This is a genomic window from Enterobacter sp. RIT418, from assembly GCF_003057745.1.
Lineage (GTDB): Bacteria > Pseudomonadota > Gammaproteobacteria > Enterobacterales > Enterobacteriaceae > Enterobacter.
Map to the genome: position 1 here is coordinate 1 of NZ_QBJD02000008.1, position 113,377 is coordinate 113,377.

The 113,377-nt window shown below is 56.6% G+C and carries 108 protein-coding genes and 2 tRNA genes (1 of these 110 cut by a window edge); 72 read left to right on the plus strand and 38 right to left on the minus strand.

All coding sequences use genetic code 11. The features are described 5' to 3' along the window. Positions 1-214: 214 nt before the first annotated feature. A complete protein-coding gene (dkgB, locus tag DBY73_RS10865) occupies positions 215-1,018 on the plus strand; it encodes a 2,5-didehydrogluconate reductase DkgB (RefSeq protein ID WP_112011159.1) in 804 nt (267 codons plus the stop codon). Positions 1,019-1,038: 20 nt separating this feature from the next. Here the strand turns inward: dkgB and yafC are convergent, their stop codons facing one another. Next, on the minus strand, positions 1,039-1,953 hold the full coding sequence (gene yafC / locus DBY73_RS10870; RefSeq protein WP_112011160.1) for a DNA-binding transcriptional regulator YafC: 915 nt from the start codon (positions 1,951-1,953) through the stop codon (positions 1,039-1,041). 102 nt (positions 1,954-2,055) lie between these two features. Here yafC and DBY73_RS10875 point away from each other — a divergent pair, with 102 nt between their 5' ends. The 3 genes from DBY73_RS10875 to DBY73_RS10885 all read left to right on the plus strand — a co-directional run bounded on the left by DBY73_RS10875 (position 2,056) and on the right by DBY73_RS10885 (position 5,025). Continuing rightward, positions 2,056-3,231: an MFS transporter gene (locus tag DBY73_RS10875; RefSeq protein WP_112011161.1), complete on the plus strand. Its 1,176-nt coding sequence runs from the start codon at positions 2,056-2,058 to the stop codon at positions 3,229-3,231. Between the two features lie 138 nt (positions 3,232-3,369). Next, positions 3,370-4,170 (plus strand): endonuclease/exonuclease/phosphatase family protein, encoded by an 801-nt coding sequence (locus tag DBY73_RS10880; protein WP_112011162.1) that lies wholly within the window; start codon positions 3,370-3,372, stop codon positions 4,168-4,170. A 78-nt stretch (positions 4,171-4,248) separates the two neighbouring features. Continuing rightward, the gene (locus DBY73_RS10885) at positions 4,249-5,025 is read left to right on the plus strand and encodes a class I SAM-dependent methyltransferase (RefSeq protein WP_112011163.1); all 777 of its coding nucleotides are present in this window, start codon (positions 4,249-4,251) and stop codon (positions 5,023-5,025) included. A 51-nt stretch (positions 5,026-5,076) separates the two neighbouring features. Here the strand turns inward: DBY73_RS10885 and mltD are convergent, their stop codons facing one another. Together mltD and gloB are read right to left on the minus strand one after the other, a co-directional pair. Continuing rightward, on the minus strand, positions 5,077-6,441 hold the full coding sequence (gene mltD / locus DBY73_RS10890) for a murein transglycosylase D (RefSeq protein ID WP_112011164.1): 1,365 nt from the start codon (positions 6,439-6,441) through the stop codon (positions 5,077-5,079). Between the two features lie 68 nt (positions 6,442-6,509). After that, on the minus strand, positions 6,510-7,268 hold the full coding sequence (gloB, locus tag DBY73_RS10895; protein ID WP_112011165.1) for a hydroxyacylglutathione hydrolase: 759 nt from the start codon (positions 7,266-7,268) through the stop codon (positions 6,510-6,512). Positions 7,269-7,300: 32 nt separating this feature from the next. On the opposite strand from gloB, the gene DBY73_RS10900 reads away from it, so the two are divergent. Continuing rightward, the gene (locus DBY73_RS10900) at positions 7,301-8,035 is read left to right on the plus strand and encodes a class I SAM-dependent methyltransferase (protein ID WP_112011166.1); all 735 of its coding nucleotides are present in this window, start codon (positions 7,301-7,303) and stop codon (positions 8,033-8,035) included. On the opposite strand, the gene rnhA is transcribed toward DBY73_RS10900, so the two are convergent. Continuing rightward, a complete protein-coding gene (gene rnhA / locus DBY73_RS10905) occupies positions 8,017-8,484 on the minus strand; it encodes a ribonuclease HI (RefSeq protein WP_112011167.1) in 468 nt (155 codons plus the stop codon). The two genes, DBY73_RS10900 and rnhA, sit on opposite strands and share 19 nt — an antisense overlap. A 64-nt stretch (positions 8,485-8,548) precedes the next feature. Between rnhA and dnaQ the strand changes: the two genes are divergently transcribed. Next, on the plus strand, positions 8,549-9,280 hold the full coding sequence (dnaQ, locus tag DBY73_RS10910) for a DNA polymerase III subunit epsilon (RefSeq protein WP_220092926.1): 732 nt from the start codon (positions 8,549-8,551) through the stop codon (positions 9,278-9,280). Positions 9,281-9,411: 131 nt separating this feature from the next. Continuing rightward, a tRNA-Asp gene (locus DBY73_RS10915) sits at positions 9,412-9,488 on the plus strand. A 111-nt stretch (positions 9,489-9,599) separates the two neighbouring features. Here the strand turns inward: DBY73_RS10915 and DBY73_RS10920 are convergent. Then, complete coding sequence (locus DBY73_RS10920; RefSeq protein ID WP_112011169.1) at positions 9,600-10,370, minus strand: amidohydrolase; 771 nt, start codon at positions 10,368-10,370, stop codon at positions 9,600-9,602. A gap of 108 nt (positions 10,371-10,478) precedes the next feature. After that, entirely contained in the window at positions 10,479-12,923 is a 2,445-nt protein-coding gene (fadE, locus tag DBY73_RS10925; protein WP_112011170.1) for an acyl-CoA dehydrogenase FadE, read from the minus strand. A gap of 239 nt (positions 12,924-13,162) precedes the next feature. On the opposite strand from fadE, the gene lpcA reads away from it, so the two are divergent. Together lpcA and DBY73_RS10935 are read left to right on the plus strand one after the other, a co-directional pair. Further along, entirely contained in the window at positions 13,163-13,741 is a 579-nt protein-coding gene (gene lpcA / locus DBY73_RS10930; protein WP_112011171.1) for a D-sedoheptulose 7-phosphate isomerase, read from the plus strand. Positions 13,742-13,787: 46 nt separating this feature from the next. Beyond that, positions 13,788-14,555 (plus strand): class II glutamine amidotransferase, encoded by a 768-nt coding sequence (locus DBY73_RS10935; RefSeq protein ID WP_112011172.1) that lies wholly within the window; start codon positions 13,788-13,790, stop codon positions 14,553-14,555. Here DBY73_RS10935 and dpaA read toward each other — a convergent pair. Then, positions 14,526-15,266: a peptidoglycan meso-diaminopimelic acid protein amidase gene (gene dpaA, locus DBY73_RS10940; RefSeq protein ID WP_112011173.1), complete on the minus strand. Its 741-nt coding sequence runs from the start codon at positions 15,264-15,266 to the stop codon at positions 14,526-14,528. The two genes, DBY73_RS10935 and dpaA, sit on opposite strands and share 30 nt — an antisense overlap. Positions 15,267-15,565: 299 nt before the next feature. Here dpaA and DBY73_RS10945 point away from each other — a divergent pair, with 299 nt between their 5' ends. The 8 genes from DBY73_RS10945 to dinB all read left to right on the plus strand — a co-directional run bounded on the left by DBY73_RS10945 (position 15,566) and on the right by dinB (position 22,769). Then, a complete protein-coding gene (locus DBY73_RS10945) occupies positions 15,566-16,909 on the plus strand; it encodes a Na(+)-translocating NADH-quinone reductase subunit A (RefSeq protein ID WP_112011174.1) in 1,344 nt (447 codons plus the stop codon). Between the two features lie 3 nt (positions 16,910-16,912). Then, positions 16,913-18,148: an NADH:ubiquinone reductase (Na(+)-transporting) subunit B gene (locus tag DBY73_RS10950; protein WP_112011175.1), complete on the plus strand. Its 1,236-nt coding sequence runs from the start codon at positions 16,913-16,915 to the stop codon at positions 18,146-18,148. Beyond that, complete coding sequence (locus DBY73_RS10955; RefSeq protein ID WP_112011176.1) at positions 18,141-18,935, plus strand: Na(+)-translocating NADH-quinone reductase subunit C; 795 nt, start codon at positions 18,141-18,143, stop codon at positions 18,933-18,935. Before DBY73_RS10950 ends, DBY73_RS10955 begins: the two co-directional genes overlap by 8 nt. After that, positions 18,928-19,566, plus strand: coding sequence for an NADH:ubiquinone reductase (Na(+)-transporting) subunit D (locus DBY73_RS10960; RefSeq protein WP_112011177.1), 639 nt, complete (start codon positions 18,928-18,930; stop codon positions 19,564-19,566). The genes DBY73_RS10955 and DBY73_RS10960 overlap by 8 nt, the downstream gene beginning before the upstream one ends. 6 nt (positions 19,567-19,572) lie before the next feature. Continuing rightward, a complete protein-coding gene (nqrE, locus tag DBY73_RS10965) occupies positions 19,573-20,169 on the plus strand; it encodes an NADH:ubiquinone reductase (Na(+)-transporting) subunit E (protein WP_112011178.1) in 597 nt (198 codons plus the stop codon). A gap of 10 nt (positions 20,170-20,179) precedes the next feature. Further along, positions 20,180-21,403 carry an NADH:ubiquinone reductase (Na(+)-transporting) subunit F gene (gene nqrF, locus DBY73_RS10970; RefSeq protein WP_112011179.1) on the plus strand — a complete coding sequence of 408 codons (1,224 nt, stop codon included), beginning with the start codon at positions 20,180-20,182 and terminating at the stop codon, positions 21,401-21,403. Further along, positions 21,403-21,606, plus strand: coding sequence for a (Na+)-NQR maturation NqrM (nqrM, locus tag DBY73_RS10975; RefSeq protein WP_112011180.1), 204 nt, complete (start codon positions 21,403-21,405; stop codon positions 21,604-21,606). The genes nqrF and nqrM overlap by 1 nt, the downstream gene beginning before the upstream one ends. A 104-nt stretch (positions 21,607-21,710) precedes the next feature. After that, positions 21,711-22,769, plus strand: coding sequence for a DNA polymerase IV (gene dinB / locus DBY73_RS10980; protein ID WP_112011181.1), 1,059 nt, complete (start codon positions 21,711-21,713; stop codon positions 22,767-22,769). Between the two features lie 62 nt (positions 22,770-22,831). Here dinB and pepD read toward each other — a convergent pair whose 3' ends face one another. Next, the gene (gene pepD, locus DBY73_RS10985) at positions 22,832-24,289 is read right to left on the minus strand and encodes a cytosol nonspecific dipeptidase (protein ID WP_112011182.1); all 1,458 of its coding nucleotides are present in this window, start codon (positions 24,287-24,289) and stop codon (positions 22,832-22,834) included. A gap of 260 nt (positions 24,290-24,549) precedes the next feature. On the opposite strand from pepD, the gene gpt reads away from it, so the two are divergent. From gpt to crl, 3 genes are all read left to right on the plus strand, one after another. After that, complete coding sequence (gene gpt, locus DBY73_RS10990) at positions 24,550-25,008, plus strand: xanthine phosphoribosyltransferase (RefSeq protein WP_003863205.1); 459 nt, start codon at positions 24,550-24,552, stop codon at positions 25,006-25,008. A gap of 103 nt (positions 25,009-25,111) precedes the next feature. Continuing rightward, the gene (gene frsA / locus DBY73_RS10995) at positions 25,112-26,356 is read left to right on the plus strand and encodes an esterase FrsA (protein WP_112011183.1); all 1,245 of its coding nucleotides are present in this window, start codon (positions 25,112-25,114) and stop codon (positions 26,354-26,356) included. A gap of 57 nt (positions 26,357-26,413) precedes the next feature. Further along, the gene (gene crl, locus DBY73_RS11000) at positions 26,414-26,815 is read left to right on the plus strand and encodes a sigma factor-binding protein Crl (RefSeq protein ID WP_112011184.1); all 402 of its coding nucleotides are present in this window, start codon (positions 26,414-26,416) and stop codon (positions 26,813-26,815) included. A 104-nt stretch (positions 26,816-26,919) separates the two neighbouring features. Here the strand turns inward: crl and phoE are convergent, their stop codons facing one another. Then, entirely contained in the window at positions 26,920-27,972 is a 1,053-nt protein-coding gene (phoE, locus tag DBY73_RS11005; RefSeq protein ID WP_112011185.1) for a phosphoporin PhoE, read from the minus strand. 304 nt (positions 27,973-28,276) lie between these two features. Here phoE and proB point away from each other — a divergent pair, with 304 nt between their 5' ends. The 5 genes from proB to DBY73_RS11030 all read left to right on the plus strand — a co-directional run bounded on the left by proB (position 28,277) and on the right by DBY73_RS11030 (position 32,304). Beyond that, positions 28,277-29,380 carry a glutamate 5-kinase gene (gene proB, locus DBY73_RS11010; protein WP_112011186.1) on the plus strand — a complete coding sequence of 368 codons (1,104 nt, stop codon included), beginning with the start codon at positions 28,277-28,279 and terminating at the stop codon, positions 29,378-29,380. A gap of 11 nt (positions 29,381-29,391) precedes the next feature. Next, positions 29,392-30,645, plus strand: coding sequence for a glutamate-5-semialdehyde dehydrogenase (gene proA, locus DBY73_RS11015; protein WP_112011187.1), 1,254 nt, complete (start codon positions 29,392-29,394; stop codon positions 30,643-30,645). A 111-nt stretch (positions 30,646-30,756) separates the two neighbouring features. Next, a tRNA-Thr gene (locus DBY73_RS11020) sits at positions 30,757-30,832 on the plus strand. 171 nt (positions 30,833-31,003) lie between these two features. Further along, on the plus strand, positions 31,004-31,783 hold the full coding sequence (locus DBY73_RS11025) for a YceK/YidQ family lipoprotein (protein ID WP_112011188.1): 780 nt from the start codon (positions 31,004-31,006) through the stop codon (positions 31,781-31,783). A gap of 200 nt (positions 31,784-31,983) precedes the next feature. After that, positions 31,984-32,304, plus strand: a complete 321-nt coding sequence (locus tag DBY73_RS11030; protein ID WP_112011189.1) for a putative quinol monooxygenase — start codon at positions 31,984-31,986, stop codon at positions 32,302-32,304. A gap of 123 nt (positions 32,305-32,427) precedes the next feature. On the opposite strand, the gene DBY73_RS11035 is transcribed toward DBY73_RS11030, so the two are convergent. The 3 genes from DBY73_RS11035 to DBY73_RS11045 form a co-directional block, all read right to left on the minus strand. Beyond that, complete coding sequence (locus tag DBY73_RS11035) at positions 32,428-33,387, minus strand: glycosyltransferase (RefSeq protein ID WP_112011190.1); 960 nt, start codon at positions 33,385-33,387, stop codon at positions 32,428-32,430. A gap of 477 nt (positions 33,388-33,864) precedes the next feature. Continuing rightward, positions 33,865-35,649, minus strand: coding sequence for a diguanylate cyclase (locus tag DBY73_RS11040; RefSeq protein WP_112011191.1), 1,785 nt, complete (start codon positions 35,647-35,649; stop codon positions 33,865-33,867). A 119-nt stretch (positions 35,650-35,768) separates the two neighbouring features. Beyond that, positions 35,769-36,878, minus strand: a complete 1,110-nt coding sequence (locus DBY73_RS11045; RefSeq protein ID WP_112011192.1) for an AI-2E family transporter — start codon at positions 36,876-36,878, stop codon at positions 35,769-35,771. 159 nt (positions 36,879-37,037) lie between these two features. On the opposite strand from DBY73_RS11045, the gene mmuP reads away from it, so the two are divergent. The 6 genes from mmuP to tauD all read left to right on the plus strand — a co-directional run bounded on the left by mmuP (position 37,038) and on the right by tauD (position 42,948). Beyond that, positions 37,038-38,438, plus strand: a complete 1,401-nt coding sequence (gene mmuP / locus DBY73_RS11050; protein WP_181573230.1) for an S-methylmethionine permease — start codon at positions 37,038-37,040, stop codon at positions 38,436-38,438. Next, positions 38,425-39,357, plus strand: coding sequence for a homocysteine S-methyltransferase (mmuM, locus tag DBY73_RS11055; RefSeq protein ID WP_112011194.1), 933 nt, complete (start codon positions 38,425-38,427; stop codon positions 39,355-39,357). Before mmuP ends, mmuM begins: the two co-directional genes overlap by 14 nt. Positions 39,358-39,535: 178 nt before the next feature. Next, positions 39,536-40,498, plus strand: coding sequence for a taurine ABC transporter substrate-binding protein (tauA, locus tag DBY73_RS11060; RefSeq protein ID WP_112011195.1), 963 nt, complete (start codon positions 39,536-39,538; stop codon positions 40,496-40,498). 10 nt (positions 40,499-40,508) lie between these two features. Next, positions 40,509-41,276 carry a taurine ABC transporter ATP-binding subunit gene (gene tauB / locus DBY73_RS11065; protein ID WP_112011196.1) on the plus strand — a complete coding sequence of 256 codons (768 nt, stop codon included), beginning with the start codon at positions 40,509-40,511 and terminating at the stop codon, positions 41,274-41,276. Then, positions 41,273-42,100, plus strand: coding sequence for a taurine ABC transporter permease TauC (tauC, locus tag DBY73_RS11070; RefSeq protein ID WP_112011197.1), 828 nt, complete (start codon positions 41,273-41,275; stop codon positions 42,098-42,100). The genes tauB and tauC overlap by 4 nt, the downstream gene beginning before the upstream one ends. Then, positions 42,097-42,948: a taurine dioxygenase gene (gene tauD, locus DBY73_RS11075; RefSeq protein ID WP_112011198.1), complete on the plus strand. Its 852-nt coding sequence runs from the start codon at positions 42,097-42,099 to the stop codon at positions 42,946-42,948. The genes tauC and tauD overlap by 4 nt, the downstream gene beginning before the upstream one ends. A 198-nt stretch (positions 42,949-43,146) precedes the next feature. Here the strand turns inward: tauD and hemB are convergent, their stop codons facing one another. After that, entirely contained in the window at positions 43,147-44,121 is a 975-nt protein-coding gene (gene hemB, locus DBY73_RS11080) for a porphobilinogen synthase (RefSeq protein ID WP_112011199.1), read from the minus strand. 450 nt (positions 44,122-44,571) lie between these two features. Between hemB and DBY73_RS11085 the strand changes: the two genes are divergently transcribed. Further along, on the plus strand, positions 44,572-47,349 hold the full coding sequence (locus DBY73_RS11085) for an autotransporter outer membrane beta-barrel domain-containing protein (RefSeq protein WP_112011200.1): 2,778 nt from the start codon (positions 44,572-44,574) through the stop codon (positions 47,347-47,349). Positions 47,350-47,441: 92 nt separating this feature from the next. Then, complete coding sequence (locus DBY73_RS11090) at positions 47,442-48,068, plus strand: helix-turn-helix domain-containing protein (protein ID WP_112011201.1); 627 nt, start codon at positions 47,442-47,444, stop codon at positions 48,066-48,068. Here DBY73_RS11090 and ampH read toward each other — a convergent pair. Next, on the minus strand, positions 48,065-49,231 hold the full coding sequence (gene ampH / locus DBY73_RS11095; protein ID WP_112011202.1) for a D-alanyl-D-alanine-carboxypeptidase/endopeptidase AmpH: 1,167 nt from the start codon (positions 49,229-49,231) through the stop codon (positions 48,065-48,067). The genes DBY73_RS11090 and ampH overlap by 4 nt on opposite strands. A 357-nt stretch (positions 49,232-49,588) precedes the next feature. Here ampH and sbmA point away from each other — a divergent pair, with 357 nt between their 5' ends. Both sbmA and DBY73_RS11105 read left to right on the plus strand, forming a co-directional pair. Beyond that, positions 49,589-50,809: a peptide antibiotic transporter SbmA gene (gene sbmA / locus DBY73_RS11100; protein ID WP_112011203.1), complete on the plus strand. Its 1,221-nt coding sequence runs from the start codon at positions 49,589-49,591 to the stop codon at positions 50,807-50,809. Between the two features lie 14 nt (positions 50,810-50,823). Then, the gene (locus DBY73_RS11105; RefSeq protein ID WP_112011204.1) at positions 50,824-51,921 is read left to right on the plus strand and encodes a DUF1615 domain-containing protein; all 1,098 of its coding nucleotides are present in this window, start codon (positions 50,824-50,826) and stop codon (positions 51,919-51,921) included. A gap of 1 nt (position 51,922) precedes the next feature. Here the strand turns inward: DBY73_RS11105 and DBY73_RS11110 are convergent, their stop codons facing one another. Then, positions 51,923-52,225 carry a DUF2755 family protein gene (locus DBY73_RS11110; RefSeq protein WP_112011205.1) on the minus strand — a complete coding sequence of 101 codons (303 nt, stop codon included), beginning with the start codon at positions 52,223-52,225 and terminating at the stop codon, positions 51,923-51,925. 249 nt (positions 52,226-52,474) lie between these two features. Here DBY73_RS11110 and DBY73_RS11115 point away from each other — a divergent pair, with 249 nt between their 5' ends. After that, the gene (locus DBY73_RS11115) at positions 52,475-52,711 is read left to right on the plus strand and encodes a DUF2754 domain-containing protein (protein WP_112011206.1); all 237 of its coding nucleotides are present in this window, start codon (positions 52,475-52,477) and stop codon (positions 52,709-52,711) included. On the opposite strand, the gene ddlA is transcribed toward DBY73_RS11115, so the two are convergent. Continuing rightward, positions 52,708-53,808: a D-alanine--D-alanine ligase gene (ddlA, locus tag DBY73_RS11120; RefSeq protein WP_112011207.1), complete on the minus strand. Its 1,101-nt coding sequence runs from the start codon at positions 53,806-53,808 to the stop codon at positions 52,708-52,710. The two genes, DBY73_RS11115 and ddlA, sit on opposite strands and share 4 nt — an antisense overlap. Positions 53,809-53,911: 103 nt before the next feature. On the opposite strand from ddlA, the gene DBY73_RS11125 reads away from it, so the two are divergent. The 6 genes from DBY73_RS11125 to adrA all read left to right on the plus strand — a co-directional run bounded on the left by DBY73_RS11125 (position 53,912) and on the right by adrA (position 59,602). Next, on the plus strand, positions 53,912-54,595 hold the full coding sequence (locus DBY73_RS11125) for an extensin family protein (RefSeq protein WP_112011208.1): 684 nt from the start codon (positions 53,912-53,914) through the stop codon (positions 54,593-54,595). A 167-nt stretch (positions 54,596-54,762) separates the two neighbouring features. Further along, positions 54,763-55,977, plus strand: a complete 1,215-nt coding sequence (locus tag DBY73_RS11130; RefSeq protein WP_112011209.1) for a multidrug efflux MFS transporter — start codon at positions 54,763-54,765, stop codon at positions 55,975-55,977. 231 nt (positions 55,978-56,208) lie between these two features. Next, entirely contained in the window at positions 56,209-56,469 is a 261-nt protein-coding gene (gene iraP / locus DBY73_RS11135; protein WP_112011210.1) for an anti-adapter protein IraP, read from the plus strand. A 99-nt stretch (positions 56,470-56,568) separates the two neighbouring features. Beyond that, positions 56,569-57,984 carry an alkaline phosphatase gene (gene phoA, locus DBY73_RS11140; protein ID WP_112011211.1) on the plus strand — a complete coding sequence of 472 codons (1,416 nt, stop codon included), beginning with the start codon at positions 56,569-56,571 and terminating at the stop codon, positions 57,982-57,984. A 91-nt stretch (positions 57,985-58,075) separates the two neighbouring features. Further along, positions 58,076-58,396 carry a phosphate starvation-inducible protein PsiF gene (psiF, locus tag DBY73_RS11145; protein WP_112011212.1) on the plus strand — a complete coding sequence of 107 codons (321 nt, stop codon included), beginning with the start codon at positions 58,076-58,078 and terminating at the stop codon, positions 58,394-58,396. 102 nt (positions 58,397-58,498) lie between these two features. Beyond that, positions 58,499-59,602 (plus strand): diguanylate cyclase AdrA, encoded by a 1,104-nt coding sequence (gene adrA / locus DBY73_RS11150; protein WP_112011213.1) that lies wholly within the window; start codon positions 58,499-58,501, stop codon positions 59,600-59,602. A gap of 16 nt (positions 59,603-59,618) precedes the next feature. On the opposite strand, the gene proC is transcribed toward adrA, so the two are convergent. Then, entirely contained in the window at positions 59,619-60,428 is an 810-nt protein-coding gene (gene proC / locus DBY73_RS11155; protein WP_112011214.1) for a pyrroline-5-carboxylate reductase, read from the minus strand. A 96-nt stretch (positions 60,429-60,524) separates the two neighbouring features. Between proC and DBY73_RS11160 the strand changes: the two genes are divergently transcribed. The 5 genes from DBY73_RS11160 to ppnP all read left to right on the plus strand — a co-directional run bounded on the left by DBY73_RS11160 (position 60,525) and on the right by ppnP (position 63,160). Next, a complete protein-coding gene (locus DBY73_RS11160; RefSeq protein WP_112011215.1) occupies positions 60,525-60,983 on the plus strand; it encodes a YaiI/YqxD family protein in 459 nt (152 codons plus the stop codon). Positions 60,984-61,125: 142 nt separating this feature from the next. After that, positions 61,126-61,650 (plus strand): shikimate kinase AroL, encoded by a 525-nt coding sequence (gene aroL / locus DBY73_RS11165; protein ID WP_112011216.1) that lies wholly within the window; start codon positions 61,126-61,128, stop codon positions 61,648-61,650. 44 nt (positions 61,651-61,694) lie between these two features. Continuing rightward, positions 61,695-61,886, plus strand: coding sequence for a protein YaiA (yaiA, locus tag DBY73_RS11170; protein WP_112011217.1), 192 nt, complete (start codon positions 61,695-61,697; stop codon positions 61,884-61,886). A gap of 237 nt (positions 61,887-62,123) precedes the next feature. Continuing rightward, the gene (locus DBY73_RS11175; RefSeq protein WP_112011218.1) at positions 62,124-62,801 is read left to right on the plus strand and encodes an AroM family protein; all 678 of its coding nucleotides are present in this window, start codon (positions 62,124-62,126) and stop codon (positions 62,799-62,801) included. A gap of 71 nt (positions 62,802-62,872) precedes the next feature. Next, entirely contained in the window at positions 62,873-63,160 is a 288-nt protein-coding gene (gene ppnP / locus DBY73_RS11180; RefSeq protein WP_003859131.1) for a pyrimidine/purine nucleoside phosphorylase, read from the plus strand. A 45-nt stretch (positions 63,161-63,205) separates the two neighbouring features. On the opposite strand, the gene rdgC is transcribed toward ppnP, so the two are convergent. Continuing rightward, positions 63,206-64,120, minus strand: a complete 915-nt coding sequence (gene rdgC, locus DBY73_RS11185; protein ID WP_112011219.1) for a recombination-associated protein RdgC — start codon at positions 64,118-64,120, stop codon at positions 63,206-63,208. A gap of 123 nt (positions 64,121-64,243) precedes the next feature. Between rdgC and mak the strand changes: the two genes are divergently transcribed. Further along, positions 64,244-65,149: a fructokinase gene (mak, locus tag DBY73_RS11190; protein ID WP_112011220.1), complete on the plus strand. Its 906-nt coding sequence runs from the start codon at positions 64,244-64,246 to the stop codon at positions 65,147-65,149. A gap of 177 nt (positions 65,150-65,326) precedes the next feature. Here the strand turns inward: mak and sbcC are convergent, their stop codons facing one another. Together sbcC and sbcD are read right to left on the minus strand one after the other, a co-directional pair. Further along, a complete protein-coding gene (gene sbcC / locus DBY73_RS11195) occupies positions 65,327-68,458 on the minus strand; it encodes an exonuclease subunit SbcC (RefSeq protein ID WP_112011221.1) in 3,132 nt (1,043 codons plus the stop codon). Then, positions 68,455-69,660, minus strand: a complete 1,206-nt coding sequence (gene sbcD / locus DBY73_RS11200; RefSeq protein ID WP_112011222.1) for an exonuclease subunit SbcD — start codon at positions 69,658-69,660, stop codon at positions 68,455-68,457. The genes sbcC and sbcD overlap by 4 nt, the downstream gene beginning before the upstream one ends. Positions 69,661-69,847: 187 nt before the next feature. On the opposite strand from sbcD, the gene phoB reads away from it, so the two are divergent. The 8 genes from phoB to DBY73_RS11240 all read left to right on the plus strand — a co-directional run bounded on the left by phoB (position 69,848) and on the right by DBY73_RS11240 (position 80,344). Next, positions 69,848-70,537 carry a phosphate response regulator transcription factor PhoB gene (phoB, locus tag DBY73_RS11205; protein ID WP_112011223.1) on the plus strand — a complete coding sequence of 230 codons (690 nt, stop codon included), beginning with the start codon at positions 69,848-69,850 and terminating at the stop codon, positions 70,535-70,537. Between the two features lie 21 nt (positions 70,538-70,558). Further along, on the plus strand, positions 70,559-71,854 hold the full coding sequence (phoR, locus tag DBY73_RS11210) for a phosphate regulon sensor histidine kinase PhoR (protein WP_112011224.1): 1,296 nt from the start codon (positions 70,559-70,561) through the stop codon (positions 71,852-71,854). Between the two features lie 409 nt (positions 71,855-72,263). Next, the gene (gene brnQ, locus DBY73_RS11215) at positions 72,264-73,583 is read left to right on the plus strand and encodes a branched-chain amino acid transporter carrier protein BrnQ (RefSeq protein WP_112011225.1); all 1,320 of its coding nucleotides are present in this window, start codon (positions 72,264-72,266) and stop codon (positions 73,581-73,583) included. An 81-nt stretch (positions 73,584-73,664) separates the two neighbouring features. Further along, a complete protein-coding gene (gene proY / locus DBY73_RS11220; protein WP_112011226.1) occupies positions 73,665-75,038 on the plus strand; it encodes a proline-specific permease ProY in 1,374 nt (457 codons plus the stop codon). Between the two features lie 160 nt (positions 75,039-75,198). Next, positions 75,199-77,016 carry a maltodextrin glucosidase gene (malZ, locus tag DBY73_RS11225; protein WP_112011227.1) on the plus strand — a complete coding sequence of 606 codons (1,818 nt, stop codon included), beginning with the start codon at positions 75,199-75,201 and terminating at the stop codon, positions 77,014-77,016. Positions 77,017-77,218: 202 nt separating this feature from the next. Then, a complete protein-coding gene (locus DBY73_RS11230; protein WP_112011228.1) occupies positions 77,219-77,860 on the plus strand; it encodes a hydrolase in 642 nt (213 codons plus the stop codon). A gap of 48 nt (positions 77,861-77,908) precedes the next feature. Beyond that, positions 77,909-78,454, plus strand: a complete 546-nt coding sequence (locus DBY73_RS11235; RefSeq protein WP_112011229.1) for an antibiotic biosynthesis monooxygenase — start codon at positions 77,909-77,911, stop codon at positions 78,452-78,454. Positions 78,455-78,475: 21 nt separating this feature from the next. Beyond that, positions 78,476-80,344, plus strand: a complete 1,869-nt coding sequence (locus DBY73_RS11240) for an amidohydrolase (RefSeq protein ID WP_112011230.1) — start codon at positions 78,476-78,478, stop codon at positions 80,342-80,344. Between the two features lie 45 nt (positions 80,345-80,389). Here the strand turns inward: DBY73_RS11240 and DBY73_RS11245 are convergent, their stop codons facing one another. After that, on the minus strand, positions 80,390-80,992 hold the full coding sequence (locus DBY73_RS11245; protein WP_010428037.1) for a peroxiredoxin C: 603 nt from the start codon (positions 80,990-80,992) through the stop codon (positions 80,390-80,392). A 127-nt stretch (positions 80,993-81,119) separates the two neighbouring features. Then, entirely contained in the window at positions 81,120-81,701 is a 582-nt protein-coding gene (gene acpH / locus DBY73_RS11250; protein WP_112011231.1) for an ACP phosphodiesterase, read from the minus strand. Between the two features lie 92 nt (positions 81,702-81,793). Between acpH and queA the strand changes: the two genes are divergently transcribed. The 7 genes from queA to DBY73_RS11285 all read left to right on the plus strand — a co-directional run bounded on the left by queA (position 81,794) and on the right by DBY73_RS11285 (position 88,459). Further along, positions 81,794-82,864: a tRNA preQ1(34) S-adenosylmethionine ribosyltransferase-isomerase QueA gene (gene queA / locus DBY73_RS11255; protein ID WP_112011232.1), complete on the plus strand. Its 1,071-nt coding sequence runs from the start codon at positions 81,794-81,796 to the stop codon at positions 82,862-82,864. Positions 82,865-82,919: 55 nt separating this feature from the next. Next, complete coding sequence (gene tgt / locus DBY73_RS11260) at positions 82,920-84,047, plus strand: tRNA guanosine(34) transglycosylase Tgt (RefSeq protein ID WP_112011233.1); 1,128 nt, start codon at positions 82,920-82,922, stop codon at positions 84,045-84,047. Positions 84,048-84,069: 22 nt separating this feature from the next. Next, positions 84,070-84,402, plus strand: coding sequence for a preprotein translocase subunit YajC (gene yajC / locus DBY73_RS11265; protein WP_003021544.1), 333 nt, complete (start codon positions 84,070-84,072; stop codon positions 84,400-84,402). A gap of 27 nt (positions 84,403-84,429) precedes the next feature. Next, positions 84,430-86,277, plus strand: coding sequence for a protein translocase subunit SecD (secD, locus tag DBY73_RS11270; protein ID WP_112011234.1), 1,848 nt, complete (start codon positions 84,430-84,432; stop codon positions 86,275-86,277). Between the two features lie 10 nt (positions 86,278-86,287). Continuing rightward, entirely contained in the window at positions 86,288-87,259 is a 972-nt protein-coding gene (gene secF, locus DBY73_RS11275; RefSeq protein ID WP_112011235.1) for a protein translocase subunit SecF, read from the plus strand. 142 nt (positions 87,260-87,401) lie between these two features. Then, positions 87,402-87,767 (plus strand): VOC family protein, encoded by a 366-nt coding sequence (locus tag DBY73_RS11280; RefSeq protein WP_112011236.1) that lies wholly within the window; start codon positions 87,402-87,404, stop codon positions 87,765-87,767. An 11-nt stretch (positions 87,768-87,778) separates the two neighbouring features. Next, on the plus strand, positions 87,779-88,459 hold the full coding sequence (locus DBY73_RS11285) for a YafY family protein (protein WP_112011237.1): 681 nt from the start codon (positions 87,779-87,781) through the stop codon (positions 88,457-88,459). Positions 88,460-88,580: 121 nt separating this feature from the next. Here DBY73_RS11285 and DBY73_RS11290 read toward each other — a convergent pair whose 3' ends face one another. Beyond that, positions 88,581-89,465, minus strand: a complete 885-nt coding sequence (locus DBY73_RS11290; protein ID WP_112011375.1) for a nucleoside-specific channel-forming protein Tsx — start codon at positions 89,463-89,465, stop codon at positions 88,581-88,583. 268 nt (positions 89,466-89,733) lie between these two features. Beyond that, positions 89,734-90,273, minus strand: coding sequence for a DUF3251 domain-containing protein (locus DBY73_RS11295; protein WP_112011238.1), 540 nt, complete (start codon positions 90,271-90,273; stop codon positions 89,734-89,736). A 152-nt stretch (positions 90,274-90,425) separates the two neighbouring features. Here DBY73_RS11295 and nrdR point away from each other — a divergent pair, with 152 nt between their 5' ends. The 5 genes from nrdR to thiL all read left to right on the plus strand — a co-directional run bounded on the left by nrdR (position 90,426) and on the right by thiL (position 94,033). Next, positions 90,426-90,875 (plus strand): transcriptional regulator NrdR, encoded by a 450-nt coding sequence (gene nrdR / locus DBY73_RS11300; RefSeq protein ID WP_112011239.1) that lies wholly within the window; start codon positions 90,426-90,428, stop codon positions 90,873-90,875. Positions 90,876-90,879: 4 nt separating this feature from the next. Next, positions 90,880-91,983, plus strand: coding sequence for a bifunctional diaminohydroxyphosphoribosylaminopyrimidine deaminase/5-amino-6-(5-phosphoribosylamino)uracil reductase RibD (ribD, locus tag DBY73_RS11305; RefSeq protein ID WP_112011240.1), 1,104 nt, complete (start codon positions 90,880-90,882; stop codon positions 91,981-91,983). 87 nt (positions 91,984-92,070) lie between these two features. Next, a complete protein-coding gene (ribE, locus tag DBY73_RS11310) occupies positions 92,071-92,541 on the plus strand; it encodes a 6,7-dimethyl-8-ribityllumazine synthase (protein WP_006176874.1) in 471 nt (156 codons plus the stop codon). Between the two features lie 21 nt (positions 92,542-92,562). After that, the gene (gene nusB, locus DBY73_RS11315; protein ID WP_112011241.1) at positions 92,563-92,982 is read left to right on the plus strand and encodes a transcription antitermination factor NusB; all 420 of its coding nucleotides are present in this window, start codon (positions 92,563-92,565) and stop codon (positions 92,980-92,982) included. Between the two features lie 79 nt (positions 92,983-93,061). Then, entirely contained in the window at positions 93,062-94,033 is a 972-nt protein-coding gene (gene thiL / locus DBY73_RS11320; RefSeq protein WP_112011242.1) for a thiamine-phosphate kinase, read from the plus strand. 590 nt (positions 94,034-94,623) lie between these two features. Here the strand turns inward: thiL and DBY73_RS11325 are convergent. The 4 genes from DBY73_RS11325 to xseB form a co-directional block, all read right to left on the minus strand. Next, on the minus strand, positions 94,624-95,598 hold the full coding sequence (locus DBY73_RS11325; protein ID WP_112011243.1) for an aldo/keto reductase: 975 nt from the start codon (positions 95,596-95,598) through the stop codon (positions 94,624-94,626). A gap of 62 nt (positions 95,599-95,660) precedes the next feature. Next, positions 95,661-97,523, minus strand: a complete 1,863-nt coding sequence (gene dxs / locus DBY73_RS11330) for a 1-deoxy-D-xylulose-5-phosphate synthase (RefSeq protein ID WP_112011244.1) — start codon at positions 97,521-97,523, stop codon at positions 95,661-95,663. A gap of 24 nt (positions 97,524-97,547) precedes the next feature. After that, the gene (gene ispA, locus DBY73_RS11335) at positions 97,548-98,447 is read right to left on the minus strand and encodes a (2E,6E)-farnesyl diphosphate synthase (protein ID WP_112011245.1); all 900 of its coding nucleotides are present in this window, start codon (positions 98,445-98,447) and stop codon (positions 97,548-97,550) included. Position 98,448: 1 nt separating this feature from the next. Continuing rightward, positions 98,449-98,691, minus strand: a complete 243-nt coding sequence (gene xseB / locus DBY73_RS11340; protein WP_045328337.1) for an exodeoxyribonuclease VII small subunit — start codon at positions 98,689-98,691, stop codon at positions 98,449-98,451. Between the two features lie 172 nt (positions 98,692-98,863). Here xseB and thiI point away from each other — a divergent pair, with 172 nt between their 5' ends. After that, complete coding sequence (gene thiI / locus DBY73_RS11345) at positions 98,864-100,312, plus strand: tRNA uracil 4-sulfurtransferase ThiI (RefSeq protein ID WP_112011246.1); 1,449 nt, start codon at positions 98,864-98,866, stop codon at positions 100,310-100,312. Between the two features lie 114 nt (positions 100,313-100,426). Here the strand turns inward: thiI and yajL are convergent, their stop codons facing one another. Together yajL and panE are read right to left on the minus strand one after the other, a co-directional pair. After that, positions 100,427-101,017, minus strand: a complete 591-nt coding sequence (gene yajL / locus DBY73_RS11350) for a protein deglycase YajL (RefSeq protein ID WP_112011247.1) — start codon at positions 101,015-101,017, stop codon at positions 100,427-100,429. After that, positions 100,977-101,891 (minus strand): 2-dehydropantoate 2-reductase, encoded by a 915-nt coding sequence (gene panE, locus DBY73_RS11355; protein ID WP_112011248.1) that lies wholly within the window; start codon positions 101,889-101,891, stop codon positions 100,977-100,979. The genes yajL and panE overlap by 41 nt, the downstream gene beginning before the upstream one ends. A 124-nt stretch (positions 101,892-102,015) precedes the next feature. On the opposite strand from panE, the gene DBY73_RS11360 reads away from it, so the two are divergent. Further along, on the plus strand, positions 102,016-102,507 hold the full coding sequence (locus DBY73_RS11360) for a YajQ family cyclic di-GMP-binding protein (protein ID WP_040076922.1): 492 nt from the start codon (positions 102,016-102,018) through the stop codon (positions 102,505-102,507). 31 nt (positions 102,508-102,538) lie between these two features. Here the strand turns inward: DBY73_RS11360 and DBY73_RS11365 are convergent, their stop codons facing one another. The 8 genes from DBY73_RS11365 to DBY73_RS11400 all read right to left on the minus strand — a co-directional run bounded on the left by DBY73_RS11365 (position 102,539) and on the right by DBY73_RS11400 (position 111,411). After that, complete coding sequence (locus DBY73_RS11365; protein WP_112011249.1) at positions 102,539-103,900, minus strand: MFS transporter; 1,362 nt, start codon at positions 103,898-103,900, stop codon at positions 102,539-102,541. 149 nt (positions 103,901-104,049) lie between these two features. After that, the gene (gene cyoE / locus DBY73_RS11370; protein WP_112011250.1) at positions 104,050-104,937 is read right to left on the minus strand and encodes a heme o synthase; all 888 of its coding nucleotides are present in this window, start codon (positions 104,935-104,937) and stop codon (positions 104,050-104,052) included. An 11-nt stretch (positions 104,938-104,948) separates the two neighbouring features. After that, positions 104,949-105,275 carry a cytochrome o ubiquinol oxidase subunit IV gene (locus DBY73_RS11375; protein ID WP_006176899.1) on the minus strand — a complete coding sequence of 109 codons (327 nt, stop codon included), beginning with the start codon at positions 105,273-105,275 and terminating at the stop codon, positions 104,949-104,951. Continuing rightward, positions 105,275-105,889, minus strand: a complete 615-nt coding sequence (locus DBY73_RS11380; protein ID WP_112011251.1) for a cytochrome o ubiquinol oxidase subunit III — start codon at positions 105,887-105,889, stop codon at positions 105,275-105,277. Before DBY73_RS11380 ends, DBY73_RS11375 begins: the two co-directional genes overlap by 1 nt. Continuing rightward, complete coding sequence (gene cyoB / locus DBY73_RS11385; protein WP_112011252.1) at positions 105,879-107,870, minus strand: cytochrome o ubiquinol oxidase subunit I; 1,992 nt, start codon at positions 107,868-107,870, stop codon at positions 105,879-105,881. Before cyoB ends, DBY73_RS11380 begins: the two co-directional genes overlap by 11 nt. Positions 107,871-107,886: 16 nt before the next feature. Continuing rightward, positions 107,887-108,834 carry a cytochrome o ubiquinol oxidase subunit II gene (cyoA, locus tag DBY73_RS11390; RefSeq protein ID WP_112011253.1) on the minus strand — a complete coding sequence of 316 codons (948 nt, stop codon included), beginning with the start codon at positions 108,832-108,834 and terminating at the stop codon, positions 107,887-107,889. A 476-nt stretch (positions 108,835-109,310) separates the two neighbouring features. Then, a complete protein-coding gene (gene ampG, locus DBY73_RS11395; RefSeq protein ID WP_112011254.1) occupies positions 109,311-110,786 on the minus strand; it encodes a muropeptide MFS transporter AmpG in 1,476 nt (491 codons plus the stop codon). A 46-nt stretch (positions 110,787-110,832) separates the two neighbouring features. Then, on the minus strand, positions 110,833-111,411 hold the full coding sequence (locus DBY73_RS11400; protein ID WP_112011376.1) for a lipoprotein: 579 nt from the start codon (positions 111,409-111,411) through the stop codon (positions 110,833-110,835). Between the two features lie 305 nt (positions 111,412-111,716). Here DBY73_RS11400 and bolA point away from each other — a divergent pair, with 305 nt between their 5' ends. Then, complete coding sequence (gene bolA, locus DBY73_RS11410; protein WP_112011256.1) at positions 111,717-112,034, plus strand: transcriptional regulator BolA; 318 nt, start codon at positions 111,717-111,719, stop codon at positions 112,032-112,034. A gap of 330 nt (positions 112,035-112,364) precedes the next feature. Next, a protein-coding gene (gene tig / locus DBY73_RS11415) for a trigger factor (protein ID WP_112011257.1) crosses the window boundary here: on the plus strand, positions 112,365-113,377 show its 5' portion. 286 nt of this gene lie beyond the right edge of the window; only the first 1,013 of its 1,299 coding nucleotides appear in the window; it begins with the start codon at positions 112,365-112,367; the stop codon falls past the right edge of the window.

Genomic DNA, 113,377 nt, shown 5'->3' on the forward strand with positions numbered 1-113,377 from the left:
TACCTGCCTGTCACGCAGGGGGTCGCGGGTTCGAGTCCCGTCCGTTCCGCCACTTATTAAAAGCCCTGAGTTAACGCTCAGGGCTTTTTCTTATCCGCTTTATAATTTTTGCTAAATTAGCAAATATCCTCTGCATTTTATGCCCTTTTTCGGCATAACCGTACCAGCGATAATCTTCCTCATAACGCAAATACTATGATTAACGAGGAATAATATGGCTATCCCTGCATTTGGTCTCGGTACCTTCCGCCTGAAAGATGATGTTGTTATCACATCAGTAAAAACTGCACTTGACCTAGGCTACCGCGCCATTGATACAGCGCAAATCTATGAGAACGAAGCGGCCGTTGGTCAGGCAATTGAAGAAAGTGGTGTACCGCGTAACGAGCTTTTTATCACCACAAAGATCTGGATTGAGAACCTCAGTAAGGACAAGCTGATCCCAAGTTTGAAAGAGAGCCTGAAAAAACTGCGTACCGACTACGTGGATCTTACCCTTATCCACTGGCCATCACCTAACGATGCGGTTTCGGTTGAAGAGTTTATGCAGGCACTGCTGGAAGCGAAAAAGCAGGGGCTAACGCGTAAAATCGGGATCTCCAACTTCACTATTCCGCTGATGGAAAAAGCAGTTGCGGCAGTTGGCGTAGAGAATATTGCCACTAACCAGATCGAACTGTCACCATATCTGCAAAATCGTAAAGTGGTCGAGTGGGCAAATCAGCATGGTATACATATCACTTCTTATATGACGCTGGCCTATGGTAAAGCGCTGAAGGACGAGGTAATTGCACGTATCGCAGATAAGCACAGCGCGACGGCTGCTCAGGTCATTCTGGCATGGGCAATGGGGGAAGGTTATGCAGTTATCCCATCCTCAACCAAACGCGAAAACATGGCCAGTAACCTGTTAGCGCTTGAGCTTAAGCTGGATGACGACGATAAAAAAGCGATCGCTGAACTGGATCGCAACGATCGCCTGGTGAGCCCGGAAGGACTGGCGCCAAACTGGGATTAACATGTAATCCCCTCTGTATGCTAAAACCCTCTCACAGCTCCTTCAGGAGCTGTTTTTATATGCTCGCTCAGGAAGTCGATAAATGCGCGAATGCGCGTGCTTACGGCCCTGTCGCTGTAATATACCGCGCTAAAAGGCATTTCTACCGGCAAACGTTGCTCAGCCATCAACTCCACTAGTTCACCGCGGGCTATTTCCTTATCAATCATATAATCAGATAAACAGGCAATCCCATTCCCTTCCAGGCACAGCTGCTTGAGCGTTTCACCGCTATTGGAAGACAGCCCGCACTGAATCTCATGCAGCTGTCCGTCGTGACACGCAACAGGCCAGGTATTGAGCGATGAAGGCTCGGTAAAGCCAAGGCAAAGATGCTGCTTGAGCTCTTCAACCGTCACTGGTTTTCCAAACTGGGCGATATACTCCGGAGATGCGATGATTTTCCGATAGCTGGTAAACAGCGGGCGCGCGCGTAAGCTTGAATCAGTTAATGTTCCCGCCCTAATCGCCACGTCGACTTTTCTTTCAATCAAATTAATAAATGTCTCAGAAGAAACCAATGAGAGCGTCATCTCCGGATACCGTTCACGGAAGGGTTTAATCAGCGGCATCAGAAAATGCAAAACGACAGGCGTTGCCGCATCGATTCGCAGGAGACCGCGCGGCGTGTTACGCGACTCAATAATTTCGGTTTCGGCGGCAGCCATCTCCTGCAGGACCGATTGTACGCGCCGAAAATAGCGCTCACCTTCTTCCGTCAGGCTCAGCTGGCGCGTTGTCCTATTGAGTAAACTCACACCCAGCTTGGATTCCAGCTTTTTCACCGAGCGGCTAACGGCCGAATTAGCCTGTCCCAGCTGTTCCGCTGCGCGGCTAAAACTACCGCTTTCGACAACGGCAACAAAGATCGTTAACTCTTCAGAGGTCGCCTTCATTATTGCACCACCCGCAAAATTAAATTGATATTTTGACCATTTTTGTTATTTAAGCACCGGCGCATACTGCCTGTCATCTTAATTCTGAATACGGAGTATGTTATGCCACTGGCGCTACTGGCCCTGACAATCAGTGCTTTTGCTATCGGTACAACTGAATTTGTGATCGTGGGCCTTATTCCTACGATTGCCGATCGGCTCGCCATCTCTTTGCCCTCTGCCGGGCTATTGGTCTCTATCTACGCACTTGGCGTTGCAGCTGGTGCCCCCGTGCTGACGGCGCTGACCGGGCGCTTTCCACGCAAACAGCTGCTGGTTGCTCTGATGGTGTTGTTTACTGTGGGGAATGTCATTGCATGGCAGGCACCCGACTACACCACGCTGGTCATTGCGCGGTTGTTAACCGGCCTTGCACACGGCGTCTTTTTCTCAATTGGCTCTACCATTGCAACGAGTCTGGTCCCGAAAGAGAAAGCCGCATCGGCCATTGCCATTATGTTTGGCGGTCTTACCGTTGCGCTGGTGACCGGCGTACCGCTCGGCACCTTTATTGGCCAGCATTTTGGCTGGCGCGAGACGTTCCTCGCAGTGTCATTGCTGGGCGTTATTGCGCTCGTTGCAAGCCTGCTGCTGGTGCCTTCCAGTATACCGAGCCGTGCGAGTGCCAGCCTTAAAGAACAGCTCCACGTTTTGACTCATCCACGCCTGCTGCTCATCTACGCGGTAACCGCGCTAGGATACGGCGGCGTGTTCACGGCTTTCACCTTCCTGGCCCCGATGATGCAGGATCTCGCTGGGTTCTCTTCCAACGCGGTGAGCTGGATCCTGCTGGGATACGGCATCTCAGTGGCGATTGGCAATATCTGGGGCGGCAGGCTGGCTGATAAACATGGAGCGGTCCCTGCGCTGAAATTTATCTTTGCAGCTCTGGTTGTGCTGCTGACGATCTTCCAGTTCACCGCATCCATGCAATATGCTGCTCTGGCTACGGTACTGGTAATGGGAATATTTGCCTTTGGTAACGTGCCAGGCCTGCAGGTTTACGTCGTGCAGAAAGCCGAGCTTTACGCGCCAAATGCGGTAGACGTGGCTTCAGGGCTTAACATTGCAGCGTTTAATATTGGTATTGCTCTGGGCTCCATCGTCGGTGGACAAACGGTAGAGCATTTCGGCCTTGCACAAACGCCGTGGATTGGCGCAGTCATCGTGCTTGTGGCATTACTGCTGATTGGCCTGAGTGGCCGCCTTGATAAACCCGCGCGTATTGCCCTCAATTAAAACGCAGCAAGTGCTTGCTTACAAAACTGGAAAGCGGTTTCTTAGAAATTGCGTTGAAAGTGAAGCATAAAGCCCCTATAACAGTAGAACCAGTCCGTTTTCCGGGCTGGTTCATTGCTATAGAGGTTGTTTCCAAAAGTGCGAAAAAATACCTATGCCATGCGCTATGTTGCCGGATTACCCGCGGAGAGGATTTTACCTCCGGGGTCGTTTGCAAGCCTTAGCCAGGCATTACCCGCCGGCGCCCCGTTAAGCAGCGATGAAAAAATTCGCGTGCTGGTGTGGAACATTTTTAAGCAGCAGCGCGCCGACTGGTTGTCCGTGCTGAAAAACTTTGGCAAAGATGCGCATCTTGTACTGTTACAGGAGGCGCAAACAACCCCTGAACTGGTACGGTTTGCGACAACGAATTATCTCGCTGCCGATCAGGTGCCCGCATTCGTCTTACCGCAACATCCTTCTGGGGTGATGACACTTTCTTCTGCACATCCCGTCTATTGCTGCCCATTGCGCGAACGCGAGCCGCTGCTGCGCCTCGCAAAATCCGCGCTGGTAACCGTTTATCCTCTGCCAGACAGCCGCCTGCTGATGGTGGTAAATATCCATGCGGTAAACTTCAGCCTGGGCGTTGATGTGTATAGTAAGCAGTTACTTCCTATTGGCGACCAGATTGCGCATCACAGCGGTCCCATAATTATGGCCGGAGATTTTAACGCCTGGAGCCGCCCACGCATGAACGCGCTGTATCGCTTTGCGCGCGAAATGTCCCTGCGTGAAGTTCGCTTTACCGACGACCATCGCAAAAAAGCCTTTGGTCGTCCTCTTGATTTTGTCTTTTATCGTGGCTTGAGCGTGCATGACGCCTCCGTACTGGTAACGCGCGCCTCCGATCACAATCCGCTACTCGTCGAATTTAGTCCCGGCAAACCTGATAAATAATGGTGTGTCAGGTCTGCCGTGGGGCAGACCGGCTCGCGGTGCTGCCCTTAATTTTTTAACCAACAAAAGGACAGCACAATGACGACAACGACACATTCCCATCATGACAACGTAGAAAAACAGTTTGGCTCTCAGGCAAGCGCTTATCTGAGCAGCGCAGTTCATGCCTCCGGGCGTGACCTGGCGCGTCTTGGTGAACGCCTGTCTGTATTCCCGCAGGCTCATCTGCTGGATTTAGGCTGCGGGGCAGGGCACGCCAGCTTTACGGCTGCGCAGCATGTAGAGCAGGTAACGGCGTACGACTTGTCGAGCCAAATGCTGGACGTTGTCAGAGAGGCGGCTAAAGACAAAGGGCTGAGTAACGTAGCGACGTGTCAGGGCTACGCCGAGTCGTTACCTTTTGCCGATGCATCTTTTGACATTGTCATCAGCCGCTACTCCGCGCACCACTGGCACGATGTTGGACAGGCGCTGCGTGAGGTAAAACGCGTTCTCAAGCCCGGCGGGCTCTTCATCATTATGGATGTAATGTCTCCGGGCCATCCGGTTCGAAACATCTGGCTGCAGACGGTTGAGGCGCTGCGCGACACGTCGCACGTACAAAACTACTCAAGCGGGGAGTGGTTAACGTTTATCACCGAAGCAGGATTGATATCGCATTCATTCATCACGGACCGTCTGCCGCTTGAGTTCAGCTCATGGATCGCCCGCATGCGGACGCCGGAAGCGTTAAGCAAGGCTATTCGGCTGTATCAGGAAAGTGCATCTGCGGAGGTGAAGAAATACTTTGAGCTGCAGGATGATGGCTCCTTTACCAGTGATACCCTCATGGCAGAAGCGTACAAAGCGGGATAAAGCAAAAAGGCACCGAGGGGAATCGGTGCCTTTTAACATTAGGTCTAACGATCAGGAATCCGGCGTAGCGTTGTTTTTCACAAACAGCGTTAGCTGGTCGCCCGGCTGTAGGTTGTCAGTATCATGATTCCAGCGCATCACATCCTTGATGTTCACGCCGTGTCGTTTAGCGATACTGGACAGCGAATCACCCTTGCGTACGCGATAGGTAATGCTATCGCTGTTTCGGGCGAGACGCTGCGCACTGCTACCTGCGCCAACCGTTAGCGTTTGACCGACTTTCAGGCTAGAACCGCGCAGATTGTTCCACTGCTGCAGATCTTTACTGTTCACGCCTAGACGTGAAGCAATGCCCGAAAGCGTATCACCCGAACGGACCTTATAGCTGCGGCTGCTTACCGGTGAGGTATCGGCGATCAGCGTTGACTGAACCGCAGCAATCTCACCAGAAGCTAAAGACTCGCGTAACTGGTCAGCATGTTTCTGCGGGACCATTACATACTGCGGGCCGCTCGCCCCCAGCGTTGAGCCTTTAACACCGGCATTAAAGGTTTTAAGCTTACTAACCGACATACCCGTCATATCAGCGACCTGTTGAATATCAACTGGACTGCTGAGGCGAACGCGCGCCAGTGCACGACTTTCGTCTGGTGTTGGCAGTTGCACACCGTAACGCTTGCTGTTCTTGAGAATATCACTCAGGGCCAGCATCTTGGGTACGTAGATCTTCGTTTCCTGTGGCAGTGAAAGCGACCAAAAATCGGTGGACTTACCACGCGCTTTATTCGCTTTCATTGCCTTCATTACGCGACCTTCACCGCTGTTATATGCTGCGACCGTTAACAACCAGTCGCCGTCAAACATCTTGTTCAGACGTTGCATCATGTCGAGAGCCGCTGTCGTTGAGGCGACAACATCGCGACGCGCATCGTAACTGCGGGTCTGTTTCAAACCATAATTGCGCCCTGTGCTCGGAATGATCTGCCAAATACCTGCGGCATTGGCGCCAGACGTTGCGTGTGGGTCAAAAGCGCTCTCCACTATGGGTAGGAGTACCAGCTCCATAGGCATGTTACGTTTCTTAACCTGCCCGGCTATCCAGTACATATACGGCTCTGCCCGTAACGTTACATCGTGGAGATAGCTCTTATTTCTTAGATACTTCTGTTTCTGTTCGCGAATCCGGCTGTTTTCCGGAATTCCCATCTTTAGCTCGTCGCCAATAGAGGTCCACAAGTTCTGTTCCTGCGCGAATGTTGTCCCATCGTCCAACCATCGTGCCGAACTTGCAAACTTCCCTGCTTCCCCTTGACCAGCTGCAGAAAGGCTCTGTGCGTGCTGTTGTACGTTACTGGCGTTTTGCGCCTGGCAACCGACAAGCAGGACAGAGGCGAGTAATATCGCTTTTGCCTTCATGTGTGTGTCAATAGTTGCTTAAAAGACGAGCGATGATAACGGCGAAATTTTGAAAAGGCAACCCGCATTTATCTGAAGTTATCTTTCTTTGACCTTAACCATGCAAATCGTGCCTCTGGTTGTTGCAAATTTGTTTCTTGGTTAATTTTGTTAATTAAATCAATATCATCAGTTCGTAAAAATAAATTTATTTTACGCTCGTTTTTCAGAATTACGGGCAGTGTTTTTTGGTTTTTTGCACGTAACTCCTTCACTTTCTGGTAATAATCCTGAATCGCGGAATCGTCAGGTAAGATGCTGGCGGAAAACTTCATATTCCCTAATGTATACTCATGTGCGCAACATATGACGGTATCATCGGGAAGTGCATTAATCTTTTGTAAAGATTGATACATTTGCTCTGGCGCACCCTCAAACAGCCTTCCGCAACCGCCTGAAAACAGCGTGTCACCGCAAAAAAGATAAGGTTTACTGTAGAAACAGAGATGTCCAGAAGTGTGACCAGGGGTGGCAATTACGGAAAAATCCCACTGACGTATGTGGATAGTTTCGCCCTCTTTGACTACTTGCGTTGTACCCTTATTTTGTGTCTCAGCGGGCCCATAAATCGCGATATGTGGAAATTTAGCGACTAAATCGGAAACACCACCGACATGATCGTTATGGTGATGCGTTAAAAGAATGGCTTCAGGTATCCAGCCATTTTCATTGATCGCGTGTAATACGGGCGCTGATTCACCCGGATCGACAATGATGCAGCGTTTCTCATCGTCAGATAAAACCCAGATGTAGTTGTCCTGAAAGGCTGGAATACTGATAAGATTCATACATTACCTCTTACAACGTGGCGGATGTGTTGATGAAACCGGCAAGGATACCTCAGGCTGTCGCAGCACCGGAACGTTGGGCTGAGCTGCCCTGGGGTGAATACTATCGCGAGGCGCTTGAACTCCAGCTTAAACCCTGGCTCGCAAAAATGTACGGTTTTCACCTGCTTAAGATTGGCAACCTCAGCGCAGAAATCAATACTGAAAGCTGCGCTATCTCTCATCAGGTCAATGTCTCGCTTGGCGGATTACCCGTTCAGGTGGTCGCTGACCCGCTGCATTTGCCTTTTGCTGAAAAATCCGTTGATGCATGCCTGCTCGCCCATACCTTGCCCTGGTGCAGCGATCCCCATCGACTTCTGCGTGAAGCCGATCGGGTTCTGATTGACGACGGCTGGCTGGTGATCAGCGGTTTTAATCCTTTGAGTTTGATGGGCTTGCGTAAGCTGGTTCCCGTGCTGCGCCGCAAAGCGCCCTACAACAGCAGAATGTTTTCGATGATGCGCCAGCTAGACTGGCTTTCACTGTTGAATTTTGAGGTGCTTTACTGTGGTGGTTTCCAGGTCCTTCCCTGGACGCGGCAGGGCGGCCTGCTGCTCAGCACGCATTTGCCCGCGCTGGGCTGCATGCAGTTTATTGTGGCGCGCAAGCGGACGATCCCTCTTACGCTTAACCCAATGAAACAGTCTAAATCGAAATCGCAACTTCGTCAGACCGTTGGCGCTACGCGGCAGTATAAACACCGCGATCAGGATTCAGGCTGGTAGCCAACGTCTTCGTGCGCGGGATTAGAGGCCGCCGCACGCGCCAGTTCGTCGCAACGCTCGTTTTCAGGGTGCCCGGCGTGGCCTTTTACCCACTCCCATTTGATTTCGTGCTGGCCTAAGGCCGCATCAAGACGCTTCCACAGGTCGACGTTCTTAACCGGCTTTTTCTCTGCCGTTTTCCAGCCGCGTTTTTTCCAGTTATGGATCCACTGCGTTATTCCCTGACGCACGTACTGGCTATCGGTGCTCAGCGTAACGTCGCAGTGCTCCTTAAGCGCTTCGAGCGCGACAATTGCCGCCATCAGCTCCATGCGGTTGTTGGTCGTCAGAAAATAGCCTTCGCTAAAGGTTTTTTCATGCTGACGATAGCGCATAATGGCGCCATAGCCACCGGGCCCTGGGTTACCCAGGCAAGATCCATCGGTGAAAATTTCTACCTGTTTACGCATCTCTGGTAGACTTCCTGTATTTGAAACGATCAGTTAAACGATAAGTCTGACATAAATGACCGCTATGAGCACAGCAATAACTCGCCAGATTGTTCTCGATACCGAAACCACCGGTATGAACCAAATTGGCGCGCACTATGAAGGGCATAAGATCATTGAGATCGGTGCTGTTGAAGTGGTGAACCGCCGTCTTACGGGAAACAACTTCCATGTTTACCTCAAGCCCGACCGGCTGGTGGACCCGGAGGCTTTTGGCGTTCACGGTATTGCCGATGAGTTCTTGCTCGATAAGCCGACCTTTGCGGACGTCGCGGATGAATTTCTGGAATACATCAGAGGCGCAGAGCTTGTCATCCATAACGCATCGTTCGATATCGGCTTTATGGACTATGAGTTCAGCAAGCTCAATCGTGATATTCCGAAGACAAACACCTTCTGTAAGGTCACGGATAGCCTGGCGCTGGCGAGGAAGATGTTCCCCGGCAAGCGTAACAGCCTCGATGCGCTTTGCTCGCGCTACGAAATAGACAACACCAAGCGAACGCTGCACGGCGCGTTGCTCGATGCCCAGATCCTTGCGGATGTCTATCTGACTATGACCGGCGGGCAGACGTCGATGAAATTCAGCATGGAGAATGAATCGCAGCAGACCCAGGGCGAAGCGGGTATTCAGCGCATTGTCCGGCAGGCAAGCCGTCTCCGGGTGGTTTTAGCCAGCGACGCCGAGCTGCTCGACCATGAATCGCGCCTGGATCTCGTGCAGAAGAAGGGCGGAAGCTGCATGTGGCGCGCGTAAAGCGTGCATATGTGTGTGTAAAATCACCGTTTGGGCGATTTTTACAGCAAACGATTCAAATCGTGAGAAAAAGCGTTGACGAGTTCAGAGGCAGACCGTAATATTCGCATCGTTCCCCAAACGGGAACAGTGGAGCGGTAGTTCAGTCGGTTAGAATACCTGCCTGTCACGCAGGGGGTCGCGGGTTCGAGTCCCGTCCGTTCCGCCACTATTCAGAAGGCCTGAATCAGAAATGATTCAGGCCTTCGTCGTTTTCATCTTATAAAAATATTACGTCACGCACATGCCGGGCCAGACGCAAGCGACGCCCGGCTTTGGTTTAGCCGATGCTAAACGGGTCAGCATCCTGCCAGGCCGGAAATTTCTCCCGATACTCTCTCAGCGCCGTCATCGACAGCTCCGCATCAATTCGCGTGGCCTGATGCGGTTCGGCGGTGGCAATAATTTCACCCTGAGGATTTATTACCCGGCTGTCGCCGCGATAGTGATGTCCATTGCCGTCGGTTCCGACGCGGTTACAGCCCACCACGTAGGCCTGATTTTCAATGGCGCGCGCTACCAGCAGCGCCTGCCAGTGCAGAGAGCGCGGGGAAGGCCAGTTGGCAACGTACAGCGCCAGGTCATAGTCGTTGCGGTTGCGCGACCAGACCGGGAAGCGCAGGTCATAGCAGACCAGCGGCAGGATACGCCAGCCGCGCCACTCAAAGACGATGCGCTCATTACCTGCTTCATAATGATGATGCTCGTCCGCCATGCGGAACAGGTGTCGCTTGTCGTAAACATGTACTTTCCCTTCCGGCTCAACCAGCAGGAAGCGGTTGACCGGCCCGCGCTCGGTTTGCAGCGCGGCGCTCCCGGCAATCAGGGCATTTGTCTGCTGCGCTTTAGCGTGCATCCACGCGACAACCTCTTTCTCTGGCATAGACTGTTTAGCCGCTTCCATGGCGAAGCCGGTGGTGAACATCTCGGGCAGAACGATGACATCGCGCCCGGTAATCTCTTCCAGCTGACGATCGAAATGACGAAGGTTGGCAGGGCCATCCATCCAGACTAAAGGTTGCTGCAAAACGGTAATCTTCAGACCAGACACAATACAGACTCCTCGAAGAACGGCTTTTTCACACTGTAGCACGACATAAACAGAATGGGAGGCAATAAAAAACCCCGCGCAGGGCGGGGTTTGTAGAAGCGAAACGCGTTACGCGGCTTCAGGTTTACGGTGTTTCTCCGGCAGCTTTACCGGCTGCGTTGCCAGCTCGTCCGGTTCGAAATCATCCACGTTAATACTGCGCAGGCGGCTCTCTTCGGCTTTAACCAGTACGGCCGCTTCATCCTGACTGATGATACCGCCAGACAGAGCCTGTTTCGCCAGTTCATCCAGGCGGGTAAACGGCAGGTTCTTGCCCAGCTGCTTGCAAATCTTCTGATGGATTGGGTCGGCGGCCATCACGTCCCGCAGCGCCTCTTCCAGCAGGCCCACCGGATTATGCTCGGTTGGTGCCAGATACTGACCGCGGCCAATGCGTGAACGCGTTGCGCTCGGTATCTGCAGGATCTTCGCCACTTTGTGATCCAGCTTATCTGACGGTGCCAGATAGTGACGGCCGGTCGGGAAGATCGTAGCGCGCAGAAGGCCTGCCACAAAGCGGTTCGGGAAGTTCGCCAGCAGATCGTCAATCGCCTGTTCTGCCTGGTAAAGCGCGTCCTGAACGCCCCAGTGTACCAGCGGCAAATCCGCTTCCTGTCGGCCTTCGTCGTCGTAACGCTTGAGCACCGCCGAGGCCAGGAAGATCTGACTCAGCACATCGCCCAGACGAGCAGAGATACGCTCGCGACGTTTCAGGCTTCCGCCCAGCACGGCCATTGAAACGTCGGACAGCAGGGCCAGGTTGGCGCTCAGGCGGTTCAGGTGCTGGTAGTAACGTTTGGTCGCGTCACCGGTTGGGCTCGCGCTGGTAAGACCGCGCGTCAGGCCCAGCCAGAAGCTGCGCACCTTGTTGCTGCCCACGTGCCCGATATGCTTAAACAGCAGCTTATCAAAAGCGTTTACGTCGTTATTCTGCGCGGCGGCCATCTCTTCAAGTACGTACGGATGGCAGCGGATGGCGCCCTGGCCGAAGATCATCATACTGCGCGTCAGGATGTTTGCCCCTTCAACGGTGATGGCAATCGGTGAGCCCTGGTAGCCGCGCGCCAGGAAGTTGCCTTCGCCGAGCATAATGCCTTTACCACCCGCGATATCCATTGCGTCAATGATGGACTGCTGCGCGCGGTGGGTGCAGTGGTACTTCACAATCGCCGACAGCACGGCCGGTTTCTCGCCAAGCATAATGCCGTAGGTAATCAACGATGCGGCGGCGTCCATCACGTAGGCGTTGCCCGCAATGCGCGCCAGCGGCTCTTCGATCCCTTCCATCTTGCCGATAGAGATTTTGAACTGACGGCGGATATGCGCGTATGCGCCAATCCCCATCGCCACGGACTTCAGGCCGCCCGTAGAGTTCGACGGCAGTGTAATACCGCGGCCAACGGACAGACATTCCACCAGCATGCGCCAGCCCTGGCCGGCCATTTTTGGACCACCGATGATGTAGTCAATCGGCACAAAGATGTCCTGACCGCGGGTAGGACCGTTCTGGAACGGCACGTTGAGCGGGAAGTGGCGACGGCCAATTTCAACGCCCGGCGTTGAGGTTGGGATCAGCGCGCAGGTAATGCCCAGGTCTTCCGCGCCGCCCAGCAGTTTTTCCGGGTCGGAAAGCTTAAATGCCAGGCCCAGCACGGTCGCGATAGGGGCGAGCGTAATGTAACGTTTGTTCCAGGTCAGGCGCATACCGAGCACCTGCTCTCCCTGCCATTCGCCCATGCACACGACGCCGGTATCCGGTATCGCGCCCGCATCGGAGCCCGCTTCCGGGCTGGTCAATGCGAAGCATGGGATCTCCTGACCGCGCGCCAGACGCGGCAGGTAGTGATCTTTCTGTTCTTCAGTGCCGTAGTGCTGCAGCAGTTCGCCCGGGCCTAACGAGTTAGGCACGCCAACGGTAATTGCCAGGATACCCGACACGCCCGCCAGTTTCTGCAGCACGCGAGACTGCGCGTAAGCGGAAAACTCAAGACCGCCATACTCTTTCTTAATGATCATCGCGAAGAAGCGATGCTCTTTCAGGTAGGCCCACAGCTCCGGCGGCAGGTCGGCCATTTCGTGGGTAATCGCGAAGTCGTTTGCCATGCGGCACGCTTCTTCCACCGGGCCATCAATAAAGGCTTGCTCTTCAGCGGTCAGGCGCGGCTGCGGATAGTTATGCAGCTTTTTCCAGTCCGGGTTGCCCTGAAACAGATCGCCTTCCCACCAGGTGGTGCCCGCATCAATTGCTTCTTTCTCCGTGCGCGACATCGGCGGCATCACTTTACGGAAGCCTTTAAACACCGGTGCGGAGATCATGGACTTACGCATCGGTGTAAGATTCAGCGGCAGAAGAATAAGGGCCAGCGGAACCAATACCCAGATATTCCAAAGACCTGCGACGCCAAGCACAGCCGTCCAGGCCAGAAGTATCAGGCTGCTCAGGAATAAACTTACGCGGTGATAGAACAGCACACCGATAAGAACTACGGTTGCGATAATGCTCAAAATCATCATAAAGAAAAGCTCCCTTGCTTGTAGGAGGTCTGACCACTTGTGATGATATGGTTGTAGTTGATGGCATTTCTTTTAGCAATGTGTTTACAAAATAATTACAACCTGGTTCACATTGTTCGCGTTAAGACGGGCACGAAAAATCAAAACGCCCGATGAATCGTATGGCTTAAGCTTCTCGCTTTTAGCGCTATCCGGTACACTCCACTGTGTTATTTCATCAATACTGAAGGATTATCCTCATGTACCAGGATCTTATTCGTAACGAACTGAACGAAGCGGCGGAAACGCTGGCTAACTTTCTGAAAGATGATGCCAATATTCATGCCATTCAGCGCGCGGCGGTTCTGCTGGCGGACAGCTTCAAAGCGGGTGGTAAAGTGCTGTCCTGCGGTAACGGTGGCTCCCACTGCGACGCCATGCACTTCGCGGAGGAGCTGACCGGGCGCTACCGTGAAAACCGTCCGGGCTACCCGGCGATTGCGATATCTGACGTGAGCCACATCTCCTGCGTGAGCAACGACTTTGGTTACGACTATGTCTTCTCTCGCTACGTGGAAGCAGTAGGCCGTGAAGGTGATGTGCTGCTGGGTATTTCTACTTCCGGTAACTCCGCTAACGTGATCAAGGCGATTGCCGCCGCGCGTGAAAAAGGGATGAAAGTCATCACGCTGACCGGTAAAGACGGCGGTAAAATGGACGGCACGGCGGACGTTGAAATCCGCGTTCCGCACTTCGGTTATGCTGACCGTATTCAGGAAATTCACATCAAAGTGATCCACATCCTGATCCAGCTGATTGAAAAAGAGATGGTTAAGTAAGACTTCGCTGGGGGCACTCTTGCCCCCGCTGTTGTGGAGGTGACGTATGTGCGAACTGCTCGGGATGAGCGCCAATGTGCCAACCGATATCTGCTTTAGTTTCACCGGGCTGGTTCAGCGCGGTGGAGGAACCGGGCCGCATAAAGACGGCTGGGGCATCACATTCTACGAAGGCAAAGGGTGTCGCACGTTCAAAGATCCTCAACCCAGCTTCAATTCGCCGATTGCCAAACTGGTGCAGGATTATCCGATCAAATCCCGCTCGGTGATCGCCCACATTCGCCAGGCAAACCGCGGCGAAGTGGCGCTTGAGAACACGCATCCCTTTACCCGCGAGCTGTGGGGACGAAACTGGACCTACGCGCACAACGGCCAGCTTACGGGCTACAAATCTCTTGAGACCGGTAATTTCCGCCCGGTTGGCGAAACCGACAGTGAAAAAGCCTTTTGCTGGCTGCTGCACAAGCTGACCGAACGTTACCCGCGAACCCCGGGCAACATGGCCGCCGTGTTTAAGTACATTGCGTCGCTGGCGTCTGAGCTGCGCGAGAAGGGCGTATTTAATATGCTGCTGTCTGACGGTCGCTACGTTATGGCGTTCTGCTCCACGAATCTATTCTGGATCACCCGACGCGCGCCCTTTGGCGTGGCGACGCTGCTCGACCAGGATGTGGAGATAGACTTCCAGAAAGAGACCACACCAAACGATGTGGTCACCGTGATTGCGACGCAGCCGCTGACGGGCAACGAAACCTGGCAAAAGATTATGCCAGGCGAGTGGGTACTATTTTGCCTCGGGGACCGCGTAATTTGACGCCAGCTGCGGCTGAACGACTTCGTGGCTCAGCGGCTTGCTGACCACGTAGCGGCCATCAACGATAGAGACCACAGGTGGCTTGTGGGTCTGCTCAAAGTAGTCATAGCCCGGCTTCAGCTGTTTCCAGAAATCAGCGTAGTAAGAGTACTTATGCCGCGCCATGTTGGCATCGGTCATGCGGAACGGGTAGATGCTGACCTGTACGTTGGGCTGACCAAATACCAGCGCCCCGGTCACAAACTGGAAAATCTCATCAATACCGGTATCCGTCATCGCATAACAGCCGACTGACACGCAGGCACCGTGAATCATCAGGTATTTACCTTCGTAGCCGTGCGCACGGTCATAGGCATTTGGGAAACCGATATTGATCGCTTTATAAAAGCGGCTGTCTGGCTTCAGCTGATTACGTTGAACGTTGTAGAACCCCTCCGGGCTTTTGAAATCGCCCTGACGCTGTTTAGGCCCCAGTCCGCCGGAGTAGTTACAAATTTTGTAGCTATCAAGTAGCTGATAAGTCTCGCCCATTTTCACAAACAGATCGAGGGTGCGCTCTTCCTTGAAGATTTGAATATAAACCGGCGATCCCATTAACTGCTGCTTATATTCTTTGCTGATTGGCGTGGTGGAGCTGTTGCTGCTGAGCAGCCCGGCGAACGACACACACGGAATCAGAAGCATCGCAATGAACAATGCGATTTTACGCATACTGCTAGTTCCTTGATAAAACCATAACCAACTTGCCAGGACGGCAAAAGAGACCCGAAATCAGACTAATCTGGACAGGAGCGCTCACATTAGCATCGCCATAGATTTTCGCAATAGCCACGCTGTCAGTTTACACATTAGTTTTACGCGATAAACGATGAAAAACCCGTAGCCTTAAGAACTTTGCGTAACGGCTCGCACTTTGGGGCGCCGGACGGCAGATTCACTGCCGCCGACGCGGTGGAAACTGTTACAATTCGTCCCCTCTGGTTTGATGTATACGGATACCTGCTAACCACATGTTTAGAATAAGAAAAGGACTTGATTTACCGATCGCAGGCGTGCCTGAGCAGCACGTTACAGCCGGTGCTGACATTCGTCATGTTGCTTTGTTAGGCGACGACTACGTTGGGATGCGCCCCTCGATGCTGGTACAGGAGGGCGATCGCGTCATTAAAGGACAGGCGCTTTTCGAGGATAAAAAAAATCCTGGCGTTCTGTTCACGGCACCGGCCAGCGGCACCGTTGTGGGCATTCATCGCGGGGAGCGCCGCGTTTTCCGCGCGGTGGTCATTCGTCTCGAAGGGGACGAGCAGCGTGAATTTGCCCGCTATGACGCAGAGGATCTCACAGCCCTCACTCGCGAGACCGTTCAGGCCCAGCTATTGGATTCCGGCCTGTGGACCGCTTTGCGCACGCGTCCCTTCAGTAAATCACCCGTTCCCGGTACCACGCCTGCCGCTATTTTCGTTACGGCTATCGACACGAATCCGCTGAGCGCCGATCCCGAGCCTCTCATCCTGGCGGAAAGAAAGGCATTTGATGCCGGGCTAACCGTGTTAACGCGGCTAACGTCGGGTAAAGTCCACGTTTGCCAGGCGAGCGGAGGCAAGCTCGGCGGCCATCCGCAGGGGCAGGTCACCTTTAACGCTTTTGCTGGCCCCCATCCGGCGGGGCTCGCGGGCACCCATATCCATTTCCTCGAGCCGGTCAGCCTGACGAAGCAGGTATGGCATCTCAATTATCAGGACGTGATTGCCATCGGCAAGCTTTTCACCACCGGCGAGCTGTGGACCGAGCGGACGATCGCCATCGGCGGGCCGCAGGCCACGCATCCACGTCTGGTGCGTACGCTCCTGGGGGCGGACATAAACGAACTGCTGGTGGGTGAAGCCAAGGCTGGTGAAAACCGCCTGATTTCCGGGTCGGTGCTCAGCGGCAGGCATGCGGTGGGCGAGCAGGCGTTCCTTGGCCGCTTCCATTTGCAGGTGAGCATCGTTCAGGAAGGGCGCGAGAAGGAGCTCTTTGGTTGGGTGCTGCCGGGGGCGGATAAGTTTTCGGTAACCCGCACCACGTTTGGTCACTTCCTGCGAGACAAGCTTTTCAACTTCTCAACCAGCACCCACGGCGGTGAACGCGCCATGGTTCCCATCGGTAACTACGAGCGAGTAATGCCGCTGGATATTTTGCCAACGTTGCTGCTGCGCGATCTGCTCGCCGGGGATACCGACAGCGCGCAGGCGCTAGGGTGCCTGGAATTAGATGAAGAAGATCTCGCGCTCTGTACCTATGTCTGTCCGGGAAAATACGAATATGGACCCGTATTACGCGAGGTGTTAACCCGCATTGAGCAGGAAGGATAACTGATGGGCTTAAAACACCTCTTTGAAAAACTGGAGCCGCACTTTACCGAGGGTAAGCTGAAGAAGTATTACCCGCTGTTTGAAGCGACGACGACCATTTTCTATACCCCTGGGCAGGTGACGAAAGGCGCAGCGCACGTCCGCGACGCCATCGATCTCAAGCGAATGATGATATTGGTCTGGTTTGCGGTCTTCCCGGCCATGTTCTGGGGCATGTACAACGTGGGCCTGCAGACCATTCCGGCGCTGCACCATTTATACGATGCCCCACAGCTGGCGCAGGTTATCCAGTCTGACTGGCACTACAGGCTAGCGCAGTCCCTTGGCGTGAGCTTCGCGGCCGACGCGGGCTGGATAAGCATGATGACGCTGGGCGCCGTATTCTTCCTGCCAATTTACCTCACGGTGTTTATCGTCGGCGGCTTCTGGGAAGTGCTGTTTGCCATTATCCGCAAGCACGAGATTAACGAAGGCTTCTTCGTCACCTCCATTCTGTTTGCGCTGATTGTTCCCCCGACGCTGCCGCTCTGGCAGGCGGCGCTGGGCATCAGCTTTGGCGTAGTGATCGCTAAAGAGATCTTCGGCGGAACCGGGCGTAACTTCCTGAACCCGGCGCTGGCGGGGCGCGCGTTTCTGTTCTTCGCCTACCCGGCGCAAATCTCTGGCGATCTGGTATGGACGGCGGCCGACGGATTCTCCGGCGCGACGCCGCTGTCCCAGTGGGCAGCGCACGGCGGTGAAACGCTGGTCAATAACGCCACCGGACAGCCCGTGACCTGGTTTGATGCCTTTATTGGCACAATCCCTGGTTCCATTGGTGAGGTTTCAACGCTGATGATTTTGATTGGCGGAGCCATTATTTTGTTCGGGCGCGTGGCGTCGTGGCGGATTGTGGCGGGCGTTATGCTGGGCATGGTGCTCACCGCCACCCTGTTCAACGCTATCGGTTCAACGACCAATCCGATGTTCTCTATGCCGTGGTACTGGCATCTGGTACTGGGCGGTTTTGCCTTCGGCATGATGTTTATGGCAACCGATCCCGTTTCGGCCTCGTTTACCGACAAGGGAAAATGGTACTACGGCGCGCTCATCGGCGTGATGTGCGTACTGATTCGCGTGGTCAACCCGGCCTATCCGGAAGGGATGATGTTGGCCATTTTGTTTGCCAACCTGTTTGCGCCACTCTTCGATTATCTGGTCGTGCGCGCCAACATTAAGCGGAGGAAGGCGCGTGGCTGAAATCAAAAACAATGACAGCATCGGTAAAACGCTGCTGGTGGTGCTGGTTCTTTGCCTGGTGTGTTCCATCGTGGTTGCCGGCTCTGCCGTGGGCTTAAAGCCTCTACAGCAGGAGCAGCGCGCGCTGGACAAACAGCGCAATATTCTCGCCGTTGCCGGGCTGATGCAGGAAGGCATGAGCGCTGAAGACGTTTCGACCCTCTTTGCCGAGCGCATTTCGCCGCGGCTGGTGGATTTGCAAACGGGCGAACTGCTGGACAAGGACCCGTCAACGTTTAACCAGGCGCTGGCGCTGAAAGATCCGCAGATGAGCTTATCGCTGGAGCCTGACCAGGACCCGGCCGGCATTAAGAGACGCAGCAACCTCGCCGAGATCTATCTGGTGCGCGACGAGCAAAAGCGGGTTCAGGAAATGGTGCTGCCGATTTACGGCAACGGCCTGTGGTCGATGATGTACGCCTTTGTTGCGCTCGATACGGATGGCCGCACCGTTAAGGGCATTACGTACTATGACCAGGGCGAAACGCCGGGATTAGGCGGCGAAATTGAGAACCCTAACTGGCGAGCGCAGTTTGTCGGCAAGAAAGTGCTCAATGACAGCGGCGAGCCCGCGCTGAAGGTGGTGAAAGGTGGGGCCCGTCCCGGCGATGAGTACGCCGTCGACGGGCTCTCCGGAGCAACGCTCACCTCTAACGGGGTACAGCACAGTTTTGATTTCTGGATGGGCGAGATGGGCTTTGGGCCTTTCCTGAAAAACGTACGTGAAGGAGCGCTGAATAATGGCTGATACGGGTGAACTAAAAGAAGTCAAAAAGGTGCTAATTGGCCCCCTGCTGGCCAATAACCCGATTACGCTGCAGGTGCTGGGCGTTTGTTCGGCGCTTGCGGTCACCACCAAGCTGGAAACCGCGCTGGTGATGACCGTTGCGGTCACGCTGGTTACGGCGTTTTCCAGCATGTTTATCTCGATGATCCGCCACCACATTCCGAACAGCGTGCGGATCATCGTTCAGATGGCGATCATCGCGTCGTTGGTGATCGTGGTCGATCAGCTGCTGCGCGCGTTCGCCTACGAAACTTCAAAGCAGCTTTCGGTGTTCGTCGGTCTGATTATCACCAACTGCATCGTCATGGGGCGCGCGGAAGCCTACGCCATGAAAATGCCGCCGCTGGCGAGCTTTATGGACGGCATCGGTAACGGCCTGGGATATGGCGCGATCCTGCTGACCGTGGGGTTCCTGCGCGAGCTTATCGGCAGCGGCAAGCTGTTTGGCATCCCGGTGCTGGATACGGTGCAAAACGGCGGCTGGTATTTACCAAATGGCTTATTCCTGCTGGCGCCAAGCGCATTTTTCATTATCGGGCTGCTGATTTGGCTGATTCGTACGCTGAAGCCTGAACAGCAGGAAAAGGAGTAACCGACAATGGCTCATTACCTGAGTTTGTTTGTGCGCGCGGTGTTTGTAGAAAACATGGCGCTCGCGTTTTTCCTCGGCATGTGCACGTTCCTCGCGGTATCCAAAAAGGTATCCACGGCCTTCGGTCTGGGCGTTGCGGTCACGGTTGTATTGGGGCTTTCTGTACCCATCAATAATCTGGTGTTCAACTACGTACTGCGCGACGGGGCGCTGGTGGAGGGCGTTGATCTCAGCTTCCTGAACTTCATTACCTTCATTGGGGTGATTGCGGCGCTGGTCCAAATCCTGGAGATGATCCTCGATAAATATTTCCCGTCGCTCTATAACGCGCTCGGTATCTTCCTGCCGCTGATCGCCGTGAACTGTGCGATTTTTGGCGGCGTCTCGTTCATGGTGCAGCGTGACTACAACTTTAGTGAATCTATTGTCTATGGTTTTGGATCGGGCGTTGGCTGGATGCTGGCAATCGTCGCCATGGCGGGGATACGCGAAAAAATGAAATATGCCAACGTCCCTGCGGGACTGCGCGGCTTAGGGATCACCTTTATCACCACCGGGCTAATGGCGCTGGGCTTTATGTCCTTCTCCGGTGTGCAGCTTTAAGGGCAATTGAATGGAAATTATTCTTGGCGTAGTGATGTTCACGCTGATTGTGCTGGTGCTGTCCGGGCTGATTCTTGTCGCGCGGGCAAAGCTGGTCAACACCGGCGACGTTATCATTGATATAAACGACGAACCGCAAAATCAGATCCGCACGCCGGCGGGGGATAAACTGCTTAACACGCTCTCCGGCAATGGAATTTTTGTCTCTTCCGCCTGCGGTGGCGGCGGCTCATGCGGGCAGTGCCGCGTCACGGTAAAAGAGGGCGGGGGTGATATTCTGCCAACCGAGCTGGCGCATATTACCAGGCGTGAAGCAAAAGAGGGCTGCCGTCTGGCCTGTCAGGTTGCCGTCCGCCAGAACATGAAGATTGAGCTGCCGGAGGAGATCTTCGGCGTCAAAAAATGGGAATGCGAAGTTATTTCCAACGATAACAAGGCCACCTTCATCAAAGAGCTTAAGCTGCGCGTACCTGATGGGGAAGATGTGCCCTTCCGTGCGGGAGGCTATATCCAGATCGAGTGCCCGGCACATACCGTTGCGTATGCGGATTTTGACGTGCCTGATGAATACCGCGCCGACTGGAATAAGTTTAACCTTTTCCGCTTTGTCTCTGACGTGAAGGAGCCAACGCTGCGCGCCTATTCCATGGCTAACTACCCGGACGAAAAGGGCATCATTATGCTCAACGTGCGTATCGCCACGCCACCGCCAAATGTGCCGAACGCGCCGCCGGGGATCATGTCATCGTATATCTGGTCCCTTAAGCCCGGTGACAAGGTGACCATCTCTGGTCCGTTCGGCGAATTCTTTGCCAAAGACACCGACGCGGAAATGGTCTTCATCGGCGGCGGTGCCGGTATGGCCCCGATGCGATCGCACATTTTCGATCAGCTTAAGCGGCTCGGGAGCCAGCGTAAAATCAGCTTCTGGTACGGCGCCCGCTCGCTGCGCGAGATGTTCTATGACGACGAGTTTGTACAGCTGGCGCGGGAGAATCCGAACTTTACCTTCCACGTGGCGCTCTCCGATCCGCAGCCGGAAGATAACTGGACGGGATACACGGGGTTCATCCATAACGTGCTCTATGAAAACTACCTCAGGCAGCATCCGGCGCCAGAGGACTGCGAGTTCTATATGTGTGGACCGCCGATGATGAACGCCGCCGTGATTAAGATGCTGAAGGACCTCGGCGTCGAAGATGAGAACATCATGCTTGATGACTTTGGAGGCTGATGATGCTGACGTTTCTGGCAACCTTTGTGGTTTTTGTCTTTGTCATCTTCGGCATGTCGTTAGGCTGGATCGTTAAGCGAAAAAGCATTCAGGGCAGCTGCGGTGGTATTTCATCCATTGGCATGGAAAAGGTCTGCGACTGCCCGGAACCGTGCGATGCGCGGAAAAAAAGAATGGCGCGCGATCGGCAACGCATTATTTAACTTTTGTTGGCCGGGTAAGGCAAAGCTGTCACCCGGCGTTCTTGCTGCTTCTCAACCCTTATTTGTTTACTGTATACTTATCCAGTGACGAGTGAGGGCTTACTATGCGCAAAATTATCCATGTTGATATGGACTGCTTTTTTGCCGCAGTGGAGATGCGTGACAATCCGGCGCTGCGGGATATCCCCATCGCCATTGGCGGCAGTCGCGTTCAGCGCGGCGTGATCAGCACGGCCAACTATCCCGCGCGAAAATATGGCGTGCGCAGCGCCATGCCTACCGCAATGGCCCTAAAACTTTGCCCTCATCTCACGCTCCTCCCTGGCCGCTTTGAAGCTTACAAAGAAGCGTCCCTGCACATTCGGGAGATCTTCTCTCGCTATACGTCGCTGATTGAGCCGCTTTCGCTGGACGAAGCCTATCTTGATGTCACTGACAGCCTGCATTGCCATGGCTCAGCCACGCTGATGGCGCAGGAGATCCGCCAGACCATCTCAGACGAGCTAAACCTGACCGCATCGGCAGGCATCGCGCCGGTGAAGTTTCTGGCGAAAATCGCGTCCGATCTCAATAAGCCCAACGGTCAGTACGTCATCACCCCTGAGGAGGTTCCGGCGTTTTTGAAAACCCTGCCGCTCGGTAAAATTCCCGGCGTGGGGAAAGTTTCCGCCGCTAAGCTGGAAAGCATGGGATTACGAACCTGCGAGGACGTGCAGCGAAGCGATCTGGCGATGCTGCTCAAGCGTTTTGGCAAGTTTGGCCGCGTACTGTGGGAGCGCAGTCAGGGAATAGACGATCGTGATGTTAACAGCGAACGGCTGCGCAAATCCGTCGGGGTTGAGCGCACCCTCAGTGAAGATATTCACGACTGGTCCGCGTGTGAAACCATCATTACGGAACAGCTCTACCCGGAGCTGGAGCGGCGTTTAAGCAAGGTAAAGCCCGACCTGCTGATTGCGCGTCAGGGCATCAAGCTGAAGTTCAATGACTTCCAGCAGACGACGCAGGAGCACGTCTGGCCGCGCCTGAATAAAGACGATCTTATCGCAACGGCAAAAAAGGCCTGGGAGGAACGGCGGGCAGGGCGTGGGGTTCGGCTGGTGGGGCTGCACGTCACGCTGCTTGATCCGCAGCTGGAGCGACAGCTGGTGTTGGGGTTGTAAAAAAGTCCGGTGGCGAGACGTTGTTCACCCTCTCCCATTGGGAGAGGGCTGGGGGGAGGGGATTACTTCGCAGGAATCGCCTTCAGCAGTTCGGTCAGCAGCGTCCAGTAATGGCCCACGCTTTCAATATGAACCTGCTCATCCGGCGAGTGCGGCCCGGTGATGGTTGGCCCAATGGAGACCATGTCCATGTCCGGATACGGTTTCTTGAACAGACCGCACTCCAGGCCCGCGTGAATCACCTGGATGTTTGGCGTGCTGTTGAACAGACGCTGGTAAGTTTCACGCACCAAAGCCATTACCGGAGAGCTTGCATCCGGCTGCCAGCCCGGGTAGCTCCCTTTCGCAGACGTTTTCGCGCCTGCCAGGGTGCCCAGTGATTCCAGCATGCTCACCACGTACTCTTTACCGCTGTCGATAAGCGAGCGGATCAGGCAGATGATCTCCGCGCTGTCGTCGCTCATGGTTACTACGCCCACGTTTAGTGAGGTTTCCACCACGCCTTTCGCCACGTCAGAGTTGCGGATCACGCCGTTTGGCGTCGCGTTCAGCAGCTGTACAAAGGCGTCACGAGACTGCGCGGTCAGCGCGGATTTATCGGTCGAGACGGACTCCAGCACCACGGTCAGGTTTTTCTCTTTAGCTGACAGTTCGTTTTTCAGGATATCCAGATAAACGCCGGAGAGCTTTTTCAGCTCGTCCGCTTTTGCAGCGGGTGCGGCAACGGTGGCGAACGCTTCGCGCGGGATGGCGTTGCGCAGCGTGCCGCCGTTGAAATCGACCAGACGCAGATCCAGCTCGGCCGCGTGGCCCGCCAGGAAGCGCGCCAGCAGCTTGTTGGCATTCCCCAGGCCCAGGTGAATGTCACCGCCGGAGTGACCGCCCTTCAGCCCTTTCAGCGTCAGCTTGAAGGTCTCAAAACCAGCAGGAATCGCTTCACGGGAGAGTGGCAGGGTGGAGATGAAATCAATCCCGCCCGCGCAGCCCATGTAGATCTCACCTTCTTCTTCGGAGTCGGTGTTGATCAGGATGTCCGCCTGCAGCCAGTTCGCCTGCAGGCCAAACGCACCGTCCATGCCCGCTTCTTCGGTCATGGTCAGCAGCACTTCCAGCGGGCCGTGCTCAACGCTGTCGTCAGCCAGCACCGCCAGCGCAGAGGCCATACCGATACCGTTATCCGCGCCGAGCGTGGTGCCGCGCGCTTTCACCCACTCACCGTCGATGTACGGCCGAATAGGATCTTTGGTGAAGTCGTGAACGGTATCGTTGTTTTTCTGCGGAACCATATCCAGGTGCGCCTGCAGCACAACCGGTTTACGGTTTTCCATCCCTGCGGTCGCGGGTTTGCGAATCAGGATGTTGCCCACCTGGTCACGCTCGGCGTGCAGGCCTTTTTCCTTAGCCCAGCCCATAATGTGTTCGGCTAATTGTTCTTCATGGTAGGACGGGTGTGGAATAGAACAGATTTTGGCAAAAATATCCCACAGCGGCTGTGGCGATAATTGAGACAGTTCAGACACGATAAGTCTCCTTGTCGATGCGCTGCAAATCAGGTCGCAGGGCAGAGGGTTAGCAGGTTAATAGTTACCACAAGTCAGGCTTGCGAGATGTCTCTGAGAATACCACTTTCTCCGGGCGCGGGTAGCATAAAGCATGCAAAAACTCAGGCTCGGGGCGCTAAAGACTGGTTTTTAGTGCGTCAGATCTCTATAATCTCGCGCAACCTATTTCCCCCTCGAACACTTTTTAAGCCGTATAAAAACAGGCTGGGACACTTCACATGAGCGAAAAATACGTCGTCACCTGGGACATGTTGCAGATTCACGCACGCAAGCTGGCTGCGCGTCTGATGCCTTCCGAACAGTGGAAAGGCATTATTGCCGTCAGCCGTGGCGGTTTAGTACCGGGGGCGCTGCTGGCACGTGAGCTGGGTATTCGCCATGTCGATACCGTTTGTATCTCCAGCTATGACCACGACAACCAGCGCGAGCTGAAGGTGCTGAAACGCGCGGAGGGCGACGGTGAAGGCTTCATCGTCATTGACGATCTGGTGGACACCGGTGGTACCGCGGTCGCTATCCGTGAAATGTATCCAAAAGCGCATTTCGTGACCATCTTTGCGAAGCCTGCAGGCCGCCCGCTGGTTGACGACTACGTGATTGATATCCCGCAGGACACCTGGATTGAACAGCCATGGGATATGGGCGTGGTCTTCGTACCGCCTATCTCTGGCCGCTAAGTCAGAACGTAACTTTACACGCCCGGCACTGCCGGGCGTTGTTCTTTTTAGCCTGTAGCGCGTTACAATGGTCTCTATATGACGTATTCATGGAGGCAACGTAATGACGCAGGCGAATCTCTCCGAGACGCTCTTTAAACCCCGCTTCAAGCACCCGGAAACTTCGACGCTGGTGCGTCGCTTCAATCCCGGAACAATGCCTGCCGTGCAATCCGCGTTAGACGGTAAAAACGTGCCCCACTGGTACCGCATGATTAACCGCCTGATGTGGGTCTGGCGCGGCATCGATCCCCGTGAAATTCTCGACGTGCAGGCGCGCATCGTGATGAGCGAGGCTGAGCGTACCGACAGCGAGCTCTACGATACGGTGGTGGGCTACCGCGGCGGAAACTGGATTTATGAGTGGTCCACGCAGGCGATGCTTTGGCAGCAAAAGGCCAGCCAGGAAGAAGATGCCGCGCTAAGCGGCAAGCACTGGCTGCATGCGGCCAACCTTTATAGCATTGCGGCTTACCCGCACCTCAAGGGCGACGAGCTGGCTGAGCAGGCCCAGGCGCTGGCAAATCGCGCCTATGAAGAGGCCGCGCAGCGCCTGTCATGCCGTATGCGCGAAGTTGAGTTTACGATTCCGGGCGGATCGCCGGTAACGGGGTTCCTGCACATGCCGGACGGGGAAGGCCCTTTCTCGACGGTGCTGATGTGCGGTGGCCTGGATTCGCTGCAAATCGACTATTTCAGCCTGTTTGAGCGCTATTTCGCCCCGAAAGGGATCGCGATGCTCACGCTGGATATGCCTTCAATTGGCTTCTCGACGAAGTGGAAACTGACGCAGGATTCCAGCCTGCTGCACCAGCACGCGTTGAAAGCGCTGGAAAACCTTCCCTGGATCGATCACACCCGCGTCGCCGCATTCGGCTTCCGCTTCGGTGCGAACGTCGCGGTGCGGCTGGCGTACCTCGAGTCCTCGCGCCTGAAAGCGGTGGCGTGCCTCGGGCCCGTCGTTCACGCGCTGCTCAGCGATCCGAAGCTGCAGGGCAGCGTGCCGGAAATGTATCTCGACGTGCTGGCGAGCCGCCTCGGCATGCACGATGCCTCCGATGATGCGCTGCGCGTTGAGCTGAACCGCTACTCGCTGAAAACGCAGGGGCTGCTGGGCCGCCGCTGCCCAACGCCGATGCTGTCGGGCTTCTGGAAAAACGATCCATTCAGCCCGGAAGAAGAGTCGCGTTTAATCACCTCGTCATCTTCGGATGGCAAACTGCTTGAGGTGCCGTTCAGCCCGGTGTATCAGAATTTTGACAAAGCGCTTAACGAAATTACGCGGTGGATAGAAAAGAGATTGTGTTAAGAGATTGCTAAATTTTGCTGGTTTGGTAAAACAGTGACTTCACAAAAGGAGATCGCAATGACGTTACCGAGTGGACACCCGAAAAGTAGACTGATTAAGAAGTTCATGGCTCTTGGCCCGTATATTCGAGAAGAGCAGTGTGAAGAGAATCACTTTTTTTTCGACTGCCTGGCTGTTTGCGTCAATGTGAAGCGTGCACCCGAAAAACGTGAGTTTTGGGGCTGGTGGATGGAAATGGAAGCAGAAGAAAAGCGCTTCACCTATAGCTATCAGTTTGGCCTGTTCAATAAAGACGGCAACTGGCAGGCAGCGCCTATCAAAGATCAGGAAGTGATCGATCGTCTTGAGCATACGCTGCAGGAGTACCTCGGCAAGGCTCGAGCCCTGCTGGCAACGCTGGAGCTGAAGCTGGAACCAGCGGATGATTTTTCAAGCGAGGCGGTGAAGCTAACGGCATAGGTTGGCAATCTTATCCGGCCTGCTCGATCCCGTAGGCCCGGTAAGCGCAGCGCCATCGGACATAAAAAACCGGCATTTAAGCCGGTTTTTTTATTACCGCAAAATCAGAACTGGTACGTCATACCCAAGGCAACGATATCATCGCTGCTCACGCCGAGCTTATTATTGTCATCGATCTGGTTGATTTTGTAATCAACAAATGCGGACATATTTTTGTTGAAATAATAGGTCGCGCCCACGTCGATGTATTTCACGATGTCTTCGTCACCGATGCCTTCAATATCCTTGCCTTTAGACTGGACGTAGCCCAGGGACGGACGCAGGCCAAAATCAAACTGATATTGTGCAACCACTTCGAAGTTTTGCGCTTTATTCGCAAAGCCGCCGGAAATGGGCGCCATATTGCGGGTTTCAGAATAAATAGTCGCCAGGTAAATATCGTTGGCATCATATTTCACACCTGTCGCCCAGCCTTCCGCTTTTTTACCTTCACCGCGCGCCTGCAGGTTCTGTTCGTTGGTGCGGTCCGAGCTGGCGTAAGCGCCAATGACGGAGAAATCGCTGCCGCCGAAGTCATAGCTCAGAGAAGTCCCGAAGCCGTCGCCGTTCTGTTTTTTCACGTCGCGGTTTTCGTTTTTACCCTGATATTGCAGGGTCATGTCCAGGCCATCAACCATTCCGAAGAAGTCGGTATTGCGGTAGGTGGCAAGGCCGCTGGCGCGTTTGGTCATGAAGTTATCGGTCTGGGCCAGGCCGTCACCGCCAAATTCAGGGAACATATCGGTATAGGCGGCAACGTCATACAGCGCGCCCAGGTTACGGCCATAGTCGAAAGAGCCGAAGTCTTTGAGCTTAATACCCGCGAAGGCCAGACGGGTTTTCTGTGATGAATCACTTTCCGCTTTATTGCCCGCAAATTCGGCTTCCCAGCGGCCGTAGCCCGTGAGCTGATCGTTAATCTGCGTTTCGCCTTTAAAACCGAAACGCACGTAGGTCTGGTCGCCGTCTTTAGCGTCGTCATCACTGATGTAGTGCATCGCTTTTACTTTGCCGTACACGTCCAGTTTATTTCCATTTTTATTATAAACTTCTGCAGCGTGAACAGATGCGGAAGCCACGACGCCCATTACCACTAATGCCAGAGTGCTTTTTTTCATTTTCGATCCTGAGTGTTTTATAAACGCGCTAATATTCGCTGAACGATAAGCTCATGCTTATGTCCCGTGAAAAACAGGAAGGGTTTTAACGCTCTGGAATGAAAGTTTTATGACAAATTGAGAATTAATCTAAAAATTTGTGTTTTATTATTTCAGTCATGAAAATGTCAAAATCTGCCGCTACGCTTCCTGATCCCGCGCAACAAAGTGTTCCGCTTTGTGCTAAGGCTGTTGGCAACGGGGCTGAGTCCTGCTAAAACGTCTGCTTACATCACTTTCCCTTATTGTTGAACGGCAGAGAATCATGAGTGACAGCCAGACGCTGGTGGTAAAACTCGGTACCAGTGTTTTAACAGGCGGATCGCGCCGCCTTAATCGCGCCCACATCGTTGAGCTTGTACGCCAGTGCGCTCAGCTGCATGCCGCAGGGCATCGTATCGTTATTGTGACTTCCGGGGCGATTGCTGCCGGGCGCGAGCACCTGGGCTACCCCGAACTCCCCGCGACGATCGCCTCCAAACAGCTGCTGGCCGCCGTGGGACAAAGCCGACTTATTCAGCTTTGGGAACAGCTGTTCTCCATCTATGGCATCCACGTTGGGCAGATGTTGCTGACGCGTGCGGATATGGAAGACAGAGAGCGCTTCCTGAACGCCCGCGACACGCTGCGCGCGCTGCTGGACAACAATATCGTTCCCGTCATTAACGAAAATGACGCCGTCGCGACCGCTGAAATCAAAGTGGGCGACAACGATAATCTCTCCGCGCTGGCCGCGATTCTGGCAGGGGCGGATAAGTTACTGCTTCTGACCGACCAGCAGGGGCTGTTTACCGCCGACCCACGCTCTAACCCGCAGGCCGAGCTGATTACCGATGTGCATGGCATCGACGACGCGCTGCGCGCCGTGGCAGGCGATAGTGTTTCCGGTCTTGGCACCGGCGGCATGGGCACCAAGCTGCAGGCCGCCGACGTGGCCTGCCGCGCCGGAATCGACACCATCATCGCCGCAGGCAGCCGCCCCGGCGTGATCGGCGACGTGATGGAAGGCATTTCGGTAGGCACGCGCTTCCACGCGCAGGAATCGCCGCTGGAAAACCGCAAACGCTGGATTTTCGGCGCGCCGCCGGCCGGTGAGCTGACCGTGGATGAAGGGGCCACCGCGGCAATTCTGGAAAGAGGGAGTTCATTACTTCCAAAAGGAATTAAAAGCGTGACAGGTAACTTCTCCCGTGGTGAAGTGATCCGCATTCGCAATCTTGAAGGTCGCGACATCGCCCACGGCGTGAGCCGCTATAACAGCGACGCGCTGCGCCGCATTGCCGGCCACCACTCGCAGCAGATCGACGCCATTCTGGGCTATGAATATGGCCCGGTTGCCGTGCATCGCGACGACATGATTATTCGTTAAGGAGCCTGAACATGCTGGAACAAATGGGCGCAGCCGCGAAGGCCGCCTCGTATAAGCTGGCGCTCCTTTCCAGCCGCGAGAAAAACCGCGTGCTGGAAAAAATCGCTGATTATCTTGAATCACAATCCGCTGAAATCCTGCTCGCCAACGAGCAGGACCTGCTGGAAGCCCGCCGCAACGGCCTGAGCGAAGCGATGCTTGACCGCCTGGCGCTGACGCCAGCGCGCCTGAAAGGTATCGCCGACGATGTTCGTCAGGTCTGCAGTCTGGCCGATCCGGTCGGCCAGGTGATTGACGGCGGGCTGCTCGACAGCGGGCTGCGCCTTGAGCGCCGTCGCGTGCCGCTCGGCGTGATTGGCGTGATTTATGAAGCGCGTCCGAACGTTACCGTAGACGTTGCCTCCCTGTGCCTGAAAACCGGTAACGCCGCCATTCTGCGCGGCGGGAAAGAGACCTGGCGCACCAACGCCGCGACGGTGAAAGTCATCCAGCAGGCGCTGGAGGAGTGTGGCTTACCGGCGGGGGCCATACAGGCCATCGAAAGCCCGGATCGCGCGCTGGTGAACGAAATGCTGCGCATGGATAAATACATCGACATGCTGATCCCGCGCGGCGGCGCGGGGCTGCACAAGCTGTGCCGCGAGCAGTCGACCATTCCGGTGATCACAGGCGGTATCGGCGTGTGCCATATCGTGGTCGATGACAGCGCCGAAATTGAGCCCGCGCTGAAGATCGTTGTGAATGCAAAAACCCAGCGCCCGAGCACCTGCAACACGGTTGAAACGCTGCTGGTGCACGAGGGCATTGCGAGTGCGTTCCTGCCGGCGTTAAGCAAGCAAATGGCGCAAAGCAAGGTTACGCTTCACGCCGATGCTAACGCTCTGGCGCTGCTTCAGGATGGCCCGGCTAACGTTGTTCCCGTCAAAGCCGAGCAGTATGACGACGAGTTCCTGTCGCTGGATCTGAACGTGAAGGTGGTCGCCGATCTCGATGACGCTATCGCGCACATTCGCGAGCACGGTACGCAGCACTCCGATGCGATCCTCACGCGCACGCTAAGCAACGCCGCGCGCTTTGTGAATGAAGTGGACTCGTCTGCGGTATACGTGAACGCCTCCACGCGCTTTACCGACGGCGGCCAGTTTGGTCTTGGCGCCGAGGTGGCGGTAAGCACGCAAAAACTTCACGCCCGCGGCCCGATGGGCCTCGAAGCGCTGACCACCTACAAGTGGGTCGGCATCGGCGATGATACTATTCGTGCGTAATTAACTGCGGGTGATGCAAAAATAGCCGTTTGAATCGCAAGGCCATTGACGCATCACCCCATTAGATCTACTCTTTTGCCCCGTGGTTACGCTCGTAACCGGCCTCTCAGGGCCGATATAGCTCAGTTGGTAGAGCAGCGCATTCGTAATGCGAAGGTCGTAGGTTCGACTCCTATTATCGGCACCATCTTTTTATACGCTTTCTGCATAGTTGAATTGTTTATTGATGTTGATTGACCCACTTTCAACACAATTTTATTGATCTTATATATTTATGATAATAATTCCAACTATGGAACCGATGGAATGATTTAACTAAAAAATCTTTAGTCAATAAACCTTATATGGAAAATCAATAATGAAAAAATGGATGTTGAGCAAAGCAGTATTGTCGTTATGTCTAATGTCATTGGCTGCGCAGCTTTCGGGATGCGGAACGTTAGCACGTGGTGACAGTTACAAAGATACTTATCGTGGTGTAGATCGTGATAAGAAAGAGATAACCAATGCTTATTTGTGGGTGCCTTCATTTGGCCTATGGCCGCTCTTTCATATCATTTCCCTTCCGATTGATGCTGTTATCGATACCGTATTGCTTCCTGTTGACCTTGTCCTTAGTCACACGCCTAAAAAAGAGCTTGCGCAGTCAGCGGAAAATATCCCCGTATTCGCTGCCAACTTGACGAACTCACCTGATTTCAGCTATAGCATCCAAAATAAACGAACGGGGGAGATTCTGACGACAGGGATAACAAGCAAAATACCTCAAAGCGGCAGTCTGTCACCAACCTTTGATATTGTTTCTATTGTAAAGTCGAAATATCCGGAACCGCGTATTGACCCTGTAAAAATTAAATGGGAAGTCTCATCCATCAGCGGTAATTCACGTGGTGCAACTACCACCTTTACCGAAACACGTACGCCAACAAGCGATCTCCGTTTTGCAAAGAGTATCATTATGCTGTTTATGCCTTGCAATTCAGTAATGGTCATCAATTCTGAACGCTCGTTCTATAATTCCAATATTATTAACCAAAAATTAATACAGGATAGCTACAAAAAGCTCGCGCAAATGGCGATGCAGTCGCAGTGTGCTCCGGCAGAGATTAACCCGGAAATACAAGACGTATGGAAATAGTGAGCACTGAGGAAGGCTGTACTCTCCTTAGACAAAATTGCATATGTACGCCTCCGAAAGTATTACTACCCCGTTGGCTCTCAGGCCAAAAGTAATGAGACCGTACCGCTGGCGAAACCTAACGTTCACCACTACGCTGTTTAACGGAATATCGCGCCCTCGCTGGCGCGGTTGTTGTCCATTTTTTAACAGGAAGACTTATGAGCGAAGTGAAGATTGTTGCTACCCTGACGCCATTCCCGGAGCATGTAGATGCGGTGAGAACCGCCGCGAAAAATATGGTGAAACCCACCCACGGTGAAGCGGGCTGCCTGCAGTACGATCTGCACGAAAGCCGGGCGGTGCCGGACGTTCGCGAGCTGGAAAAGGAGGGCCGCGTGTCGTTCGTCTTTATCGAGCGCTGGAAAACAGCAGAGGATTTAAAACAGCATGTCGCCATGCCCTACCACGATGAATTTCTGGCGATCCTCGACGGCAAGCTCGAAAGTCTGAACGTTCAGCGCCTGACCCCGCTTAGCTAACGCCCCCGCAGTGGGGATGATTCAGCGTCCCCGCTCGCTGATCGTCAGTGTGAACGTCAGCGGGCCGTCTTCAGCGCACCCGTAGCGATGCGGCAAATCCGTCCTCGCGTTAGCATCGCCCGTTTATTCCCGACGCGCCGAGCGCAGGCAGGGCATATACATTTTGTAAGCCAGCTTAAGAAGAAAGAAGACGTCGCTCGTCGTGCGGATGGCAGAAATGAGCGGCTGTAACCCGATGCGTGAGCGGAAACGGGCCTGCAGCGCCCTTTGGCTGCTTACCTTGCGTCGGTAAAGGCCTAAAAAATGGCGGGTCTCCACCAGCGCGTGTCGGGCCAGCGCGTATTTTATGTCTCGGTATTCTGGCTTCATGCTGATTGTCAGAATCTCCGCAATCACCTCAATATAGCTGGTCGCGCGGACGTCGTAATAGTCCTGGCGGTGCGTAATCGACGCCGGATTATTGATATAGAGATAATCTTTTCTATCAGAGAAATAAAACCGACCGTTTTCGGCGGCGAGGTGCAGCGTCCACACGATATCCTTGTGGCTCTTTCCCGCCTGAAAGCTCAGATTATTTTGTCGGATATAGGACGAACGCACCATCTGAAGCCATAAATAATGCGGCCACTCCCGCTGGTTGACGCAGCGGTGAATCCATTGCCATCCGCTCAGCATCTTTCTGTAGGGTTGTTTATGATGCACGGGATGGGTGCTATCTCCGCGCCAGCCGTTGAAAATAACGACATCGGCCTGCGCCTCGCAGGCTATAGCGAAACGCTCGGGCAGAAAATGGTCTTCAATCCGATCGTCGGCATCCAGAAAAATGACCCACTCTCCGCGATGAACCGCCAGCGCGGCGTTCCTCGCTGCATACACGCCCTGATTATTCTGGCTTATGACGATAAGGCGTTCATCGTCGAGCGTGCGAAGTACCGCTTCGGTGGCATCCGTTGAGCCGTCGTTAACGACGATAATTTCAATGCTCGCAGTCTTTTCGCTAAGGAGTTTAGCTACCAACGGAACGATAGCGTCCTGAGCGTTAAATACTGGAATAATGACGCTGATATCGATTTTATTTATCATAATGGAGCGTAAAACAGTGAAGGGATCGGCTTGTTAAGAAGGGAAATACGCCTGGCAGGGCGTTATTTTTTGCCATGAGCGTCCCGGCTCGATGCAGGAATACTTATTTTCGTTCTTATTTCCTGATTAATCACCAGCAGGCATTTATCACAGTACTCTTTATCTAGCCCAAAGAATCTGGCCAGAAAGCCTCTTTTCTTTTTACACCGCATGCATCTTTTCATTCCATCACCTGCTGTCATAGCCCGCGTCGTATTTTGGACGAAAATACCCCTGCCCGTCGGATGACAAGATAATCATTTATAACAATGAATTTACGTGATGGCGGAATTTAGCATGCGTGATGGCGGGAGGATAATTCATTTTGCAGATCGATTTTTTTTAATCGATCGGTTTTATCGATCATGGTAACGCCCCTGAAAGGGGGCCAGGGTTAATGTTGGCCGCTTTCCCTGCGTGCTGCGCGCACCCCCTCTTTTACTCTGCCTTTAGCATGCCGAAGCTGACGATGCGCGAGCGGCCGAGCTCTTTTGCCCGATAGAGCGCAACGTCCGCGGCGCGCAGCAGGTTGTCGCTTTGGGCATGTTGCGGATAGCTGGCGATGCCGATGGAGACATCCACCGGGCCGATTTCAGTCAGCCCGTAGCGGATGCTCAGCGTATGCACCTCGCGATGGATTTCGCTGGCGCAGGCGAACGCCGCGTCTTCATTTGCGTCGGCTAACAGGGCTAAAAACTCCTCGCCGCCGTAGCGGAACGCCATCCCGCCGTCGCGGACGGCGCGTTTGACAATGCCCGCCACGCTCTTAATCACCTCATCTCCCGCTTCATGGCCGTAGCGGTCATTAATGGTTTTGAAGTGGTCAATGTCGATCATCAGGCAGCTCAAGGATTCGCTGCTGCGCATTGCCTGCGCCAGTTGCGTGCGCAGCGTATCGTCCAGATGATGGCGATTGCGCAGCCCGGTGAGCGGGTCGAACAGCGCTTTCTCCAGCAGCGCATCGCGCAGCCGCTGGTTTGCCAGCGCCAGCCCCAGCGCTTCGGCCATCAGCTCAAGGTAGGCGCGGGCGGGCGCGTTGTCCGGCGTGATGTTCTGGAAAGAGAGCAGGCCAATCGCCTCGCCCTGCGCGATCAGCGGAACGCACAGGGAGCAGTCCGCGCTGGACGGCGGCAGATGGTAGCAGGCGATATCCGGTTCGCCGCTGACCGGCGGGTGGCTCTGCCCACGGCGAATGGCCCAGCACGCGTCCGAATCAAAGGGATGATTATCGCCGTCGGGGTCAAGCCATTCCGCCACGCAGCGCATCTGCCACGGATCGCGTTCCAGAATATACAAGCGCCCGGCCACCCCCGGCGCCACGTTCGGGGCAAACAGCTCGGCGACGTTAATCACGTCAGCGAAGTTTTCACAGCCCTGCAGGCGCTGGGTCATCCGCGCCAGCAGCTCGCGGATGGCCCAGTCCGCGTCGCGCTCGCGTTCGAGCCGCTGCCGCGCCAGGCCGTTTTCACGAAAAATATGAATGGCCTGCGCCATGTCGCCGATCTCATCAATCTGGTTAAAGTTGGGCGTCTCTACCGCGTAGTCCTGCGAGGCGAGGCGATGCACCACGTCGCTCAGGCGAACGACCGGGCGCAGCACGCGGCGCTTTAGGATGAAGCCAAGGACAAAGAGAAAGAGCAGGGCGGTTAGGCCGACCATGATTTCCGAGGCGGTGCGCAGGGTTTTCGAGGTTTTGGTGGCGGCCTGCACCTCTGCGATGATGCGTGAGTCGAGCATCTGGCGAAAATGGTCAATCTGCCGCTGCGCGCGCTCAATCTCGAGCTCGTAGGCGCTGCCGAACAGCAGGTCCACGGCCTGCTGTCCTTCACCGCGCGCCATGCTGGAGAGCGCGGCCTGCTGCTCATCCTGCAGCTCATCAATTATTTTTAGCCCCTCACCAAGCAGCATCAGTTCTCCGCTGGTGGCTCCTGCATCTTTCAGCTGCACCATACGATGCTCGGTGCGTTTCAGGACGCTTTCTTTTTGCTGGAACTCGTCAAGGATGGCCGGCTCTTTTTTGATGACGTACAGGCGCGCAAGGTCGGACAGCATCCACGCGTCCGTCTCCACCTCTTCCGTGATCTGATCGAACTGCTGGCGCTGCTTAACGGCCTGACGCTCAACGCTGTCAGCATTCGAGGCCAATATCATGACGACGCCGGAGGCAATAGTCAGGCATACCGTGGCCCCATAGGCCCAGTTTGTGATCGTGGCGATTCGCACCAGCGGGTTCCTTATACGGCAAGAGTGGATGCGTTATTTCAAATTATAGAAAAGCTTTGATTTATGGTGAAAAAAAAGGCGGCATTGCGCCGCCCGGTGTGAAGTCTGTCCGCCAGGGCTTACAGGTCCGGCGGGTTTCTTCCTTCCTCAATAAAATCAGCATCCAGCTCTTCGGCGTTGCCCGCGTGGTCGCGGCCGGAGAAGAGGTTCCAGCAGGCGATAAACAGCGCCGCGATCAGGGGACCAATCACAAAGCCGTTAATGCCGTACAGCTCCATGCCGCCGAGCGTGGAGATCAGGATCAGGTAGTCCGGCATTTTGGTGTCTTTCCCCACCAGCAGCGGACGCAGAATGTTGTCTACCAGCCCGACGATAATCACGAAGAAGCCGACGATAAACAGCCCCTGCCAGATCTGGTGCGTGGCGAACAGGTAAATGGCGGCAGGCACCCAGACAATCGCCGAGCCCACGGCGGGCACCAGTGAAAGAAACGCCATCAGCGCGCCCCAGAGGATGCTGCCGTCAATGCCGACAATCGCAAAGGCGATGCCGCCGAGCGTGCCCTGAACCACGGCGACGACCGCCGTGCCTTTCACCGTCGCCCGCGACACGCCGACAAACTTGGCAAACAGGTGCTGTTTGACAAAGTCGCTCAGCGGCAGAGAGTCGAGGATCTGGCGCACCAGGTACGGCCCGTCCTTGAGCAGGAAAAACAGCAGGTAAAGCATGATGCCGAAGCTAATGGCAAAGCCAAACGTCCCTTTGCCGATCAGGAACGCGCTGCCCGCCAGGTATTGCCCGCCCTGCAGCGCCACGTCGGAAAGCTTTTTCTGGATTTGCGCGGCGTTGGTGAGGTTGTGATCGGCCAGGAAGCCGCTGGCCCAGTCGGGCAGGCGGTTAAAGATGCCCGCCACCACTTCCGGGAACTGGGTGTTGTTTTGCTGCAGCTTCGTGTACACCACGTTCAGCTCGATGGCGAGCGATGAGAGGATCACCATTAAGGGAATAAAGACGATCAGGCAGATGATGCACAGCGTCAGGAACGAGGCCAGCCCGTTGCGATCGCCCATCGCCACGCGCAGCTTGTTTTTTACCGGGTTGAAAATAATCGTGAGGATGGCGGCCCACAGAATCGCCGAGAAATAGGGCGACAGCACGTCAAAGAAGGCCCACGTGACAAGGGCAAGAATGAAGATGAAGAAACCTTTAGTCAGTCCATTAAAACGCATTGATGTGTCCTGTTTGCTAAGAAACTGTGACGACTATAGAACTGATTTGAGGATTTACCAATATTTGCGCGGCGAACGGCGCGTCTGGCTATTTGTTAACAATCGCGGTATAACACTCCTTCTTTGGATGTTTAGATGTCCATACGTGTAGAAGGTAATATGCAAAAAGAACTCGAAAATGGGCAGCTTAAGCGCACCATGAAAACGCGCCACCTGATTATGCTCTCGCTGGGGGGCGTCATCGGCACAGGGTTATTCTTTAATACGGGCTACATCATCTCCACGACCGGAGCCGCGGGCACGCTGCTGGCGTACCTGATTGGCGCGCTGGTGGTGTGGCTGGTGATGCAGTGTCTGGGCGAACTTTCGGTCGCGATGCCGGAAACCGGCGCGTTTCACGTATACGCCGCGCGCTATCTTGGCCCGGCAACGGGCTACACCGTGGCGTGGCTCTACTGGCTGACCTGGACGGTGGCGCTGGGGTCAAGCTTTACCGCCGCCGGTTTCTGCATGCAGTACTGGTTCCCGCAGGTGCCCGTCTGGGCATGGTGCGTGGTGTTCTGCGTGGTCATCTTCGGCCTCAACGCCGTCTCGACCCGCTTCTTTGCCGAAGGTGAATTTTGGTTCTCGCTGGTGAAAGTGATCACCATCATCGCGTTCATCGTTCTCGGCGGCGCGGCCATCTTCGGCTTTATCCCGATGGCGGACGGTTCTCCCGCGCCGGGCCTGGCGAACATCACCGCCGAAGGCTGGTTCCCTCACGGCGGGCTGCCGATCCTGATGACCATGGTGGCGGTAAACTTTGCCTTCTCCGGGACGGAGCTGATCGGCATTGCGGCCGGGGAGACGGAAAACCCGCATAAGGTCATTCCGGTGGCGATCCGCACCACCATCGCGCGGCTGATCCTCTTCTTTATTGGCACCGTGTTCGTGCTGGCGGCGCTGATCCCGATGCAGCAGGCGGGCGTCGAGAAAAGCCCGTTCGTGCTGGTGTTTGAAAAGGTCGGCATTCCCTACGCGGCGGATATCTTCAACTTTGTGATCCTGACGGCGATCCTTTCGGCGGCGAACTCCGGGCTGTATGCGTCCGGGCGCATGCTGTGGTCCCTCTCGAATGAAAAAACGCTGCCGCGCTGCTTTGCCCGCGTCAATAAACGCGGCGTGCCGCTGACGGCGATCTCCGTTTCCATGCTCGGCGGCGTGCTGGCGCTGTTCTCCAGCGTGATTGCGCCGGACACGGTATTCGTGGCGCTGTCGGCCATTTCAGGCTTTGCGGTGGTGGCGGTGTGGATCAGCATCTGCGCGTCGCACTTCGTCTTCCGCCGCCGCCATCTTCAGTCCGGCCAGCCGCTCGACGCGCTTGCGTACCGTGCGCCGTGGTATCCGCTGGTGCCGGTGCTCGGGTTTGTGCTGTGCCTGGTGGCCTGCGTCGGCCTGGCCTTCGACCCAGGCCAGCGCATTGCCCTTTACTGCGGGCTGCCGTTCGTCGCCCTGTGTTATGGTGCGTACTCTCTGACCCAAAAAACGACGACGCAGGAGCCTGAACATGTCGCAGAATAATCCGCTTACCGCTCTCCTTGAACAACGGCCTTTCGTGGTGCTGGACGGGGCGATGGCCACGGAGCTGGAGGCGCGTGGCTGTAACCTGGCCGACAGCCTGTGGTCCGCGAAGGTGCTGATGGAAAACCCGGAGCTGATCCGCGAGGTCCATCTCGACTACTACCGGGCGGGTGCGCAGGTGGCGATCACCGCCAGCTATCAGGCCACCCCAGCGGGCTTTGCGGCGCGCGGGCTGGACGAGGCCCAATCCCGCGCCTTGATCGGCAAAAGCGTGGAGCTGGCGCGCAAGGCGCGCGAAGCATACCTGGCCGAGAACGCCCATGCGGGCACGCTGCTGGTGGCCGGTTCCGTTGGGCCATATGGGGCGTATCTGGCGGATGGCTCCGAGTACCGCGGAGATTACGCGCGCAGCGCTGAGGAATTTACCGCGTTCCACCGTCCGCGCGTGGAAGCGCTGCTGGACGCCGGAGCCGATCTGCTGGCCTGCGAAACGCTGCCTTCGTTTGCGGAGATCGGGGCGCTGGTTTCGCTACTCGCGGAATACCCCCGCGCCCGGGCGTGGTTCTCGTTAACCCTGCGCGACAGCGAGCACCTGAGCGACGGCACGCCGCTGCGCGACGTGGTGGCCGCGCTGGCCGATAATCCGCAGGTTGTCGCGCTCGGCATCAACTGCATCGCGCTGGAAAACACCACCGCGGCGCTGAAGCATCTGCAGGGCCTGACGGCGCTGCCGCTGGTGGTTTACCCGAACTCGGGCGAGCACTACGACGCGGTGACCAAAACCTGGCATCACCACGGCGAAGCGTGCGAGACGCTGGCGGGCTATCTGCCGCAGTGGCTGGCGGCGGGCGCGAAGCTGATTGGCGGCTGCTGCCGGACGACGCCGAAGGACATCGCGGAGCTGAGCGCGCAGCGCTGATGCCCTCACCCTGACCCTCTCCCACAGGGAGAGGGGAAAAAACGAACCGCACAAAACCAACTATCCTTTCCCGCTTTTTATCTAAAAACGAATCGCTATTAGCGATGCCTTTTTATTCCTTTATCAAAATAGCCGCGCCGGAAATACTGCCTCCATAACAACAAGGGGAGCAGGCACTATGGCCATTTCATCGCGAATCACATTACTCGGCGCGCTGGCGCTGTGGGCATTCCAGGCGCAGGCGGTCGACGTCACCGTCGCCTACCAAACCTCCGCCGAACCGGCGAAAGTCGCGCAGGCGGATAACACCTTCGCCAAAGAGAGCGGCGCGAAGGTCGACTGGCGCAAGTTCGACAGCGGCGCGGCCATCGTGCGCGCGCTGGCCTCCGGCGACGTGCAGATCGGTAACCTCGGCTCAAGCCCTCTGGCCGTCGCGGCCAGCCAGCAGGTGCCGATTGAGGTTTTCCTGCTGGCTTCCCAGCTCGGCAACTCCGAGGCGCTGGTGGTGAAGAAAAATATCACTAAGCCTGAAGATCTTATCGGCAAGCGTATCGCCGTGCCGTTCATCTCCACCACCCACTACAGCCTGCTGGCGGCCCTGAAGCACTGGGGAATCAAGCCGGGCCAGGTGCAAATCATCAACCTGCAGCCGCCGGCGATTATCGCGGCCTGGCAGCGCGGCGATATTGACGGAGCCTACGTCTGGGCACCCGCCGTGAACGCGCTGGAAAAGGACGGCACCGTATTAACCGATTCCGAAAAGGTGGGCCAGTGGGGATCGCCAACGCTCGACGTGTGGGTGGTGCGCAAGGACTTCGCCGCGAAACATCCTGAGGTGGTGAAAGCCTTTGCCAAAAGCGCCATCGACGCGCAGCAGCCCTACATTGCCAACCCGGACGAATGGCTGAAGCAGCCCGCCAACCTGGAGAAACTTTCCCGCCTGAGCGGCGTGCCGGAAGCGGACGTCCCGGGGCTGGTGAAGGGCAACACCTATCTGACGCCTGCCCAGCAGGTACAGCAGCTGACCGGGCCGGTGAACAAGGCGATTGCGGATACCGCAACCTTCCTGAAAGAGCAGGGCAAAGTGCCTGCCGTCGCGGCGGACTATAGCCAGTACGTTACCGATCGCTTCGTGAAATAAGGAGAGCGCCATGCTGAGCATCACCAACCTCTACGCCAGCTACGGCGGCAAGCCCGCGCTGGAGGATATCAACCTGACGGTGGACAGCGGCGAGCTGCTGGTGGTGCTTGGCCCTTCCGGCTGCGGGAAAACCACGCTGCTGAACCTGATTGCCGGATTTGTGCCGTATCAGCACGGCGCTATTCAGCTGGACGGCATAAAGGTTGATGGGCCCGGCGCCGAGCGCGGCGTGGTATTTCAGAACGAAGGGCTTTTGCCGTGGCGCAACGTGCAGGAAAACGTGGCGTTCGGCCTGCAGCTGGCGGGCATCGGCCGCGAGCAGCGGCTGGAGACGGCGCGGCAAATGCTGAAAAAGGTCGGGCTTGAGGGCGCGGAAAAACGCTTTATCTGGCAGCTTTCCGGCGGCCAGCGCCAGCGCGTCGGCATTGCCCGCGCGCTGGCGGCGAATCCGCAGCTGTTGCTGCTGGACGAGCCTTTTGGCGCGCTGGATGCGTTCACCCGCGAGCAGATGCAAACCCTGCTCCTGCGCCTGTGGCACGAGGGCGGCAGGCAGGTTCTGCTGATCACCCACGACATCGAAGAGGCCGTTTTTATGGCGACCGAGCTGGTGCTGCTTTCGCCGGGGCCGGGCCGCGTGCTGGAGCGCCTGCCGCTCGATTTTGCCCGCCGCTTCGTGGCGGGAGAGCCGGTGCGCAGCATCAAGTCCGACCCGCGCTTCATTGCGCTTCGCGAATACGTTTTGGGCCGCGTGTTTGAGCAGCGGGAGGCCTTCTCATGAGCCTTGTAGCCAATGAAAAAACGCCGCGCGCGCGTCTTGCCCTGCGCTGGCCTTTCTCGCGTCAAATGACGCTGAGCGTCGGCACGCTGCTGGTGCTGCTGGCGATATGGTGGATGGTGGCGGCGCAGGCGTGGATAAGCCCGCTGTTTCTGCCGCCGCCGGGGCAGGTGCTGGCAAAGCTGATTGCCATCGCCGGGCCGCAGGGCTTTATGGACGCCACGCTCTGGCAGCACCTCGGCGCAAGCCTGGCGCGCATCCTGGTGGCGCTGCTGGCGGCGGTGATTATCGGCGTGCCGGTCGGGATCGCGATGGGGCTCAGCCCGACGGTGCGCGGCATTCTCGACCCGCTGATTGAGCTTTACCGCCCGGTGCCGCCGCTGGCGTATCTGCCGCTGATGGTGATCTGGTTTGGCATCGGCGAAACCTCAAAAATCCTGCTGATTTATCTGGCGATTTTCGCCCCGGTTGCCATGTCGGCGCTGGCGGGCGTAAAGAGCGCTCAGCAGGTGCGCATCCGCGCGGCGCAGTCGCTGGGCGCCAGCCGCGCGCAGGTATTGCTGTTCGTCATTTTACCCGGCGCGCTGCCGGAGATTTTAACCGGCCTGCGCATCGGGCTCGGCGTCGGCTGGTCCACGCTGGTGGCGGCGGAGCTGATTGCGGCCACGCGCGGCCTTGGGTTTATGGTGCAGTCGGCGGGAGAGTTTCTGGCGACTGACGTTGTGCTGGCAGGGATCGCGGTCATCGCCGTGATTGCCTTTGGTTTAGAACTGGGGCTGCGCGCGCTTCAGCGCCGCCTGACGCCCTGGCATGGAGAAATGCAATGAGTGAACGTCTGACCATCACCCCGCTGGGGCCGTACATTGGCGCACAGGTTTCCGGCCTGGATGTGACTCGCCCCCTGAGCGATAACCAGTTCGAACAGCTCTACCACGCGGTGCTGCGCCATCAGGTGGTGTTTCTGCGCGAGCAGGCCATTACCCCGCAGCAGCAGCGCGCGCTGGCGATGCGCTTTGGCGATCTGCATATTCACCCGGTCTACCCGCATGCGGAAGGGGTCGAGGAGATCATCGTGCTGGACACCCATAACGATAATCCGCCGGACAACGACAACTGGCATACGGACGTGACCTTCATCGACACGCCGCCTGCCGGGGCGATTCTGGCGGCAAAGCGGCTGCCGGAAAACGGCGGCGACACGCTGTGGGCCAGCGGCATTGCGGCGTTTGAGGCGCTCTCCGCGCCATTCCAGGCGCTGCTGAGCGGCCTGCGGGCGGAACACGATTTCAAAAAATCATTCCAGGAATACAAGTATCGCAAAAGCGAAGAGGAGCACCGGCGCTGGCAGGAGGCCGTGGCGAAACACCCGCCGCTGCTGCATCCGGTCGTGCGTACCCATCCGGTCACGGGAAAGCAGGCGCTGTTTGTGAACGAAGGGTTCACCACCCGCATCGTGGACGTGAGCGAGAAGGAGAGCGAGGCGCTGCTGGGCTTCCTGTTCGCGCATATCACGAAGCCGGAGTTTCAGGTGCGCTGGCGCTGGCAGGAAAACGATCTGGCGATTTGGGATAACCGCGTAACGCAGCACTATGCCAACGCGGACTACCTGCCGCAGCGCAGGATTATGCAGCGGGCGACGATTCTGGGGGATAAGCCCTTTTATCGTGCGCCGTGATCCCCTCTCCCCGAAGGGGCGAGGGGACTGCTCGGTGCGGTTTGCCTTGAGGTCGCTACCAGCCCGTCCAGGGGGCGGGCCCCGCCCGAGGCCAAAGGTCGTCAAGAACGCTATCGAGACTGAACATGATGGCTCCTCCTGCCGTCTTGCGAAGACGGTAGAAGGAGCGGGTGTCGGTTGTATTGCAGCGGGTGAAGATTAGCGGAGGATTTTTTTCTCGGCCAGATCCAGCGCGAAGTAGCTGAAGATCAGATCTGCGCCCGCGCGCTTGATCGCGCCGAGGCTTTCGAGGATCACTTTCTCTTCGTCGATCGCGCCCTCCTGCGCGGCAAATTTGATCATCGCGTATTCGCCGCTCACCTGGTAAGCGCCCAGCGGCAGCTCGGTGCGCTCGCGGATATCGCGCAGGATATCCAGATATGCGCCCGCCGGTTTCACCATCAGGCAGTCTGCGCCCTGGGCTTCATCCAGCAGGGACTCGCGGATCGCCTCGCGGCGGTTCAGCGGGTTCATCTGGTAGGTTTTGCGATCGCCCTTCAGCGCCGTGCCCGCGGCTTCACGGAACGGACCGTAGAAGGAGGAGGCGAATTTGGTGGAGTAGGACATGATGGCGGTGTCGGTGAAGCCGGCGGCGTCCAGCGCCTGGCGGATTGCCTGAACCTGTCCGTCCATGGCGGCAGAAGGGGCGATGAAGTCAGCGCCCGCGGCGGCGGCAACCACCGCCTGCTTGCCCAGGTTGAGCAGGGTCGCGTCGTTGTCTACGCCGTGATCGCACAGCACGCCGCAGTGGCCGTGGGAGGTGTATTCGCAGAAGCAGGTGTCGGACATCACGATCATCTCCGGCACGGCCTCTTTGCAGATGCGGGACATGCGGGCGACCAGGCCGTCCTCTTTCCAGGCATCGCTGCCCGTGGCGTCGGTGTGGTGAGAAATGCCGAAGGTCATTACCGAACGAATACCCGCATTGGCAATGCGTTCAATCTCGCGCGCCAGGTGCTTTTCTGGAATGCGCATCACGCCCGGCATGGCGTCGATGGCCTTGTAGTCGTCGATCTCTTCTTCAACAAAAATCGGCAACACCAGATCGTTCAAGGTGAGCGTTGTCTCTTCAAACATAGCGCGAAGTGCCGGAGACTTGCGCAGGCGACGGGGGCGAGCAATTAAATCGGTCATGATATGCCTGACGTTTGTGGAACAAAGGAGCCCTAGTGTACCTGAAGATGGGCGGGGGTGTTTTACTAAAGTGGGCGTTATGGATATGCGTTCTCAGGGGCTCAGATCACCCCTTTTTACCGCGCGACGAGAGGGCGCGTAACACGGAAAATAAATGATATATTATGTATTTTTCTGTGGAATTTGGTAAGTTAGAGGTTGGTCAAGTTCACGTCCTGATTATTATACTTAAAACTTATGCGTTATTTCCCGTTTGCGCATTTTTGTCCGTGCTTATTATCGGTTTTGAAAATGTTTTAAGGTTTATCTCTATTACTTGTCTGGATTCGGACTAAATAGAAACATTGATTGAACCTTTTCGAAATGAAACTGCATAATTCCCTCCGCAATTAAATATTGCAAATTCATTGATGGACAAACTTGCTTACGTCCCTGAGGAGGGATGACCCAATGCAAACATGGAAAAAGAAACTGGTTGTATCTCAACTTGCATTAGCCTGCACTATGGCTATCGCTTCTCAGGCCAATGCGAAAGATATTTCCGGTACGACATATAATACTTTTGGATATGATAATACCGCGTCAACGCCCTGGTATTATGGTTATGCCGACTGGAATTACTCGGATGCCATCCACGACGGTGATATTTATCCCGTGATTAATAAATCCACGGTGAATGGTGTTATTTCAACGTACCATCTGGATGATGGCGTAAATGGCCGTGCAAATGCGCTTAGCATTTCTAACAGCACCATTAATGGCATGATTACGTCAGAGTGCATGACCACGACGTGTGCCGATGGCGTCGATACCGACGGCACCCAGCATGCTCAGTACGATCGTTTTAGCCTGACGGTTGACCACTCCACCATTAACGATGCCTACGAACACTACGCGTATGACGTCGTTAATGGCGACACCACAGAAACGCATTACCTTGATACCTATGGTCTTGGGAATGCCATTACCCTGGACGTAGAGTCCGATATCGTTATCCAGAACAACTCCCACGTTGCGGGTATCACGCTGACGCAGGGCTACCAGGAGCTGGATAATACTCCTTACGACGGCGTTGAAGGCGTTGCCAACAGCAGCAACATCTTTACCAACAGCGTGGTGGTGAAAGATTCCGTGCTGACGTCCGGCGCGTACCGCGATCTGGGCACCAGCGGCTTCTATGGCCAGACCGCGAAGCCGAGCGATTATAGCGAAACGAACGCCACGGGCGCGGATGACGCGGCGCTGATCGTTATCGCCGGTGCATCTGATAACGCCATGCAGACCACGGCGACCTTCGACCGTTCAACCGTGACCGGAGACATTCTGTTCTCCAGCACCTTTGATAACAACTTCTACGTCAACGGCGATCCGCAGACCGATACCACCGAAGACGGCGTGTACAACCCAACCACCAACGGCTGGGACGGTACCGACAAGCTTGACGTTACGCTGACCAACGGCAGTAAGTGGGTCGGTGCAGCGCAGACCATCAAAGTTGATGCCATCGGCACCTCACAGATGTATGGTCAGGGCTACAGCAACGTTGACTGGCACGGCCTGTCTCCGAACAGCATCTGGCCTGATTCTACCTTCGACAGCAACGGCCACGTTGCGGGTGAAGAGGTCTACCAAAGCGGCCTGTTCAACGTCGCGCTGGATAACGGCTCAGAATGGGATACCCGCAAGACCTCTAACATTGACGCGCTGAAGGTGAACAACCAGTCGCAGGTCAACGTCGAAAACTCCGGCCTGCTGGCGGATTCCATCACCCTGACCAATGCGTCTACGCTGAATATCGGCGACAGCGGAGCCGTGGCTACAGACAGCCTGTATCTCGACAGCTATAGCCGCGCGGCGCTGACCGAAGAGACGGCAGAGCTGTATGCCAACACCCTTACGGTAGACAACCATGCCGAGCTGGCGCTGGGTCTGGGTCAGGTAGATACGCACAACATGGTGCTCACCGATGGCGGCGTGCTCAACGTTGCCAGCCGCGATTACGTGCTGAACAGCGATCTGAACAACGCGCGTTATATCACCAACGACCGTTACAAATCTGACTACGACCACGGCGTGATTGCGCTCAACTCTGACGGCCACCTGGCCGTGAACGGCGACGTTGCGGGTAACTACAGCGTGCGTATTGACGATGCAACCGGCGCGGGTTCCGTCGCGGAGTACAACAACAGAGAGATCGTTCGCGTCTACGACAATAACGCGGACACCAGCGCTCGCTTTACCGCAGCCAACAAGGCCGATCTGGGGGCGTATACCTATGAGGCGCAGCAGCGCGGCGACACCGTTGTGCTGGCGCAGCAAGAGCTGACCGACTCGGCCAATATGGCGCTGAGCATTCCTTCTGCGAATACCAACATCTGGAACCTGCAGCAGGATACGCTGGGGGCTCGTCTGACCAACGCCCGTCACGGCCTGGCGGATAACGGCGGCGCGTGGGTGAGCTACTTCGGCGGTAACATCGACGCGGATAACGGCGTGGTGAGTTACGATCAGGACGTGAGCGGCATCATGGTGGGTGTTGATACTCTGATTGACGGTAACAACGCGAAGTGGACCGTGGGTGGCGCAGCTGGCTTCGCGAAAGGCGATGTCAGCGACCGTACCGGTCAGGTCGATCAGGATAGCCAGACGGCGATGATTTACGCGTCCGCGAAGTTTGCGAACGATGTCTTCCTCGACAGCTCCCTGAACTATACCCGCTTCAACAGCGACCTCTCTGCGAGCATGAGCAACGGTCAGTACGTGGACGGTAATACCACTACCGATGCCGTCGGCTTTGGCCTGAAGCTGGGCTACGACTGGAAACCTAACCTGTCTGGCTACGTTACGCCTTATGCTGCCGTATCGGGTCTTTTCCAGTCGGGTGATGATTATCGTCTGAACAACGACATGCGTATCGACGGCCAGTCTTACGACAGCCTGCGCTATGAGCTCGGCGTTGATGCGGGTTACACCTTCAACTACGGCGGCGATCAGGCCCTGACGCCTTACTTCAAGCTGGCGTACGTGTATGACTATGCGGACAACACCGCGAATATCAACGGTGACACCATCGACAACGGCATGGAAGGTTCTGCCGTTCGCGTGGGGCTGGGTACGCAGTTTAGCTTCACCAAAAACTTCAGCGCATACACCGATGCTACCTACCTGGGCGGCGGCGACGCTGAGCAGAACTGGGGCGCAAACCTGGGCGTGAAATACACCTGGTAAATCTAAAAGCGGGAGAGATCGTCTCTCCCGCTTTTTACTGTAACAAGAGAAAATAATATAGAACCGAAAAAGACAGATGACTTGAGGTCTGCATGAACGTTGATGCGAAACCACTTGCTGAATTAAGCCGGCTTGAACGGTGCCTGAAACCCGAAGGCATTCCTTTTACAATACCTAAGCACCATATTCTTTCTTATCGTTGCGCTGATGATTCTCCTACCACCGTTGTTTTGCAAACGGGCATTGTCGCCGTTCATCGTCAGTCAGATGAATTATTGATCGGTATTGCGACCGCGCCTTTCATATTTGGCCTTACGTCCGATATGCTGGGTAACCCGTCCGAATATAATATTGTCGCAAGAACACCCTGTAGCGGGTTTTATTTACCTGCCATAAAAAACTATCAGCGTATTGATGAAGAAAATATTTGGCAGGATGCCTTTACCTGGATTTTGTGGATTAATCGGCTATTGCAGCGGCGCGATATGCAGCTGGTTGGCAATAATTCATATGCCCAGATCCGGGCCATGCTGCTTAATATGGCTACATGGGATGATAATCTGCGCTCTAAAATAGGCGTAATGAATCATATTCAGCGAAGCACACGTATTTCACGCTCGGTAGTGGCAGAAGTGCTGGCCGCACTGAGAGAGGGAAATTACATCAGCATGAGCAGGGGCAAACTGGTCAGCGTAAACCGTTTGCCCGCTGAATATTAATTCTGGTTAGAGGCCGTCAGCACCTGCGCTTTGTTAGCACTCAGTTCGGCGACTAAATTATTAACCCCGTCGCTCATGTTGACGAAGCGCGTGTTCGGCGAGCGGGTGACCACCACAAACGCGCCCACGTTTGACTGGGGGATCATCGCCATATAGGTAATAAATCCGCCGCCGCCGCCGGTTTTCTGGATGATCCCCGGACGGCCGTCTTTCGGCTCCATATACACCCATCCCAGCCCCAGCGCGTCCGCTTTACCCGGCACGTCCATGCCCACCAGGCGCGTTAGCTGACTGCGCTTGTAGATCAGGGTCTGCATCCTGTCCGCCTGCGGGCTGCGAGAGTAAAAATCGGATGAGAGGAACTGCTGCATCCAGCGCATCATATCGCCCGGCGTGGAATAGACGCCGCCGCTGCCGACGGCGGCCAGGGTGTTGTTACACGGGCTGGCGCCTTTTTCCGCTATCATCAGGCGCTTACACTGGTCCGGCGACGGGGTGAAGGTGGTGTCCTTCATGCCCAGCGGGCGGGTAATCTGCTCTTCAAAAAGCTGGGGATACGGTTTGCCGGATGCCGAGGCTAAGGCGTCGGCCAGCAGATCGAAGGCCAGGTTGGAATAGGCCGCCTGCGAGCCCGGGGCGGTCTTCAGCGCGGCGGTGCTGAGATAGTTCCAGCGCTGCTCGCGGGTTGGCCAGACGAATACCGGACGATGGGCTGCTCCGCCCGGCTGCTCGCGCGGCAGGGCGCTGGTGTGGGTTGCGAGGTTGACCAGCCGAATCGGCGTGCCCTGGTAGGTTGGGACGCGTGCGCCCGGTGGGGCGTACTTGCTGAGCGGATCGTCAAGTTTGACCACGCCCTGGTCGAGCAGCTTCACCAGCATTTCGCTGGTCATCAGCTTGGTGATGGAGGCAATGCGGATCACCGAGTCCAGCTGCGGGTGGACGTTATTTCCCGGGCGCGTTTCGCCAAAGCTGCGAAACACACGCTGATTGCCGTCGATCACGACCAGCGCCATGCCCGTCGCGCCGCTGCCGTAGTAGATCAGATTGGCGTAGCGATCGGCAATATCTGAAGCCAGCGCGGGCGCCGTCAGCGGCTGGGCTGCCTGGGCGGGAGCGACGCTCGCCGCACACAGCGCGGCGATAAAAAGCAGACAACGTTTCAACGAAATGCATCCATAGAGGTGAACAGGAAAAGTAATGGGTATTTATACTACTAAACGATTCCGCGCAATGGCCCGAATTACATAACCATAGCGAGAAAAACGTAACGATGGGTAAACGTAAACAATTTCCGCAAGACGCATCTCCCATTTTGTGACGTCGGCCTTATGATAGGGCGCGGTGTTCCAGCCTCATGGCGTTTGAAACGCACCGAAACAATTCTCGAAACGGGAAAACGAACTAATAATCACGCGTCGGGTCTGACCATTTTACCCGGGCCGGGAGACGGGCTCGGGCAGGTTTTAAGTAGGGCGAAGTGTTGTACACAGCAACAGCCATAACAACAAGAAGGAAGCAATATGTTTACGTCTTTTTTCCCAAAGCCGGGGCCTTTTTTCCTGTCGGCATTTATTTGGGCACTGATCGCCGTCCTGTTCTGGCAGGTGGGCGGCGGCGCGTGGCTAATGCGCCTCACCGGCGCCGCGAGCGACGTGCCGATTAGCGCAGCGCGCTTCTGGTCGCAAAGCTTCTTGCTCTTTTACGCCTACTACACCGCGTGCGTGGGGCTGTTTGCCCTGTTCTGGTTCAAATACTCTCCGCACCGCTGGCAGTACTGGTCGATTTTAGGGTCCGCACTGATCATTTTCGTCACCTGGTTCATGGTGGAAGTGAGCGTTGCGATTAACGCCTGGTATGCTCCGTTTTACGACCTCATCCAAAAAGCGCTGAGCGCTCCGAATAAGGTTCCCATTGGTGAACTCTATGCCGGTCTCGTGAGCTTTATGGGCATTGCCATGATTGCCGTAACGGTCGCGGTCCTGAATAACTTCTTCGTGAGCCATTACGTTTTCCGCTGGCGCACCGCGATGAACGAATACTACATGGCGAACTGGCAGCGCCTGCGCCATATCGAAGGCGCCGCGCAGCGTGTTCAGGAAGACACCATGCGCTTTGCATCGACGCTGGAGGACATGGGGGTCAGCTTGCTCAATGCCGTGATGAAGCTCATCGCGTTTTTACCCATTCTGATTGCGCTTTCCCCCCACGTGCCTGAACTTCCGATCGTGGGCCATCTACCCTATGGTTTGGTTATCGCGGCGCTGGTCTGGTCTCTTATGGGGACGGGGATGCTTGCGGTTGTGGGGATTAAGCTGCCGGGGCTACAGTTCAAAAACCAGCGCGTGGAAGCGGCCTATCGAAAAGAGCTTGTGTATGGCGAGGACGATCCCTCCCGCGCCGCGCCGCCAACGGTTAAAGCGCTGTTTAAAAACGTACGCTATAACTATTTCAAGCTCTACTTCCACTATATGTACTTCAATATTGCGCGCATTTTGTATCTCCAGGCTGATACGGTTTTTGGAATAGTCCTGTTGTTCCCGTCAATAGTTGCAGGGACAATTACCCTGGGCCTAATGACCCAAATCACCAACGTCTTTGATCAGGTGAGAAGTTCGTTCCAGTACCTGATCAGCTCCTGGACCACGCTGGTCGAGCTGATGTCCATATATAAGCGTTTACGCAGCTTCGAGCGCGAGCTGGACGACAAAGACCTGCAGGAAGTAACCAATACCTTTAGCTAAAACAGGGAGTTGCTATGTCTTTTGCCGTACCCCGCGCGTTACCGCTGTCCTTCGTTGCCGCCTTCGTGCTGGCGGGCTGTGCCGATAAGGGCGCCGCGCCGCTCAAAAAGGGCGAGAAGCCCGTGGACGTGGCGAGCGTGGTGCGGCAAAAAATGCCCGCCAGCGTCAAGGATCGCAGCGAATGGGCTGATGCCTTAGCAAAAACCTTCGAAAGCCAGAAGATTGCTCCTACCGAGGAGAACATCTGCTCGGTGCTGGCGGTGGCGCAGCAGGAGTCGATGTACCAGTCGGACCCGGCCGTGCCCGGCCTGAATAAAATTGCCTGGAAAGAGATCGACCGTCGCGCCGAATCCATGCACATTCCGGTGTTCCTGGTGCATACCGCGCTGAAAATCACCTCGCCAAACGGTAAAAGCTACAGCGATCGGCTGGACGCGGTGAAAACCGAGAAGCAGCTGAGCGCCATTTTTGATGATTTTATCGGCATGGTGCCGATGGGGCAGAAGCTGTTTGGCTCGCTCAACCCGGTGCACACCGGCGGCCCGATGCAGGTCAGCATCGCGTTTGCTGAAAAACATACCGACGGCTATCCGTGGAAAATCGACGGCACGGTGCGTCAGGAGGTCTTTTCCCTGCGCGGCGGGCTGTGGTTTGGCACATATCACCTGCTGAACTATCCGGCGAACTACGATGAGCCTTTATACCGCTTCGCGGACTTTAACGCCGGCTGGTACGCGAGCCGAAATGCCGCCTTCCAGAACGCGGTCAGCCGCGCGAGCGGCGTCAAGCTGGCGCTGGATGGCGATCTGATCGCCTACGGCAGCAGCGAGGCGGGCAGCACCGAGCGAGCGGTGCGTAAGCTTTCCACGAAGCTTGGGATGAGCGACAGCGAAATCCGCCGCCAGCTGGAGAAGGGCGATAGCCTGGCGTTCGAGAAAACCGATCTGTATCAGCAGGTATTTAAGCTTGCGGAGCAGAAGAGCGGGAAAGCGTTACCGAAAGCGATGCTGCCCGGCATTCAGCTTGAGAGCCCGAAGATCACGCGTAATCTGACCACCGCGTGGTTCGCTAAGCGCGTGGACGATCGTCGGGCTCGCTGTATGGGGCTGTAGGTCAGCGGGGGCGGCGGAAGCGGAGCACCAGGGCGATGGCACCGAGGACCGCGCAGCCGAACAGGAAAGGAATAAGCCCGAACACGGTGCTTACGCCCAGGCCAATCTCAACGCGCGGGCGGCCGCTGTCCTGAACCTGCATCAGATGTTCATAAACGCCCGGCGCGTGAACCAGCACGTTCAGCAGCTGTGACCCTGCCCAAAAGCAGAACAGCACAAACAGAGCATAAGCGATGTTCCCCGCCGTGGAGGTTTTGGGGTGTTTGCCGCCAAAAATCGGTTTTGATAAGGTGAAATCAGCCATAAAAGACCTCCCGGAATCGCACTGTTCAGAATGGCGTCGTACAGGGTGAGTGTGACAGGTCATAGCATTTGTCAATATCAGAATCGTGGTAATTTGCCGTCAGGAATCCTCCTGGATTATCGAATTCTGTGGCACATCACAATTTGGTGACTTAAGTGAAACTGCGTCGCGTTTCAGATTTTCCGCATCCGCCACAGACCTGGCCGAAAAACTGTGAGAGGATAGCCCTCTTTCCCTGCCGGAGTTGTCATGAAGCTCACTTCCAAATTACGCCGTGACTGGCATTACTACGCCTTTGCGATTGGCCTGATCTTTATTCTGAACGGCGTGGTCGGCCTGCTGGGGTTTGAAGCGAAAGGCTGGCAAACGTATGCCGTGGGGCTGGTGACGTGGGTGATTAGCTTTTGGCTGGCCGGGTTTATTATCCGCCGACGCCCTGAAGAGGCGTCAGCGGGCGAGGCGGAAACGGCAAATAAGGCCGATTAGCCGTTGACGGAGCTTTTCAGGGCGCTGTCGGCGGCGTGACGCTCCAGCGCCAGCTCGATCAGGCGGGTGATGAGTTCCGGGTAGCTCAGGCCGCTGGCCTGCCACAGCTTGGGATACATGCTGATGTTGGTAAAGCCCGGCAGCGTGTTGATTTCGTTGATCACCACCTCATTTTCCGGCGTCAGGAACACGTCCACGCGCGCCATTCCGCAGCAGCCCAGCGCCTGATAGGCCTCAACGGCGATCGCGCGGATCTTATCGTTGATGGCCGGATCGAGATCCGCTGGCACCACCACCTGCGCGCCTTTATCGTCTATGTATTTGGTGTCGTACGAGTAGAAATCGCTGTTCAGCACCACTTCACCGCAGGTGCTTGCCTGCGGGAAATCGTTGCCCAGCACGGCGCACTCAATTTCACGCCCTTTAATTCCCTGTTCAACCACCACCTTGTGGTCAAACTCAAACGCCAGGCGAACCGCGTCGCTGAACTGCGCTTCGCTGGTCACCTTGCTTACGCCCACGGACGAGCCCTGGTTGGCGGGCTTAACGAACAGCGGCAGGCCGAGCTTTTCGCTGATTTGGGCAAAACTGTGCCTGTCACGATTGGCGCGGGTCAGGGTGACGAACGGCGCGATGTTGAGACCGGCGTCGCGCAGCAGGCGCTTGGTGACGTCTTTATCCATGCAGGCGGCGGAGCCCAGCACGTCGGAACCGACAAACGGCAGGTTAGCCATGCGCAGCATTCCCTGCAGGGAGCCGTCTTCACCCAGCGTGCCGTGTACAATCGGGAACACCACGTCAATTTGCGCCAGCGCGCGGGCATTTCCCGCATCGATAAACTGGCCCTGAGCAACGCCCGGCACGGTGGCAACGCTGGTTTCGGAAGGATTTAGCGCGATATGCGCCGGATCGTTAGCGTTTAACAGATACTGGCTTGCGTCGTTGATATGCCATTGGCCCTGCTTATCAATGCCCAACAGCACCACGTCGAAACGGTTTTTATCAATCGCATCGACAATATTTTTTGCCGACTGCAATGAAACCTCGTGTTCCGCCGATTTACCCCCAAAGACAATACCCACCCGCTGCTTTGCCATTTAACTCTCTTCCAGTCTGACGAAAAGCCTATAACATACCACGATGCCCTGCGGGTTTCGCGGCCTTCTGCCATAATGTTTTGAGGCGATAAGGGGGAGATAAGTGAAAGGAAAAAGCCTGCTGATTATTATGCTAATCGCCGGAGCTGCCGCGGTCGGATACCGCTGGCTGCCGTCCTATTACAACCCGTTCACGCCGCTTACGCTCGACGATCCGCCCGGTAAAATCACGCAGTTCAAGCTTAGGCGCCTGACGCCAGAGGCGTGCGAACAACTGTTGGTCCAGGCCAACCGGCGCGCGCTAATCCGCACGCAGGCCGTTGCGGACAGCGACGGCGCTTGCCCGCTGCGCAACGTGGTGCGGGTGCGCAGTTTCGGCCCGGTCGCCCTCAGCGGCAGCTTTCTGGCCAGCTGCCCGCTGGCGCTCAGCTCCGCGCTGTTTGTCAGCCAGCAGGCCCGTCCGCTGACCCGAGCCTATATGGGCAGCGAGCTTGCGCAAATTGAGCATCTGGGCAGCTTTGCCTGCCGAAATATCTATCATCGCCCCGATGCGCGCCTGAGCGAACACGCCACCGCCGACGCGCTGGATATCAGCGCCTTTCGGCTGACAAGCGGACGGCGCGTGACGATCCTTAACGGATGGACGTCGGCCGGCACGCAGCCCTGGCTGGGGGCGCTTCTGGCGGCCAGCTGCGGCTATTACGGGAACGGGCTAGGGCCGAACTATAACGCCGCGCACGCCAACCATTTTCATCTCGGGATGCGCGGTTTTGGCCTGTGCCGCTAAAGCATAATCTTCCGCCGGAAAATGGTTAAGTTGTGACATGTTTCACAAATATGATGACTGGGAAGATAAAACGCCAAAGTCGTCGGAGCCGCACCTCTGGTACCACGCTAGCGAACGTAACTTGCTAATCTGTGGGCGAATTTGCTTAAAATGAAGACCGAATCCGTATGGAATCCTGGAAAGTTAACCTCATCTCCGTCTGGTTTGGCTGTTTCTTTACCGGACTTGCCATCAGCCAGATCCTGCCGTTTTTGCCGCTGTACGTGGCGCAGCTGGGCGTGTCATCTCACGAAGCGCTCTCGATGTGGTCGGGGCTGACCTTCAGCGTAACGTTTTTGGTTTCCGCCATCGTCTCTCCCATGTGGGGCAGCCTGGCGGACCGTAAGGGCCGCAAGCTGATGCTGCTGCGGGCGTCGCTGGGCATGGCCATCGCCATACTCCTTCAGGCGTTTGCCACTAACGTCTGGCAGCTGTTTATTCTCCGCGCGATTATGGGGCTAACCTCCGGGTACATTCCGAACGCCATGGCGCTGGTGGCCTCGCAGGTTCCGCGCGAGCGCAGTGGCTGGGCGCTCAGCACGCTCTCCACGGCGCAAATAAGCGGGGTGATTGGCGGCCCGCTGATGGGAGGCTTTCTGGCTGACCACGTTGGGCTGCGCGCGGTGTTTTTCATCACCGCGATCCTGCTGGTCGTGAGCTTTTTGGTCACGCTCTTTCTGATCAAGGAAGGGGGAAGGCCGACCGTCAGTAAAGCCGAACGCCTGAGCGGCAGGGCGGTGTTTGCCTCGCTGCCGTACCCCGGCCTGATGATTAGCCTGTTTGTCACCACCATGGTGATCCAGCTCTGTAACGGCTCGGTGGGGCCCATTCTGGCGCTGTTTATCAAATCAATGGCGCCGGACAGCAACAACATCGCGTTCCTCAGCGGAATGATTGCCGCCGTGCCCGGCGTCTCGGCGCTGATTTCCGCGCCGCGTCTGGGCAAGCTGGGGGACAGGATCGGCACGGCGAGAATACTGATGGCGACGCTGATTTTTGCGGTGGTGCTGTTCTTTGCGATGTCGTTCGTGACGTCACCGTTCCAGCTGGGCGTGCTGCGCTTCCTGCTCGGGTTTGCCGACGGTGCGATGCTGCCCGCCGTGCAAACGCTGCTGGTGAAATATTCCAGCGATCAGGTCACCGGGCGTTTTTTTGGCTATAACCAGTCCTTCATGTATTTAGGCAACGTTGCCGGTCCGCTCATTGGCGCGTCCGTCTCGGCGATGGCGGGGTTCCGCTGGGTATTTGCCGCAACGGCGGTGGTGGTCCTGCTGAATATTATCCAGCTCGCCTTTGCGCTGCGTCGTCGGGGGCAAATCGCGGCGGCAAAATATCAGCGTTAATATTATATATTCTTATGGTAGCCCTGTTGTTCATAACTAAATGTGGGCTACCGGATGAGAATGTACCCATGTCGGGATAATGGTTTTTATAATAGCAAAACGTTTCGCTGATAATTAAATTATCCGGTTTATGAACTAACTTCACTTTTGCATAAGATAATACTTTTCTTCTCTTTGCATTACGAAAGGAGAGTGCTAAGTTCAGGAAAAATCTGATAAGGAAATAGCACGATGAAAAACCTCATTGCTGAGTTGCTGCTGAAGCTTGCACAAAAGGAAGAAGAGTCAAAAGAGCTGGTCGCCCAGGTCGAGGCGCTGGAAATTGTCGTCACCGCGCTATTGCGACACATGTCTAAGCAGGAGCAGGATGCGCTCATTCAAAGCGTGGAAGGCGCGCTGGAAAGTGCAAAGCCCGATCCGCAGGTTCCCGCACACGACGCGGAGATGCTGCAACAATACGTAAAAAAGCTATTAAGGCATCCTCGCAGTTAACCTTTCAAAGACACTGAATGCGTGTCATAGAAATGTCATGCAGGTTGCCTATAGTCGCTCTGTTTTATTTTTTATGTATTTGTACATGGAGAAAATAAATTGAAACAGAGCGCACTTTTCATTGCTTTAGTCCCCCTGTTATTTACCCCCGTAATTCATGCCGATACCGCAAATAATCCACAGCAGGGTAATCGCGCCGCAAAAGGTGATATCACCGAGCCGGGCGGTGCCCGTCGCCTGTCAGAAGATCAAACCGCGGCCATTCGCGCATCGCTAATCGATAAACCCGCTAAAAATATCATTCTGCTGATCGGCGACGGCATGGGTGACTCCGAAATCACGGCCGCGCGAAATTACGCTGAAGGCGCGGGCGGCTTTTTTAAAGGGATCGATGCGCTGCCGCTGACCGGGCAATATACCCACTATGCGCTGGATAAAAAAACCGGCAAGCCGGACTACGTGACCGACTCCGCCGCGTCCGCTACGGCGTGGTCAACCGGGGTGAAAACCTATAACGGCGCGCTGGGCGTAGATATACACGAAAAAGACCATCAAACGATTCTTGAAATGGCAAAAGCGGCGGGGCTGGCAACCGGCAACGTCTCAACCGCCGAGCTGCAGGATGCCACCCCGGCAGCGCTGGTGTCGCACGTTACGTCCCGTAAATGCTATGGGCCGTCCGTCACCAGCGAAAAATGCCCTACCAACGCGCTGGAGAAGGGCGGCAAGGGCTCCATCACCGAACAGCTGCTGAACGCGCGCCCGGACGTGACGCTGGGCGGCGGGGCAAAAACCTTCGCGGAAACCGCGACGGCGGGCGAGTGGCAGGGCAAAACGCTGCGCGAGCAGGCGCAGGCGCGCGGCTACCAGATGGTCAGCGACGCGGCGTCTCTGACGGCCATCACGGAAGCGAATCAGGATAAGCCCGTGCTGGGGCTGTTCTCGGACGGCAATATGCCGGTGCGCTGGGAAGGGCCGAAAGCCTCTTATCATGGCAACCTCGACAAACCGGCCGTGACCTGTACGCCAAACCCGAAGCGCGACGGCAGCGTGCCGACGCTGGCAGACATGACGGATAAGGCCATCTCCCTGCTGAGCCACAATGAAAAAGGCTTCTTCCTGCAGGTGGAAGGCGCTTCCATCGACAAGCAGGACCACGCGGCGAACCCGTGCGGCCAGATTGGCGAAACGGTTGACCTGGACGAAGCGGTGCAAAAAGCGCTCGCGTTCGCGAAGAAGGATGGCAATACGCTGGTCATCGTCACCGCTGACCACGCCCACGCCAGCCAGATCGTTCCGCCGGACGTTAAAGCCCCTGGCCTGACGCAGGCGTTGAATACCAAGGACGGCGCGGTGATGGTGATGAGCTACGGTAACTCGGAAGAAGAGTCGATGGAACACACCGGCACGCAGCTGCGCATCGCGGCGTATGGCCCTCACGCGGCCAACGTGGTCGGGCTGACCGATCAGACGGATCTGTTCTACACCATGAAGGCGGCCCTCGGCCTGAAGTAAGCGAAACGCCCGGCAGAAATCCGCGCTGTCGGGTGGTTTTTTTTCCGCGACGAACCAGACTTAGGATGGAACTTCACAAAAGGATGGTGCAATGAAAACAACATTACTGGTTACCCTACTTTCAGGCCTGTTTCTCATCTCGAATGCCCACGCGGCAGAAAAGACGCTTACTCCGCAGCAGCAGCGCATGAGCACCTGTAACCAACAGGCAACCGCGAAAACGCTGAAAGGGGATGAGCGTAAAACCTACATGAGCGACTGCCTCAAAAATGGTGCTGCTAAACCGGGCGAGAAAAGCCTGACCCCGCAGCAGCAAAGAATGCGTGAATGTAACGCTCAGGCCACGCAGCAGATGCTGAAGGGAGACGATCGCAGCAAGTTCATGAGCGGTTGCCTAAAAAAACAAGCGTAGTCCGAACGGGTGAGCGCCTGACGGGGCTCACCCGAAATTTCATACTTTCCCCGCAGACCCCCTCTCTATAATTTGGGAAATTGTTTCAGAATATTCCCAAAAATGATGAATGATGAATTTTATGACAATGATGAGAACATTCGGGAAGAGTGGTCCTGCAGCCTTTCTCCGGATGATCCCCACCGATCCGGCATCCCGTTTTCGCGGCGGATCCGGCTGGCGCGTATCGTTGGGCTGGCGGGGCTCTTTCTCCCTATGGCCAGCGTGCTGGTCACCCATTTTCTGTCAGGCGGATGGTGGCTTCTGCTGGTCGGCTGGGCCTTCGTCTGGCCGCATCTGGCGTGGCAGTTAGCCTGCCGCGCGGCCGATCCCTGCGCGCGCGAGATCCTGAACCTCAAAGTGGACGCGATGGTGGCGGGCATCTGGATCGGCCTGATGGGCGTGAACGCCCTGCCAGCGGTGGCGCTGGTGGTGATGATCGCCATGAATATGATGGGGGCGGGCGGATGCCGGTTATTTATCGCCGGGCTTGCCATCACCGTTCTGTCAACGCTGGTGACCCTGCAGCTGGCGGGCAGCGTCAGCGCGTTCTCTCCCGAGCCGCTTGAGTGGGGGCTAACCCTGCCGTTTTTGGTGTGCTACCCGATACTCTTTGCCTGGCTAAGCTACCGAACGGCAATCCGGCTGGCGGAACACCGGCGGCGGCTGGCGCTGATGAGCACGCGCGACGGCATGACGGGCGTCTTTAATCGCCGCCACTGGGAAATGCTTCTGCGCAACGAGTATGAAACGTGTCGCCGCAGCCGCCAGGGGGCGACGATCCTGCTCATCGATATCGATCGCTTCAAGAATATCAACGATACCTGGGGGCACGACGTGGGGGATGAGGCGATTATCGCCATCACGCGGCAGCTGCAGATGACGCTGCGCGCCGGGGATTGTATCGGCCGCTTCGGCGGCGACGAATTTGCGGTGATCATGTCCGGCACGTCGGCCGAAAGCGGGATTGCCGCCATGTCACGCGTGCACGAGCGTCTGGAGCATATGTCGCTTCCCGGCGCGCCGGGCGAGCGGTTGCAGATAAGCGTGGGGGTTGCCGCCTGGGGGCCCCAGTTTGAACACTACCGCGCGTGGCTGAAGGCGGCGGACGTTGCCCTGTACAAGGCCAAAAATGCCGGGCGCGGCCGCACCGAAGTGGCAGCCTGACGCCCGATGATTTCCTTCAGGACTTACTGAGCTTCTCTGATTTTTCCATGCATTTTTCCATTGCCTCGATCACCGCCGAACGGAAGCCGCGATCCTCCAGCACGCGCACGGCTTCAATGGTTGTGCCTCCTGGGGAGCACACCATGTCCTTGAGCTCGCCCGGATGCTTACCGGTTTCCAGCACCATTTTGGCGGAGCCCATCACCGCCTGGGCCGCAAATTTATAGGCCTGAGCGCGCGGCATACCGCCCAGCACGGCGGCGTCGGCCATGGCTTCGATGAACATAAAGACGTACGCGGGCGCGGAGCCGCTGACGCCCACTACCGGGTGGATCATCGCTTCGGCAATCACTTCGGCTTCACCGAAGCAGCGGAAAATATTCAGCACGTCGGCCACGTCTTCGGAGGTTACCAGCGCGTTAGGGGTGACGGAAGTCATCCCTGCATTGACCAGCGACGGCGTGTTCGGCATGGCGCGCACAATTTTACGGTCGTGGCCGAGCGCGCGGGCCAGCTGATCGAGGGTGACGCCCGCGGCAATCGAAACCACAAGGGTATCTTTATTCAGGCTGGAGGTGATTTCGCTCAGCACCTTAATCATGATGTTAGGCTTGACGGCACCGAAGACGATGTCGGCCACCTGGGCCACTTCCTGCGCGCTTTCGGCAGCGTTAATGCCGTACTCGTCGCGCAGCGCGGCGACCTTATCCGGTGATGGGGTATAGACCCAAATCTGCCCCGGCAGCACCTGGCCGCTGGCGATCAGGCCGCCGAGAATGGCTTTGCCCATGTTGCCGCAGCCGATAAACCCGATTTTCTTATCCATCACGTTTCTCCGTTATTATGCCTCGTTATCTCTGATGGATAGCTTAACAATGAAAAGCAGGCGACAATAGCCGTCAATGTCATTAGGGGAGAGAATATGGCGATTTGGGTTGATGCGGACGCGTGTCCGAATGTCATTAAAGAGATTTTATTCCGCGCCGCCGAGCGCGTGCAGATGCCGATGACGCTGGTGGCGAACCAGAATATCCGCGTTCCTCCGTCCCGCTTTATCCGCTCCATGCGCGTTCCGGCTGGTTTTGACGTGGCGGATAACGAAATTGTGCGGCTGTGCAGCGCGGAAGATTTAGTGATTACGGCAGACATTCCGCTGGCCGCCGAAGTGCTGGAGAAAGGGGCCGCGGCGCTGAACCCGCGCGGAGAACGCTACTCGCCCGCCACCATTCGCGAAAAGCTCACCATGCGCGATTTTATGGACACCCTGCGCGCCAGCGGCGTGCAAACCGGCGGGCCGGACTCCTTATCCCAAAGGGATCGCCAGCAGTTTGCCGCCGAGCTGGATAAATGGCTGCTGGAAGTTAAACGCCGCACGGCTTAATGATAATTGTTTTCATTTATGGTAGGGTGAGACGCATCGGGGTTGTCTTTCCCTGCTGCTTTGCAGTAAAGTTAGCGCAACATCTTCTGCAATCATTTCTTTACAGTCTTCAGCCATCCGGCATCAAGGGGAACACCTGGTTATGACCCAACCCATCTTTTTAGTTGGCCCCCGCGGCTGTGGGAAAACCACCGTTGGCCTCGAACTGGCGCGCGCGTGCCAAAGCCAGTTTGTCGATACCGACCACCGGCTTCAGGCGGTTGCCGGCGAAACCATCGCCGAGATTGTCGAGAAAGAGGGCTGGGAAAGCTTTCGCGCGCGTGAAACCGCCGCGCTGGAGGCCGTTGCCGCGCCTTCAACCGTGATTGCCACGGGCGGTGGAATTATCCTGGCAGAGCACAACCGCCAGTTCATGCGCGAAAAAGGGATTGTGATTTACCTCTGCGCGCCGGTCGACACGCTGGTTGGCCGTCTTGAGGCGTTTCCGGAAGAGGGCCAGCGGCCAACGCTGACGGGCAAACCGATTAGCGAAGAGGTCAGCGACGTGCTGGAGGAGCGCGATGCGCTCTACCGCGAGGCGGCGCACCATGTTGTTGATGCCTCTCTTTCGCCGCAGGAAGTGGTAAATCAGATTATTACCGTCCTGCCTTTAGCCTGCGCCAGCTAGCCGCCGTCTATACTCATAGCTCAGACAAAAAATAAGGATGAGCTATGCCAACCAGACCTCCCTATCCGCGCGAAGCGCGCATCGTGACCGTAGAAAAAGGCAGCACCGATCGGACCGTGACCTGGTACCAGCTGCGGGCCGATCACCCTAAGCCCGATTCGCTAATCAGCGAACATGAAACCGAGCAGGAAGCGCTGGACGCCAAGCGGCGCTACGAAGATCCTGAAAAGTCCTGATAGAAATCCTAAATTCGTCACAACCGTGCCTGAATCACACTTTTAACTCATCGGTGTTGTTAAGCAGGGGTTAATATTTAGTTATTACAGGTAGATTCGGAAAGGCCGCCAGATCTTTACACTTCGCTGTAGAGATCTGCTGCTACGCTTTTTTGCTGTTTATTTGAAAACAAAACCGTACAGCGTAGTGAGCCTGTGCCTGTGTTAACGCAGTGGTAGTGATTGAAGGCGAAAAAAATGAAGGCAACATTGGCGATCCTCACGATCGGGGTGGTTCCTGTAAGCGAAGTATTACCGCTCTTAACGGAGCATGTCTCTGAACAACAGATCTCGCATTTGAGCCTGCTCGGCAAGATGAGTCGGGAAGAGGTCATGGAAGACTACGCGATAGAACCGGGAGAGGACCCCCTGCCGACATTGTTAAGCGACGGTAAAATGGCGCACGTTTCCCGGCAGAAGATCGAGCGCGCCCTGCAGGGCGTGATTGAAGTGCTGGATAATCAACGCTATGACGTCATTTTGTTGATGAGCACGGCTCCGATTACCGGGCTGGTCGCGCGAAATGCGATCCTGCTCGAACCGATGCGCATCATCCCGCCGCTGGTGGCTTCGATCGTGGACGGGCATCAGGTTGGGGTGATCGTGCCAATCGAAGAACTTATTGATAATCAGGCCAACAAGTGGAAGGCGCTGGCGAATCCGCCGCACTATGCGCTGGCGAACCCGTTCTGGGACAGCGAAACCAAGCTGATTGCCGCAGGGCGCGAGCTGATAGAGTCGGGCGCGGATGTATTGATGCTGGACTGCCTTGGTTTTCACCAGCGCCATCGCGACCTTTTGCAAAAGGCGCTGGACGTTCCCGTACTTTTATCGAACGTTCTGGTGGCCCGCCTGGCCTCCGAGCTGCTGGCCTGATGATTTTGCGTGACAGGTTACAAGCATGGCCCCTATAGTGGATTTTTATCTAAAAATACAAGGGACAGCCTATGCTTCAGAGTAACGAATACTTTTCCGGTAAAGTGAAATCGATTGGTTTTACCAGCAGCAGCACTGGCCGCGCCAGCGTGGGCGTTATGGCTGAAGGGGAATACACCTTTGGTACGGCGGAAGCGGAAGAAATGACGGTTGTCAGCGGTGCGCTGAACGTCTTACTGCCGGGGGAAACGGAGTGGAAGGTCTATTCTGCCGGGCAGGTTTTCAACGTGCCGGGCCACAGCGAGTTTCATTTACAGGTTGCTGAGCCAACCTCTTATCTGTGCCGATATCTGAAATAATTTTTTCCCTCTCCCCTATGGGGAGAGGGTTAGAGTGAAGGGCGATTATCTCTGCGCTTCGCCGCCGAGACCTTCCACCAGGCTTTGGATCAGCGCCGCCAGCTCGCCGGTCATCAGGATAAAGTCCGCGTCGAAGCGCTGGGCGTAATCTTCCCTGTCGATATCTTCGTTCTGATCGCGCAGCTCGTCGCAGAACTTCAGGCGCTTCACCGAGCCGTCATCACACATTACGAACTGAATGCGCTGCTGCCAGTCCAGCGCCAGCTTGGTCACCACCTTGCCCGCCTCAATGTGTACGGCGATTTCGTCGCTGACCAGATCCTGTTTTTTCGCGCGGATCACGCCGCCGTCTTCAAGCAGGGCCTTCAGCTCCGCTTCGTCGAGGATCTGGAAGCCCTGCGCGGCCGTCCCGCTGCGCACCCACTCGGTCAGCGTCAGCTCGATCGGCGTTTCCAGCGCCAGCGGTACCACCGGCAGCGAGCCGAGGCTTTTACGCAGCAGGGCCAGCGTATCTTCCGCTTTCTTGGCGCTGGCGCAGTCCACCATGATCAGGCCGTTGACGGTATCGATCCACATCATCGTCTGGCTGAAGCGGCTGAACGCGCGCGGCAGCAGAGAGTGCAGCACTTCGTCTTTGAGTGAATCTTTTTCCGTTTTTTTCAGCTTGCGGCCCTGTTCGGCTTCCAGCTTGAAGATCTTCGCTTCGAGCGCCTGCTTCACCACCGGCGTCGGCAGGATTTTCTCCTCTTTACGGGCGCAAACGATGATTTGCCCCGTGCTGCTGGCGTGGGTCAGCGCATCGCTTTGTGAACCCATTGGCGGAACCCAGCCGGTTTTCGCCATATCCTGGCTACCGCAAGGGGAAAAGGTGTAAGCGGCTAACTGTTTTTCCATCTCTTCTGCACGCAGCGAAACGTCGCGGCTGAGACGGTAAACCATCAAATTTTTGAACCACAGCATGATAATTTCCACGGCCTTGTCGTTAAATCAGCGGGCATGATAACGAATTGTCGCATCCCTTGCATTGCTAATCGGGAAGCGTGCTTCTACTCTGTTGATAATCAAGATAATGAGGAGTCACCCGTGCGTATTGGTATTGATTTGGGCGGTACGAAAACAGAAGTGATTGCGCTGAGCGAACAGGGGGAACAGCTGTTTCGCCACCGCCTGCCTACGCCGCGCGATGATTATCGCCAGACAATCGAGACGATCGCCCGGCTCGTTGAGATGGCGGAGCAGGAGACGGGGCAGACCGGCACCGTCGGGATGGGCATTCCGGGCTCGATTTCGCCCTACACCGGGGTGGTTAAAAACGCCAACTCGACGTGGCTCAACGGCCAGCCGTTTGATAAAGACCTGAGCGCGCGCCTGAACCGCGAGGTGCGGCTGGCAAACGATGCGAACTGCCTGGCGGTGTCTGAAGCTATCGACGGCGCGGCGGCCGGCGCGCAGACCGTGTTTGCGGTGATTATCGGCACCGGCTGCGGCGCGGGCGTGGCCTTTGGTGGTCGTTCACACATTGGCGGCAACGGCACGGCGGGCGAGTGGGGGCACAACCCGCTGCCCTGGATGGACGAGGACGAACTGAAATACCGCGCGGAAGTGCCGTGCTACTGCGGCAAGCAGGGCTGTATTGAGACGTTTATCTCCGGCACCGGCTTCGCGACCGACTACCACCGCCTGAGCGGTCAGCCGCTGAAGGGCAATGAAATTATGCGGCTGGTCGAAGAGCAGGATCCGGTTGCGGAGCTGGCGCTCAGCCGCTACGAGCTGCGGCTGGCGAAATCGCTGGCGCACGTGGTGAATATTCTCGATCCCGACGTGATTGTGCTCGGCGGCGGCATGAGCAACGTGGACCGGCTATACGCCACGGTGCCGAACCTGGTGAAGCAGTGGGTATTTGGCGGCGAGTGCGAAACGCCGATCCGTAAAGCGGTACACGGCGACTCCAGCGGCGTGCGCGGCGCGGCGTGGCTGTGGCCGGAATAAAAGCAAAACGGCAACGCAAGTTGCTGTTTTGATGTTAGTACCCTCTCCCCGTGGGAGAGGGCCAGGGTGAGGCAAGGTAAAAGCAAAACAGCAACGTAAGTTGCTGTTTTTGGTGTTTTTACCCTCTCCCCGTGGGAGAGGGCCAGGGTGAGGGCATCAGACCGCATCCACCCCCATTTACTCCACCGCAAACGCCTTATCCAGCCTGCTGTACCCCAGCCCGTTAATCTTCTTCACCTTGATCTGCACCGGAATGCGCTCCTTCATCGCCTCAACGTGGCTAATCACGCCGATGGTTTTACCGGTGGCGTTCAGCGCGTCGAGGGCGTCCAGCGCCGTATCCAGCGTTTCGCTGTCCAGCGTGCCGAAGCCTTCATCGAGGAACAGCGAATCAATGCGCGTTTTATGGCTCACCAGATCGGAAAGCGCCAGCGCCAGCGCCAGGCTGACCAGGAAGCTTTCGCCGCCGGAAAGGGTGCGGGTATCGCGTACCGCGTCGGCCTGCCAGGTATCCACCACTTCCAGCTCCAGCGCGTCGCTCGGTTTACGCTGCAGCAGGTAGCGCCCGTGCAGGCGGTTAAGCTGCTGGTTGGCGAGCCAGACCAGATTATCCAGCGTCAGCCCCTGCGCGAACTTGCGGAATTTGTCCCCGGTGCTGGAACCGATGAGCGCGTTAAGATATCCCCAGTCGTCCGCCAGCCGTGAAGCCTCCGCAATTTGCTGCATTAGCGCCTGCTGATGAGCGCGGTTATCGCTGTCCTGCTTGAGCTGCTGGCGGATCTCGCCCTGACGCGTGGTATTTTCACGCAGTTTTTGCGCCAGCTGCGTCAGCGTCGCCTGCAGCGCTGGCGCATCGGCCTCCAGCCCCTGTGGGCGAAGCGTCTGATGCCCGGCAAGCAGCTGATTGGCCTGCCCGGCCAGCGCCGTGGCCTGCTGGAGCTGATTCTCGAGCGTCTGTTTAAGCTGCTCAAGGCGGCGGAGGGTATCGTCATCCAGCAGTGCGGCGAGGAACGCGTCGCGATCGGCGAAGCAGCTTGCGTCCAGCGCGGCGCTGAACTGGGCCTGAGACTGCTGGAGCCGTTCGCGCTCCAGCGTCTCTTGCTGCTGAAGCGTATTGAGCTGGCTTTGCAGCGACACGCACTCGTCGTGGATCGCGCGCCAGTGTTCAGGAATCACCGCTTCGGCTTGTGCGTCGTCGCCGACCGGCAGCGTGTCCAGAATGGGCATCAACGCGTTTATACGTTCCTGAATCGCCGCGTGCTGGGTCTGTTTTTCCTGCCATTGGGCATATTCGGTTTCGCGTGCGCTGAGCCAGACGCTCTCAGCCCCCTCATCGGGCACGTTAAGCGACAGCGGCTGGAGCGAGGACGACAGCGCCTGGCGCGTCGAGGTCAGCTGCTGCTGGTACTGGTGCGCCTGTGCGTCCAGCTCATTGAGCTGGTTTTGCAGGGTCAGGCGCTGGCTGAGCTGATAGAGCTGGCGCTCGTAGTGCTCCTGCTCGTTCATCCAGGGGGCGATATCATCCTGAATGTTCAGCGCTATGTTCAGGGAGGTGCAGACCTCCAGCCACTCTTTAGTGAGCGCTTGCTCTTCCTGAGAGATCGCCTGAGCGTCTTCTGTCTCGCGCTGGATCTGTTGGGTCAGGGCATTCACCTGCCCGAGCACCAGCAGCCCTTCGTCTTTCAGCGCGGCAACCTCTTTGGCGAGCGCGTCACGGCGCAGCTGGTTGGCGCTCAGCTCCAGCGCCCGGTATTCCGTGACGGCCGGATGAGTGGTTGAACCACAGAGCGGACAAGGTTTGCCTGACTGCAAATCTGACCGCTCCGCCTCCAGTTTCTTGATGGTCTTTTCTTGCTCGCAAAGCGTAACAACATCCTGATAGTGCTGGTTTTTTTCTTTGTACTGCTGACGGCGCAGGCTCAGGGTTTCGTTAAGTTTTACCTGCTCAGCCTGCGCTTTCTGCACGCTTTCCGCATTCTGGCGCAGCCGTTTTTGCAGTGGCTGATAGCGCGCGTGAAGCGCGGTCAGGCGCTGGCGGAGCGCCCGCGACTGCGCCTGCTGCTCCATTGCCGTTGTGATGGCCTCCGCCGTCAGCGTCAGCGCGTTCTCCGGCATTTCAGCCAGCTTCTGGCGCAGTTCAGCAATGCGCGCCGATTGCGCTGCAAGCTGGTGTTTATCGCGATTTAGCTGCGCGAACTGCGCCCGCCAGCCGGCAATCTGCTGTCCCCACTGGCCAAAACGTTCAAGCTCGCTCAGCCATTGCGCCAGGGCCGTATGCTCGGCCTGAAGCTGCTCCCGATGGCGGAGCGCGGCGTTACGAATACGCGAGCGCAGCGCTGCTCTATCGAGTAAGCGAGTATTTACTTCAGCAATGGCCTGGGTGGTCTGCGCCAGGCGGGTGGTTTGCTCCTGCTGGCGCTCCCACAGCGGGCGCAGCTGGGCGGCGGGGTGAGCGAGCTGGAGCTTTGCCAGCTCCGGCGCGGCATCGGTCAGTGCCTGCTGCGCCTGCTGCTGCGAAGCGGCGGCACGCTGCTGTTCACGAATCAGCTCGTCGCTGCGCGTCAGCCACTGGAACGCTTTCAGGTGGTTTTGCTGCTCAGCCAGCAGGATTTTCTCTTCGTCAGTAAGCGCCTGCAAACTTTGCTGCAACTGCTGCTGCTGTTCTTCGTCAAGCAGCACCACGCCCGCGGCCTGCGCTTCGCATATCTCAAGCGCGCTGCGGGCGGCCTTGTGTTTTTCAAAGACCATGGCCGAAATCTGGCCGTAAATTTCCGTGCCGGTCAGCTCTTCTAACAGCTCGGCGCGATCGCTCGGTTTGGCATTCAGGAAGGCGGCAAACTGCCCCTGAGAGAGCATCATTGAGCGGGTGAAGCGGCCGTAGTCCAGGCCGGTGAGCGCGGCGGTTTGCTCCAGCTTATCGCTGACTTTGTCCGCGAGGATTTTACCGTCTTCGCAGCGCGCCAGCTCAACGCGCGGCGCCTGCAGGTTGCCGTCCGGCTGGTTTCGCGCGCGGTTCTGGCTCCAGAACGCGCGGTAGGCGATGCCTTTTACTTCAAATTCAACTTCCGCCAGGCACTCGGCGGTGTCGCGCGTCATCAGATCGTTTTGCGCCTGGGAGACCTTATTCAGGCGCGGCGTCTCGTGGTAAAGCGCCAGGCAGATGGCGTCCAGCAGGGTGGTTTTACCCGCGCCTGTCGCGCCGGTAATGGCAAACAGCCCGTTGCTGGCAAACGGCTCTGCGGTAAAGTCGATTTTCCATTCACCCTTGAGCGAGTTGAGGTTTTTCAGGCGCAGGCTCAAAATTTTCATGCGTTGTCGTCCTCGTCGTTCAGCGCCTGGAGGGTATGGCTAAACAGTTCGCTAAGCCTTGCGCGCTTCGCATCGTCGATTTCCTCCTGCGAAAGCCTGCGTTCAAATACCTCTTCAACCCGCAGCTCGCTGAGCGTTTCCCGCTGCGCGCTTAACAGGATTTTCTCGCGCTGCTCGCGGCTGCGGCGCACCAGCAGCACTTCCACCGGCAGATCCTCCGTCAGCGTCTGAATTTTGCGCTGCATATCGTGCAGGTAGTCGTCGGTGGTGATTTCGATATCCAGCCAGACGGGCGGATTCAGCGCGGCATCGCGCCATTGCTCAAGCTGGGCGGTAATGGCGTCAAGATCGCCCTTGAGCACCGCCAGCGGCTGGGTGACGGGCACCTCCAGCGTCTCGACGGCGCTGAGTTTTCCGTCGGTGAAGCTCACCAGATGCACGGATTTTGCTTTGCCGGTTTCATCAAAGCTGAGCGAAATGGGCGATCCGCAGTAGCGAATATGTTCGCAGCCGCCGATGACCTGCGCGCGGTGAATGTGCCCGAGTGCGATGTAGTCCGCCGGGGGGAAATTTTGCGCCGGGAAGGCATCCAGCGTGCCGATATAGATGTCGCGCACCGCGTCGCTTTTGCTGGCGCCAACTGTGGTGAGGTGCCCGGTCGCAATCACTGGAATTTGCTGTTCGCCGCGCAGGGCGCAGGCGTCGGCATACTGCTGGTGATAGTACTCGGTAATGCGTTGCAGCAGATGCTGCTGCTTTTCACCGCCGGAAAGCCCGGCCTGGCTTTGCACGATATCGCGCGGGCGCAGGAAGGGAACCGGGCACAGCACCGCGCCGGGCGTGCCGTCGCGCTTGTTCAGGATCTGCGGCGCGTGTCCGGCGCTGGCGACGACGGTCGTGTTGAGGAACGCCAGAATATCGCGGGATTCATTCAGCGTTGCCACGGAGTCGTGGTTGCCGGCGACAATCACCAGATGGCAGCCCGTTTTTTGAAGATTCACCACGAAGCGGTTATAAAGCTCGCGCGCATAGCTCGGCGGCTGGCCGGTATCAAAAATATCGCCCGCCACGATAATGGCATCCACCTCCTGCTCCCGAGCCGTGTCCAGCAGCCAGCGCAGGAACGCGTCGTGTTCGGCCGCGCGGCTTTTACTGTAAAAATTTTGACCCAGATGCCAGTCCGAGGTGTGAAGTATGCGCATAGGAGATCCGTGGCAATAATAAGAAAGCAGGATTATAAACTGTCGAGGAGCGGAAAATAACCGCTGTAATAAAACAACAGTTTGCCATTTATGGTGGTAATGTTTTTCATAAATCTGTCATAAATCTGACGCATAATGGCGCCGCATTACACACTTGTAACTTAAATAAGAGAAGACAGGGCAAAGTATGGCGAGACGTATTCTGGTCGTAGAAGATGAAGCTCCGATTCGTGAAATGGTGTGCTTCGTGCTCGAACAAAACGGCTTCCAGCCGGTTGAAGCGGAAGATTATGACAGCGCGGTAAACCAGCTGAATGAACCCTGGCCCGATCTGATCCTGCTTGACTGGATGCTGCCCGGCGGCTCTGGGCTACAGTTTATCAAGCACATTAAGCGCGAAGCGATGACCCGCGACATTCCGGTGGTGATGCTGACGGCGCGCGGCGAAGAAGAGGACCGCGTGCGCGGTCTGGAAACCGGCGCGGATGATTACGTTACCAAACCGTTCTCGCCGAAAGAGCTGGTTGCCCGCATCAAAGCCGTGATGCGCCGCATTTCGCCGATGGCGGTGGAAGAGGTGATTGAGATGCAGGGGCTGAGCCTTGACCCAACCTCGCACCGCGTGATGACCGGCGAAAGCCCTCTTGATATGGGGCCGACCGAATTTAAGCTCCTGCATTTCTTTATGACGCACCCGGAGCGCGTTTACAGCCGCGAACAGCTGCTAAACAACGTCTGGGGCACTAACGTATACGTCGAAGATCGAACGGTAGACGTGCATATTCGCCGCCTGCGTAAAGCGCTGGAACTGAGCGGCCACGATCGCATGGTGCAGACGGTCCGCGGCACGGGTTATCGTTTTTCGACCCGTTTCTGAATAATGACAGGAGTGTGACGCGTGCTGGAACGTCTGTCATGGAAAAGGCTCGTCTTTGAACTGATCTTATGCTGTATTCCGGCCCTTATTCTGGGGGCTATTTTTGGTCATCTGCCGTGGTTTTTGCTGGCGGCAGTTACCGGGCTGCTGATTTGGCACTTCTGGAACCTGCTGCGCCTTTCCTGGTGGCTGTGGGTGGACAGAAGCATGACGCCACCGCCCGGAAGCGGGAGCTGGGAGCCGCTGCTCTACGGTCTGCACCAGATGCAGATGCGCAATAAAAAGCGTCGCCGCGAGCTGGGAAGCCTGATCAAACGCTTCCGTAGCGGCGCGGAGTCGCTGCCGGATGCGGTCATTCTGACGACGGAAGAAGGGACCATCTTCTGGTGTAATGGCCTTGCGCAGCAGCTGCTGGGCCTGCGCTGGCCGGACGATAACGGCCAGAATATTCTTAACCTTCTGCGCTACCCCGAGTTCACGCTGTATCTGAAAAAGCGCGACTTTACGCGCCCGCACAACCTCAAGCTTAACAACGGCCGACATCTTGAAATCCGCGTGATGCCCTACAGCGACAGGCAGTGGCTGATGGTGGCGCGCGACGTGACGCAAATGCACCAGCTTGAAGGGGCGCGGCGTAACTTCTTTGCTAACGTCAGCCACGAGCTGCGCACGCCGCTGACGGTGCTGCAGGGCTATCTCGAGATGATGCAGGAGCAAACGCTGGAGGGCGCGCCGCGCGAGAAGGCGCTCCATACCATGCGCGAGCAAACGCACCGCATGGAAGGGCTGGTGAAGCAGCTGCTGACGCTGTCAAAAATCGAGGCCGCGCCGTCCCTGGCCCTGAACGACACCATTGACGTGCCCGTCATGCTTCGCCTGGTCGAACGGGAAGCGCAAACCCTGAGCCACAGTCGTCATGAGCTGCTATTTGACGTCGACAGCGGCCTGAAGGTGCTGGGCAGTGAAGATGAGCTGCGAAGCGCCGTGTCGAACCTGGTGTACAACGCGGTGAACCATACGCCCGAGGGGACGAAGATCGTGGTGCGCTGGCAGCGCGTGGGGGCCGGCGCAGAGTTTAGCGTCGAGGATAACGGACCGGGGATCGCGCCGGAGCATATTCCGCGCCTGACCGAGCGTTTCTATCGCGTGGACAAAGCGCGATCGCGGCAGACCGGGGGCAGCGGCCTGGGGCTGGCCATCGTCAAGCACGCGGTAAACCACCATGAAGGACGCCTGGAAATTCAGAGTACGGTGGGGAAAGGCACGCGCTTTAGCTTCGTTATTCCGGAACGATTAATTGCCAAAAAAAGCGCCTGACCGCGGGCGTGTCATCTCACCTTTCCACGGGCCAGCGATTGCTGGCCCGTTTTCTTTGCGGTCAAGCGAAACGCGGATGAATTTTATACGGTTGATGCTTTTTTGTTCGCATGATTAGCCATGGGTTTTTCGGATAATTAGCGTATTGTGCTGGTCTGTATTTTCATACTGGCATATTGTTCTGGTTTTACGATCCCTCCTTGCCTTTAAACGTTATAAGCGTTTAAATTCCCCACCTGATACTGTCATACCGACTGTATTTGCGTGGTAAATCGAAAAACTATTCTTCTCCACGCCAGGACGGGAGAATATCCCGCTGAAATTGAGCAAATTTTCTGCTGTATTGTCCCGTGAGGGATGGCGAAAAACTCAACGTTTACAACACCACATCCACAGGCAGTAAGGTTTTATGACCCATCATTTAAAATCGCGTGACATCATCGCGCTGGGCTTTATGACATTCGCGCTGTTCGTTGGCGCAGGCAACATCATTTTTCCACCCATGGTTGGCTTACAGGCGGGTGAACACGTCTGGACGGCTGCGTTTGGGTTCCTGATTACTGCCGTGGGTCTACCGGTTCTGACCGTGGTTGCGCTGGCGAAAGTCGGCGGCGGCGTAGATAGCCTCAGCACCCCGATTGGCAAAGTGGCTGGCGTTCTGCTGGCAACCGTCTGCTATCTGGCCGTCGGCCCGCTGTTCGCCACCCCGCGCACCGCGACCGTTTCTTTCGAAGTGGGGATTGCTCCGCTGACCGGCGATGGCGCGATGCCGCTGTTTATCTACAGCCTGGTTTACTTCGCGATTGTGATTCTGGTCTCCCTCTATCCGGGCAAGCTGCTGGATACCGTAGGTAACTTCCTGGCACCGCTGAAAATTATTGCGCTGATCGTGCTGGCCGTTGCGGCCATCGTTTGGCCTGCTGGCCCAATCAGCGATGCGATGGATGCTTATAAGAACGCCGCGTTCTCTAACGGTTTCGTGAACGGCTATCTGACCATGGATACGCTGGGGGCGATGGTGTTTGGTATCGTTATCGTCAACGCCGCACGTTCGCGTGGCGTGACCGAAGCGCGCCTGCTGACCCGCTACACGATTTGGGCCGGCCTGATGGCAGGCGTGGGCCTGACGCTGCTGTATCTGGCGCTGTTCCGCCTGGGCTCCGACAGCGCGACGCTGGTTGACCAGAACGCTAACGGTGCGGCAATCCTTCATGCTTACGTGCAGCACACCTTCGGCGGCGCGGGCAGCATGCTGCTGGCGGTACTGATCTTCCTCGCGTGCCTGGTGACGGCGGTTGGCCTGACCTGCGCCTGCGCAGAGTTCTTTGCGCAGTACCTGCCGCTCTCATACCGCACGCTGGTGTTTATCCTCGGCATCTTCTCCATGGCGGTGTCTAACCTCGGTCTGAGCCACCTGATCCAGGTCTCTATTCCGGTGCTGACGGCGATTTATCCGCCGTGCATCGTGCTGGTGGTGCTGAGCTTCACCCGCCCGTGGTGGAATAACTCATCGCGAATTATTGCGCCAGCCATGTTTATCAGCCTGATTTTTGGTATCCTTGACGGGATCAAAGCATCAGCATTCGCAGAAATCCTGCCTGCCTGGACACAGCGTCTGCCGCTGTCCGAGCAGGGACTGGCTTGGCTGATGCCTACCGTTGTTGCACTGGTGCTGGCGATTATCTGGGACCGTGCTGCAGGGCGTCAGGTGGCATCGAACGTCCATTAATCAACGGCAACAAACTGTTTAACCACGGGGCTTAAGGCCCCGTGGTTTTTTGTTTTTTTCGTGTTGAATGGCAAGATTTAAATGGAAAGCACTAACAAACTTAAGCGTGGACTGAGCACGCGCCACATCCGCTTTATGGCGCTTGGCTCTGCTATCGGTACCGGTCTTTTTTATGGCTCGGCAGATGCCATTAAAATGGCCGGTCCCAGCGTGCTGCTGGCGTACATCATCGGCGGCGTGGCGGCGTATATCATCATGCGTGCGCTGGGGGAAATGTCAGTTCATAACCCGTCAGCCAGCTCCTTCTCACGCTATGCGCAGGAAAACCTGGGCCCGCTGGCGGGATTCATCACCGGCTGGACCTACTGCTTTGAAATCCTGATCGTGGCCATCGCTGACGTGACCGCGTTCGGCATCTACATGGGCGTCTGGTTCCCCGCCGTGCCGCACTGGATATGGGTGCTGAGCGTGGTGCTGATCATCTGCGCCGTCAACCTGATGAGCGTGAAGGTGTTTGGCGAGCTGGAGTTCTGGTTCTCCTTCTTTAAGGTTGCCACCATCATCATCATGATTCTTGCCGGTTTCGGCATCATCATCTGGGGAATTGGCAACGGCGGGCAGCCGACCGGTATCCACAACCTCTGGAGCAACGGCGGCTTCTTTAGCAACGGCTGGCTCGGGATGGTGATGTCGCTACAGATGGTGATGTTTGCCTACGGCGGGATCGAAATCATCGGCATTACCGCCGGTGAAGCGAAGGACCCGGAGAAGTCCATTCCGCGCGCCATCAACTCCGTACCGATGCGCATCCTGGTGTTCTACGTGGGCACGCTGTTTGTGATTATGTCCATCTATCCGTGGAACCAGGTAGGCACTAACGGCAGCCCGTTCGTGTTGACCTTCCAGCACATGGGCATCGCCTTCGCCGCCAGCATTCTGAACTTCGTGGTGCTGACCGCCTCGCTTTCTGCCATTAACAGCGACGTCTTCGGCGTCGGCCGTATGCTGCACGGCATGGCGGAGCAGGGCAGCGCGCCGAAGGTTTTTGCCAAAACCTCACGCCGCGGCACGCCGTGGGTAACGGTAGTGGTGATGACCGTCGCGCTGCTATTCTCGGTCTATCTGAACTACATCATGCCGGAGAACGTCTTCCTGGTGATTGCGTCGCTGGCAACGTTTGCGACCGTGTGGGTGTGGATTATGATCCTGCTGTCGCAGATCGCGTTCCGCCGCCGCCTGTCCCCGGAAGAGGCAAAAGCGCTGAAGTTCAAGGTGCCGGGCGGGGTGCCTACCACCGTGGCTGGCCTGATCTTCCTGGTGTTTATCATCGCGCTGATTGGCTACCATCCGGATACCCGTATTTCGCTGTACGTTGGCTTCGCGTGGATTGTTCTGCTGTTGGTGGGCTGGATGTTTAAATGCCGCCGCGACCGCCAGCTGGCGCAGGCGCAGTAATCCCCTTTCCCTCTCCCCGTGGGAGAGGGGCAGGATGAGGGCATCAGGCCGCACTGATGCCTCATCCCCCGTCCTCCTCCCCCAATAAATTTCGTCATGGTGAGCTAACCTTCATTCCCCTGTGGCAAGGTGGCGTCAATTTCATCAAAGGGGATGCGTGATGTTAAATGCCTGGCACCTTCCGGTTGTCCCATTCGTTAAGCAAAACAAAGACAACCTTATGATTACGCTTTGGCTGGCGGGAGAAAATCAGCCCGAGCGCGTGACGCTTCGCACCGACGTGGATAACGAAGAAACGTCGCTAACAATGCACAAGCAGCGCAGCCAGCCGCAGCCCGGGGTGACGGCGTGGCGGGCAAACATCGATTTACGCAGCGGGCAGCCGCGCCGCCGCTACAGCTTTAAGCTGCTGTGGAACAGCCGCCAGCTGTGGTTTACCCCGCAGGGATTCAGCCGCTTCCCGCCCGCTCGGCTGGAGCAGTTTGCCGTGGATTACCCTGACGCGGGCCCGCAGTGGGTGAGCGAGGAGGTCTTTTACCAGATCTTCCCGGACCGCTTTGCGCGAAGCGCTCAACGCACGGAGCATCAGGACAAGGTGTACCACCACCACGCGGCGGGCCACGATATTATCCTGAAGGACTGGGACGATCCGCTCACCGCTCAGGCAGGCGGCTCGACGTTCTACGGCGGCGATCTCGACGGCATTAGCGAAAAGCTCCCGTACCTCAAAAAGCTCGGCGTTACCGCGCTGTACCTCAACCCGGTATTTAAAGCGCCGAGCGTCCATAAGTACGATACCGAAGATTACCGACGCGTGGACGCGCAGTTTGGCGGCGACGAGGCGCTGCTCCGGCTGCGGGAAAATACCCAAAGAGAAGGTATGCGCCTGATCCTGGACGGCGTGTTTAATCACAGCGGCGATTCGCACGCCTGGTTTGACCGCCATAACCAGCACCTGCGCGGGGCGTGTCACAACCCGGACTCGCCGCAGCGCGACTGGTACAGCTTTGATGAGGAAGGCCGCGCGCTCGACTGGCTGGGCTACGCTAGCCTGCCGAAGCTGGATTTCCGGTCCCCTACGCTGGTCACCGAAATCTACGGCGATGATGACAGCATCGTGCGCCACTGGCTGAAGGCGCCGTGGAGCATGGACGGCTGGCGACTGGACGTGGTGCATATGCTCGGGGAAGGGGGCGGGGCGCACAACAACCTCAAGCACGTCGCCGCGATTACCCGTGCGGCCAAAGCCGCGAACCCCGAAGCGTTTGTTTTCGGCGAACATTTCGGCGACGCGCGGCAGTGGCTGCAGGCCGACGCGGAAGATGCGGCGATGAACTATCGCGGGTTTACCTTCCCGCTGTGGGGCTTCCTGGCGAACACGGATATCTCTTACGATCCCAACCCTATCGACGCTGAAACCTGCATGGCGTGGATGGACAACTACCGCGCCAGCCTGTCGCATCAGCAGCAGCTGAGGATGTTCAACCAGCTTGATAGCCACGACACCGCGCGGTTTAAATCGCTGCTCGGCAAAGACGTCGCGCGCCTGCCGCTGGCGGTAACGTGGCTCTTTACCTGGCCCGGCGTGCCGTGCATTTACTATGGCGATGAGGTGGGGCTGGACGGCAATAACGATCCGTTCTGCCGCAAAACCTTTCCGTGGGACGAGGCGAAGCAGGATAAGACGCTGTTTGGCCTCTATCAGCGTCTGGCGACGCTGCGCAAGCAAAATCAGGCCCTGCGCTACGGCGGCTGTCAGGTGGTTTACGCGCATGATAACGTGGTGGTGTTTGCTCGCGTTTATAACCAGCAGCGCGTGCTGGTGGCGATTAACCGGGGTGAAGCCTGCGAGGTGGTGCTTGACCACTCTCCGCTGCTGGCCGTGAAGGCGTGGCAGCTCAAAGAAGGGAAAGGGGGAATTCAGGAGGGGATACTCTCATTACCTGCGATCTCTGCGTCCGTTTGGTTCGGTAATTAACCCTGCTAATTGCAGCAGGTATTTATTGCCTGCTGCAAAATATATTTCATCTTGTTCTGTTTAATTCACCAGAGGAGACAAATTTCTTTAATATCCTCTTAATTAATTCTCGCTATACTCAATTTGCTTAATCAGTCAGGGCCCTTTCTCATTTAGCACACACAATAGTTGGCTTTTAACATCTTGATTAAAAGGTACTTTTATGTCTATTCGTGAACTGATTGACCCGCAAAATTCCGCGCTGATTTTTATCGATCACCAGCCGCAAATGTCGTTTGGCGTAGCAAATATTGACCGTCAGTTATTAAAGAATAATACGGTGGCGCTGGCGAAAGCGGGCAAAATATTTGATGTGCCGGTTATCTATACCTCAGTCGAAACAAAAAGCTTTAGCGGATATATTTGGCCGGAACTGCTGGCGGTGCACCCGGACGTGAAGCCGATTGAACGAACCTCAATGAACTCCTGGGAAGATGACGCGTTTGTTGCGGCGGTCAAAGCAACGGGCCGCAAAAAACTCATCATCTCTGCCCTGTGGACCGAAGTGTGCCTGACCTTCCCGGCGCTAATGGCACTTGATGAAGGTTTTGACGTTTACGTGGTGACGGATACGTCCGGCGGTACTTCAGTGGATGCTCACGAACGCGCTATCGACCGCATGGTACAGGCCGGCGCGGTGCCGGTGACCTGGCAGCAGGTGCTGCTCGAGTACCAGCGCGACTGGTCGCGCAAAGGCACGTACGACGCGGTAATGGACCTGGTGCGCGAGCACAGCGGTGCGTACGGCATGGGCGTTGATTATGCCTATACCCTCGTCCACGGCGCGCCAGAGCGCAAAGCATAATTCTTTCCGGGCGGGGCTCTCCCGCCCGTTAATAACCAGAGAACCCTTATGGCGCAAACATCTCATGTGACGCTGGTGATCGCCCATACCCTTCTTCCGGGACAGGCAGAACGGTACGAGCAGTGGCTGGGGAAAATCATGCCCATCGCGGCGGAATTTCCCGGCCACCTCGGGGCGAACGTGATTCGCCCGTCAGAGGGACAATCCCTCTGGACGGTGATCATCCGCTTCGATACCCCCGAACACCTCTATGCGTGGACGCAGTCTGAAACCCGTAACGCGCTGGTGAAAGAGATTGAACCGGCGCTGGCAGACGGGGACAAAACCGAAGTGCGCACCGAGGCGGCCTTTTGGTTTACCCCGCCCGAGCCGCACGTGCGTAAGCCAAAGCAGTGGAAGCAGTTTCTCATCACCCTGCTGGTGATTTTCCCCAGCACCAACGTGGTGCCGCTGGTGACCGGGGCGCTGTTGCCTGGTCTGAAAGGATCTTTATTACTGCATTTGATTAACGATGCCTGTGTGGTCGCGCTGGTGGTCTGGCTGTGGATGCCCATCGTGACCCGTCTGTTCGCCGGATGGCTGAAAAAGGCCTGATTCGGCTCAAAGGAGTACGTTATGTCTCAAACTGCCACACTGATCTTAACCAAGGGTAAGATCCACACCCTCGATCGTGAAAACCCGCTCACCGAAGCGGTGGCCATCGCCAACGGAAAGATCCTCGCCACGGGCGACCACGACCGCATCATGAGCTATGCGACGCAGGGCACCCAGATCGTTGACCTGAAGGGAAGTACCGCGATCCCCGGCCTGAACGATTCACACCTGCACCTGATCCGCGGCGGGCTGAACTACAACCTCGAGCTGCGCTGGGAAGGCGTGCCCTCGCTGGTGGATGCGCTGCGGATGCTGAAAGCGCAGGCCGATCGCACGCCGTCACCGCAGTGGGTGCGCGTGGTCGGCGGCTGGAGCGAGTTCCAGTTCGCCGAACGCCGGATGCCGACCATCGAAGAGCTCAACGACGCCGCGCCGGATACGCCGGTCTTTGTGCTTCACCTCTACGATCGCGCGCTGCTCAACCGCGCCGCGCTAAAGGCCGTGGGCTACACCAAAGAGACGCCGAACCCGCCGGGCGGCGAGATCGTGCGCGACAACCACGGCAACCCGACCGGGATGCTGATCGCCAAACCCAACGCGATGATCCTCTACGCAACGCTGGCGAAAGGGCCAAAGCTGCCGATTGAGCAGCAGGTTAACTCGACCCGACAGTTTATGCGCGAGCTGAACCGCCTGGGGCTGACCAGCGCCATCGACGCGGGCGGCGGCTTTCAGAACTACCCGGAGGATTATGAAGTGATCGCCGAGCTGCACGCCAAAGAGCAGATGACGGTGCGTATCGCCTATAACCTCTTTACCCAGCGCCCGAAGCAGGAGCTGGAAGACTTTGAGCGCTGGACCGATATGCTCAAGCCGGGGCAGGGAACGGACTTCTACCGCGCCAACGGGGCGGGCGAAATGCTGGTGTTCTCCGCGGCGGACTTTGAGGATTTCCTCCAGCCGCGCCCGGACCTGCCCGAAGGCATGGAAGACGAGCTCGAGCGCGTGGTGCGCCACCTGGTGGAACACCGCTGGCCGTTCCGCCTGCACGCGACCTATGACGAATCCATCAGCCGCATGCTCGACGTGTTCGAGAAAGTGAACCGGGATATTCCGTTCAACGGCCTGCACTGGTTCTTCGACCACGCGGAGACCATTACCGAGCGCAACATCGAGCGCGTGAAGGCGCTCGGCGGCGGAATTGCGGTGCAGCACCGCATGGCCTTCCAGGGCGAGTATTTTGTCGACAGGTACGGCAAAGAGGCGGTGAAGCACACGCCGCCGGTAGCGAAAATGCTGGAGCTGGACGTGCCGGTTGGCCTGGGCACGGATGCGACCCGCGTGGCGAGCTACAACCCGTGGACGGCGCTCTACTGGCTGGTCTCCGGGCGCACAGTCGGCGGGCTGGCGATGTATGACGACGGCAACCGCCTGCCGCGCGACGTGGCGCTGGAGCTGTGGACCGCAGGCAGCGCGTGGTTCTCCAGCGAGCAGGGGAAAAAGGGGCGCATTGTTGAAGGGCAGCTTGCCGATCTGGTGGTGCTGTCGAAAGACTACTTCAGCGTGGCGGAAGAGGAGATTAAGGGCATTGAGTCGGTACTGACGGTGGTGGATGGCAAGGTGGTTTATGCCGCCGGGCACTTTAGCCCGCTGTCGCCGCCGCCGATCCCGGTCGTGCCGGAGTGGTCACCGGTGGTGAAGGTGCCGGGGCACTATCGCTCCGCGCCGCCTGCGGCCAGCAAGGTGGGCGCGGTGGTGCAGATGCATCAGTGTATTGGCAGCTGCGGCGTGCACGGGCATGCGCACGGCATTGCGCGCCAGTCGGAAATTCCGGTGTCTGATGAACAGGCGTTCTGGGGCGTGTTAGGGTGTTCGTGCTTCGCGTTCTAAACAAAAAGGCCCGCATATGCGGGCCTTCTTCGTAAACCGTGCCGATTACAGGCTGGATACGTTCTCAGACAGGTATTTAGCCACGCCGTCCGGAGACGCGTTCATGCCTTCTTTACCTTTTTCCCACTGAGCCGGGCACACTTCGCCGTGCTCTTCGTGGAACTGCAGCGCGTCAACCATGCGCAGCATTTCGTCGATGTTACGGCCCAGCGGCAGATCGTTCACGACCTGGTGACGAACGATGCCGTTCGCATCGATCAGGAAGGAGCCGCGCAGCGCAACGCCAGCGTCCGGATGCTCGATACCGTAAGCCTGCTGGATTTCGCGTTTGATGTCCGCAACCATTGCGTATTTCACCGCACCGATGCCGCCGTTTTCGACAGGGGTGTTACGCCATGCGTTGTGTACAAATTCAGAGTCGAAGGAGACGCCAACCACTTCTACGCCACGCTTCTGGAATTCTTCATAACGTTTGTCGAACGCGATCAGCTCAGACGGGCAAACGAAGGTGAAGTCCATTGGCCAGAAGAACAGAACGGTCGCTTTACCGTTGGTGTGCTGTTTGAAGTTGAAGTTTTCAACGATTTCACCGTTGCCCAGTACTGCTGCAGCTGTAAAATCCGGAGCCGGACGAGTTACCAGAACCATATGATTCTCCTGTAGATACTAAGGTTATTTGGAACGCAACGCGGGCCAGTATAGAGAGTGTTCATGGATAAGACAAAGAGGTGATGACAATCGTTCCACCAGCTTTTACCTATCAATCAAACCGACATCACAGTTCTTTATTTTTCGCCTGCGCCACCATGCGCGGGTAGAACTGCCAGAATTGGGTCTCGAGCGCGTCATAATGCTCATCCAGATCGTGCCAGGAGTCGCGCAGCGCGTCCAGACGCGGGCGGCGGCTCGCCATCCCGTTCAGGACGTTCTGGATGAAGTCCATCTCGCGATAGCGCTCCAGCCAGCGTTCCGACCACAGGTAATTATTCAGGTTCACAAAGCGCGGCGGCGAGTCGGGCAGAATGAGGGCGACCTGCTCGCGGGCGTAGCGCACAAATTCCGGCAGCGGCATCTCCGGCGACAGCTGTGCCCAGTGGCGCGACAGGAAGTGATCCCACATCACGTCGAGCGTGATCGGCGCAACGCGGCGGGTTTCCGGACGGAACCACGCTTTGGCTTCCTGCACTTCCGGCAGGTTATCGGTCAGCACGTCGATACGCCGGTGCATGAAAATACCGTCAACCACCTCCGCGGAATAAGCTTCAGCGGGATTACCGCGCACGAAATCGGCCAGCAAATTGCCGGAAAGGGAGCTGTCAGCGAGGTGGGCGAGATGCAGGTGAGCGAGAAAATTCATGCGTTTTATCTGTCCAAAGTCGGCTAGTTGTTGCAGCAAAAGGGTGTGAGCACTAGACTATGCCGCCTGTTTTTAAGTCACGAGTATACGTCATGCGCGTCGCCGATTTCTCCTTTGAACTGCCTGAATCCCTGATTGCTCACTATCCCATGCCTGAGCGCAGCAGCTGTCGCCTGCTGTCACTGGACGGGCCAACGGGCGCGCTGACGCACGGTACTTTCACCGATTTGCTCGACAAGCTCAACCCTGGCGATCTGCTGGTCTTTAACAACACCCGCGTGATCCCGGCGCGCCTGTTTGGCCGTAAGGCCAGCGGCGGAAAGATTGAAGTGCTGGTCGAACGTATGCTCGATGATAAGCGTATTCTGGCACATATTCGCGCGTCTAAGGCGCCGAAGCCGGGCGCGGAGCTGCTGCTGGGCGATGACGAGAGCATCAAAGCGACCATGACCGCGCGCCACGATGCGCTGTTTGAAGTGGAATTCCACGACGAGCGCACGGTGCTGGATATTCTGAACACCATCGGCCACATGCCGCTGCCGCCGTACATTGAGCGCCCGGACGAAGAGGCGGATCGCGAGCTGTATCAAACCGTTTATAGCCAGAAGCCTGGCGCGGTGGCCGCGCCGACGGCGGGCCTGCACTTTGACGAACCCTTGCTGGAAAAACTGCGCGCAAAAGGCGTTGAGATGGCGTTTGTGACGCTGCATGTCGGGGCCGGTACCTTCCAGCCGGTGCGCGTGGACAGCATTGAAGATCACATCATGCATTCCGAGTATGCCGAAGTGCCGCAGGAGGTTGTGGATGCGGTGCTGGCGGCGAAGGCGCGCGGCAGCCGCGTGGTTGCGGTAGGCACCACCTCCGTGCGTTCCCTTGAGAGCGCGGCGCAGGCGGCAAAAACCGATCTTATCGAGCCGTTCTTTGGCGATACGCAGATCTTTATCTACCCGGGCTACCAGTACAACGTGATTGACGCGCTGGTGACCAATTTCCATCTGCCTGAATCGACGCTGATTATGCTGGTTTCCGCCTTTGCGGGTTACCAGCATACGATGAATGCCTACAAGTCTGCGGTAGAACAAAAATATCGCTTTTTTAGCTACGGTGACGCGATGTTTATCACGTACAATCCGCAGGCTTTGAACGAGCGTGTCGGGGAATAAGTCCGCGGCACCAGAATAATGTGTTGGACTGTTTTTCCGGCACAGAGGAATAGAAATGAAATTTGAACTCGATACCACCGACGGCCGCGCGCGCCGCGGTCGCTTGGTGTTTGATCGCGGCGTGGTGGAAACCCCCGCGTTTATGCCTGTGGGTACGTACGGCACCGTAAAAGGGATGACGCCGGAAGAAGTTGAAGCCACTGGCGCACAGATTATCCTCGGTAACACCTTCCACCTGTGGCTGCGTCCCGGCCAGGAGATCATGAAGCTGCACGGCGACCTGCACGACTTCATGCAGTGGAAAGGCCCTATTCTCACCGACTCCGGCGGTTTCCAGGTCTTCAGCCTGGGCGACATCCGCAAGATCACCGAAGAGGGCGTGCACTTCCGCAACCCGATCAACGGCGATCCGATTTTCCTCGATCCCGAAAAATCGATGGAGATTCAGTACGATCTCGGCTCCGATATCGTGATGATCTTCGACGAATGTACGCCATATCCGGCGGACTGGGATTATGCCAAGCGCTCTATGGAGATGTCCCTGCGCTGGGCGAAGCGCAGCCGCGACCGTTTTGACTCCCTGCAGAACAAAAATGCGCTGTTCGGCATTATCCAGGGCAGCGTTTACGAAGATTTACGCGATATCTCCGTTAAAGGTCTGGTAGAGATAGGTTTTGATGGCTACGCTGTCGGCGGTTTGGCTGTGGGCGAGCCGAAGGAAGACATGCACCGAATTCTGGAGCACGTCTGCCCGCAAATCCCGGCCGATAAACCGCGGTACCTGATGGGTGTGGGTAAACCAGAAGATCTGGTTGAAGGCGTACGTCGCGGCATCGATATGTTCGACTGCGTAATGCCAACCCGTAACGCGCGTAACGGTCATCTGTTTGTTACCGATGGCGTGGTGAAAATCCGTAACGCGAAGCATAAGAGTGACACCAGCCCGCTCGATTCCGAGTGCGATTGCTATACCTGTCGCCATTATTCTCGCGCGTATCTGCATCATCTCGATCGTTGTAACGAGATTTTGGGCGCGCGTCTCAATACCATTCATAATCTTCGTTATTATCAGCGCTTAATGGCTGGTTTACGTAAGGCTATCGAAGAGGGTAAATTAGAGAGCTTCGTGACGGATTTCTACCAACGTCAGGGTCGTGATGTCCCACCGTTGAACGTTGATTAATTTTAATAATGAGGGAATTTGAATGAGCTTTTTTATTTCTGATGCGGTAGCAGCAACAGGTGCACCAGCCCAGGGCAGCCCAATGTCTCTGATTCTGATGCTGGTTGTGTTCGGTCTGATCTTCTACTTCATGATCCTGCGTCCACAGCAGAAGCGTACCAAAGAGCACAAAAACCTGATGAACTCCATTGCGAAAGGCGATGAAGTGCTGACTAACGGTGGCCTGGTCGGTCGCGTAACCAAAGTAGCGGAAAGCGGCTACATTGCTATCGCCCTGAACGACACCACTGAAGTGGTCATCAAACGTGACTTCGTAGCCGCCGTTCTGCCGAAAGGCACCATGAAGGCGCTGTAATCCCAACTTTTCCCAAAGGGAACTGCCGTGTTAAACCGTTATCCTTTGTGGAAGTACATCATGCTGGTCGTCGTGATTATCGTCGGCCTGCTGTACGCACTTCCCAACCTGTATGGTGAGGATCCGGCCGTTCAAATCACTGGCGCGCGCGGTGTCGCCGCCAGTGAGCAAACGCTGATCCAGGTCCAGAAAACGTTACAAGAAGAAAAAATTACCGCTAAGTCTGTGGCACTGGAAGAGGGCGCAATTCTTGCTCGCTTCGACACCACCGACACGCAGCTCCGCGCCCGTGAAGCGCTGATGGGCGTGCTGGGTGATAAATACGTCGTGGCGCTTAACCTTGCTCCTGCAACCCCGCGTTGGCTGGCTGCGCTGAACGCAGAGCCAATGAAACTCGGTCTTGACCTGCGTGGTGGCGTTCACTTCCTGATGGAAGTGGATATGGATACCGCACTCGGCAAGCTGCAGGAACAGAATATCGACAGCCTGCGCAGCGATCTGCGTGAAAAAGGCATCGCGTACACCACCGTGCGTAAAGAAGATAACTACGGTTTAAGCATCACCTTCCGCGACAGCGCGGCGCGCGATCAGGCCGTTACTTACCTTTCTCAACGCCATCGCGATCTGGTGATTACCTCTCAGGGCAGCAATCAGCTGCGCGCGGTAATGACCGATGCTCGCCTGAGCGAAGCGCGTGAATATGCCGTTCAGCAGAACATCAATATTCTGCGTAACCGTGTCAACCAACTGGGCGTCGCCGAGCCGCTGGTACAGCGTCAGGGTGCTGACCGTATCGTGGTAGAGCTGCCGGGTATCCAGGATACCGCGCGGGCGAAAGAGATTCTGGGCGCGACTGCAACCCTGGAATTCCGTCTGGTGAACACTAACGTCGATCAGTCCGCTGCCGCTTCTGGCCGTATTCCGGGCGATTCCGAAGTGAAACAGACCCGTGAAGGTCAGCCGGTTGTGCTGTACAAGCGCGTGATCCTGACCGGTGACCATATCACCGACTCCACTTCAAGCCAGGACGAATACAACCAGCCGCAGGTTAACATCTCGCTGGATAGCGCGGGTGGCAACATCATGTCTAACTTCACCAAGGACAACATCGGTAAACCGATGGCGACCCTGTTCGTGGAGTACAAAGACAGCGGTAAGAAAGATGCCAACGGTCGCGCGGTGCTGGTGAAAGAGGAAGAGGTGATTAACATCGCCAACATCCAGTCCCGTCTGGGTAACAGCTTCCGTATTACCGGTATCAACAACCCGAACGAAGCCCGTCAGCTCTCTCTGCTGCTGCGTGCCGGTGCGCTGATTGCGCCGATTCAGATCGTTGAAGAACGTACCATCGGCCCAACCCTGGGTATGCAGAACATCAAGCAAGGTCTGGAAGCATGTCTGGCCGGTCTGGTGGTCTCCATTCTCTTCATGATCTTCTTCTACAAGAAGTTCGGCCTGATTGCGACCTCTGCACTGATCGCCAACCTGGTGCTGATCATCGGCATCATGTCCCTGCTGCCGGGGGCGACGCTGACCATGCCGGGGATTGCGGGTATCGTGCTTACCCTTGCGGTGGCGGTCGACGCCAACGTACTGATAAACGAGCGTATCAAAGAAGAGTTGAGCAACGGTCGCTCTGTTCAGCAGGCGATTGAAGAAGGTTATAAAGGCGCGTTCAGCTCCATCTTCGATGCGAACGTAACAACACTGATTAAGGTTCTTATCCTGTATGCAGTGGGTACTGGCGCTATCAAAGGCTTTGCGATTACTACCGGTATCGGTGTCGCAACGTCGATGTTTACCGCTATTGTCGGCACCCGTGCCATCGTGAACCTGCTGTACGGCGGCAAGCGCGTCAAAAAGCTGTCTATCTGAGGAGTGCGTTGTGGCACAGGAATATACTGTTGAACAATTGAACCACGGCCGTAAAGTCTGGGACTTTATGCGCTGGGACTACTGGGCCTTCGGCATTTCAGGTTTTCTGCTGATTCTGTCCATCGTCATTATGGGCGTGAAAGGCTTTAACTGGGGTCTCGATTTCACCGGTGGTACGGTGATTGAAATCACCCTGGAAAAACCGATCGACATGGACCAGATGCGCGAGTCGCTGCAGAAAGCGGGCTTCGAAGAGCCGCTGCTGCAGAACTTCGGCAGCAGCCGCGATATCATGGTGCGTATGCCGCCGGTACACGATGCTAACGGCAGCCAGGAGCTGGGCAGCAAGGTCGTACAGGTTATAAACGAAACGACCCGTCAGGATGCAACGGTTAAGCGTATTGAGTTCGTCGGCCCGAGCGTGGGGGCGGACCTGGCGCAGACCGGTGCAATGGCGCTGATGGTCGCGCTGATTTCCATCCTGATTTACGTCGGTTTCCGCTTCGAGTGGCGTCTGGCAGCCGGTGTGGTTATCGCCCTGGCGCACGACGTGGTGATCACCATGGGGATACTGTCGCTGTTCCACATTGAGATTGACCTGACGATTGTGGCATCCCTGATGTCCGTTATCGGTTACTCGCTGAACGACAGCATCGTGGTATCTGACCGTATTCGTGAAAACTTCCGTAAGATCCGTCGCGGTACGCCGTACGAAATCTTTAACGTGTCGTTGACCCAGACGCTGCACCGTACCTTGATCACCTCCGGTACCACCTTGATGGTGATCCTGATGCTGTTCCTTTTCGGTGGCCCGGTGCTGGAAGGCTTCTCGCTGACCATGCTGATCGGTGTGTCTATCGGTACCGCGTCGTCTATCTACGTCGCGTCCGCGCTGGCACTGAAACTCGGCATGAAGCGCGAGCACCTGCTCCAGCAGAAGGTTGAGAAAGAAGGGGCGGATCAGCCGTCCATTCTGCCGTAAGGCGTTGAATTGCGTGTTATTGAAATCCCGGTCGGTTGACCGGGATTTTTTTTACCTGCGCCTGACAAACACTCCTGACAGTATGCTGTCAGGAGCCCTGTCGTAGACTCCTTCTGAACCCCAATAACAGGCAGGAGGACGTATGAAAAGTGTGATTAACTGGTTTGAAATTCCCGTGGTAGATATGGATCGCGCCATCAAATTTTACGAGACGGTGATGCAGGTTGTGCTGCGTCGCGAGAAGATGGACGTGGCTGAGCTGGCGATTTTCCCGCACGAGGATCCGGCCACCGGCGGCGCGCTGGCGAAATTTGACGGCGTTACACCGTCTTCGCAGGGCGCTATTATTTACCTGCATACTGACAGCCTGACGGCTACGCTCGATCGCATTGCCGCATCGGGCGGTGAGTGCGTGTTTGGCCCGCTAGAGCTGCCGGACGGTATCGGCACTATAGCTCTGTTTACCGACAGCGAAGGTAATCGCGTCGGCCTCCATCAACCGGCCTGAGAGTAACCCAGATGACCCGACGCGCTGACCGTTTGTTTCAGATTGTGCAGATCCTGCGGGGTAGACGTCTGACAACGGCAGCGCATCTGGCGGACCGGCTTGGCGTGTCCGAGCGAACGGTTTACCGCGATATCCGCGATCTGTCGCTTTCCGGCGTGCCGGTGGAGGGCGAGGCGGGAAGCGGATATCGGCTGATGTCGGGCTTTGATTTACCGCCGCTGATGCTGACCAATAAGGAGTCTGAGGCGCTGATGGTGGCGATCCGCCTGCTCAAAACCTGGGGAGGCGAATCGCTGTCGCGCGAGCTGGAGTCTGCCCAGGAGAAGGTGCTGGCGATCCTGCCGGAGGAAAGCAGGCGCAAGGCTGAGCAGACGCGGATCTACGCACCGGACATTGCGCTTCAGCCGCATTCGCGCAGCGGATTTGATGTGATCCATCAGGCGATATCCGCCCAGCGCGTGCTGGCGCTGCACTATCGCGATGAGGCCGGGCAGCTCACAAAGCGCGAGGTTCAGCCGCTGGGGCTGTTCTTCTGGGGCGAGCACTGGCTGCTGGCCGCATGGTGCGAGCGACGCGATGACTACCGCTGCTTCCGGCTCGACAGGTGTTTGAATATAGCATTGACGGAAAGACGCTTTAGCGAGAGTGCGGACAGGTCTTTGGCTGATTTTTTGCGGAAGGTTAAGCAGTAAAAGCCGGGCGGCAAGGTAAAAGCAAAACGGCAACGTGTGTTGCCGTTTTTTGTGTTTGTTCCCTCAGCCCTGTGGGAGAGGGGCAGGGTGTGGGCATCAGCCCGCACGGTCCCTGCACTGATTAGAAGTTGTAACCCACAACCAGGTAACCACCCCAACCGGTAGAACGCACGCTGAAGTCGCCGTTGCCGAAGTTCAGGCTGGCGTCGTCGTTCCACTGGCCACCGTTGTGCCAGTAACGCGCAACCACGGAGTAGTGCCAGTGATCGTAGTTCAGCGCCAGGATGTGGCTGGAGGCGATAGAGTCATTGGTGCGCGCCTTCTTACCGTTCAGATCGCGGAAGTCGTTGTCGCCCAGGTCTGAACCCCAGTCAAAGTTGGTGAAGCCGATGTAGCTCAGGTTGCCGCCCCACAGCTGGGTGATTGGCACAAAGTATTTCACCTTGAAGCGGTAGCCGTCCCACTCGTTTTCGTTTGCGGCACCGTAGTTCTGCCACTGGTACTTGGCATAGACGTTCATGGACAGGCTCATTGGCAGACCCGTGTCGATGTCCGTACCCAGACCCATGTACCAGGTGCTCTGGCGACCGGACGCGTTGCGGCCCATGTCGTAGATGTAGTTGTTCGCGAAATACCACTCTTTGAACGGACCGAAGCTCAGGTCTGTGCCGGTCAGCTTATCGATAGAGAAACGCGGTTCGATTTCCATGAACAGCGGAGAACCGTGGTTCCAGATACCTTTCGCATCGCTGTTACCGCCGAAGAATACCGGTGCATCCATATAGCCGTAGAAATCAAACCAGTCTTTTTTAGCGAACGCTTCATATTCCAGGTAGGTATCGTTGCGGATCTGCGGTCCGAAACGGGTGTGGTAGCTACCTACCACGTTAACGCTCTGGTGCCACCAGTCGGAGAGGTACTGTGGTTTGTCGTTTTCCGCCGCGTTAACGGTGAAAGAGGCGGAAAGTGCCAGCGCTGCACCGGCTGCGAGTAATGTTTTTTTCATAATCATGCCACTGATTGAAATTCCCTTCCGGGAGTGAAAAATGCGCGAATTGCGTTTCTAAATGTTTCGTGTTTCTGCGGAGCCTATTATAGGAATCCTTGCTCACAAAAATACGTGTTGTTTCACAGTTCTCTCACATACGTAATCGATTGCGTTCACGTTTGCGTACTTTAACGGCGGGGATTGTAACGGCAATCATTTATGTTGCCAATATTTGCGGGATGTAAAATGTTAGCGGAGTAACAATCTACTCCGCTAAAAGAGGGGATTACCGGGCGGCGGGTTGAATATCGTGAATGCGGATAAAGCCTAATTGCTCTGGCGTAAGGCCGCTCAGCTGAACGGGAATATCAACGTCGCTCGGCGCCAGCACGCTGGCCGGAGCGGTGATCAGCTGATTCTTAACGTTCACTTCCTGATAATTTTCGGTTGTGCCCTGAATTTGCCCCCACTCTACGGTGCCGCTGAAGGCCGGAAGCGGGTCATTGGACTCGCCCTGAATCCGCAGGGTGGCGCGCGTGCCGTCAGCGTTTGCCGCCACGTTTACCAGCGACATTTTAAGCGTGCCGATCTGGCTGTTCAGGCGGGCAGGCGTGTTCGCGCCCGGCAGAAGGTAAACGCCGCTGCTGGATTTCGCATTCAGCGCATTCTGCTGGGTGATCTTCACGGTTTCTTTATTCAGCTTTTCCATCGCAGAGTTCAGCGTCCTGACGCTTTGCTTCATCTCGCGGACTTCCGTTTGCTGTGCACAGGCGCTAAGGCTGAAGAGGCTTCCCACCAGCAAAATACGTAAATAACGTCTTGTCATTGCGTTTATTTCCTTGAAGTAACGGATAGGCGTAATGGTAGGCAGTATTGCGCCGTCAGGTATAGATCCTTTGTCTCAAAAAGCTCTTCCTTTGTTGTCAGCCCAGATCAGGGTAAAATAGAAATCAGACAACCAGATACCAGGGATACCGTATGCATTGCCCATTTTGCTCCGCCGTGGATACCAAAGTTATTGATTCTCGCCTCGTGGGTGAAGGGTCATCCGTACGCCGTCGTCGGCAATGTCTGGTGTGCAACGAGCGTTTTACGACCTTCGAAGTCGCAGAGCTGGTGATGCCGCGCGTGGTGAAAAGCAACGACGTGCGCGAGCCGTTTAACGAAGAGAAGCTGCGCAGCGGGATGCTCAAGGCCCTGGAAAAACGCCCCGTCAGCGCAGATGACGTCGAGATGGCCCTGAACCACATTCGCTCCTATCTTCGTGGGCTGGGCGAGCGCGAGGTGCCGAGCAAAATGATCGGCAACCTGGTGATGGAACAGCTGAAAAAACTCGATAAAGTCGCCTACATCCGCTTTGCTTCCGTTTACCGCAGCTTCGAAGACATCAAAGAGTTCGGCGAAGAGATCGCCCGCCTACAGGATTAAGCGCATGCAGGATGAGATTTACATGGCGCGTGCGCTGAAGCTGGCGCAGCGCGGCCGTTTTACCACCCATCCCAACCCGAACGTGGGGTGCGTCATCGTCAAGGACGGCGAAATCGTCGGTGAAGGTTTCCACTATCGCGCGGGCGAGCCTCACGCGGAAGTTCACGCCTTACGTATGGCGGGTGAGAAGGCGCGCGGGGCGACGGCCTACGTAACGCTTGAGCCTTGCAGCCATCACGGCCGCACGCCACCGTGCTGCGACGCGCTGATTGCGGCGGGCGTCGCGCGGGTGGTGGCCTCAATGCAGGACCCTAATCCGCAGGTGGCGGGCCGCGGCCTGTATCGCCTGCAGCAGGCGGGGATCGACGTCAGCCACGGCCTGATGATGAACGATGCCGAAGCGGTGAATAAAGGCTTCCTGAAGCGCATGCGCACCGGATTCCCGTACATTCAGCTCAAGCTCGGCGCGTCGCTTGATGGCCGCACGGCGATGGCGAGCGGCGAGAGCCAGTGGATCACGTCGCCGCAGTCAAGGCGCGATGTGCAACGTCTGCGCGCGCAAAGCCATGCTATCCTCACCAGCAGTGAAACGGTTTTAGCTGACGATCCGGCCATGACGGTGCGCTGGGACGAACTCAATGCAGATACCCAGGCGCTCTATCCGCAGGAAAACCTGCGCCAGCCGCTGCGCATCATCATTGACAGCCAGAACCGCATCACGCCCGAGCACCGCATCGTTCAGCAGCCGGGGGAAACCTGGATTGCCCGTACGAAAGAGGATCCGCGCGAATGGCCGGAAGGCGTGCGCACCGTTACGGTGCCGGAGCACAACGGTCATCTCGATTTGGTGGTGCTGATGATGCTCCTGGGCAAGCAGCAGGTGAACAGCATTTGGGTCGAAGCGGGCCCGACGCTGGCGGGCGCATTACTGCAGGCCGGGCTGGTGGATGAACTGCTGGTTTACGTCGCGCCTAAGCTCCTGGGCAGCGATGCGCGCGGCCTGTTCGTGCTGCCGGGCCTGGAAAAACTGGCCGACGCGCCGCAGCTTAAATTCAGCGAGATTCGTCCGGTAGGTCCGGATGTCTGCCTCCATTTAACGACAGCGTAATTGCTCCCGAAATAGGGAAGCAGTGCGCAAAGTATTATGATAAAATCCGCCCCCCTGCGGGGCCAAATGAACCCGTAAAGGAAGAGTATGAACATTATTGAAGCTGCTGTAGCTACCCCGGACGCTCGCGTCGCCATCACCATTGCGCGTTTCAACAACTTCATCAACGACAGCCTGCTGGAAGGTGCCATTGACGCCCTGAAACGTATCGGCCAGGTTAAAGATGACAACATTACCGTTGTTTGGGTTCCTGGTGCTTACGAACTGCCACTGGCAGCGGGCGCGCTGGCGAAAACCGGTAAATATGACGCGGTGATTGCGCTGGGTACGGTTATTCGTGGCGGCACTGCGCACTTCGAATACGTTGCGGGCGGTGCAAGCAACGGTCTGGCACACGTTGCGCAGGATGCTGAAATTCCTGTCGCGTTTGGCGTGCTGACCACCGAAAGTATTGAACAAGCCATCGAACGTGCTGGCACTAAAGCCGGTAACAAAGGTGCAGAAGCTGCACTGACCGCGCTTGAAATGATCAATGTATTGAAAGCCATTAAGGCCTGATTTTTTTGTAAGGGGAATTCCGTGAAACCTGCTGCTCGTCGCCGCGCCCGTGAGTGTGCCGTCCAGGCACTTTACTCCTGGCAGTTGTCCCAAAACGACATCGCTGATGTTGAGTACCAGTTCCTGTCAGAACAGGACGTTAAAGACGTTGACGTTCTGTACTTCCGTGAACTGCTGTCGGGAGTGGCGACTAATAGCGCGTATCTCGATGGTCTGATGAAGCCTTATCTGTCCCGCCTGCTCGATGAGCTGGGTCAGGTAGAAAAAGCGGTGCTGCGTATCGCCCTGTTTGAGCTGTCCAAGCGTGACGATGTGCCGTACAAAGTGGCCATCAACGAAGCGATTGAGCTGGCGAAAACCTTCGGCGCTGAAGACAGCCACAAGTTCGTCAACGGCGTGCTGGATAAAGCCGCACCCGCGATCCGTCCCCGCAAAAAGTGATCCGCAAGCCGGAGCTTCGCATTGCCCAACCGGCGGTGCGGCTCCGGTTTTTTTTATTTAATTTGCTGAGGCATAACGTATGGCATGCGGCGAATTTTCCCTGATTGCCCGTTATTTTGACCGTGTCAGAACCTCTCGTCTCGACGTTGAAACCGGCATCGGCGATGACTGCGCACTTCTCAATATTCCCGAAAAGCAGACGCTGGCAATCAGCACCGACACGCTGGTGTGCGGTCGTCATTTCTTACCCGATATCGATCCTGCCGATCTGGCTTACAAAGCGCTCGCCGTTAACGTGAGCGATCTGGCGGCGATGGGCGCCGATCCCGCGTGGCTAACGCTGGCGTTGACCTTGCCGAACGTCGATGAAGCCTGGCTTGAAGCCTTCAGCGACGCGCTCTTTGACCAGCTTAACTACTACGACATGCAGCTGATCGGCGGTGACACCACCGCCGGGCCGCTGTCGATGACGCTGGCTATCCACGGTTACGTCCCGGTCGGGCGCGCGCTCAAGCGCTCCGGGGCGAAGCCCGGTGACTGGGTTTACGTTACCGGTACGCCGGGTGACAGCGCGGCGGGCCTGGCGATCCTTCAGGACCGACTGGCGGTTGCAGATCAGGACGATGCCGCGTATCTGGTGAAGCGTCACCTGCGCCCGACGCCGCGCATTCTCCACGGCCAGGCGCTGCGCGATCGCGCCAGCTCGGCTATCGATCTTTCCGACGGGCTGATCTCCGATCTGGGCCATATTCTTAAGGCCAGCGGCGTCGGCGCGCGTATCGACCTCGACCCGTTCCCGCTGTCGGAGCCACTGCTGCGCCACGCCGAACCGGAGCAGGCCCTGCGCTGGGCGCTCTCCGGTGGTGAAGACTACGAGCTGTGCTTTACCGTCCCCGAGCTCAATCGCGGAACGCTGGACGTGGCGTTGGCCCATCTCGGCGCGCGGTTTACCTGCATTGGGCAAATCATGCCGGAGAGTGAAGGGCTGCAGTTTGTACGTGATGGCGCTCCGGTCACGCTCGACTGGAAAGGTTACGATCACTTCGCGTAAGTTTTGCCGGGGGTGCTGCGCTTACCCGGCCTGCGGGTTTTGTTCCCTCTCCCTTTGGGCTGAGGGTTCCCCACAAATTCCAGTCTGGCACCGAATACCCCCTCTCCCTGGAGGGAGAGGGCCGGGGTGAGGGGGGAACATACGGCAGTGGTGGTTATTCCGTTCACTTTATGAGCGTTGCTACTCTGAAATCACATTACTTGTGAACGTGTTAAGGAGGCTCATCGCCGCCTCCTTAACAATCCGGGCTCCCGGCAGAGAAAATCGCCGCTTCGCAGGTTGTTCGCCCCATCCCTGGGGCTCCCCCCTTCGGGGCCAGCACAAGTGCTGTCCAAAATTGCTCCCGGCAATTTTGTCTTCGGCTTATTCCTTCCGGCTTATCGGGGACGGGCGGAGGCAACGTCCCTGTAAAGCCGCCCTCTCGGCGCATCCCTGCGCCTCGCCCCGGCCTGCAGGAAACGCCTCAGCGATTTTCAGCCGGACCGGGGGGCGCTGTAAGCTCTTTATTCTGTTAATAAAAACTTAATCGCTTCTGAATAAAATTTTTCTGGGGACTACTCAGCCCTCTGGGAGAGGGTTAGGGTAAGAGCTTACCTAAATCCTGCCACCGGATGCTGCTGATACGGCGTCTCCAGCTCGGCAATCTGCTCCGGCGTCAGCGTTATATCTACGGCGCTTAACAGCTCATCCAGCTGTTCCTCGCGTGAGGTGCCGATAATCGGTGCAGCAACGCCGCGTTTACTCAGCAGCCACGCCAGCGCCACCTGCGCGCGCGTCGCGCCGAGTTCGTCGGCAATGCCTGCTAAACGTTCGGCAATCAGCGCATCGCTGGCTTCCGTTCCTTCGTATAGGTTTTTCCCCACCTCATCCGATACCAAGCGGGCGGTTGTTTCTCCCCACGGGCGCGTCAGGCGGCCTCGTGCCAGCGGGCTCCACGGGATCACCGCCACGCCTTCCTGGTAGCAGAGCGGCAGCATGTCGCGCTCCTCTTCACGATAGATCAGGTTGTAATGATCCTGCATGGTCACAAACCGCGCCCAGCCGTGCTGTTTTTGCAGGTCGAGCGCCTGCGCGAACTGCGAGGCGTGCATAGACGACGCGCCGATATAGCGCGCTTTGCCGGCCTTCACCACGTCGTTAAGCGCCTCCAGCGTCTCTTCTATCGGCGTGTTGTAATCCCAGCGGTGGATTTGCAGCAGGTCGACGTAGTCCATGTTCAGACGACGGAGGCTGTCGTCAATGGAGCGCAGGATCTGCCCGCGGGACAGGCCCTCGGCCAGGTCGCCCACCGGGAAGTACACCTTGGTGGCGACGACAATCTCATCGCGGCGAGCAAAGTCGCGAAGGGCGCGGCCGACGATCTCCTCGCTGCTGCCGTCGGAGTAGCTGTTGGCGGTATCAAAGAAGTTAATGCCGCCGTCGAGGGCGCGCTTGATGATCGGGCGGCTGCTCTCTTCCGGCAGCGTCCAGGCGTGATTGCCCCGGTCAGGCTCGCCGAAGGTCATACAGCCCAGGCAAAGTCGGGACACCTTGAGATCGGTTTTTCCTAATGTGTTGTATTGCATGGTTCGCTCCTGCTCTTAAACATTACGTTTAAGCATAGCAGGAGCGAAAAGAGGGGAAGGAATCAGTCCAGCCAGGTGCGGATTTTGGCTTCGATACCGGCGGCGTCCAGGCCAATCGCCGCGCGGGCTTCGTCCTGGGTGCCCTGCGGAATAAAGTGATCCGGCAGGCCGAGGTTCAGCACCGGAACGGCCTTACGGTTCGCCATCAGCACTTCGTTTACGCCGCTGCCCGCGCCGCCCATAATGGCGTTCTCTTCCAGCGTGACCAGCACGTCGTGGCTTTCCGCCATGCTCAGAATCAGCGATTCGTCGAGCGGCTTCACGAAGCGCATATCAACCAGCGTTGCGTTTAGCGCTTCTGCCGCTTTTGCCGCTTCCGGCATCAGCGTGCCGAAGTTCAGGATCGCCACTTTCTCACCGCGACGCTTCAACAGGCCTTTACCGATCGCCAGTTTTTCCAGCGGCTGCAGTTCAACGCCGACCGCATTGCCGCGCGGATAGCGCACCGCACTTGGGCCATCCTGATAGTGGTAGCCGGTGAACAGCATCTGGCGACATTCGTTTTCGTCAGACGGCGTCATGATGACTATATCCGGAATGCAGCGCAGGAACGACAGGTCGAACGCGCCCTGGTGCGTCTGGCCGTCCGCGCCGACGATGCCCGCGCGGTCGATTGCAAACAGCACCGGCAGCTTCTGGATCGCCACGTCGTGGATCACCTGATCGTAGGCGCGCTGCAGGAAGGTGGAGTAAATCGCGACAATTGGCTTATAGCCGCCAATCGCCAGGCCCGCGGCGAACGTCACCGCGTGCTGCTCGGCAATCGCCACGTCAAAGTACTGGTCAGGGTATTTTTTGGAAAACTCGACCATGCCGGACCCTTCACGCATCGCGGGGGTGACGGCCATCAGCTTGTTGTCCTTCGCGGCGGTTTCGCACAGCCAGTCGCCGAAGATCTTCGAATAGCTCGGCATGCCGCCGCTGCTTTTAGGCAGGCAGCCGCTGGTCGGGTCGAATTTTGGCACCGCGTGGAAGGTGATCGGATCTTTTTCCGCCGGTTCGTAACCGCGCCCTTTTTTGGTCATGATGTGCAGGAACTGCGGGCCTTTCAGGTCGCGCATGTTCTTGAGCGTGGAGACCAGCCCCAGCACGTCGTGGCCGTCGACCGGGCCAATGTAGTTAAAGCCTAATTCTTCAAACAGCGTGCCCGGCACCACCATGCCTTTGATATGTTCTTCGGTGCGCTTGAGCAGCTCTTTGATCGGCGGGACGCCGGAGAAGACTTTTTTACCGCCTTCGCGCAGGCTGGAGTAAAGCTTGCCGGAGAGAAGCTGCGCCAGATGGTTATTCAGCGCGCCGACGTTTTCAGAGATCGACATCTCGTTATCGTTGAGGACAACCAGCATGTCCGGCTTGATATCGCCCGCGTGATTCATCGCTTCGAAGGCCATACCGGCGGTGATCGCGCCGTCGCCAATCACGCAGACGGTGCGGCGCTGCTTGTTCTCTTTTTCCGCGGCGACGGCAATACCGATCCCGGCTGAAATGGAGGTGGAAGAGTGGCCGACGCTTAAGACGTCATACTCGCTCTCACCGCGCCACGGGAACGGGTGCAGGCCGCCTTTCTGGCGAATGGTGCCAATTTTATCGCGACGACCGGTCAGAATTTTGTGCGGATAGGCCTGATGACCCACGTCCCAGATCAGCTGATCGAACGGCGTGTTGTAGACGTAGTGCAGCGCCACGGTCAGCTCAACCGTGCCAAGCCCGGAGGCGAAATGGCCGCTGGAGCGGCTGACGCTGTCGAGCAGGTAACGACGCAGTTCGTCGCACAGCTTCGGCAGGCTCTCTTTCGGCAACAGACGTAGCTCCTGGGTGGAATCCACTAACGCCAGCGTCGGGTATTTGGCAATATCAAAACTCATCAAAGGCTCATCGTGACAGGTTGTTTATTTATTACGCTGGATTATGTAGTCCGCTAGCGCTTCCAGTGCCGAGGTATCCAGCGATTGCGCGGCCAGCGCATTCAGCGACTGGCGGGCATCCTCTATCAGGTCCCGGGCTTTACGTTGGGCTTGCTCAAGGCCCAGCAGGGCGGGGTAGGTACTTTTGCCAAGCTGCTGGTCCGCACCCTGACGTTTACCCAATGTTGCAGTATCGCCCACCACATCCAGAATGTCATCCTGAACCTGGAATGCCAGGCCGATACTTTCCGCGTATCTGTCGAGAATCGGCAGGGCGTTACGCCCCCGTTCACCCGCGCTCAGCGCGCCCAGGCGAACGGCTGCGCGGATGAGCGCCCCCGTCTTGTGGCGGTGAATGCGCTCGAGCTGTTCAAGATTCACCTGACAGCCTTCCGCCTCGAGGTCGAGCGCCTGGCCGCCGCACATGCCGGCGACGCCGCTGGCCATTGCCAGTTCGGACACCATCGCCAGGCGATCGCGATCGTTCACTTCAGCCATCGGGGCATCGCTCAGGATTGAGAACGCCAGCGTTTGCAGAGCATCGCCCGCCAGAATGGCATTCGCTTCGCCAAACTTAATATGGCATGTGGGCTGGCCGCGGCGCAGATCGTCGTCGTCCATGGCGGGTAAATCATCGTGGATCAGCGAATAGGCATGGATGCACTCAACGGCGGCAGCCGGGGCGTCCAGCGTGGTGTCGCTGATGCCAAACATATTGCCTGTCGCATAGACCAGGAACGGACGCAGGCGCTTTCCACCCAAGAGTGCGCCATAGTGCATGGCTTCCACCAGTGGAGTGTTCTGAAAAGGCTGTGGCGCGATAAAACGGCGCAGCGCGTCGTTGGCGCGAACCACGCGCGCCTGAAGCTCGTTGGCGAAATCCATTTTACTCGGCGTCCGGTGTGAAAGGCGTTGTTTTTGCATCTTCGCTGTCGGACAGCAGGATCTGCACGCGCTGCTCGGCCTGCTGCAGTTTGACCTGGCCCTGGCGCGCCAGCTGTACGCCACGCTCGAATTCGTTGAGCGCCTCTTCCAGCGGGAGATCGCCGCTTTCAAGACGGGTGACAATCTGCTCAAGTTCATTCAGCGCAGTTTCGAAGCTGGCCGGTGCGTCATTTTTCTTTGGCATAGTGAATGTGACTCTTTCTATTTTTTGCCCCGTCATGGTAACGGACTCAGGCGGAGAAGCAAATAACGCGCAATGGTGATATACTCGCGCGCCTGGATGCAGCCACGGGTGTGGGCTGCTGTACTCTTTCCATTACAAGCCTTTTCGGGCTTGCCTAAGAAACATTGCCGCCATGAAGTTTATCATTAAATTGTTCCCTGAAATCACCATCAAAAGCCAATCTGTGCGTTTGCGCTTTATTAAGATCCTGACCGGGAACATTCGTAACGTATTAAAACACTACGACGAAACCCTTGCCGTGGTGCGCCACTGGGACCACGTTGAAGTGCGTGCCAAAGACGAAAATAAACGTCTTGATATTCGCGACGCCCTGACCCGCATTCCGGGCATCCACCATATCCTGGAAGTGGAAGACGTCCCGTTCAGCGATATGCATGACATCTTCGAAAAAGCGCTGGTCCAGTACCGCGACCAGATCGAAGGAAAAACCTTCTGCGTGCGCGTGAAGCGCCGCGGCAAGCATGAGTTTAGCTCCATTGAAGTGGAGCGCTACGTTGGCGGCGGCTTGAACCAGCACGTTGAATCCGCGCGCGTGCGCCTGACCAACCCGGACGTCACCGTTAACCTGGAGATCGAGAACGATCGCCTGCTGCTTGTGAAGGGCCGCTACGAAGGGATTGGCGGCTTCCCGATCGGCACACAGGAAGACGTGCTGTCGCTGATCTCCGGCGGCTTCGACTCCGGCGTGTCCAGTTATATGCTGATGCGTCGCGGCTGCCGCGTACACTACTGCTTCTTTAACCTGGGCGGCGCGGCGCACGAAATCGGCGTTCGTCAGGTAGCGCATTATCTGTGGAACCGCTTCGGCAGCTCCCACCGCGTGCGTTTTGTGGCGATCAACTTTGAGCCCGTGGTGGGCGAAATCCTTGAGAAGGTCGACGACGGCCAGATGGGCGTCATCCTGAAGCGCATGATGGTGCGTGCGGCCTCCAAAGTGGCCGAGCGCTACGGCGTGCAGGCGCTGGTCACCGGTGAAGCGCTGGGCCAGGTCTCCAGCCAGACGCTGACCAACCTGCGCCTTATCGACAACGTGTCCGATACGCTGATCCTGCGTCCGCTGATTTCTCACGATAAAGAGCACATCATCGATCTGGCGCGCGAAATTGGCACCGAAGATTTTGCTCGCACCATGCCGGAATACTGCGGCGTGATCTCAAAAAGCCCGACCGTCAAAGCGGTGAAAGCTAAGATCGAGGCGGAAGAAGAGAACTTCGATTTCAGCATTCTGGATAAAGTGGTGGAAGAAGCGTCCAACATTGATATCCGCGAGATTGCCCAGCAGACCGAGCAGGAAGTGGTTGAAGTGGAGACCGTGAGCGGTTTCGGCGCGAACGATGCGATTCTGGATATTCGCTCTATTGACGAGCAGGACGACAAGCCGCTGCAGGTTGAAGGCGTCGACGTGGTTTCCCTGCCGTTCTACAAGCTGAGCACGAAGTTTGGCGACCTCGACCAGAGCAAAACGTATCTGCTGTGGTGCGAGCGCGGGGTGATGAGCCGCCTGCAGGCGCTCTACCTGCGCGAGCAGGGCTTTGCGAATGTGAAGGTGTATCGCCCGTAGTTCATTGTAGGGGAGTGCGGCCTGATGCCCTCACCCCGGCCCTCTCCCACGGGGAGAGGGCGAAAAGATGAGCTCGTGTAGGCCGGGTAAGCGTAGCTGCCACCCGGCTTTTTATTATTCGTAGTAGTTATAAATCCCCGCGGCCATCACCAGCGATGACGCCACTTCATACGCTTTTTCGCGCCCGACCACCAGATCGATAATCTTCAGGCCAAAATCAATCGCCGTGCCCGGTCCCTGACTGGTCAGCAGGTTAACGCGCGGGTCCCATACAACGCGCTTGTCCACCCACTGATCTTCCGGAATGGTCTCCTTCAGCGCCGGGAAGCCGGTCATATTGCCGATCGGGAAGATGTCGTGCGGCACCAGTACCGTACCCGCCGCCGCGCAGATAGTTGCCACGATGCGACCGGAAAGATGGAACTGGCGGACGGTTTCGACCAGCAGCGGGCTGTCACGGAAACATTCGGCGCCTTTCAGGCCGCCGGGCAGCACGATGATGTCGTAATCGCCATCTGCCACTTCAACCAGCGGCGCATCCGCGAGGATCTTCACGCCGCGTGAGCAGGTAATCGCCAGGCTACCGTCGCTGGCGACGCTGGCCGTTGTGACGTCAATACCGCCACGCACCATTAAATCAATGGTGGTGACCGCTTCCATCTCTTCACTCCCAGGGGCGAGACAGACCAGTGCCGACGCGCTCATATTCACTCTCCTTCCGTTTAACTCTGTCATACAGGCGGGCGTTTTCCGGCACGCTGATACCGTGCGCGCGGGCGCGCTTTAGCAAATAGCCGGTGATGTAGTCGATTTCCGTGTGGCGCAATCCCCGAACGTCCTGCAGCATTGAGGAGATATTTTCTGCCGTACTATCAATCACCTGCTCGACATAATAGCGTAAATCGTCTGCCGAGGTGTGTAAGCCCTCACGTTCGACCACGGCGGCGACCTCGGCGCACAGCGCTGCTATCTCCTGCGGGTGGTTTTTCAGCGCGCCGTTGGGGCAGTCCCACAGGGCCGTCAGCGGATTGATAACGCAGTTCACCGCCAGCTTTCGCCACAGCTGGGGAAGAATGTTGTTGTGCCAGGCGACGTCCGGCAGGACTTTTTGCAGAACGTCCGCCAGATAGCTGTAGTCACCCTCGCGCTCGCGGGCCGGGCCGACGTGCGTCACGCCGCTGGCGACGTGAACGATAATATTACCGTCACGCCGCGCCGCGTGGGTGGTTGTCGCCATCAGCAGCGGCTGGCGGATGTTTTTTAACTCATCAAGGGTGCCCATGCCGTTATGCAGCAGCAAAATGGGCGACGTCGGGGGGAGCTGTCCAGCAAGGGCTTTCACCGCGTCTGAAACCTGCCAGGCTTTCAGCGTGACCAGCAGCAGGTCGCTTTGCGCCAGGAAGTCGGGATCGTTCGCGGTCAATGACTCGTTAAAGATGCTTCCGTCTTCAGCGATCAGGTTCACGCTGCAATAGGGCTGCGGCACGCGTAGCCAGCCCTGAACGTCGTGTCCGTGCGTGCGGAGCGCGGCCAGCCACAGCTGGCCCAGGGCGCCGCATCCGAGCACTGTAATTTTCATGGTTCCTCCTCACCCGCAACTGCGCCAGGTGTTACGGCCTAAGTATAGCGCCGTCAGCTAAGCTTCTCGTTATGCCTCGTTGCGGGTATTATGCAACGCAACAAAAGTGAAGGGAGAAGAAAAGATGCCATCTTTCGATATTGTTTCCGAAGTTGATATCCAGGAAGTACGCAACGGCGTGGATAACGCCAGCCGTGAGGTTGAGTCACGTTTTGATTTTCGCGGCGTTGAGGCGACGTTTGAGCTGAACGACGCGAATAAGACCATCAAGGTGCTGAGCGAGTCTGATTTCCAGGTCAATCAGCTGCTGGACATTCTGCGCGCCAAGCTGCTCAAGCGCGGCATTGAAGGGACGTCCCTGGACGTGCCTGAAGAGTTTGTGCACAGCGGCAAAACCTGGTTCGTTGAAGCGAAGCTTAAGCAGGGCATTGAGAGCGCGGTGCAGAAGAAAATCGTTAAGCTCATCAAGGACAGCAAGCTGAAGGTGCAGGCGCAGATCCAGGGCGAAGAGATTCGTGTGACCGGTAAATCTCGCGATGACCTGCAGTCCGTGATGGCGCTGGTGCGCGGTGGCGATTTGGGACAGCCGTTCCAGTTTAAAAACTTCCGCGATTAAAACGAAAATGCCCGGTTTACCGGGCATTTTTTCAGGCTTTTAGCGCCTGCTCGACCTCAAAGCGGTTCGTCACCTTGCTGTCGATTTTGACGTAAACGCTTCTTTCCTCCGGCACGACCAGCACCTCGCTCACGCCGTCTTTCTCTTCCAGACGCTGCTTAAGGTTGTCCCCAATTTCGACGTCCTCGGGAATTTCCACGCGCAGGCTGCTGACATACTGCGGCTCTTTCATTGTGCTGGAGACCAGCAGCCAAACCATCGCCAGCAGAGCGCCCGCCAGGAAGACGGTTTGCGAATCAAATAGCCCGTCTACCCAGCCGCCGAGCGAGCCACCGATGGCCACGCCGAGAAACTGGCTGGTGGAGTAAATGCCCATCGCGGTGCCTTTATAGCCTGCCGGAGACTCTTTGCTAATTAGCGACGGCAGCAGGGCTTCCATGAGGTTAAACGCCAGGAAGAAAATCTGGACGCCGATAACCAGCTCCCAGAAGTGCGGGCCGGAACCCCACAGCACGATTTCCGCTATCACCAGCAGCGCCACGCAGCCCACGAAGACGCGCTTCATCCTGCGCTTCACTTCGGCATAGATGATAAACGGCACCACGGAGACGAACGAAATCAGCATCGTCACCAGGTAAATTTTCCAGTGTTCGGCGGCCGGGAAACCTGCGGCGGCAAGCTGGCCGGGCAGGGCGACGAAGGTGGACATCAGCAGGATGTGCAGACACATAATGCCGAAGTTGAGTTTTAGCAGCCGCGGCTCAACGATGACTTTGCTAAAGCAGCCTTTCACCATGCCGGATTCACGGTTAAGAACGTGGTTTTTGCTGTCCGGCACCACCCACAGCGTCAGGGCGATGCCGGCGGTTGCCAGCGCGGCAATCATCCAGAACAGGGCGTGCAGGCCCAGCTTATGCGTAATGATGGGGCCGAGCACCATCGCAATCGCAAAGGTCACGCCGAAGCTGACGCCGATAAAGGCCATCGCCTTGGTGCGGTTCTGCTCGCGGGTTAAGTCTGACAGCAGCGCCATGACGGCGGCGGCAATGGCGCCGGAGCCCTGAAGCGCGCGGCCAAGAATGATCCCCCAGATGGAGTGGGAGAGGGCGGCGATGACGCTGCCGAGCACAAAGATAAGCAGCCCGCCGACGATCAGGGGCTTGCGGCCCACGCGGTCCGAAAGCAGGCCGAAGGGGATCTGGAAAACGGCCTGCGCCAGGCCGTAGATGCCAATCGCCAGGCCAATCAACGCCTCGCTGGCCCCCTGAAGCGCCATGCCGTAAGTGGTCAGAACGGGCAGGACCATAAACATGCCAAGCATCCGCAGCGAGAAAACAGTCCCTAAGCCCCAGGTCGCGCGTAGCTCGCCCGGCGTCATTTTATAATCGTTCATTACCACCTCAGTTCAAGAGCAGGCCATAGTGTAGTGCGGGGAAGGGACGGGGTAAATAATGGGTTATTTAACAAATATTACATGCGTAACCAATAGATTTGGTGAATAAAAAAGGGTGCCGAAGCACCCTTTTAATCACTTAACGTGGCTTACCAGACGTAAGTCAGCAGGCTATGTGAATCCGGTACCATAAAGTCGACGGACATCATCACGCTCAGAGCGGTAATGGCGATGATAGAGAAGCCGAACAGCTTGCGCGCCCAGACCTTGTCATCTTCCACTTTGTAACCGCGCAGCGCCATGCCGAGCCACCAGACGCTTACCGCAGCCGCGACGATGAGATATTTATATCCCGCGTAGCCGCCCAGCGAAAGCATCAGCGTTGCCACGGCAAAGGCGATGATGTACAGCGTAATGTGGTTCTTGGCGACCGAAATGCCCTTCACGACCGGCAGCACCGGAATGTTCGCTGCCTGATAATCCTTGAAGCGGAAAATCGCGATGGCGTACGAGTGCGGCATCTGCCACAGGCTAAAGATAGCCAGCAGGATCAGCGCACCGCTGTCGAACTCGTTCGTGACGGCACAGTAGCCAATCACCGGCGGCGCAGCGCCGGAGAGAGAGCCAATCAGCGTGCCGTAGACGGAGTGGCGCTTCATATACAGGCTGTAAACGCCCACATAGACCACGAACCCCATCACGGCGAGCCAGCAGGCCAGCGGATTAGCCCCGAACCACAGCAGCATAAAGCCAGCAATACCCAGCAAGGTGGCGTACACCAGCGAGACGGAAGGGGCGATCAGGCCTTTCACCAGCACCCGATTTTTAGTCCTTTCCATCTTCTTGTCGATATCCATGTCGATGTAGTTGTTAAATACACAACCGGACGCAACAACCAGTGACACCCCAACCAGCGTGCATGCGAAGAGGGTGTAATCAATGCTGCCCTTCGAGGCCAGCAGGAACCCTCCGATCACGGAGATCAGGTTGCCAAAGATGATGCCTGGTTTCGTTACTTGCAGGTATTGCTTAAACATACTCGCCGCTCTTAGTGAACCATCATGTTGTAGTTAAGGTTCCACATAATCCAGATGGAACCGACTACCAGGATAGCGATGATAATCACGGTAAAGATAAAGGCGGTCATATTCCAGCCTTCATCGGACTTGGTGTTCATGTGCAGGAAGCAAACCAGATGCACCAGAATCTGAATCACCGCCGTTACCAGGATTGCACCCAGGATAACCGGCTTAGACGCAGAACCGCTCATCACCATCCAGAACGGGATCACCGTGAGGATGATCGACAGGATGAAACCTGTCATGTAGGTTTTTACGCTACCGTGGGAAGCGCCATGATCGTTTGAATGACTCATTACATCGCCCCCATCAGATAAACAACTGAGAACACACAGATCCATACCACGTCCAGGAAGTGCCAGAACAGGCTCAGGCACATGATACGGGTACGGTTAGTGCTGGTCAGGCCGCGACGGGAGATCTGGAACATCAGTACCGCCATCCAGATCAGGCCCGAGGTTACGTGCAGACCGTGCGTACCGACCAGCGCGAAGAACGCGGACAGGAAGCCGCTGCGATCCGGACCCATGCCTTCAGCAATCAGGTGATGGAATTCATAGAGTTCCATCCCGATAAAGCCAGCACCAAACAGCCAGGTCAACGCCAGCCAGGAGACAACCTGGCTCTTGTTGTTTTTGTACATGGCGATCGCCGCCATGCCGTAGGTGATGGAGCTGAATAACAGCAGTGCGGTTTCTACCAGCACGAACGGCAGTTCAAAAATGTCCTTGCCGGTCGGGCCGCCCGCCGTGCCGTTCACCAGAACGGCATAGGTCGCGAACAGACAGCAGAACAGAATGCAGTCGCTCATCAGGTAGATCCAGAAACCGAAGACTTTCGTCGGTCCCGTATCGTGGTGCGCATGTTCATGCGCGTGGGCAGTCGAGTGCGCCAGAGTATCAGTTGCCATTTTTCAGCCCCGCTTTAGAAATCTCATCGAAATGCTGGTTTTCCAGTTTTTCGACTTCACGGACTGGTACGTAGTAGTCCACGTCCTCGTCAAAGCTCTTCACAATCCAGCTGATGACGATGCCGGCAAAGCCAACAATCGCCAGCCACCAGATGTGCCAGATCATTGCGAAACCAAATACCGTTGCGAAGGCGGCAATCACAATGCCCGCACCGCTGTTTTTCGGCATGTGGATTTCTTCGTAATGCTCAGGTTGCTTGTACGCTTCGCCTTTCTCTTTCATTTCCCAGAATGCGTCACGCTCATGAATGTGCGGCACAACGGCAAAGTTATAGAACGGAGGAGGGGAGGAGGTTGCCCACTCCAGCGTACGGCCACCCCATGGGTCACCGGTCAGGTCACGGTTCTGATCGCGGTCGCGAATAGACACGTAGTACTGAATCAGCTGGCACAGGATACCGCAGGCAATCAGCGCCGCGCCGCCCGCTGCAATCACCAGCATTGGGTGGAACTGCGGGTCGATCTGCTGGCTGAGGCGACGAGTCATCCCCATGAAGCCCAGCACGTACAGCGGCATAAACGCCACGAAGAAGCCGATGATCCAGAACCAGAACGCGCGTTTGCCCCATTTTTCGTTCAGCGTGAAGCCAAACGCTTTAGGCCACCAGTAGGTTACGCCAGCGAAGCAGCCGAAGACGACGCCGCCGATGATAACGTTGTGGAAGTGCGCAATCAGGAACAGGCTGTTGTGCAGAACGAAGTCAGCGCCCGGAACCGCCAGCAGTACGCCGGTCATCCCACCTACGGAGAAGGTGACGATGAAGCCGATGGTCCACAGCATCGCTGAGTGGAACACGATACGGCCCTGGTACATGGTGAACAGCCAGTTGAAGATCTTCACCCCGGTAGGGATGGCGATAATCATAGTGGTGATACCGAAGAAGGCGTTTACGTTCGCGCCCGCACCCATGGTGAAGAAGTGGTGCAGCCAAACGATGAACGACAGCACGGTAATACACACGGTTGCCCACACCAGAGAGGTGTAACCAAACAGGCGCTTACGCGAGAAGGTCGCCGCGATTTCGGAGAACACACCGAACACAGGCAGAACCAGAATGTACACTTCCGGGTGACCCCAGGCCCAAATCAGGTTGATGTACATCATCATGTTGCCGCCCATATCATTCGTGAAGAAATGGGTGCCCAGATAGCGATCCAGGGTCAGCAGCGCGATGGTGACGGTCAGAATTGGGAACGACGCGATAATCAGGACGTTGGCGCACAGAGATGCCCAGGTAAATACCGGCATCTTGAACATCGTCATGCCTGGGGCACGCATCTTGAGAATGGTCACGAAGAAGTTAATACCGGTCAGCGTGGTACCGACACCGGAGAGCTGTAGCGCCCAAATCCAGTAGTCAACGCCCACGCCCGGACTGTACTCAATTCCCGAAAGCGGCGGATAGGCCAGCCAGCCGGTCTGAGCAAATTCGCCCACGCCCAGAGACAGGTTAACCAGGATAACGCCGACAACCGTGAACCAGAAGCTCAGGTTGTTCAGGAACGGGAACGCAACGTCGCGCGCGCCGATTTGCAGCGGCACAACCACGTTCATCAGGCCGATAACCAGCGGCATCGCCACGAAGAAGATCATGATAACGCCGTGAGCGGTAAAGATCTGATCGTAGTGGTGCGGCGGCAGGAAGCCCGCTTCACCCGCGGACGCAAGCGCCTGCTGGCTACGCATCATGATCGCATCCGCAAAGCCACGAATTAACATGACGATACCGACGATGCAGTACATGATGCCGAGTTTTTTGTGGTCGACGGAGGTCAGCCACTCTTTCCACAGATAGCTCCACTTACCAAAGTAAGTGATTAAGGCCACTAAGGCCGCGCCACCGATGATAATTGCAGCCACCGTAACCATGATAATCGGTTCATGGTAGGGCACTGCATCCAGTGTTAATTTTCCGAACATTTTCTTCCTCGGCCCCTTAGTGAGCGGTTTCCGCGTGGCTCATGTCCATGCCTTCCATACCTTCGTGCGAGCTGTGCTCACCTTCAGGCTGGGTCATGTCCATGCTCATGCCGTGATCCATAAATTTGCCAATAACGTCTTTGAACAAATTCGGTTTCACGTTAGAGAAGTACTCCACCTTGTTGTATTCGCTAGGTGTCGCCACTTTTTCGAACGCCGCCATGTCAGACATGGTGTTGGTAGACTGTTTCGCTTTTTCGACCCACTGGTCGAAGGTTGCGCGGTCTGGCGTAGCGATAGCTTTGAACTTCATACCCGAGAAGCCCGGGCCGCTGTAGCTGGCGGAGATACCGTCGTAGGTGCCTGCTTCATTGGCAATCAGGTGCAGGTTAGTCTGCATACCGGCCATCGCGTAAATCTGGCTGCCCAGACGCGGAATAAAGAAGGAGTTCATTACGGAGTTAGATGTCACTTTGAACTGAACCGGAGTGTTCGCCGGGAAGGCGATTTCATTCACGGTAGCAATGCCCTGCTCTGGATAGATGAAGAACCATTTCCAGTCCATGGAGACCACTTCGATGGTAATAGGTTTTTCATCGTGAACCAGCGGTTTGCTAGGCTCAAGCGCGTGAGTGGTTTTCCAGGTCAGTACGGCAAGGAACAGGATGATCAGAATAGGCACCGTCCAGACCACAGCTTCAACTTTGTTGGAGTGTGACCAGTTAGGGCTATACTTCGCATCTTTGTTGCTCGCACGATACTTCCAGGCGAAACCAACAGCCATCAAAATGGCTGGAATAACCACAATCATCATCAGGCCAAATGCCGTCAGAATCAGCGAACGTTGTTCCAGTCCAATCTGTCCTTTGGGGTCTAGTAGTGCAGAATCGCAGCCACTGAGTAATACAGTGCCCGCGAATAATGACAACCATCCCAAACTTTTATTGTATTTCCCGAGTCTCATTTAACGACCTCAATTCCACGGAGTCTGGTGGCGTTTAAAGTGTGGGGGCATTTTACGGGAAGGTTACATTACTGTAAACATCATTAGGGCTGTGTCAGGAAGGTGTTACTGGGTTCTGCCGCACATGTCACAAGTGTTGCAAATTATGTCGATTTCTAAGACAGAGGCCGCATGGCGTGGGCATTATAACGAAAGGCGTTTTTAGCATACCCTAAACGGGGCAATTGGTATAACCATTATGAAATTTATACAAATAATTAACAATTAATTATCAATAAAAGGACAATTGAAAAACGAAAATTTAATCAGCTCGATGCTGAATCGTTTAATGAAAAATAGCGAACGCCCCGAGGCTCCAATAATTTCCGAAAGCTATCCCGCACAAAACAACAAATATATTTTCAGCGAGCGTCGGTTATTTCGCCGTTATAATTTCACTTCGTGATTACAACGGGAAATAACCGTTCGTCTTTTCTCTATGTCATATGCGTTTTACGCAATGACAGGAAATCCAGCAGGCCGCCGGTGACAATCCCCACGACAATCAGCAGGGCGCCCACATCAAGGAGAAGCGGTTCCACCGAAAGTGACAGCGCGGTGGAGGCGTTGATAATCAGCGCGATAAGCCAGAGTGCCAACGCCAGACAGCCGACCATCAGCAGACGCAGTGCGAACCGATAGGCGCTATGATATTCGGTACGTGGAATAAACTGTTCCGTGCGCTGGGTATATTCCAGCGTCTGGCGACAGACCAGCAGGAGTAAAATCCCCGGTACGGCTGCCACGACGGAAAAGAGATAAAATGTCGGCCACCCGTGCGCTTCAACAAACCAGCCCGCAATCGGCCCGACATACACGCGGCCGACGGCAGAAAGGGCCGAGAGCAGGGCAAACTGCGTGGCGGAAAATGATTTATTGCACAGCGTCATCAGCAGCGCGACGAACGCCGCCGTGCCCATACCGCCGCAGAGGTTTTCAAAGAATACCGCCGTGGCCATGCTGATCATATGCTTATCGGTAATCGACAGCAGCCAGTACCCAGCGTTTGAAACCCCCTGAAGGATGCCGAAGATCAGCAGCGCGCGGAACAGGGTAAGACGCTGCATCAGCACGCCGCCGTAGAGCGCGCCGAGGATGGTGGCAAACAGCCCCAGCGTTTTATTCACCACCCCGACTTCTCCCGCATCAAACCCTACGCCGCGAATAAGGAAGGTGGTGGTCAGGCTCATGGCAAACGCGTCGCCGAGCTTATAAAGGACGATCAGCAGCAGGATTAGCCAGGCGTTGTTACGTCCGAAGAAGTCTCGAAGCGGCTCCGCAACCGCCTGCTCCAGCGTGCGGGGAACCGGTATTACGTCGCTCGGCTCAGGGGCGAAAAGGGTAGCGATAATGCAGGGAATAAGCAGGGCGGCCATCAGCCAGTACATACCCTGCCAGCCGAGATAGCGATCCGCCAGCCATAGCGCCAGCCCACCGGATACCAGCATCCCCAGGCGATAGCCCAGCACGCTGATCGCCGCACCGGCACCGCGCTCTTCGGCGGGAAGAACGTCCGTTTTCCAGGCGTCAAAAACGATATCCTGCGATGCGGAACAGAAGGCGATAACCACCGCAAGCGCAGCCATCCAGCGCAGCTGCGTCGAGGGCTCGAGGAAGCCCATCGCGGCAATCGACAGCAGCAATAGCACCTGCGTCATCACTAACCAACCGCGGCGCCGTCCTAAAAATGGCGGCGTGTAGCGGTCCATCACCGGTGACCAGAGGAACTTAAAGACGTAGGCCTGGCCCACGAGCGAGAAGAAACCGATCGTTTTAAGATCGATGTTCTCGACGGTCATCCACGCCTGCAGCGTGCCGGAAGTGAGTGCGAGCGGTAAACCGGAGGCGAAGCCCAGGATCAGCAGAATAGCTGATTTGGGCTGCTGAAAAATTCGTAAGTAATTGCTGGGCATAGTCTTATAAGGCCGACCCGGCGTAATGACGGGTCAGCCGGCAGGATTAACGCGCGTTTTGCTTGATGAAGTCGTGGATGCTGGTGTCCTGCGCCATGTCGGCGATGGTATCGGTCAGCACGCTGTTGACGGCGTCAGCAATGTTTTTGTTGGAGGCCTGGAAAGCGCCTTCAACGGAGTAGCTGGCGCGGTAGTTTTTGTTCATCTTGTTGCCGTTCTTCGCCGTAGCGATGATGGCGATGTCCGCTTTAGTAGAAATGTTATAGCGAACGTTACCCTGAGAGACGTCCGCATACAGGTTGTTCACGATAATCTGCAGATCAACCGCGCCGCTTGGCCCAATCATATAGCCGCGGGAGGTCATCTGTTTTTCCAGCACTTCCTGCAGCAGGAAACGCAGGTCGCGGGATGCGGTCAGGGTAACCTGCTGGTTGTCGCGGGTCACTTTTGCCAGCGCCTGATCCTGACGCTGGTCAGCGCCGTTAATGCTGACGGTAATGCCCATCAGGCTTGGGTCCTGCTGCGGCAGGGCAATTTTAGGTGAAACCTCAATGGTAGTTGGCGGGGTGGCGCAACCGGCGAGCATAAAAAGTGCTACCAACGGAAAGAAGAGTTTTTTTAACATTTTCAGGTTCTCAACGAATCGTAAGCATTTACAGAGAATAATTGCCGCCATCATAACATCGCTAACGGCGAGGGGAAGTGGTCAACGCATGTAAATTCATCGCCTTGTCCGAAAACTAACCGCCCTGGCGTTTTTCTCCGTCTGAATGACATGAAAGGCATGAGCCTTAGAGTGAACTTCATTCGTTTGAATGAGAAAATCAGACGAAAGCTAAATATTTGTTGTCGGAATGCAATGAAAACGGTAAAAGCGGCTAATATTTAAAGGGATGGGTGACATCCTGGCGTTGTCGGAGGAGTAATTTCATGATGATACGTGAACAGATAGAAGAAAAATTAAGGGCAGCGTTCAACCCTGTGTTCCTCGAAGTCGTCGACGAAAGCTATCGTCATAACGTACCGGCAGGTTCTGAAAGCCACTTCAAAGTGGTTCTGGTCAGCGATCGCTTCATGGGAGAACGTTTCCTGAACCGCCATCGTCTGATCTACAGCACTCTGACGGAAGAACTCTCCACAACCGTACATGCGCTCGCATTGCATACCTATACCATTAAGGAATGGGAAGGGTTGCAGGATACGGTTTTCGCCTCCCCGCCATGCAGGGGTGCAGGCTCAATAGCCTGAGAAATCGGATTTGCAACCGCCTGAGATTTTCCAGTATGTTGCATACAGATCATGTCAAAACGGCCTTATGGCCGTTTTGTTTTGTCTGAGTTTTGAACGTATGGTGCGTTTTTAAGGCCAAAAATAGCCTTAATTTGTGAAAAAAGCCGCAGCAACTGACCCCAACCGTTCTCGACTCCCCTTAGTGATGCCGCTATAATGCCGCGTCTTATTGAATGTCTTCGGCATGATTCTGGCGACAGGGAATGTGAATCTGCACTATGAGAGCATCCCGGTAAAACAGACAGATTCAGAGTTGACCGAGCACTGTGATTTTTTTGAGGTAACAAGATGCAAGTTTCAGTTGAAACCACTCAAGGCCTTGGCCGCCGTGTAACGATTACTATCGCTGCTGACAGCATCGAAACTGCTGTGAAAAGCGAGCTGGTCAACGTAGCAAAAAAAGTACGTATTGACGGCTTCCGCAAGGGCAAAGTACCAATGAATGTTGTTGCTCAGCGTTATGGCGCTTCCGTGCGTCAGGATGTGCTGGGTGAACTGATGAGCCGCAATTTTATTGATGCGATCATCAAAGAAAAAATTAATCCAGCCGGCGCGCCGAACTACGTTCCAGGCGAATACAAGCAGGGCGAAGATTTCACCTACTCTGTAGAGTTCGAAGTGTACCCAGAAGTTGAGCTGAAGGGTCTGGAATCTATCGAAGTTGAAAAACCGATCGTTTCCGTGACTGACGAAGACGTTGACGGCATGCTGGACACCCTGCGCAAGCAGCAGGCGAACTGGAAAGAAAAAGAAGGTGCAGTTGACGCTGAAGATCGCGTGACTATCGACTTCACCGGTTCTGTTGATGGCGAAGAGTTCGAAGGCGGTAAAGCGTCTGACTTCGTACTGGCCATGGGCCAGGGTCGTATGATCCCAGGCTTCGAAGACGGCATCAAAGGCCACAAGGCTGGCGAAGAGTTCACTATTGATGTGACCTTCCCGGAAGAATACCACGCTGAAAACCTGAAAGGTAAAGCAGCGAAGTTCGTCATCAACCTGAAGAAAGTTGAAGAGCGCGAACTGCCAGAACTGACTGAAGAGTTCATCAAGCGTTTCGGCGTGGAAGATGGTTCCGTTGCCGGTCTGCGCGCTGAAGTGCGTAAAAACATGGAGCGCGAGCTGAACGGCGCGGTGCGTAACCGTGTTAAATCTCAGGCCATTGACGGTCTGGTAAAAGCGAACGAGATCGACGTTCCTGCTGCCCTGATCGACAGCGAAATTGACGTACTGCGCCGTCAGGCTGCACAGCGTTTCGGTGGCAACCAGCAGCAAGCGATGGAACTGCCGCGCGAGCTGTTCGA

What these genes read in the sequence shown, in the direction of transcription:
- dkgB (WP_112011159.1), top strand. Translation starts at nt 215, where the DNA reads ATGGCTATCCCTGCATTTGGTCTCGGTACCTTCCGCCTGAAAGATGAT.
- yafC (WP_112011160.1), bottom strand. Translation starts at nt 1,953, where the DNA reads ATGAAGGCGACCTCTGAAGAGTTAACGATCTTTGTTGCCGTTGTCGAA.
- DBY73_RS10875 (WP_112011161.1), top strand. Translation starts at nt 2,056, where the DNA reads ATGCCACTGGCGCTACTGGCCCTGACAATCAGTGCTTTTGCTATCGGT.
- DBY73_RS10885 (WP_112011163.1), top strand. Translation starts at nt 4,249, where the DNA reads ATGACGACAACGACACATTCCCATCATGACAACGTAGAAAAACAGTTT.
- mltD (WP_112011164.1), bottom strand. Translation starts at nt 6,441, where the DNA reads ATGAAGGCAAAAGCGATATTACTCGCCTCTGTCCTGCTTGTCGGTTGC.
- gloB (WP_112011165.1), bottom strand. Translation starts at nt 7,268, where the DNA reads ATGAATCTTATCAGTATTCCAGCCTTTCAGGACAACTACATCTGGGTT.
- DBY73_RS10900 (WP_112011166.1), top strand. Translation starts at nt 7,301, where the DNA reads ATGAAACCGGCAAGGATACCTCAGGCTGTCGCAGCACCGGAACGTTGG.
- rnhA (WP_112011167.1), bottom strand. Translation starts at nt 8,484, where the DNA reads ATGCGTAAACAGGTAGAAATTTTCACCGATGGATCTTGCCTGGGTAAC.
- dnaQ (WP_220092926.1), top strand. Translation starts at nt 8,549, where the DNA reads ATGAGCACAGCAATAACTCGCCAGATTGTTCTCGATACCGAAACCACC.
- fadE (WP_112011170.1), bottom strand. Translation starts at nt 12,923, where the DNA reads ATGATGATTTTGAGCATTATCGCAACCGTAGTTCTTATCGGTGTGCTG.
- lpcA (WP_112011171.1), top strand. Translation starts at nt 13,163, where the DNA reads ATGTACCAGGATCTTATTCGTAACGAACTGAACGAAGCGGCGGAAACG.
- DBY73_RS10935 (WP_112011172.1), top strand. Translation starts at nt 13,788, where the DNA reads ATGTGCGAACTGCTCGGGATGAGCGCCAATGTGCCAACCGATATCTGC.
- dpaA (WP_112011173.1), bottom strand. Translation starts at nt 15,266, where the DNA reads ATGCGTAAAATCGCATTGTTCATTGCGATGCTTCTGATTCCGTGTGTG.
- DBY73_RS10945 (WP_112011174.1), top strand. Translation starts at nt 15,566, where the DNA reads ATGTTTAGAATAAGAAAAGGACTTGATTTACCGATCGCAGGCGTGCCT.
- DBY73_RS10950 (WP_112011175.1), top strand. Translation starts at nt 16,913, where the DNA reads ATGGGCTTAAAACACCTCTTTGAAAAACTGGAGCCGCACTTTACCGAG.
- DBY73_RS10960 (WP_112011177.1), top strand. Translation starts at nt 18,928, where the DNA reads ATGGCTGATACGGGTGAACTAAAAGAAGTCAAAAAGGTGCTAATTGGC.
- nqrE (WP_112011178.1), top strand. Translation starts at nt 19,573, where the DNA reads ATGGCTCATTACCTGAGTTTGTTTGTGCGCGCGGTGTTTGTAGAAAAC.
- nqrF (WP_112011179.1), top strand. Translation starts at nt 20,180, where the DNA reads ATGGAAATTATTCTTGGCGTAGTGATGTTCACGCTGATTGTGCTGGTG.
- nqrM (WP_112011180.1), top strand. Translation starts at nt 21,403, where the DNA reads ATGATGCTGACGTTTCTGGCAACCTTTGTGGTTTTTGTCTTTGTCATC.
- dinB (WP_112011181.1), top strand. Translation starts at nt 21,711, where the DNA reads ATGCGCAAAATTATCCATGTTGATATGGACTGCTTTTTTGCCGCAGTG.
- gpt (WP_003863205.1), top strand. Translation starts at nt 24,550, where the DNA reads ATGAGCGAAAAATACGTCGTCACCTGGGACATGTTGCAGATTCACGCA.
- frsA (WP_112011183.1), top strand. Translation starts at nt 25,112, where the DNA reads ATGACGCAGGCGAATCTCTCCGAGACGCTCTTTAAACCCCGCTTCAAG.
- crl (WP_112011184.1), top strand. Translation starts at nt 26,414, where the DNA reads ATGACGTTACCGAGTGGACACCCGAAAAGTAGACTGATTAAGAAGTTC.
- phoE (WP_112011185.1), bottom strand. Translation starts at nt 27,972, where the DNA reads ATGAAAAAAAGCACTCTGGCATTAGTGGTAATGGGCGTCGTGGCTTCC.
- proB (WP_112011186.1), top strand. Translation starts at nt 28,277, where the DNA reads ATGAGTGACAGCCAGACGCTGGTGGTAAAACTCGGTACCAGTGTTTTA.
- proA (WP_112011187.1), top strand. Translation starts at nt 29,392, where the DNA reads ATGCTGGAACAAATGGGCGCAGCCGCGAAGGCCGCCTCGTATAAGCTG.
- DBY73_RS11025 (WP_112011188.1), top strand. Translation starts at nt 31,004, where the DNA reads ATGAAAAAATGGATGTTGAGCAAAGCAGTATTGTCGTTATGTCTAATG.
- DBY73_RS11030 (WP_112011189.1), top strand. Translation starts at nt 31,984, where the DNA reads ATGAGCGAAGTGAAGATTGTTGCTACCCTGACGCCATTCCCGGAGCAT.
- DBY73_RS11035 (WP_112011190.1), bottom strand. Translation starts at nt 33,387, where the DNA reads ATGATAAATAAAATCGATATCAGCGTCATTATTCCAGTATTTAACGCT.
- DBY73_RS11045 (WP_112011192.1), bottom strand. Translation starts at nt 36,878, where the DNA reads ATGCGTTTTAATGGACTGACTAAAGGTTTCTTCATCTTCATTCTTGCC.
- mmuP (WP_181573230.1), top strand. Translation starts at nt 37,038, where the DNA reads ATGCAAAAAGAACTCGAAAATGGGCAGCTTAAGCGCACCATGAAAACG.
- mmuM (WP_112011194.1), top strand. Translation starts at nt 38,425, where the DNA reads ATGTCGCAGAATAATCCGCTTACCGCTCTCCTTGAACAACGGCCTTTC.
- tauA (WP_112011195.1), top strand. Translation starts at nt 39,536, where the DNA reads ATGGCCATTTCATCGCGAATCACATTACTCGGCGCGCTGGCGCTGTGG.
- tauB (WP_112011196.1), top strand. Translation starts at nt 40,509, where the DNA reads ATGCTGAGCATCACCAACCTCTACGCCAGCTACGGCGGCAAGCCCGCG.
- tauC (WP_112011197.1), top strand. Translation starts at nt 41,273, where the DNA reads ATGAGCCTTGTAGCCAATGAAAAAACGCCGCGCGCGCGTCTTGCCCTG.
- tauD (WP_112011198.1), top strand. Translation starts at nt 42,097, where the DNA reads ATGAGTGAACGTCTGACCATCACCCCGCTGGGGCCGTACATTGGCGCA.
- hemB (WP_112011199.1), bottom strand. Translation starts at nt 44,121, where the DNA reads ATGACCGATTTAATTGCTCGCCCCCGTCGCCTGCGCAAGTCTCCGGCA.
- DBY73_RS11085 (WP_112011200.1), top strand. Translation starts at nt 44,572, where the DNA reads ATGCAAACATGGAAAAAGAAACTGGTTGTATCTCAACTTGCATTAGCC.
- DBY73_RS11090 (WP_112011201.1), top strand. Translation starts at nt 47,442, where the DNA reads ATGAACGTTGATGCGAAACCACTTGCTGAATTAAGCCGGCTTGAACGG.
- sbmA (WP_112011203.1), top strand. Translation starts at nt 49,589, where the DNA reads ATGTTTACGTCTTTTTTCCCAAAGCCGGGGCCTTTTTTCCTGTCGGCA.
- DBY73_RS11105 (WP_112011204.1), top strand. Translation starts at nt 50,824, where the DNA reads ATGTCTTTTGCCGTACCCCGCGCGTTACCGCTGTCCTTCGTTGCCGCC.
- DBY73_RS11110 (WP_112011205.1), bottom strand. Translation starts at nt 52,225, where the DNA reads ATGGCTGATTTCACCTTATCAAAACCGATTTTTGGCGGCAAACACCCC.
- DBY73_RS11115 (WP_112011206.1), top strand. Translation starts at nt 52,475, where the DNA reads ATGAAGCTCACTTCCAAATTACGCCGTGACTGGCATTACTACGCCTTT.
- ddlA (WP_112011207.1), bottom strand. Translation starts at nt 53,808, where the DNA reads ATGGCAAAGCAGCGGGTGGGTATTGTCTTTGGGGGTAAATCGGCGGAA.
- DBY73_RS11130 (WP_112011209.1), top strand. Translation starts at nt 54,763, where the DNA reads ATGGAATCCTGGAAAGTTAACCTCATCTCCGTCTGGTTTGGCTGTTTC.
- iraP (WP_112011210.1), top strand. Translation starts at nt 56,209, where the DNA reads ATGAAAAACCTCATTGCTGAGTTGCTGCTGAAGCTTGCACAAAAGGAA.
- psiF (WP_112011212.1), top strand. Translation starts at nt 58,076, where the DNA reads ATGAAAACAACATTACTGGTTACCCTACTTTCAGGCCTGTTTCTCATC.
- adrA (WP_112011213.1), top strand. Translation starts at nt 58,499, where the DNA reads ATGATGAATGATGAATTTTATGACAATGATGAGAACATTCGGGAAGAG.
- proC (WP_112011214.1), bottom strand. Translation starts at nt 60,428, where the DNA reads ATGGATAAGAAAATCGGGTTTATCGGCTGCGGCAACATGGGCAAAGCC.
- DBY73_RS11160 (WP_112011215.1), top strand. Translation starts at nt 60,525, where the DNA reads ATGGCGATTTGGGTTGATGCGGACGCGTGTCCGAATGTCATTAAAGAG.
- aroL (WP_112011216.1), top strand. Translation starts at nt 61,126, where the DNA reads ATGACCCAACCCATCTTTTTAGTTGGCCCCCGCGGCTGTGGGAAAACC.
- yaiA (WP_112011217.1), top strand. Translation starts at nt 61,695, where the DNA reads ATGCCAACCAGACCTCCCTATCCGCGCGAAGCGCGCATCGTGACCGTA.
- DBY73_RS11175 (WP_112011218.1), top strand. Translation starts at nt 62,124, where the DNA reads ATGAAGGCAACATTGGCGATCCTCACGATCGGGGTGGTTCCTGTAAGC.
- ppnP (WP_003859131.1), top strand. Translation starts at nt 62,873, where the DNA reads ATGCTTCAGAGTAACGAATACTTTTCCGGTAAAGTGAAATCGATTGGT.
- rdgC (WP_112011219.1), bottom strand. Translation starts at nt 64,120, where the DNA reads ATGCTGTGGTTCAAAAATTTGATGGTTTACCGTCTCAGCCGCGACGTT.
- sbcC (WP_112011221.1), bottom strand. Translation starts at nt 68,458, where the DNA reads ATGAAAATTTTGAGCCTGCGCCTGAAAAACCTCAACTCGCTCAAGGGT.
- sbcD (WP_112011222.1), bottom strand. Translation starts at nt 69,660, where the DNA reads ATGCGCATACTTCACACCTCGGACTGGCATCTGGGTCAAAATTTTTAC.
- phoB (WP_112011223.1), top strand. Translation starts at nt 69,848, where the DNA reads ATGGCGAGACGTATTCTGGTCGTAGAAGATGAAGCTCCGATTCGTGAA.
- brnQ (WP_112011225.1), top strand. Translation starts at nt 72,264, where the DNA reads ATGACCCATCATTTAAAATCGCGTGACATCATCGCGCTGGGCTTTATG.
- proY (WP_112011226.1), top strand. Translation starts at nt 73,665, where the DNA reads ATGGAAAGCACTAACAAACTTAAGCGTGGACTGAGCACGCGCCACATC.
- malZ (WP_112011227.1), top strand. Translation starts at nt 75,199, where the DNA reads ATGTTAAATGCCTGGCACCTTCCGGTTGTCCCATTCGTTAAGCAAAAC.
- DBY73_RS11230 (WP_112011228.1), top strand. Translation starts at nt 77,219, where the DNA reads ATGTCTATTCGTGAACTGATTGACCCGCAAAATTCCGCGCTGATTTTT.
- DBY73_RS11235 (WP_112011229.1), top strand. Translation starts at nt 77,909, where the DNA reads ATGGCGCAAACATCTCATGTGACGCTGGTGATCGCCCATACCCTTCTT.
- DBY73_RS11240 (WP_112011230.1), top strand. Translation starts at nt 78,476, where the DNA reads ATGTCTCAAACTGCCACACTGATCTTAACCAAGGGTAAGATCCACACC.
- DBY73_RS11245 (WP_010428037.1), bottom strand. Translation starts at nt 80,992, where the DNA reads ATGGTTCTGGTAACTCGTCCGGCTCCGGATTTTACAGCTGCAGCAGTA.
- acpH (WP_112011231.1), bottom strand. Translation starts at nt 81,701, where the DNA reads ATGAATTTTCTCGCTCACCTGCATCTCGCCCACCTCGCTGACAGCTCC.
- queA (WP_112011232.1), top strand. Translation starts at nt 81,794, where the DNA reads ATGCGCGTCGCCGATTTCTCCTTTGAACTGCCTGAATCCCTGATTGCT.
- tgt (WP_112011233.1), top strand. Translation starts at nt 82,920, where the DNA reads ATGAAATTTGAACTCGATACCACCGACGGCCGCGCGCGCCGCGGTCGC.
- yajC (WP_003021544.1), top strand. Translation starts at nt 84,070, where the DNA reads ATGAGCTTTTTTATTTCTGATGCGGTAGCAGCAACAGGTGCACCAGCC.
- DBY73_RS11280 (WP_112011236.1), top strand. Translation starts at nt 87,402, where the DNA reads ATGAAAAGTGTGATTAACTGGTTTGAAATTCCCGTGGTAGATATGGAT.
- DBY73_RS11285 (WP_112011237.1), top strand. Translation starts at nt 87,779, where the DNA reads ATGACCCGACGCGCTGACCGTTTGTTTCAGATTGTGCAGATCCTGCGG.
- DBY73_RS11290 (WP_112011375.1), bottom strand. Translation starts at nt 89,465, where the DNA reads ATGAAAAAAACATTACTCGCAGCCGGTGCAGCGCTGGCACTTTCCGCC.
- DBY73_RS11295 (WP_112011238.1), bottom strand. Translation starts at nt 90,273, where the DNA reads ATGACAAGACGTTATTTACGTATTTTGCTGGTGGGAAGCCTCTTCAGC.
- nrdR (WP_112011239.1), top strand. Translation starts at nt 90,426, where the DNA reads ATGCATTGCCCATTTTGCTCCGCCGTGGATACCAAAGTTATTGATTCT.
- ribD (WP_112011240.1), top strand. Translation starts at nt 90,880, where the DNA reads ATGCAGGATGAGATTTACATGGCGCGTGCGCTGAAGCTGGCGCAGCGC.
- ribE (WP_006176874.1), top strand. Translation starts at nt 92,071, where the DNA reads ATGAACATTATTGAAGCTGCTGTAGCTACCCCGGACGCTCGCGTCGCC.
- thiL (WP_112011242.1), top strand. Translation starts at nt 93,062, where the DNA reads ATGGCATGCGGCGAATTTTCCCTGATTGCCCGTTATTTTGACCGTGTC.
- DBY73_RS11325 (WP_112011243.1), bottom strand. Translation starts at nt 95,598, where the DNA reads ATGCAATACAACACATTAGGAAAAACCGATCTCAAGGTGTCCCGACTT.
- dxs (WP_112011244.1), bottom strand. Translation starts at nt 97,523, where the DNA reads ATGAGTTTTGATATTGCCAAATACCCGACGCTGGCGTTAGTGGATTCC.
- ispA (WP_112011245.1), bottom strand. Translation starts at nt 98,447, where the DNA reads ATGGATTTCGCCAACGAGCTTCAGGCGCGCGTGGTTCGCGCCAACGAC.
- xseB (WP_045328337.1), bottom strand. Translation starts at nt 98,691, where the DNA reads ATGCCAAAGAAAAATGACGCACCGGCCAGCTTCGAAACTGCGCTGAAT.
- thiI (WP_112011246.1), top strand. Translation starts at nt 98,864, where the DNA reads ATGAAGTTTATCATTAAATTGTTCCCTGAAATCACCATCAAAAGCCAA.
- yajL (WP_112011247.1), bottom strand. Translation starts at nt 101,017, where the DNA reads ATGAGCGCGTCGGCACTGGTCTGTCTCGCCCCTGGGAGTGAAGAGATG.
- panE (WP_112011248.1), bottom strand. Translation starts at nt 101,891, where the DNA reads ATGAAAATTACAGTGCTCGGATGCGGCGCCCTGGGCCAGCTGTGGCTG.
- DBY73_RS11360 (WP_040076922.1), top strand. Translation starts at nt 102,016, where the DNA reads ATGCCATCTTTCGATATTGTTTCCGAAGTTGATATCCAGGAAGTACGC.
- DBY73_RS11365 (WP_112011249.1), bottom strand. Translation starts at nt 103,900, where the DNA reads ATGAACGATTATAAAATGACGCCGGGCGAGCTACGCGCGACCTGGGGC.
- cyoE (WP_112011250.1), bottom strand. Translation starts at nt 104,937, where the DNA reads ATGTTTAAGCAATACCTGCAAGTAACGAAACCAGGCATCATCTTTGGC.
- DBY73_RS11375 (WP_006176899.1), bottom strand. Translation starts at nt 105,275, where the DNA reads ATGAGTCATTCAAACGATCATGGCGCTTCCCACGGTAGCGTAAAAACC.
- DBY73_RS11380 (WP_112011251.1), bottom strand. Translation starts at nt 105,889, where the DNA reads ATGGCAACTGATACTCTGGCGCACTCGACTGCCCACGCGCATGAACAT.
- cyoB (WP_112011252.1), bottom strand. Translation starts at nt 107,870, where the DNA reads ATGTTCGGAAAATTAACACTGGATGCAGTGCCCTACCATGAACCGATT.
- cyoA (WP_112011253.1), bottom strand. Translation starts at nt 108,834, where the DNA reads ATGAGACTCGGGAAATACAATAAAAGTTTGGGATGGTTGTCATTATTC.
- ampG (WP_112011254.1), bottom strand. Translation starts at nt 110,786, where the DNA reads ATGCCCAGCAATTACTTACGAATTTTTCAGCAGCCCAAATCAGCTATT.
- DBY73_RS11400 (WP_112011376.1), bottom strand. Translation starts at nt 111,411, where the DNA reads ATGTTAAAAAAACTCTTCTTTCCGTTGGTAGCACTTTTTATGCTCGCC.
- bolA (WP_112011256.1), top strand. Translation starts at nt 111,717, where the DNA reads ATGATGATACGTGAACAGATAGAAGAAAAATTAAGGGCAGCGTTCAAC.